This is a genomic window from Bacillus sp. SJ-10 (assembly GCF_002843505.1).
Taxonomy (GTDB): Bacteria; Bacillota; Bacilli; order Bacillales; family Bacillaceae; genus Bacillus; species Bacillus velezensis.
This window is the reverse complement of the sequence record NZ_CP025258.1, coordinates 346,524-461,866: the sequence shown is the minus strand read 5'-3', so window position 1 is coordinate 461,866 and position 115,343 is coordinate 346,524. Positions and strand designations below refer to the sequence as shown.

112 protein-coding genes and 1 other annotated feature (2 of these 113 cut by a window edge) are annotated in these 115,343 nt (G+C 46.4%); of the genes, 84 read left to right on the top strand and 28 right to left on the bottom strand.

Features of this window, described 5'->3' with window-relative positions; all coding sequences use genetic code 11:
• From rsiW to CXL14_RS02245, 9 genes are all read left to right on the top strand, one after another.
• A protein-coding gene (rsiW, locus tag CXL14_RS02280; protein WP_003156765.1) for an anti-sigma-W factor RsiW crosses the window boundary here: on the top strand, positions 1–538 show its 3' portion. 89 nt of this gene lie to the left of the window's left edge; only the last 538 of its 627 coding nucleotides appear in the window; its start codon lies beyond the left edge, outside the window; it ends in the stop codon at positions 536–538.
• A gap of 164 nt (positions 539–702) precedes the next feature.
• On the top strand, positions 703–1,524 hold the full coding sequence (gene cdaA, locus CXL14_RS02275) for a diadenylate cyclase CdaA (RefSeq protein WP_014416776.1): 822 nt from the start codon (positions 703–705) through the stop codon (positions 1,522–1,524).
• Positions 1,517–2,956, top strand: coding sequence for a CdaA regulatory protein CdaR (locus tag CXL14_RS02270; protein WP_014416777.1), 1,440 nt, complete (start codon positions 1,517–1,519; stop codon positions 2,954–2,956). The genes cdaA and CXL14_RS02270 overlap by 8 nt, the downstream gene beginning before the upstream one ends.
• Positions 2,957–2,973: 17 nt before the next feature.
• Entirely contained in the window at positions 2,974–4,320 is a 1,347-nt protein-coding gene (gene glmM / locus CXL14_RS02265) for a phosphoglucosamine mutase (RefSeq protein ID WP_014416778.1), read from the top strand.
• 431 nt (positions 4,321–4,751) lie between these two features.
• Positions 4,752–6,554, top strand: coding sequence for a glutamine--fructose-6-phosphate transaminase (isomerizing) (gene glmS, locus CXL14_RS02260; protein ID WP_003156758.1), 1,803 nt, complete (start codon positions 4,752–4,754; stop codon positions 6,552–6,554).
• Positions 6,555–6,992: 438 nt separating this feature from the next.
• Entirely contained in the window at positions 6,993–7,145 is a 153-nt protein-coding gene (locus CXL14_RS20050) for a hypothetical protein (RefSeq protein WP_014720653.1), read from the top strand.
• Between the two features lie 169 nt (positions 7,146–7,314).
• On the top strand, positions 7,315–10,278 hold the full coding sequence (locus CXL14_RS02255; protein ID WP_014416779.1) for an SIR2 family protein: 2,964 nt from the start codon (positions 7,315–7,317) through the stop codon (positions 10,276–10,278).
• 474 nt (positions 10,279–10,752) lie between these two features.
• The gene (locus CXL14_RS02250; protein ID WP_014720655.1) at positions 10,753–11,625 is read left to right on the top strand and encodes an ABC transporter ATP-binding protein; all 873 of its coding nucleotides are present in this window, start codon (positions 10,753–10,755) and stop codon (positions 11,623–11,625) included.
• Positions 11,603–12,265, top strand: coding sequence for an ABC-2 transporter permease (locus tag CXL14_RS02245; protein WP_014416781.1), 663 nt, complete (start codon positions 11,603–11,605; stop codon positions 12,263–12,265). The genes CXL14_RS02250 and CXL14_RS02245 overlap by 23 nt, the downstream gene beginning before the upstream one ends.
• Before the next feature lie 76 nt (positions 12,266–12,341).
• On the opposite strand, the gene CXL14_RS02240 is transcribed toward CXL14_RS02245, so the two are convergent.
• Positions 12,342–13,223 carry a hypothetical protein gene (locus CXL14_RS02240; RefSeq protein WP_032863985.1) on the bottom strand — a complete coding sequence of 294 codons (882 nt, stop codon included), beginning with the start codon at positions 13,221–13,223 and terminating at the stop codon, positions 12,342–12,344.
• A gap of 134 nt (positions 13,224–13,357) precedes the next feature.
• Here CXL14_RS02240 and CXL14_RS02235 point away from each other — a divergent pair, with 134 nt between their 5' ends.
• The gene (locus CXL14_RS02235; RefSeq protein ID WP_014416783.1) at positions 13,358–14,524 is read left to right on the top strand and encodes a DUF4885 family protein; all 1,167 of its coding nucleotides are present in this window, start codon (positions 13,358–13,360) and stop codon (positions 14,522–14,524) included.
• Between the two features lie 52 nt (positions 14,525–14,576).
• On the opposite strand, the gene CXL14_RS02230 is transcribed toward CXL14_RS02235, so the two are convergent.
• The 3 genes from CXL14_RS02230 to CXL14_RS02220 form a co-directional block, all read right to left on the bottom strand.
• Entirely contained in the window at positions 14,577–15,422 is an 846-nt protein-coding gene (locus CXL14_RS02230) for an aldo/keto reductase (protein WP_014416784.1), read from the bottom strand.
• Positions 15,423–15,531: 109 nt separating this feature from the next.
• Entirely contained in the window at positions 15,532–16,224 is a 693-nt protein-coding gene (locus tag CXL14_RS02225) for an LrgB family protein (protein WP_014416785.1), read from the bottom strand.
• Complete coding sequence (locus CXL14_RS02220) at positions 16,194–16,598, bottom strand: CidA/LrgA family holin-like protein (RefSeq protein ID WP_003156751.1); 405 nt, start codon at positions 16,596–16,598, stop codon at positions 16,194–16,196. The genes CXL14_RS02225 and CXL14_RS02220 overlap by 31 nt, the downstream gene beginning before the upstream one ends.
• Before the next feature lie 195 nt (positions 16,599–16,793).
• Between CXL14_RS02220 and CXL14_RS02215 the strand changes: the two genes are divergently transcribed.
• The 12 genes from CXL14_RS02215 (at position 16,794) to CXL14_RS02160 (ending at position 26,954) form a co-directional block, all read left to right on the top strand.
• On the top strand, positions 16,794–17,225 hold the full coding sequence (locus CXL14_RS02215; RefSeq protein ID WP_014416787.1) for a MarR family winged helix-turn-helix transcriptional regulator: 432 nt from the start codon (positions 16,794–16,796) through the stop codon (positions 17,223–17,225).
• 425 nt (positions 17,226–17,650) lie between these two features.
• Complete coding sequence (locus CXL14_RS02210; RefSeq protein WP_014416788.1) at positions 17,651–19,036, top strand: amino acid permease; 1,386 nt, start codon at positions 17,651–17,653, stop codon at positions 19,034–19,036.
• Between the two features lie 92 nt (positions 19,037–19,128).
• Positions 19,129–19,842, top strand: coding sequence for a YjjG family noncanonical pyrimidine nucleotidase (locus CXL14_RS02205; protein ID WP_014416789.1), 714 nt, complete (start codon positions 19,129–19,131; stop codon positions 19,840–19,842).
• A gap of 10 nt (positions 19,843–19,852) precedes the next feature.
• The gene (locus CXL14_RS02200; protein ID WP_014416790.1) at positions 19,853–20,983 is read left to right on the top strand and encodes a sensor histidine kinase; all 1,131 of its coding nucleotides are present in this window, start codon (positions 19,853–19,855) and stop codon (positions 20,981–20,983) included.
• 4 nt (positions 20,984–20,987) lie between these two features.
• Positions 20,988–21,632, top strand: a complete 645-nt coding sequence (locus tag CXL14_RS02195) for a response regulator (RefSeq protein WP_014416791.1) — start codon at positions 20,988–20,990, stop codon at positions 21,630–21,632.
• Positions 21,633–21,773: 141 nt separating this feature from the next.
• Positions 21,774–22,709 (top strand): ABC transporter ATP-binding protein, encoded by a 936-nt coding sequence (locus tag CXL14_RS02190; protein WP_014416792.1) that lies wholly within the window; start codon positions 21,774–21,776, stop codon positions 22,707–22,709.
• 8 nt (positions 22,710–22,717) lie between these two features.
• Positions 22,718–23,905, top strand: a complete 1,188-nt coding sequence (locus tag CXL14_RS02185) for an ABC transporter permease (protein WP_014416793.1) — start codon at positions 22,718–22,720, stop codon at positions 23,903–23,905.
• Positions 23,902–25,044 carry an ABC transporter permease gene (locus tag CXL14_RS02180; RefSeq protein ID WP_014416794.1) on the top strand — a complete coding sequence of 381 codons (1,143 nt, stop codon included), beginning with the start codon at positions 23,902–23,904 and terminating at the stop codon, positions 25,042–25,044. Before CXL14_RS02185 ends, CXL14_RS02180 begins: the two co-directional genes overlap by 4 nt.
• A gap of 13 nt (positions 25,045–25,057) precedes the next feature.
• Positions 25,058–25,237, top strand: coding sequence for a hypothetical protein (locus CXL14_RS02175; RefSeq protein ID WP_017419310.1), 180 nt, complete (start codon positions 25,058–25,060; stop codon positions 25,235–25,237).
• Between the two features lie 103 nt (positions 25,238–25,340).
• Positions 25,341–25,817: a DUF4879 domain-containing protein gene (locus CXL14_RS02170; RefSeq protein ID WP_014416796.1), complete on the top strand. Its 477-nt coding sequence runs from the start codon at positions 25,341–25,343 to the stop codon at positions 25,815–25,817.
• 80 nt (positions 25,818–25,897) lie between these two features.
• Entirely contained in the window at positions 25,898–26,146 is a 249-nt protein-coding gene (locus CXL14_RS02165) for a sigma-G-dependent sporulation-specific acid-soluble spore protein CsgA (protein ID WP_025650163.1), read from the top strand.
• A 109-nt stretch (positions 26,147–26,255) separates the two neighbouring features.
• On the top strand, positions 26,256–26,954 hold the full coding sequence (locus tag CXL14_RS02160; protein ID WP_053285454.1) for a YqeB family protein: 699 nt from the start codon (positions 26,256–26,258) through the stop codon (positions 26,952–26,954).
• 44 nt (positions 26,955–26,998) lie between these two features.
• Here the strand turns inward: CXL14_RS02160 and CXL14_RS02155 are convergent, their stop codons facing one another.
• A complete protein-coding gene (locus CXL14_RS02155; protein ID WP_003156732.1) occupies positions 26,999–27,259 on the bottom strand; it encodes a hypothetical protein in 261 nt (86 codons plus the stop codon).
• 185 nt (positions 27,260–27,444) lie between these two features.
• On the opposite strand from CXL14_RS02155, the gene CXL14_RS02150 reads away from it, so the two are divergent.
• The 4 genes from CXL14_RS02150 to CXL14_RS02135 all read left to right on the top strand — a co-directional run bounded on the left by CXL14_RS02150 (position 27,445) and on the right by CXL14_RS02135 (position 31,779).
• A complete protein-coding gene (locus tag CXL14_RS02150) occupies positions 27,445–29,064 on the top strand; it encodes a glutamate/serine transporter AimA (RefSeq protein ID WP_014416799.1) in 1,620 nt (539 codons plus the stop codon).
• A gap of 398 nt (positions 29,065–29,462) precedes the next feature.
• Positions 29,463–30,200, top strand: a complete 738-nt coding sequence (locus CXL14_RS02145; RefSeq protein ID WP_014720664.1) for a hypothetical protein — start codon at positions 29,463–29,465, stop codon at positions 30,198–30,200.
• Positions 30,201–30,262: 62 nt separating this feature from the next.
• Positions 30,263–31,465: a hypothetical protein gene (locus CXL14_RS02140; protein ID WP_101287645.1), complete on the top strand. Its 1,203-nt coding sequence runs from the start codon at positions 30,263–30,265 to the stop codon at positions 31,463–31,465.
• Between the two features lie 65 nt (positions 31,466–31,530).
• Positions 31,531–31,779: a DUF2651 family protein gene (locus CXL14_RS02135; RefSeq protein ID WP_014720665.1), complete on the top strand. Its 249-nt coding sequence runs from the start codon at positions 31,531–31,533 to the stop codon at positions 31,777–31,779.
• Positions 31,780–31,960: 181 nt separating this feature from the next.
• Here the strand turns inward: CXL14_RS02135 and CXL14_RS02130 are convergent, their stop codons facing one another.
• Positions 31,961–32,848, bottom strand: coding sequence for a glycerophosphodiester phosphodiesterase (locus tag CXL14_RS02130; protein WP_014416802.1), 888 nt, complete (start codon positions 32,846–32,848; stop codon positions 31,961–31,963).
• A 95-nt stretch (positions 32,849–32,943) separates the two neighbouring features.
• Entirely contained in the window at positions 32,944–34,278 is a 1,335-nt protein-coding gene (gene glpT / locus CXL14_RS02125; protein ID WP_014416803.1) for a glycerol-3-phosphate transporter, read from the bottom strand.
• Positions 34,279–34,612: 334 nt separating this feature from the next.
• Here glpT and CXL14_RS02115 point away from each other — a divergent pair, with 334 nt between their 5' ends.
• Positions 34,613–34,855: a DUF2651 family protein gene (locus CXL14_RS02115; protein WP_007408994.1), complete on the top strand. Its 243-nt coding sequence runs from the start codon at positions 34,613–34,615 to the stop codon at positions 34,853–34,855.
• 55 nt (positions 34,856–34,910) lie between these two features.
• Here CXL14_RS02115 and hpaB read toward each other — a convergent pair whose 3' ends face one another.
• From hpaB to CXL14_RS02100, 3 genes are all read right to left on the bottom strand, one after another.
• On the bottom strand, positions 34,911–36,356 hold the full coding sequence (gene hpaB / locus CXL14_RS02110; protein WP_032863970.1) for a 4-hydroxyphenylacetate 3-monooxygenase, oxygenase component: 1,446 nt from the start codon (positions 36,354–36,356) through the stop codon (positions 34,911–34,913).
• A gap of 149 nt (positions 36,357–36,505) precedes the next feature.
• Positions 36,506–37,393, bottom strand: a complete 888-nt coding sequence (locus tag CXL14_RS02105) for a hypothetical protein (protein ID WP_014416805.1) — start codon at positions 37,391–37,393, stop codon at positions 36,506–36,508.
• Between the two features lie 71 nt (positions 37,394–37,464).
• Positions 37,465–39,672: a glycoside hydrolase domain-containing protein gene (locus CXL14_RS02100; RefSeq protein WP_014416806.1), complete on the bottom strand. Its 2,208-nt coding sequence runs from the start codon at positions 39,670–39,672 to the stop codon at positions 37,465–37,467.
• Between the two features lie 51 nt (positions 39,673–39,723).
• Here CXL14_RS02100 and CXL14_RS20495 point away from each other — a divergent pair, with 51 nt between their 5' ends.
• From CXL14_RS20495 to trhO, 10 genes are all read left to right on the top strand, one after another.
• Complete coding sequence (locus CXL14_RS20495) at positions 39,724–39,858, top strand: hypothetical protein (RefSeq protein WP_021495310.1); 135 nt, start codon at positions 39,724–39,726, stop codon at positions 39,856–39,858.
• A 191-nt stretch (positions 39,859–40,049) separates the two neighbouring features.
• Positions 40,050–40,493: a Ser-Thr-rich GPI-anchored membrane family protein gene (locus tag CXL14_RS02095; protein ID WP_014416807.1), complete on the top strand. Its 444-nt coding sequence runs from the start codon at positions 40,050–40,052 to the stop codon at positions 40,491–40,493.
• Positions 40,494–40,757: 264 nt separating this feature from the next.
• On the top strand, positions 40,758–41,228 hold the full coding sequence (locus tag CXL14_RS02090) for a helix-turn-helix transcriptional regulator (RefSeq protein ID WP_003156718.1): 471 nt from the start codon (positions 40,758–40,760) through the stop codon (positions 41,226–41,228).
• Between the two features lie 71 nt (positions 41,229–41,299).
• On the top strand, positions 41,300–42,370 hold the full coding sequence (locus CXL14_RS02085) for an iron-containing alcohol dehydrogenase family protein (protein ID WP_014416809.1): 1,071 nt from the start codon (positions 41,300–41,302) through the stop codon (positions 42,368–42,370).
• 81 nt (positions 42,371–42,451) lie between these two features.
• Positions 42,452–43,606: a phosphoribosylglycinamide formyltransferase 2 gene (gene purT / locus CXL14_RS02080; RefSeq protein WP_014720671.1), complete on the top strand. Its 1,155-nt coding sequence runs from the start codon at positions 42,452–42,454 to the stop codon at positions 43,604–43,606.
• 481 nt (positions 43,607–44,087) lie between these two features.
• Positions 44,088–44,621: a CDP-diacylglycerol--serine O-phosphatidyltransferase gene (pssA, locus tag CXL14_RS02075; RefSeq protein WP_007409002.1), complete on the top strand. Its 534-nt coding sequence runs from the start codon at positions 44,088–44,090 to the stop codon at positions 44,619–44,621.
• On the top strand, positions 44,612–45,100 hold the full coding sequence (locus tag CXL14_RS02070) for a DedA family protein (RefSeq protein ID WP_003156711.1): 489 nt from the start codon (positions 44,612–44,614) through the stop codon (positions 45,098–45,100). The genes pssA and CXL14_RS02070 overlap by 10 nt, the downstream gene beginning before the upstream one ends.
• On the top strand, positions 45,093–45,908 hold the full coding sequence (locus CXL14_RS02065; protein ID WP_014416811.1) for a phosphatidylserine decarboxylase: 816 nt from the start codon (positions 45,093–45,095) through the stop codon (positions 45,906–45,908). The genes CXL14_RS02070 and CXL14_RS02065 overlap by 8 nt, the downstream gene beginning before the upstream one ends.
• 42 nt (positions 45,909–45,950) lie before the next feature.
• Positions 45,951–46,226 (top strand): hypothetical protein, encoded by a 276-nt coding sequence (locus tag CXL14_RS02060; RefSeq protein WP_014416812.1) that lies wholly within the window; start codon positions 45,951–45,953, stop codon positions 46,224–46,226.
• Between the two features lie 104 nt (positions 46,227–46,330).
• Positions 46,331–47,299 (top strand): oxygen-dependent tRNA uridine(34) hydroxylase TrhO, encoded by a 969-nt coding sequence (gene trhO / locus CXL14_RS02055; protein WP_089072403.1) that lies wholly within the window; start codon positions 46,331–46,333, stop codon positions 47,297–47,299.
• Positions 47,300–47,335: 36 nt separating this feature from the next.
• Here trhO and gltP read toward each other — a convergent pair whose 3' ends face one another.
• A complete protein-coding gene (gene gltP, locus CXL14_RS02050; protein WP_007409006.1) occupies positions 47,336–48,586 on the bottom strand; it encodes a glutamate-aspartate/proton symporter GltP in 1,251 nt (416 codons plus the stop codon).
• Between the two features lie 370 nt (positions 48,587–48,956).
• Here gltP and CXL14_RS02045 point away from each other — a divergent pair, with 370 nt between their 5' ends.
• Entirely contained in the window at positions 48,957–50,024 is a 1,068-nt protein-coding gene (locus CXL14_RS02045) for a branched-chain amino acid aminotransferase (RefSeq protein WP_029973949.1), read from the top strand.
• Between the two features lie 40 nt (positions 50,025–50,064).
• Here CXL14_RS02045 and CXL14_RS02040 read toward each other — a convergent pair whose 3' ends face one another.
• The 4 genes from CXL14_RS02040 to CXL14_RS02025 form a co-directional block, all read right to left on the bottom strand.
• A complete protein-coding gene (locus CXL14_RS02040; RefSeq protein ID WP_162131137.1) occupies positions 50,065–51,468 on the bottom strand; it encodes an amino acid permease in 1,404 nt (467 codons plus the stop codon).
• A 113-nt stretch (positions 51,469–51,581) separates the two neighbouring features.
• Complete coding sequence (mmuM, locus tag CXL14_RS02035) at positions 51,582–52,529, bottom strand: homocysteine S-methyltransferase (protein WP_014416816.1); 948 nt, start codon at positions 52,527–52,529, stop codon at positions 51,582–51,584.
• A 115-nt stretch (positions 52,530–52,644) separates the two neighbouring features.
• Positions 52,645–54,081, bottom strand: coding sequence for an alanine/glycine:cation symporter family protein (locus CXL14_RS02030; protein ID WP_014416817.1), 1,437 nt, complete (start codon positions 54,079–54,081; stop codon positions 52,645–52,647).
• Between the two features lie 24 nt (positions 54,082–54,105).
• Positions 54,106–55,089, bottom strand: coding sequence for a glutaminase (locus CXL14_RS02025; protein ID WP_014416818.1), 984 nt, complete (start codon positions 55,087–55,089; stop codon positions 54,106–54,108).
• 243 nt (positions 55,090–55,332) lie between these two features.
• Here CXL14_RS02025 and CXL14_RS02020 point away from each other — a divergent pair, with 243 nt between their 5' ends.
• From CXL14_RS02020 to CXL14_RS02005, 4 genes are all read left to right on the top strand, one after another.
• On the top strand, positions 55,333–56,625 hold the full coding sequence (locus CXL14_RS02020) for a two-component system sensor histidine kinase GlnK (protein WP_014416819.1): 1,293 nt from the start codon (positions 55,333–55,335) through the stop codon (positions 56,623–56,625).
• A 1-nt stretch (position 56,626) separates the two neighbouring features.
• On the top strand, positions 56,627–57,574 hold the full coding sequence (locus CXL14_RS02015; RefSeq protein WP_007409014.1) for a glutamine utilization two-component system response regulator GlnL: 948 nt from the start codon (positions 56,627–56,629) through the stop codon (positions 57,572–57,574).
• 296 nt (positions 57,575–57,870) lie between these two features.
• Positions 57,871–58,791 carry a macrolide 2'-phosphotransferase gene (locus CXL14_RS02010; RefSeq protein WP_014416820.1) on the top strand — a complete coding sequence of 307 codons (921 nt, stop codon included), beginning with the start codon at positions 57,871–57,873 and terminating at the stop codon, positions 58,789–58,791.
• 48 nt (positions 58,792–58,839) lie between these two features.
• Positions 58,840–59,090, top strand: a binding site (T-box leader).
• A gap of 87 nt (positions 59,091–59,177) precedes the next feature.
• Positions 59,178–59,339 carry a tryptophan RNA-binding attenuator protein inhibitory protein gene (locus CXL14_RS02005; RefSeq protein WP_014416821.1) on the top strand — a complete coding sequence of 54 codons (162 nt, stop codon included), beginning with the start codon at positions 59,178–59,180 and terminating at the stop codon, positions 59,337–59,339.
• Between the two features lie 41 nt (positions 59,340–59,380).
• Here the strand turns inward: CXL14_RS02005 and CXL14_RS02000 are convergent, their stop codons facing one another.
• Positions 59,381–59,764, bottom strand: a complete 384-nt coding sequence (locus CXL14_RS02000) for a DUF2512 family protein (protein WP_014416822.1) — start codon at positions 59,762–59,764, stop codon at positions 59,381–59,383.
• A 153-nt stretch (positions 59,765–59,917) separates the two neighbouring features.
• Between CXL14_RS02000 and CXL14_RS01990 the strand changes: the two genes are divergently transcribed.
• From CXL14_RS01990 to tatC, 4 genes are all read left to right on the top strand, one after another.
• Positions 59,918–60,346, top strand: a complete 429-nt coding sequence (locus tag CXL14_RS01990) for a cell wall hydrolase (RefSeq protein ID WP_003156683.1) — start codon at positions 59,918–59,920, stop codon at positions 60,344–60,346.
• Positions 60,347–60,609: 263 nt separating this feature from the next.
• The gene (locus tag CXL14_RS01980) at positions 60,610–62,361 is read left to right on the top strand and encodes an alkaline phosphatase D family protein (protein ID WP_014416824.1); all 1,752 of its coding nucleotides are present in this window, start codon (positions 60,610–60,612) and stop codon (positions 62,359–62,361) included.
• A 12-nt stretch (positions 62,362–62,373) separates the two neighbouring features.
• The gene (locus CXL14_RS01975; protein WP_003156681.1) at positions 62,374–62,571 is read left to right on the top strand and encodes a twin-arginine translocase TatA/TatE family subunit; all 198 of its coding nucleotides are present in this window, start codon (positions 62,374–62,376) and stop codon (positions 62,569–62,571) included.
• Positions 62,572–62,632: 61 nt separating this feature from the next.
• The gene (gene tatC / locus CXL14_RS01970; protein ID WP_014416825.1) at positions 62,633–63,358 is read left to right on the top strand and encodes a twin-arginine translocase subunit TatC; all 726 of its coding nucleotides are present in this window, start codon (positions 62,633–62,635) and stop codon (positions 63,356–63,358) included.
• Here the strand turns inward: tatC and pcp are convergent.
• Complete coding sequence (gene pcp / locus CXL14_RS01965; protein ID WP_014416826.1) at positions 63,355–64,002, bottom strand: pyroglutamyl-peptidase I; 648 nt, start codon at positions 64,000–64,002, stop codon at positions 63,355–63,357. The two genes, tatC and pcp, sit on opposite strands and share 4 nt — an antisense overlap.
• Positions 64,003–64,073: 71 nt before the next feature.
• Between pcp and CXL14_RS01960 the strand changes: the two genes are divergently transcribed.
• Positions 64,074–65,201 carry an aminotransferase class V-fold PLP-dependent enzyme gene (locus tag CXL14_RS01960; protein ID WP_014416827.1) on the top strand — a complete coding sequence of 376 codons (1,128 nt, stop codon included), beginning with the start codon at positions 64,074–64,076 and terminating at the stop codon, positions 65,199–65,201.
• Positions 65,202–65,235: 34 nt separating this feature from the next.
• Here CXL14_RS01960 and lmr(B) read toward each other — a convergent pair whose 3' ends face one another.
• Together lmr(B) and CXL14_RS01950 are read right to left on the bottom strand one after the other, a co-directional pair.
• Positions 65,236–66,675, bottom strand: coding sequence for a lincomycin efflux MFS transporter Lmr(B) (gene lmr(B) / locus CXL14_RS01955; RefSeq protein WP_007609218.1), 1,440 nt, complete (start codon positions 66,673–66,675; stop codon positions 65,236–65,238).
• A gap of 36 nt (positions 66,676–66,711) precedes the next feature.
• Positions 66,712–67,278 carry a transcriptional regulator LmrA gene (locus tag CXL14_RS01950; protein ID WP_014416828.1) on the bottom strand — a complete coding sequence of 189 codons (567 nt, stop codon included), beginning with the start codon at positions 67,276–67,278 and terminating at the stop codon, positions 66,712–66,714.
• 177 nt (positions 67,279–67,455) lie between these two features.
• On the opposite strand from CXL14_RS01950, the gene CXL14_RS01945 reads away from it, so the two are divergent.
• The 4 genes from CXL14_RS01945 to CXL14_RS01930 all read left to right on the top strand — a co-directional run bounded on the left by CXL14_RS01945 (position 67,456) and on the right by CXL14_RS01930 (position 71,681).
• Positions 67,456–68,571 (top strand): type II asparaginase, encoded by a 1,116-nt coding sequence (locus CXL14_RS01945; protein WP_014416829.1) that lies wholly within the window; start codon positions 67,456–67,458, stop codon positions 68,569–68,571.
• Between the two features lie 196 nt (positions 68,572–68,767).
• Complete coding sequence (locus tag CXL14_RS01940; protein ID WP_014416830.1) at positions 68,768–69,412, top strand: lipase EstA; 645 nt, start codon at positions 68,768–68,770, stop codon at positions 69,410–69,412.
• Between the two features lie 137 nt (positions 69,413–69,549).
• Positions 69,550–70,620 carry a helix-turn-helix domain-containing protein gene (locus CXL14_RS01935; RefSeq protein WP_014416831.1) on the top strand — a complete coding sequence of 357 codons (1,071 nt, stop codon included), beginning with the start codon at positions 69,550–69,552 and terminating at the stop codon, positions 70,618–70,620.
• Positions 70,621–70,748: 128 nt separating this feature from the next.
• Positions 70,749–71,681 (top strand): aldo/keto reductase, encoded by a 933-nt coding sequence (locus tag CXL14_RS01930; protein WP_014416832.1) that lies wholly within the window; start codon positions 70,749–70,751, stop codon positions 71,679–71,681.
• A gap of 43 nt (positions 71,682–71,724) precedes the next feature.
• Here the strand turns inward: CXL14_RS01930 and CXL14_RS01925 are convergent, their stop codons facing one another.
• The gene (locus tag CXL14_RS01925; RefSeq protein ID WP_014416833.1) at positions 71,725–72,720 is read right to left on the bottom strand and encodes a DUF5105 domain-containing protein; all 996 of its coding nucleotides are present in this window, start codon (positions 72,718–72,720) and stop codon (positions 71,725–71,727) included.
• A 122-nt stretch (positions 72,721–72,842) separates the two neighbouring features.
• On the opposite strand from CXL14_RS01925, the gene CXL14_RS01920 reads away from it, so the two are divergent.
• Positions 72,843–74,243 carry a YcdB/YcdC domain-containing protein gene (locus CXL14_RS01920; protein ID WP_032863975.1) on the top strand — a complete coding sequence of 467 codons (1,401 nt, stop codon included), beginning with the start codon at positions 72,843–72,845 and terminating at the stop codon, positions 74,241–74,243.
• Between the two features lie 200 nt (positions 74,244–74,443).
• Entirely contained in the window at positions 74,444–75,802 is a 1,359-nt protein-coding gene (locus CXL14_RS01915; protein WP_029973934.1) for a YcdB/YcdC domain-containing protein, read from the top strand.
• Here CXL14_RS01915 and CXL14_RS01910 read toward each other — a convergent pair.
• A complete protein-coding gene (locus tag CXL14_RS01910) occupies positions 75,799–76,302 on the bottom strand; it encodes a peptidoglycan L-alanyl-D-glutamate endopeptidase CwlK (protein ID WP_060563028.1) in 504 nt (167 codons plus the stop codon). The two genes, CXL14_RS01915 and CXL14_RS01910, sit on opposite strands and share 4 nt — an antisense overlap.
• A 109-nt stretch (positions 76,303–76,411) precedes the next feature.
• On the opposite strand from CXL14_RS01910, the gene CXL14_RS01905 reads away from it, so the two are divergent.
• The 6 genes from CXL14_RS01905 to CXL14_RS01880 all read left to right on the top strand — a co-directional run bounded on the left by CXL14_RS01905 (position 76,412) and on the right by CXL14_RS01880 (position 82,881).
• On the top strand, positions 76,412–77,533 hold the full coding sequence (locus CXL14_RS01905; protein WP_061861817.1) for a response regulator aspartate phosphatase: 1,122 nt from the start codon (positions 76,412–76,414) through the stop codon (positions 77,531–77,533).
• 115 nt (positions 77,534–77,648) lie between these two features.
• On the top strand, positions 77,649–78,428 hold the full coding sequence (locus CXL14_RS01900; protein ID WP_014416838.1) for a glucose 1-dehydrogenase: 780 nt from the start codon (positions 77,649–77,651) through the stop codon (positions 78,426–78,428).
• Positions 78,429–78,509: 81 nt separating this feature from the next.
• Complete coding sequence (locus CXL14_RS01895) at positions 78,510–80,189, top strand: glycoside hydrolase family 13 protein (protein WP_088056335.1); 1,680 nt, start codon at positions 78,510–78,512, stop codon at positions 80,187–80,189.
• 185 nt (positions 80,190–80,374) lie between these two features.
• The gene (locus tag CXL14_RS01890) at positions 80,375–81,334 is read left to right on the top strand and encodes a metal ABC transporter substrate-binding protein (RefSeq protein ID WP_029973931.1); all 960 of its coding nucleotides are present in this window, start codon (positions 80,375–80,377) and stop codon (positions 81,332–81,334) included.
• A gap of 54 nt (positions 81,335–81,388) precedes the next feature.
• The gene (locus CXL14_RS01885; RefSeq protein ID WP_003156655.1) at positions 81,389–82,084 is read left to right on the top strand and encodes a metal ABC transporter ATP-binding protein; all 696 of its coding nucleotides are present in this window, start codon (positions 81,389–81,391) and stop codon (positions 82,082–82,084) included.
• Positions 82,042–82,881, top strand: a complete 840-nt coding sequence (locus CXL14_RS01880; protein WP_007409044.1) for a metal ABC transporter permease — start codon at positions 82,042–82,044, stop codon at positions 82,879–82,881. The genes CXL14_RS01885 and CXL14_RS01880 overlap by 43 nt, the downstream gene beginning before the upstream one ends.
• Before the next feature lie 43 nt (positions 82,882–82,924).
• Here the strand turns inward: CXL14_RS01880 and CXL14_RS01875 are convergent, their stop codons facing one another.
• Positions 82,925–83,920: an LLM class flavin-dependent oxidoreductase gene (locus tag CXL14_RS01875; RefSeq protein WP_014416842.1), complete on the bottom strand. Its 996-nt coding sequence runs from the start codon at positions 83,918–83,920 to the stop codon at positions 82,925–82,927.
• Between the two features lie 275 nt (positions 83,921–84,195).
• On the opposite strand from CXL14_RS01875, the gene CXL14_RS01870 reads away from it, so the two are divergent.
• From CXL14_RS01870 to CXL14_RS01825, 10 genes are all read left to right on the top strand, one after another.
• Positions 84,196–84,792: a TerD family protein gene (locus tag CXL14_RS01870; RefSeq protein WP_014416843.1), complete on the top strand. Its 597-nt coding sequence runs from the start codon at positions 84,196–84,198 to the stop codon at positions 84,790–84,792.
• A gap of 23 nt (positions 84,793–84,815) precedes the next feature.
• Positions 84,816–85,397 carry a TerD family protein gene (locus tag CXL14_RS01865; protein WP_003156648.1) on the top strand — a complete coding sequence of 194 codons (582 nt, stop codon included), beginning with the start codon at positions 84,816–84,818 and terminating at the stop codon, positions 85,395–85,397.
• A 32-nt stretch (positions 85,398–85,429) separates the two neighbouring features.
• A complete protein-coding gene (locus CXL14_RS01860) occupies positions 85,430–86,008 on the top strand; it encodes a TerD family protein (RefSeq protein ID WP_003156645.1) in 579 nt (192 codons plus the stop codon).
• Between the two features lie 38 nt (positions 86,009–86,046).
• Positions 86,047–86,820: a TerC family protein gene (locus tag CXL14_RS01855; RefSeq protein WP_003156644.1), complete on the top strand. Its 774-nt coding sequence runs from the start codon at positions 86,047–86,049 to the stop codon at positions 86,818–86,820.
• Between the two features lie 72 nt (positions 86,821–86,892).
• Positions 86,893–88,515 carry a YceG family protein gene (locus tag CXL14_RS01850; protein ID WP_014416844.1) on the top strand — a complete coding sequence of 541 codons (1,623 nt, stop codon included), beginning with the start codon at positions 86,893–86,895 and terminating at the stop codon, positions 88,513–88,515.
• Positions 88,516–88,521: 6 nt separating this feature from the next.
• Entirely contained in the window at positions 88,522–89,610 is a 1,089-nt protein-coding gene (locus CXL14_RS01845; protein ID WP_007609246.1) for a toxic anion resistance protein, read from the top strand.
• A 115-nt stretch (positions 89,611–89,725) separates the two neighbouring features.
• Entirely contained in the window at positions 89,726–90,928 is a 1,203-nt protein-coding gene (locus CXL14_RS01840; RefSeq protein WP_014416845.1) for an MFS transporter, read from the top strand.
• 381 nt (positions 90,929–91,309) lie between these two features.
• A complete protein-coding gene (opuAA, locus tag CXL14_RS01835; protein WP_003156640.1) occupies positions 91,310–92,566 on the top strand; it encodes a glycine/proline betaine ABC transporter ATP-binding protein OpuAA in 1,257 nt (418 codons plus the stop codon).
• Complete coding sequence (opuAB, locus tag CXL14_RS01830; RefSeq protein WP_003156639.1) at positions 92,567–93,415, top strand: glycine/proline betaine ABC transporter permease subunit OpuAB; 849 nt, start codon at positions 92,567–92,569, stop codon at positions 93,413–93,415.
• Positions 93,415–94,296 carry a glycine betaine ABC transporter substrate-binding protein gene (locus tag CXL14_RS01825; protein ID WP_014416846.1) on the top strand — a complete coding sequence of 294 codons (882 nt, stop codon included), beginning with the start codon at positions 93,415–93,417 and terminating at the stop codon, positions 94,294–94,296. Before opuAB ends, CXL14_RS01825 begins: the two co-directional genes overlap by 1 nt.
• 35 nt (positions 94,297–94,331) lie before the next feature.
• Here CXL14_RS01825 and CXL14_RS01820 read toward each other — a convergent pair whose 3' ends face one another.
• Positions 94,332–95,453: a M20 peptidase aminoacylase family protein gene (locus CXL14_RS01820; RefSeq protein ID WP_014416847.1), complete on the bottom strand. Its 1,122-nt coding sequence runs from the start codon at positions 95,451–95,453 to the stop codon at positions 94,332–94,334.
• A 135-nt stretch (positions 95,454–95,588) separates the two neighbouring features.
• Between CXL14_RS01820 and CXL14_RS01815 the strand changes: the two genes are divergently transcribed.
• From CXL14_RS01815 to CXL14_RS01800, 4 genes are all read left to right on the top strand, one after another.
• Positions 95,589–97,022 carry a YfcC family protein gene (locus tag CXL14_RS01815; protein ID WP_014416848.1) on the top strand — a complete coding sequence of 478 codons (1,434 nt, stop codon included), beginning with the start codon at positions 95,589–95,591 and terminating at the stop codon, positions 97,020–97,022.
• Positions 97,023–97,113: 91 nt separating this feature from the next.
• Positions 97,114–97,602, top strand: coding sequence for a DUF6773 family protein (locus CXL14_RS01810; protein ID WP_014416849.1), 489 nt, complete (start codon positions 97,114–97,116; stop codon positions 97,600–97,602).
• A gap of 232 nt (positions 97,603–97,834) precedes the next feature.
• The gene (amyE, locus tag CXL14_RS01805) at positions 97,835–99,814 is read left to right on the top strand and encodes an alpha-amylase (RefSeq protein ID WP_014416850.1); all 1,980 of its coding nucleotides are present in this window, start codon (positions 97,835–97,837) and stop codon (positions 99,812–99,814) included.
• A gap of 270 nt (positions 99,815–100,084) precedes the next feature.
• Positions 100,085–101,038, top strand: coding sequence for an L-lactate dehydrogenase (locus CXL14_RS01800; protein WP_014416851.1), 954 nt, complete (start codon positions 100,085–100,087; stop codon positions 101,036–101,038).
• Positions 101,039–101,079: 41 nt separating this feature from the next.
• Here CXL14_RS01800 and CXL14_RS01795 read toward each other — a convergent pair whose 3' ends face one another.
• A complete protein-coding gene (locus tag CXL14_RS01795; protein ID WP_003156627.1) occupies positions 101,080–102,612 on the bottom strand; it encodes an MDR family MFS transporter in 1,533 nt (510 codons plus the stop codon).
• Between the two features lie 113 nt (positions 102,613–102,725).
• On the opposite strand from CXL14_RS01795, the gene CXL14_RS01790 reads away from it, so the two are divergent.
• From CXL14_RS01790 to CXL14_RS01780, 3 genes are all read left to right on the top strand, one after another.
• Complete coding sequence (locus CXL14_RS01790) at positions 102,726–103,187, top strand: MarR family transcriptional regulator (protein ID WP_014416852.1); 462 nt, start codon at positions 102,726–102,728, stop codon at positions 103,185–103,187.
• Positions 103,188–103,250: 63 nt separating this feature from the next.
• The gene (locus CXL14_RS01785) at positions 103,251–103,880 is read left to right on the top strand and encodes a LysE family translocator (protein WP_007409057.1); all 630 of its coding nucleotides are present in this window, start codon (positions 103,251–103,253) and stop codon (positions 103,878–103,880) included.
• A 64-nt stretch (positions 103,881–103,944) separates the two neighbouring features.
• Positions 103,945–104,706, top strand: coding sequence for a YqcI/YcgG family protein (locus CXL14_RS01780; RefSeq protein ID WP_014416853.1), 762 nt, complete (start codon positions 103,945–103,947; stop codon positions 104,704–104,706).
• A gap of 1 nt (position 104,707) precedes the next feature.
• Here CXL14_RS01780 and CXL14_RS01775 read toward each other — a convergent pair whose 3' ends face one another.
• Complete coding sequence (locus tag CXL14_RS01775) at positions 104,708–106,036, bottom strand: amino acid permease (protein ID WP_014416854.1); 1,329 nt, start codon at positions 106,034–106,036, stop codon at positions 104,708–104,710.
• A 124-nt stretch (positions 106,037–106,160) separates the two neighbouring features.
• Between CXL14_RS01775 and CXL14_RS01770 the strand changes: the two genes are divergently transcribed.
• Entirely contained in the window at positions 106,161–106,757 is a 597-nt protein-coding gene (locus tag CXL14_RS01770; protein ID WP_014416855.1) for a DUF1989 domain-containing protein, read from the top strand.
• Between the two features lie 134 nt (positions 106,758–106,891).
• Positions 106,892–107,710, top strand: a complete 819-nt coding sequence (gene nadE, locus CXL14_RS01765; RefSeq protein WP_014416856.1) for an ammonia-dependent NAD(+) synthetase — start codon at positions 106,892–106,894, stop codon at positions 107,708–107,710.
• 49 nt (positions 107,711–107,759) lie between these two features.
• On the opposite strand, the gene CXL14_RS01760 is transcribed toward nadE, so the two are convergent.
• The 3 genes from CXL14_RS01760 to CXL14_RS01750 form a co-directional block, all read right to left on the bottom strand.
• On the bottom strand, positions 107,760–108,038 hold the full coding sequence (locus tag CXL14_RS01760; protein ID WP_007609269.1) for an antimicrobial peptide LCI: 279 nt from the start codon (positions 108,036–108,038) through the stop codon (positions 107,760–107,762).
• A gap of 178 nt (positions 108,039–108,216) precedes the next feature.
• The gene (gene tmrB / locus CXL14_RS01755; protein ID WP_032863978.1) at positions 108,217–108,810 is read right to left on the bottom strand and encodes a tunicamycin resistance ATP-binding TmrB; all 594 of its coding nucleotides are present in this window, start codon (positions 108,808–108,810) and stop codon (positions 108,217–108,219) included.
• 53 nt (positions 108,811–108,863) lie between these two features.
• Positions 108,864–109,652 carry a sugar phosphate isomerase/epimerase family protein gene (locus CXL14_RS01750; protein WP_014416858.1) on the bottom strand — a complete coding sequence of 263 codons (789 nt, stop codon included), beginning with the start codon at positions 109,650–109,652 and terminating at the stop codon, positions 108,864–108,866.
• A 217-nt stretch (positions 109,653–109,869) separates the two neighbouring features.
• Between CXL14_RS01750 and CXL14_RS01745 the strand changes: the two genes are divergently transcribed.
• The 6 genes from CXL14_RS01745 to pruA all read left to right on the top strand — a co-directional run.
• On the top strand, positions 109,870–111,180 hold the full coding sequence (locus tag CXL14_RS01745) for an MFS transporter (protein WP_014416859.1): 1,311 nt from the start codon (positions 109,870–109,872) through the stop codon (positions 111,178–111,180).
• 125 nt (positions 111,181–111,305) lie between these two features.
• Complete coding sequence (locus tag CXL14_RS01740; RefSeq protein ID WP_003156609.1) at positions 111,306–111,866, top strand: shikimate kinase; 561 nt, start codon at positions 111,306–111,308, stop codon at positions 111,864–111,866.
• 140 nt (positions 111,867–112,006) lie between these two features.
• Positions 112,007–112,963, top strand: coding sequence for a cephalosporin C deacetylase (gene cah, locus CXL14_RS01735; RefSeq protein ID WP_007409374.1), 957 nt, complete (start codon positions 112,007–112,009; stop codon positions 112,961–112,963).
• A gap of 65 nt (positions 112,964–113,028) precedes the next feature.
• Complete coding sequence (locus CXL14_RS01730; RefSeq protein WP_101287643.1) at positions 113,029–113,814, top strand: nucleotidyltransferase domain-containing protein; 786 nt, start codon at positions 113,029–113,031, stop codon at positions 113,812–113,814.
• Between the two features lie 187 nt (positions 113,815–114,001).
• Entirely contained in the window at positions 114,002–114,913 is a 912-nt protein-coding gene (locus CXL14_RS01725; protein WP_087920787.1) for a proline dehydrogenase family protein, read from the top strand.
• A 17-nt stretch (positions 114,914–114,930) separates the two neighbouring features.
• On the top strand, positions 114,931–115,343 hold the 5' portion of the coding sequence (pruA, locus tag CXL14_RS01720; RefSeq protein ID WP_101287641.1) for an L-glutamate gamma-semialdehyde dehydrogenase. The gene runs 1,135 nt beyond the window's last position; only the first 413 of its 1,548 coding nucleotides appear in the window; the start codon lies at positions 114,931–114,933; its stop codon lies beyond the right edge, outside the window.

Sequence of the window (115,343 nt, the reverse complement as noted above, 5' to 3'; positions counted from 1 at the left end):
TTTGCAGTCATGCGGGAATTGCAAACGGCATTTTCATGAAATGGAGAAATCCGTAGCACTCGTCCGAAGCACATCGCATGTCACGGCCCCTGCTGATTTTACTGCCAAAGTTATGGCGAATCTTCCAAAAGAGAAAAAACGCGCTTCTGTAAAACGATGGATCAAAACTCATCCGATGATTGCAGCCGCAGCGGTTTTTGTGATTTTAATGGGCGGCGGTTTTTTCAACAGCTGGCATAATGACCACAATTTCAGTGTGTCCAAACAGCCGAACCTTGTCGTGCAGAATCACACGGTCACCGTCCCTGAAGGCGAGACCGTAAAGGGCGATGTCACAGTAAAAAACGGCAAGCTGTTCATTGAAGGAAAAGTCGACGGCAATGTGACCGTCGTCAACGGAGAAAAATACATGGCCTCAGCCGGACAAGTCACCGGGCAGATTGAAGAGATTAACCAATTGTTTGACTGGGTCTGGTACGAACTGAAATCGGCGGGCCAGGGCGTCGTGAGCGCTTTGGACCCGAATGAAGATGAGTAAAGCGTATAATCGCTTTACTCTTTTTTGTGCATCGCCGCGCTGGCTCATTTCACTTGAGAAATCAAAATGTGGTATAATGAGCACGCTATATGATGTACATATTGCTCATGCAGCACAATTCATAACAGAAAAACGAAATGACTGAATTCTTGGAGGACGAGGAAATGGCTTTTGAGGACATCCCATTTTTGCAATACCTCGGCAATGCCGTTGATATTCTCCTTGTTTGGTATGTGATATATAAATTAATCATGGTCATACGCGGGACGAAGGCGGTTCAGCTTTTAAAAGGAATCGTCGTCATCGTATTGGTCCGGATGGCCAGTTCATATTTGGGACTCAGCACGCTTCAGTGGCTGATGGACCAAGCGATAACATGGGGATTTTTAGCGATCATCATTATATTCCAGCCTGAGCTGAGACGGGCGCTTGAACAGCTCGGACGGGGCCGGTTCTTTTCCAGGAGCGGAACCCCCGTGGAGGAAGCGCAGCATAAGACAATTGAAGCGATTACAAAATCGATCAGCTACATGGCAAAACGCCGTATCGGCGCACTCATCGCGATTGAGCGCGATACGGGAATGGGCGATTATATTGAGACGGGCATCCCGCTTAATTCGCAGGTCAGCTCGGAGCTTTTGATTAATATCTTCATCCCGAATACACCGCTGCATGATGGAGCGGTCATTATGAAAAATAACGAGATTGCGGCGGCTGCCTGTTATCTGCCGCTTTCTGAAAGCCCGTTTATTTCAAAGGAGCTGGGGACGCGTCACAGAGCGGCTGTCGGCATCAGTGAAGTGACGGACAGCTTAACCATTATTGTATCTGAAGAGACGGGCGCCATCAGTGTGGCCAAAAACGGAGACCTTCACAGAGAATTGACGGAAGAAGCACTGAAAGAAATGCTTGAAGCCGAGTTTAAGAAGAACGCCAGAGATACTTCTTCTAACCGCTGGTACTGGAGGGGCAAGAAAAATGGATAAATTCTTAAACAACCGCTGGGCTGTAAAGATCATTGCATTGCTCTTTGCGCTGCTGCTTTACGTTGCGGTTAACAACAACCAGGCGCCGACTCCGAAAAAGCCGGGTGAATCCTTTTTTCCGACATCAACGACTGACGAGGCTACGCTTACTGATATTCCTGTAAAAGCATACTATGATGAAGCGAACTATGTCGTCACCGGCGTGCCCCAGACCGTAAATGTCACGATTAAAGGCTCGACAAGCGCGGTGAAAAAGGCGAGACAGACGAAGAATTTTGAGATATACGCCGATATGAATAAGCTGAAGACCGGGACTCATAAGGTCGAATTGAAAGCGAAAAACGTATCGGACGGACTGACGATCTCCATTAACCCGTCAGTCACGACGGTTACGATTCAGGAAAAAACGGCTGAGAGTTTTCCCGTGGAAGTTGAATACTACAATAAAAGCAAAATGAAAAAGGGATACACCCCTCAGCAGCCGATTATCAGCCCGAAAAACGTGCAGATTACAGGTTCGAAAAATGTGATTGATAACATTTCACTTGTCAAAGCATCCGTGAACCTTGAAAATGCAAATGAGACCATTGAAAAGGAAGTGAAGGTGACCGTCTATGACAAAGACGGCAACGCACTTCCTGTTGATGTTGAACCGTCAGTCATTAAAGTGACGGTTCCCGTAGCCAGTCCGAGCAAAAAGCTTCCTTTCAAAATCGAAAGGAAGGGAAGTCTTCCGGACGGGGTGAGCGTTGCGAGCATTGACTCGAATCCGAGTGAGGTGACGGTTTACGGCCCGCAGGATGTGCTGGATTCACTTGAATTTATTGACGGCGTATCTCTTGATTTAGGCAAAATTGATAAAGATACCGATATCAATGCCGATATCCCGCTTCCTAAGGGTGTCACTAAGGTATCACCGGAAAAAATCACGCTTCATGTTAAAGTGGACAGTGAAGACAAAAAGGATTTTGACAATGTCGGAATCAAGACGGTCGGACTGGGAGGCTCACAGCAGATTGAGTTTCTCGATCCTGAATCGCAGGCGATAAATATTACGGCCAAAGGCTCTCCCGCCAACATTAAGGCGCTGAAAAAGTCAGACATTGAACTGTATGCCAATGTCTCGGACTTGGATGACGGAGAGCACTCTGTAAAGCTTGAAGTAAACGGCCCGCAAAACGTCACATGGTCCCTGTCAAAAGACACGGTTAAGATCAAGCTGACTTCTAAGAAAAACACACGTTCAAATAAAAATAACGGCGGTTCCGCTGATTCCGGCAATAAGAACGGCACAAGCGGAGACGCAGACAAAGACAAGAACAAGAACCGGGAAGACGACACTGACAGCGATCAGAATAAAAGTCAAAACCAGGATCAAAATCAAGACCAGGATGAAGACGGATCAAGCGCTGATTCTTCTTCAACAGAATGAAAAAGGAGCGATACAAAATGGGCAAGTATTTTGGAACAGATGGTGTAAGAGGTGTTGCCAACAGCGAGCTTACGCCAGAGCTGGCCTTTAAAGTTGGGCGTTTTGGCGGTTATGTCCTGACCAAAGATAAGCAGCGCCCGAAAGTGCTGATCGGCCGTGATACACGTATCTCCGGACATATGCTGGAGGGAGCCCTTGTCGCCGGACTTTTATCGATCGGAGCTGAAGTGATGCGCCTCGGCGTTATTTCTACGCCGGGGGTATCCTATTTAACGAAAGCCATGGATGCTGAGGCGGGCGTCATGATCTCCGCTTCTCACAACCCCGTACAGGATAACGGAATTAAATTTTTCGGAGGGGACGGCTTTAAGCTTTCTGATGAGCAGGAGGCCGAGATTGAACGTCTTATGGATGAACCGGAAGATAAGCTGCCGAGACCGACAGGCGCGGACCTCGGGCTTGTGAACGATTATTTTGAAGGCGTTCAAAAGTATCTGCAATTTTTAAAGCAGACGGCGGACGAAGATTTCACAGGCATTCATGTAGCGCTTGACTGCGCCCATGGTGCGACATCTTCCATTGCGACGCACCTTTTTGCCGATCTCGATGCTGACGTGTCTACAATGGGGACGTCTCCGAACGGATTAAACATTAATGATGGCGTCGGTTCTACACACCCGGAAGCGCTGAGTGCTTTCGTCAAAGAAAAAAACGCCGATATCGGCCTTGCGTTTGACGGCGACGGCGACCGCCTCATTGCCGTTGATGAAAAAGGAAACATCGTCGACGGTGATCAGATTATGTACATATGCGCGAAGTATTTGAAATCAGAAGGCCGTCTGAAGGATGATACCGTCGTATCGACCGTGATGAGCAACCTCGGTTTCTACAAAGCGCTTGAAAAAGAAGAAATCAAAAGCGTTCAAACGGCAGTCGGCGACCGCTATGTCGTAGAAGCGATGAAAAAAGACGGCTATAATGTCGGCGGCGAGCAGTCAGGGCACCTTATTTTCCTTGATTACAACACTACCGGCGACGGTCTCTTGTCCGCGATCATGCTTGTAAATACGCTGAAGGCGTCCGGCAAAACCCTTTCAGAACTTGCGGATGAAATGAAAAAATTCCCGCAGCTCTTAGTGAACGTGAAAGTGACGGATAAATATAAGGTAGAAGAAAACGCTAAGGTGAAGGCCGTTATTTCTGAAGTGGAAACAGAAATGAACGGAGACGGCCGGATTTTAGTGCGCCCGTCAGGCACCGAACCGCTCGTCCGCGTGATGGCCGAAGCGAGAACAAAAGAGCTTTGTGACGAATATGTCACAAAAATCGTGGATGTCGTGCGGACAGAAATGGGAGCGGAGTAGCGAAGTTTATAAACAGAGAGCGAACAAAACAAGTGCGATCAGCATAAAATGATAGTAAACATGATGCCGGGGCGGCAAAAAATAATTGACCGTCCTTGGCACATGCTGTAAAATCAAGCTTGTTCAGCCTTTGTTTTTCACTTGCAGGAAAGGCGGGATTGTTTGCATCTTTTATAATTACAGCGCCCGAACTAAGCGCCCGAAAAACGGCTTAGTTGACGAGGATGGAGGTTATCGAATTTTCGGCGGATGCCTCCCGGCTGATTCATTTAGATCACAGCCGTAAGGATTTCTTCAAACCGGAGGGGCGACTCTCCGAACAAAGGGAAATCACATGATCTTCCAAAAAAACATGTGGGAGGGGACGATTGAAAGTCCCCTTGTAATTTGACTTTCTTCGTCTCCTTTTGCACCTTTAGGAGGAAGAAAATATGTGTGGAATTGTAGGTTATATCGGTCAGCTTGATGCGAAAGAGATTTTGTTAAAAGGATTAGAGAAGCTTGAGTACCGCGGCTATGACTCTGCCGGTATCGCTGTGGCGAATGAGCAGGGCGTGCATGTGTACAAAGAAAAAGGCCGCATCGCCGACCTTCGTGAAGTGGTGGATCACACGGTTGAATCTCAAGCGGGAATCGGCCATACACGCTGGGCGACTCACGGCGAACCAAGCTTCCTGAACGCTCACCCGCATCAAAGCGCACTCGGCCGCTTTACACTTGTTCACAACGGTGTGATCGAGAACTATGTTCAGCTGAAGCGCGAATATCTTGAAAACGTTGAACTGAAAAGCGACACGGACACTGAAGTAGTCGTTCAAATGATCGAGCAATTTGTGGCGGGAGGACTTAGTACAGAAGAAGCGTTCCGCAAAACACTGACTCTGTTAAAAGGCTCTTACGCAATTGCATTATTTGACGGTGAAAACACAGACACCATTTACGTTGCAAAAAACAAAAGCCCTCTGTTAATCGGCCTTGGAGATACGTTTAACGTCGTGGCATCTGACGCGATGGCTATGCTTCAAGTAACGAATGAATACGTTGAGCTTTTGGACAAAGAAATGGTGATCGTGACAAAAGACGAAGCCGTGATTAAAAACCTTGACGGTGAAGTCATGACACGTGCGTCTTATATCGCTGAGCTTGACGCCAGTGATATCGAAAAAGGCACATACCCTCACTACATGTTAAAAGAAACGGATGAGCAGCCGCTTGTCATGCGCAAAATCATCCAAACGTATCAGGACGAAAACGGCAGACTGGCCGTGGCCGGCGATGTCGCTGACGCCGTGGCGGAAGCGGACCGCATTTATATCGTGGCTTGCGGAACGAGCTACCATGCCGGTCTTGTCGGGAAACAATATATTGAAATGTGGGCAAACGTACCGGTTGAAGTGCATGTAGCGAGTGAATTCTCTTACAACATGCCGCTTCTGTCTAAGAAGCCGCTCTTTATCTTCCTTTCTCAAAGCGGGGAAACAGCGGACAGCCGCGCCGTGCTTGTTCAAGTCAAAGCGCTGGGTCACAAAGCGCTGACGATTACAAACGTTCCGGGATCAACCCTTTCCCGTGAAGCGGATTACACATTGCTTCTGCACGCAGGCCCTGAGATCGCGGTTGCATCAACAAAAGCGTATACGGCTCAGATTGCCGTCCTCGCGATCCTTGCGTCCGTTGCAGCAGAACGCAACGGCGTTGATATCGGTTTTGATTTGGTCAAAGAATTAGGTATCGCGGCAAACGCCATGGAAGCCCTCTGCGACCAGAAGGACGAAATGGAAATGATTGCGCGTGAGTACCTGACTGTTTCAAGAAACGCTTTCTTCATCGGCCGCGGCCTTGACTACTTCGTGTGTGTCGAAGGCGCCCTGAAGCTGAAAGAGATTTCTTACATCCAAGCGGAAGGCTTCGCCGGCGGCGAGCTGAAGCACGGAACAATCGCTCTGATTGAAGAAGGAACACCGGTCTTTGCACTGGCGACACAAGAACACGTCAACCTGAGCATCCGCGGAAATGTGAAGGAAGTCGCAGCCCGCGGCGCCAACACTTGCATCATCTCGCTGAAAGGCTTAGAAGACGCAGACGACAGATTCATCCTGCCGGAAGTCAACCCTGCACTTGCTCCGCTGGTTTCTGTTGTGCCATTGCAGCTGATCGCTTACTACGCTGCACTGCACCGCGGCTGTGACGTTGATAAACCGCGCAACCTTGCGAAGAGTGTGACTGTGGAGTAGGGATAAATAATTCACGGTAAACAGCTTTAGCGGATAATATAGTTGTTTAAATATTTGAATGATTTACATCCGTTCGCTTATAATTAGAATAAGCGAACGGATGTTTTTGTTTATGAGAATATAATCGGGAATTGAATATAACAATTATGCCAATAGTTACGTATTATAGATGTGAGTCCTATATATAGGTCTATTCAAATTTTTAGTGCTAATAAGCTTGCGCTAATAAAGGAGCTATAACTGTAGGTTTAACCCTAAAAGCAAATCTTAATCTAAGTACAGTACTTTTAGAGTGGGAAATATCTACTATGCTTACTTTAATAGTAAAAGCTTCCCTTTCACTATTAAAAATGCTAATGATTTGGAGATGAGTTATAAGGTAACAGTAGCTTGCTTATAAGAATGGTTTTGTTCATATAAATATGCGAGAATTGTGTAATGTCGAAAAAACTGGTAATGATTGCTGTTTCAAGATTTGGAGATTTAAAGAACCCTGACCTTTGGGGAATAGTCACAGTACTGGACAATCCTATTTGGGCCAATAAGGAAAGAAAATATGAAAAATTGCTGAAAGAATGGTCAGTGCCTTGAATTAACTGAAAAAGTAGATTCATATCAATCGTATTAATTTGAAAGAACCGAGGTCATTACTTTCCGGTTATGTAGACATTTAATTTTAAAACTTAAAATATGTAGATCAAGATTCATATGAAAGGAAAGTTAGATTAGAATCGAATTTTAAGTTTAGGAGGAAGATAAATTGAGTGACTATTTTTTAGATACGAGTATAACAAAAATCCAAGAGGCAAGCGAAAACAATAAACTAGTGGTATTCGTAGGTGCGGGGGTTTCAGCAAATTCAGGAATTCCAACTTGGAATGAATTAATTAAAGAATTTGCACAAGATTTGGGAGAATTTGATGTAGACAGATCTCCAGATTTATATATGAAAATTCCTCAATATTATTTTAATGAAAGAGGAGAAAAAGAATATTTTGAAAAAATGAATGAAGTTTTTTCAAAAAAGAAATATAAACCAAATCCTATACATAAGGAGATTTTTAAACTTAAACCAACTCATATTATTACAACTAACTATGATACTTTGCTGGAAGAAGCAGCTATTGAAGAAGGACAGTTTTTTCATACTGTAAAACACGATTTAGATCTTCCATATGATAATTTTAATAAAACTATTATTAAAATGCATGGCGATTTTGAAAACAGAAACATTGTACTAAAGGAAGATGACTATTTGAATTATTCTTCTAATTTCACGTTGATTGAAAGTTATATTAAAGCTTTGATTGCCACAAATACAGTTTTATTTATAGGATATTCGATAAATGATTCAAATTTCAATTTGATTTTTCAATGGGTTAAAAATATTTTAAGAAATCATTTTCAACCAGCATATCTAATTGAGAGTAGTAAGAAGTACTCACGGATGGAACATGCGTACTATAAAAATCGCGGAATTAACATTTTATATTATGATGAAATAAGTAATATGCCGAATAATAATATTTTTGATATATCTAATTGGAGAGGTAATAGATTATTTGATGTATTAAGTTATTTTAATTCTTTTGATAAAATGACGAAAATGAGTGACTTAGAAATTATCTATAATAAAATTAGTTGTTTTGAAAAGTTAAATTTTATAATGCCTGAGCAAATTGTAAAGAACTTAGGGTTAAAATCTGTAGGATATGATTTATTTGGTGATAGAACTTTAACTATTCTAAATGGAGAGAATGGTTTATCAAGGGTATTTTCTAACCATGACACATATAAAGATAATTGGATTTTTCAGAAAATCATAATGATATTTAAAAAAGCAAATATACAGGGCGTGTCTAGGGAAAAACAAATAATATTCAGTATTGATAATCAAGATAATTACCTAGCTAATCTAAGGGCTAGAATAATAGATCAAGATAGTTTAATAGATCCTATAGATATAAATAGTTTTACAAGCCTTATAGAGGGAGAAGATTATTTTCTCATGTTAAAACAGGCATTTGCTTATTGTGAATGTGATAAGTTTTACGATGCCTATAAATATTATAAGACGATTTCATTGAAAGCTTTTCAAGATAAGGAGTTTTTGATTTATTATATTTCGGAATTTAACAGGAAGCATGTTGGGAAGTTTTTAGTAAATGGATATTATAATGTGAATAACAATATTGAAATGGAACTTAAAGAACTAGATCTTGAAAATATTTATGCAAATCTCCCCAATAGAGAAAGAAAGAGCATAGAATTTTTAAAAGAGCTTCAAGATTTTAATTTAATATATAAAGTACAAAATAAATTGAATAAAGAAGTGGACACATTAAAGGAAACAAAACGTACTGTGGAAAATGGAGGATTTTCTTTTAATAGCTCACTCAATAAAAATTTTCATATGATTAGCAATATTTGGCTTTTCGTAGAAGCGAATTATCTATGTATAAATAAATACAAAGAGATTCAAAGCCTGTATTTAAGTTTTGTAGAAGGCATTTTTGCGAGCTACAGTACCCAATCAAATAATTCGAAGAGTTTTTTTAACAAAGTATCCTTAAATAAAATAGAAAAATTAGATCTATATGAAGTATATATAATAATAACAAAATTAAAAACTAGTGACTTTGAAAATGTTTTGGTAGAGTATAATCTTAGAGAATTAAAACTTGAAAATTCAGCTTTTGAGTATATTATGAAGGTTTTGGACAAAGTGATTGATAATATTCTAAATAATCGCAATAAGAAAAAAAGTGAGCATTATTTTTACAATATAATAGTATTAACTTCAAAAACAAATCTAGACTTTGAACAGGCGAATCTTATTGCAGGTAAGTTGTTATTACTCCTCAACGAAAGTATAAATTTAAATGAATTTAAATATATAAATAAATTTATAGTGGCAGTAGCAAACAAAGAAATTTTAGCACAAAGTACAGTATTGGATTATTTAGAAAAGTATTTAGAAATATACATGCGAAATAGCAGGATAATTGAATTTGATAACAATGGACTGTATAAAAATTTAACTAATATATATGTAAATTACAATGAGTATCCTATAAATAAGGATATAACCTCTAGTTATGTAATTTTAATAAAGAAATCCTATGAAGAAAAAGAATATGATATTTTATATACTGTTTTTGAAAATTTAATAGTTCCGATACTAAAGGCTATATCTGAAGAATACAAGAATATAATAATTAAAGTAATTGAAAGTTTAGTAGAAAAAATTAAAAGCAAAGAAGGATTATTGCAATTTAATGAGTTGAATTTTTATTATATAATTTCAATTAACGATGTTATTACTGAGGACAAAGAAATTAATAAAAAAATTATAGAAGATACAGTTGTTAAAATAAAGAATGAAAATAAAGCTGTTAAAGTACATCCGGATCCTATTGAAAGAAACCTGAATATATTAACAGATTTATATAGGAGAAATAAGCTTAAAAAAGAGGAATTGGAAGAGTTTGTGGATGTTTTTGGTGGTTACTCAGAGTATTTTGATTTAGTTTTTAATACGAAGAATCTTAAATTAACTGATATAGATTTACTTTCATATCTAAAGGAAGAAGAGATAGAATCTTTAATGAATAATAAAGGAATGAAAGAATGTATTTATAGCTTATTTGAAAAAAAACTAAGGTATCTGCCATTTGAAAAATACGAAGATATCTTTGGTAAGCTTTATGCAAAGAAGTTTTAAATGATTTATAATACAACAAATTTATTTTAAGTGGGAAAATTAGCCCCTCTGAGATAAACCAGAGGGGTTTTTTATGAAAGTTAGAAGTGCACACCTTTTCGATTGACCGGAAGATTTTTATATTTGTAAAGAAATCCCCTTTTATATATTGAAAAGGATTAACACCTGCCTTATAATACGAGATGCATTCCAGTTAATATCCATAAATGTAATCATTGGTAAATCGTTTTTGTGCATGCCTCATCGGAAAGTAATCACCTCCAGCAATTTTCATCATGAATATTCCATTATATAACCGTAATCAATCGATTACACATCCAAATTATGATTAAAAAAGACCTTAAAATCCCTGTTGTATTTGCCGACTCCTGATCCATTATGAATACCTCGACTAGATATGAAAATAACAACATTTTTTCAATAATCCGGTTCAATTCTTAAAAAAGTCCTGACAACAATGATAGGAGTGGAATGATGTCAAACCTTTTAGAAATCAGAAACATCAGCAAATCTTTTGGTCATAAAGTTGTTTTAAAGGATGTTACATTCAATGTGCCTGCCGGATCAATTGTCGGTTTTATCGGTGATAACGGCGCAGGCAAGTCAACAACATTTAAAACGATATTAGGGTTAATCTCTCAGGATAGAGGTAAAGTGAAAATCTTTGGTAAAGAGAATCTGGATAAACATATAAAGTTCAAAGAAGATATAGGGGTCGTATTTGATGCGATGAATCTGCCCGCGCATCTTACGATAAAACAGCTGAATCATGTATTTAAAAAACTATTCGGTGCTTGGGACCAAGACAATTTTTATCGGTTGGTTCATTCTTTCTCTTTACCTATGGACAAAAAAGTGAATACATTCTCGCGCGGCATGTCAATGAAGTTATCAGTAGCTGTTGCTTTGTCGCATAATGCAAAATTATTACTCCTGGATGAAGCAACGGGAGGGCTTGATCCCTCTTCAAGAGATGCTCTGTTAAATGAATTAAAAAGCTTTGTGAGTAAAAGCAACGGCGGTATTTTACTTTCATCGCACATTATGACTGATGTCGAGAAGATAGCCAGCCATATCATTATGATGAAAGATGGCGAAATTTTATTAAATGAAGAGAAAGACAAGGTTCTTGAAAGCTATACTGTTATAGACGTTGATGAAGGCCGATTGGCTGAGCTTGACGAAGATATCGTTCTAGCAAAAAGGAATCATGGATCTTATTGGAGTGTGCTTGTATCGGATCAACAGAAATTGCCGAATGGCGTAACGGCCAACACCATTTCCATAGAAGAAATCAGCGTCTTTTTAACGAGGAGTGAAAACATTGAGAGGTCTGTTACTGACTAACTATTACTTGGTTTATCGGAGTTTCTTTGCATACACGGGGTTGGCCATATTGGTATCAGCAGTCATTTTTTATTTTGGGGATGCTTCAATGCATCGTTTTGTTGCTATGCTGATTATTTTGTTTGTCGTCATGCCCGCACTTGAGGTTATAAAGTATGAGAGCAAGTCTGGCTATGACAGGTATGTCCTGACTTTACCGGTCAGCAGAACAAATATTGTTCAAAGTCACTATGTCTTTTATCTTTTGATTGTTGTGATCGGAGCTGTAATATCTTATGGTATTTTCCTTGTATACAGCCTGGGTTCTGATGAACCAATTGACGGCATATTGAATATTGTCTCTTTTGGAACGTTCATCGTTCTCTTTGCCGGTGCAATCGTTTATCCTCTTCTCTACATGATAGGCCCGGAAAAATCCGATGCTATCGTGATTGGAGGTGCAATGGGGGGACTTTTTGCTACCTTTGGATTGCAAAGTGTCGTTGGGTATGCAGCAGAACAAGTACCGCTGTCATTTTTGCACATAAATCCTTCTTTATATGTTCCGATTATATATCTCATGATCGGCGTTATCTTATATATCATTTCATTTTTCATTGCTGCGGCTATCTATCATAAAAAAGAATTTACAACAGGATAAGGCAAGGAACGGGCTCATAAATTCACTTAAACTTCAAGCAGACAGCCGCCCGCATAATGGGCGGCTGTTCTTCTAATTAAAACTGCGTTGTCACATCGTACTCATAATCAATCTTCAATTTTACATTTTTCATAGTCGATTTTGCTGTTGCGAGTGTGTTGTATTTAAAATTCCAGATGCTTGAGACTGAGAGGTTATCATCCAGTGTGATATCGTAATTTCCTTGAGTGGAGCTGTTTGCGAGTGCGTGGTGCCACACTTTATTTTCTTCAGACATTATGCAGTGTCTTGTGTTTCCTTGGCTTGGTGTTTGAGTCGCGGCGGTACTGATTCTTTTCACTATGGCGTCTTTTGGAATGCTTGTTTGTTTGGTTAAGTCGAGCCTGAGAACAGTTGAATCTGATCCATTCGAACTGAGGCTTGTATTTCCTTTATTTTCAGCCGTGCCGCTGAATGAGAAGGTCTCGCTTCCGGTTTTGATTCGATCGTAAATGGAGAGTGTAAAGTATATATCGTCAGTGTATGAGCCGCGGGACACTTTCACGTAGAACGTCTCGTTGTTTTCTTTCGCATCTGTAATGGCATAGATAAAAGGAAGCGGCGTATCAGGGTTTATCACTTCTGTGCCTTTACTGATCAGCACTTTGTTTTTATTATAAATTTCAATGCTCATTCCCTTGTATTCACTTCTTGTTGAGCTCCTGACATAGAGTCTTTCTCCCTTATTTGCCGTGAAAGTGAAGTACGATTCTTTTTCCCCTTCCGGCAATATGGCAGTATCAATATTTTTATATTTCCAGTAGCCTACTGGATTGGCAGTTTCAAATGAGTGATTTCCTGTAATAGCGCTTATTTGTGATGAGTTCTTTTGAGACGCAGAGGCTGAGGCTGAAGGTGCAATCAATACGCCTGATAATACGATTGCACTGACAAATAGCATAGAAACATACTTTTTCATGGAAAAATCCCCCTTTTTGACTACATCATACATAAAAACCCTCATGATGTAAACATTTGTTATTTTAGGTTAAAATCAACTGGGAAACAGCCGATACAAACACTAGAACATCATCTCAAGCGGAGGTTAAAAACATGCGCCTAAACGCTCGTTATATAAAAAATCAAGTAATGGCTCAGCAAGTGCTTCAGCGGTATTCTTCCAAAACAAATGGGAAAGATGCGGCAAAAGGGCCGGACAGCTTATTGATTCAGGCAAGCGGGACCCGCGATCTGAGCCAGATGAATTATTCAAGGAGCGGTGTCACTGAGAAAGGGAGCAGCCTGTCCCGTTTATATCAATCTGCAAATCAGAAAACGATTACGGATAATGGGAATGAGACGGTAATAGACGCTGATAATCCGTATGAGTCTGAGAGTGATATTGCGAGCAAGATTCTTGATGAGAAATACAGCCGTATCAATGAAATCAATAAACGAAAATCAGATCCTTTACGTTATATTAAGGACAAATACCAGCGTGCCGATTCACCTTATTTCAGGAGTGATTTATCAGAATCAGAGCGTCAGGCCGCTTATCATAACGAAACGGAATGGCTGTTTAAGGGAAAAGCCCAGAGCTATGATTTCCGTGATGCGGCGTTTCGGGGTGAAACGCTCAACGGAGAGATTCAAGTCGAAAATGAAAGGGTGTTTCAGCGGGCGCAGGTGAATCAGCAGATTGATATGCTTTTTCATCGGAATCATATTCAGATTCCGGAGGGTGCGAATCTTACATTTACGATATCACCGATTGATTATCTGTTAAAAGTGAGCGGGACTGACGATAAAGAGCTCACTCAGCAGATTGAAGCCGTCTTAAACTCCGGGGAAAACAGCAAAGAGCTGTTTGCGCACATCATTCGCAGCCGGAGTGATGACTCCTCGCAGTTTACGCCGGAAACATATGAGAAATATCAAGTCGTTCGGGAAATGTATGAGGTGACCGGCTATCATCTGAAAGACTTGCAGATCGTGGACGGAAAGTATGTCACAGAAGACGGCCGTGACCTTTTAGACGTCTATAAGGAAGCGCTGCAGCTCGATCCTTTGTTGAAGCATACGGCGGCAGAAGCGGCCGCCCATTACGGACAGGGGCTCACGAAGCTTGCGAGAACGGGTTATGATACCATTCCTGATTTGGTGCTGTCCATTGAGTATAAAAACGGATCTCTGCGTGATGTCGGTCAAAGCAGGCAATACGGATCTGGGGATACAGGTTGGCTTTCTGAATGGAAACGGGAGCTGGGTGTGCGTATATAAATTGAGAAAAAAGCTGACGAATGATGCCGTCAGCTTTTCTTTATGTGTTTTCTTAAAACTCCTCATACTCCGCCGGGTCTTGGCCGTTTATGCGTCCGTCGGGGCGGGTAAGCGAGTCGATGATGTTCATGTCGTTTTCATCAAGAGAGAAATCAAAAACGGAGATGTTTTCAAGCTGGCGCTCGGGCGATGCTGATTTTGGAATCGGGATGGCGCCCAGCTGGATATGCCAGCGTAAAATGACTTGAGAAATGGTTTTGCCGTATTTGTCCGCAATCTGTCCGAGTTTTTGATCGTTTAATACTTCACCGGCGCGGGATAACGGACTCCATGATTCTGTCACGATGCCCTGTTCTTCGTGCCATTGGCGCTGCTGCTGCTGATTAAAAGCGGGATGCAGTTCAATTTGGTTGATGCCTGGCTTTACGCCGGTTTCACGTTCGAGCCGTTCGATATGCTCAGGCAGGAAATTGCAGACGCCGATGGATCGGATCAGGCCCCATTTTTTCGCATCAATCAGTGCCTGCCATGCTTCCGTGTAGCGGTCTTGTTTCGGATTCGGCCAATGGACGAGATACAGGTCATAGTAGTCCAGACCGGCGCGGTATAAAGATTCTTGGATGGTTTGTACAGCTTTGTCATAGTCATGGTAGCGTCCGGGCAGCTTGGACGTCACGTATAGCTGTTCTCTCGGAACAGAGCTTCTGCGGATGGCTTCTCCGACCGTCCCTTCATTTTCATAGTTATAAGCGGTGTCAATCAGACGGTAGCCGATATCAATGGCGCTGGTAATGGCATGAACGCCATTGTTTCCATTAAGAGCGTATGTACCGAAGCCGATCGCGGGAATGCTTGTCCCATCCAGCAGTTTCTTTTGCGGAATTGCTCCAGTCATCATTAAATCCCTCCTTGTTTTCTACTTTACCATTATTCTTACAAATGAAACATAATAATGGAAGAAATGAGATGATCCGCACATGAAAAAAGCTGACGGAGAACTGTCAGCTTTAAATTTGAAACATCCATGCTACGACGGGGCCGAAGACCGACCCTAACACGGCGCAGAGCGTCATGGAAACAGAACTCATGGAGACCGTTAATTCTCCGTACTCCATTGCTTTTGAGGTGCCGAGCGCATGGGAAGCGCTCCCGAATGCAATTCCTTTCCCGAGTGAGCTGCGGATGCGGATCCACTTGAGAAGCAGCGGTCCTAAGATAACGCCGGAAAACCCTGCGATCATCACGAACACGACTGTCATGGAAGGGACACCGCCGATACCGGACGCAATCTGTATGGCGACAGGCGTCGTAATTGATTTTGGGATGATTGACAAAATCAAACTCCGGCTGATGCCGAACAGCTCTGCAAATAGCAGGCCGCTGACCATTCCGGAGAATAAACCGGCCAACACGCCGCCGATGATCGGAAACATATACTTGATTAACACCCGGCGCTGCTTATAAAGCGGGTATGCCAAAGCCACCACGGCGGGGCCGAGCAGTGAATTGATCCATTGTCCGCCGATCATATAGTCTTTATACGAAATATGAAAAACAAGCAGCACGGCGATAATGAAAATCGTAGTCGTCAAAACCGGTATGAGAAAGGGATATGGAAAGCGCACATATAATTTCACCATAGCCAGATAGGCGGCGGCCGTGAACAAAATTATAAAGATTGCGATACATGCTTGCTGCACTTCTTTTTCTCCTTTCTCTGATTGGCTTTGTGCTCTAACAGCTGGCTGGCGTACCCTGCGGCGATCATTGTGACGATGGTGCTCAGCACGATGATCAGAAACAGAGCAGCCCCGCTGGCGGAAAACAGTGACGGGTAATTGATGACGCCCGTCATGGCCGGAATGAATAACAGCGGAAGAAAAGACAGCAAAAATCCGGCTCCGTCTTCAATCATTTTGACGGGAATGATCTTAACCGATAAACATATGATCAGCAGGATCAAACCGATGATACTTCCGGGAATGGGCAGGTGAAAGAACTGCTGAACGGCTCCCCCGATAAAGGAAAATGCGAATAAAATAATGATTTGCAAGATGATGCGTATGACTTTCACGACAATGCTGTTCTTTGGAGAAGAGCAGCTTCCCCCTTTCTTGATGCTTCGATATGTTTCTTTACTTTTTGCGCATATATTTGTACTATACAAATATATGTATGCAAAATCTTTCTATATGTTTTCTGAGTAAATGTGCATATGTTTGTATTATACAACTAATATTGCTGTTGTCAATTGTAAGGAGTGAGGCTGTTGTCAAAACAAGATCCGATTGAATTAATTGAATATGAGCTCACCACTTTTATCAGGAGAGCTGTTTATCTTGATAACTCCGACCGTAAAATCGGACATCTGGAAAGGGCTGCGTATTTGTTATTACGGCAGCTGGATGAATTCGGACCGGCGCGTGTAAAGGAATTAGCCGAATCTTTTAAGCTGGATATTTCCACATTGTCTCGCCAGGCCGCGGCCTTGGAGTCGAAAGAGCTGATCCAGCGTTTTTCCGATCCTTCTGACGGGCGGGTCAGTCTGTTTGCGATTACGAAGCTTGGCAAACAGAGGTTAAAAGCTGATAAAAAGATGCGTCTTGATCGATACCGACATATGCTTGACGATTGGTCAGGCGATGAAAAAGAAATGTTCGGCCGGCTTTTGCTGCGGCTGAATGAGGCATTTATCGATTAATGCATGATTTTTGCCGGGTTAAGCAGGATTATGGCGTATACAAGGGAGAATGGAAGAGAGTAAGACTTTACGCCATTCTGCTTAGCAAAAATAATATTGAATAGGGGGCGGAACATGTTTCTCCAGGGACATCCTGTTTCTCGGAGGCTGCGGCATTTATTATCTCAATATTCATAATTCAATAAAAATGAAAGCGCTTTATTTTTAGTCTGTTGGTTTAGGGTGCAAGGTGTTTACCTGAAAAAAACAATTGTATTTTCCACGAAAATTTATTATGATGGAATAAGGAAATTGGAGATTATATAACAATAGAAAGCTAGAATATTTCTAATATTGCGGGAAATGAAGAGTGAGTTAGGTTCAACAGGTGCACCTTCTGCTTCATTATTTCACATATATCAGAGCTGTTAAGAGGAGGAAGCGAAGTGGCAAACAAAGAATTAAAGAGAGGCTTAGGCGCGCGTCATATACAGATGATTGCGCTGGGCGGCACGATCGGTGTCGGTTTATTCATGGGGTCATCCAGCACGATCGGATGGACCGGGCCGTCTGTCCTGCTGGCTTATGCGATCTCAGGTATCTTTATCTTTTTTATCATGCGTGCGATGGGCGAAATGCTCTATGTAGAGCCGAGTACAGGGTCGTTTGCGACATTCGGCCATAAGTATATACATCCGTTAGCCGGCTATATGACGGCGTGGAGCAACTGGTTTCAATGGGTGATCGTCGGGATGTCTGAAATTATCGCCGTCGGTTCGTATATGAAATATTGGTTTCCTGATCTGCCGGCATGGATTCCCGGCATTATCGCCATGGCCATTCTCGGTGCGGCGAATTTAATTTCGGTAAAATCTTTCGGTGAGTTTGAATTTTGGTTTGCCATGATCAAAATCGTCACCATTATTCTGATGATTGTGGCCGGAATCGGGATTATTTTCTTCGGTTTCGGTAACGGAGGGCATGCGATCGGATTATCTAATTTATGGTCGCACGGCGGTTTCTTTACAAATGGTTTTTCAGGATTTTTCTTTGCTTTGTCTTTGGTCGTTGCGGCCTATCAAGGGGTCGAGCTGATCGGGATTACGGCAGGAGAAGCGAAGGACCCGCAAAAAACGCTGCGAAGCGCGATTCAGAGTATTATTTGGCGGATTTTAATTTTCTACATCGGTGCGATTTTCGTAATCGTTACCGTATATCCGTGGAATGAGCTTCACTCACTCGGCAGTCCGTTTGTTTCGACATTTGCGAAAGTCGGGATTACGGCGGCGGCCGGTTTGATTAACTTTGTTGTGATTACCGCTGCGATGTCCGGATGCAACAGCGGGATTTTCAGTGCGGGACGCATGCTTTATACATTGGGCGTGAACGGACAGGCCCCGAAATTCTTTAAGAAAGTTTCTTCGAGCGGTGTGCCGATATTCGGTACGCTTGCGGTATTAATCGGACTTGTGATCGGTGTCGTGCTGAACTACATCGCGCCTCCGAAAGTTTTTGTCTATGTGTACAGCGCGAGTGTGCTGCCGGGAATGATTCCGTGGTTCGTCATTTTAATCAGCCATCTCGGTTTCAGAAGAGCGAAGGGCGCTGAGCTTGATAAGCATCCGTTTAAGATGCCTTTTGCGCCGTTTACAAACTATTTGACGATCGCTTTCTTACTCATGGTATTGATCGGCATGTGGTTTAACAAAGATACGCGGATTTCTTTGGTTGTCGGGGTGATTTTCCTGGCGATTGTGACGGTCAGCTATTATGCGTTCGGTATCGGCAAGCGCGTGCCTGGTGAAAAATCGAAAATAGAAGACGCTGTATAATTCAAAAAGACACCTCTCTTACAGGGGTGTCTTTTTCGGCTTGTCCGCGAGTGGTATACTGGTTAAAAAAAGCAGAACCGGGGGAAACATCGATGAGTCATTACCGTACGTTATTATTTGATATAGACAATACGCTGCTGGATTTTACCGCTTCAGAAACCGATGCTCTTCAAAAATTGTTTCAAGGTTCAAAGCTGGACCTGACGGCAGAGGTGGAAGCCCGTTATAAAGCGTTAAATCAAGGGCTGTGGAAGGCGTTTGAAGAGGGGGAAATGACCCGCGATGAAGTGGTGAATACACGGTTTGCCCTTTTGTTTAAAGAATACGGCCTCGAAGCCGACGGCGTGCTGATGAATCAGGCGTACCGCCAATACTTAGAAGAAGGGCACCAGATGATAGACGGAGCTTATGAGCTGATTGAACGGCTGAGTCCTTTATTTGATTTATACATCGTGACGAACGGCGTCTCAAGATCACAATATAAGCGGCTGGGCGACTCCGGTCTGTATCCGTTCTTTAAAGATGTGTTTGTATCTGAGGACACGGGTTTTCAAAAGCCGATGAAGGAATACTTTGATTACGTGTTTGCGAGAATTCCCGGTTTTTCTGCCGAGGGCGGACTTATTATCGGCGATTCACTGAGCGCGGACATAAAAGGCGGTCAGATGGCGGGAATTGATACGTGCTGGTTTAATCCCGGAAAGAAAGCAAATGAGTCCGGAATCATCCCGACGTATGAAATTCATTCGCTTGATGAGCTGTATGATGTGCTGAACGTGGAGCGGAAAGCCGCCGCTCATTTGTAAGGAGAATACGATGAAGATTGCACATACGAAGTTACTGATCAGGGGTTTTGCATTACTATCAATCTTTCATGCGATTCTTCAGCTTCCTCCCGGCCGGGGGGAGCTGAAGGTTTTTTTGTCTGTGCTCGTGATGATGCTGACGGCTAATGACTGCCTGCGGCCGCTGTATATGAAGAGAAGGCCGGCTATATATCAAGGCTCTTTTCTCCTGAGCAGCGTTATGGCGGGAGTTCTTTTGTACAATGTCTATAGTGTGGGGACACAGGCCGTAATGGTGCTTTTATTGGCGGAGGTGCTTATTACTGATAAGCAGATTTCGGCTGTTTTGTTAACGATGAATGCCGCCGCATTTGCCGCAGCTTTATACGCCGGCGGGGCGGGTGTCAGTGATATCGTGCCGCCATACTTCATCATGTTTGCGGTGATTTATTTATATCGGAAAAACCTGCAGGAGAAGTCGAAGGTTGAATTGCTGAACCGAGAGCTGGAGATCGCTAATGATACACTGAAGGAATATTCAGACCGGATTGAGGAACTGGCCGTTACGAAAGAAAGAACAAGAATTGCGCAGGAGCTGCATGATTCTCTCGGTCATTATCTGGCTGCTCTGAAAATGAATTTGGAATTTGCCGGGAAGACAGCCGGGCATCAGCCGGACAAAGTGAAGCAGATCATTCATAAGGCGCATGATCTTACGAAAGAATCCATTTTAAAGCTTCGCCAGGCCGTTATGCTGCTGCAGGGCTCTTTGCCGGGGCGGGGATTTGAGCAAGAGCTCCGTGACATTTTCAGCCATTTTCAAGAGGCGGGAGGCATATGCTTCGAGCTGGAGATGGACGCGGCCATAGAAGCGGAACAGCCGGATGTGAAGCATTGTCTTTATCAATCCGTTCAGGAAACGATTACGAATGCGATAAAGCATGGACATGCTTCATATGTTTCTGTCCGGATTCAAAAAAACCGAAACATGATATTGGCGCATATTCATAATAACGGCTCAGCCTGCGGAACGATCATAAAATCAAATGGTCTGAAAGGAATTGAGAAAAGAGCAGCCGCACTTGGCGGAGAGGCTGTTTTCTCGTCTGGGAAGGAAACGGGTTTTGACGTGAAAATAAGGTTTCCGTGCAAGGAGGATTAATCAAGTGAATGTCATGATTGCAGACGACCAGTCCATTGTGAGAGAGGGGCTGAAAATGATTCTGAGTCTTCACGAAGGAATTCAAATATCGGGAGAGGCTTCTTGCGGCGAAGAGGTTCTCCGGCTGCTTTCTCAAACCGAAACTGATGTGATTTTGATGGATATCAGAATGCCCGGTATGGACGGAATCGAAACGACAAAAGCGGTAAAAGCGCGATATCCGTCCGTAAAAGTCATCATTCTGACAACGTTTGAAGATGATCACTATATTTTTGCCGGGCTGAAAAGCGGAGCCGACGGCTATCTCTTGAAGGATGCTGATTCAGATGAAATTATCGCCTCCCTTCAAGCCGTTTATGAAGGGAAGATGATGCTGAATCCCAAAATCACGGTTTCCGTCGTAAAAGCGCTGAACAATATGGAGATCCCTGCGGTGCAGGAAGAGCCGCAGTCAAAGCTGACGGAGATTCTCACGCCGAGAGAGCTTGATGTGGCGAAACACATTATGGAAGGCAAAAGCAATAAACGCATTGCCGCAGACTTATTTCTGACTGAAGGCACTGTGAAAAACTATGTATCCAGAATCCTCGATAAACTTGAAGTGTCAAACAGAACCGAGCTTACTTTATATTTGCAAAAATTGCTATAACCCCGCTTCACCCTCCTCTCTCTCTTTTTATCACTAAACATATGACGAAAGTAATATCCATATCGAGTACGAAAGTGAATAGAAAACAAGGATTGCCGAGAGTAGAATAAGTGCAGACATGACACAAGGAGTGCTGCATGAATGCTCGAATTAACGGATTTGACAAAGAAGTACGGCGATTTTACCGCTGTCAATCATATATCACTGCGCGTCGAAAAAGGCGAGATATTCGGTCTGCTGGGACCAAACGGCGCCGGTAAATCAACAACGGTGTCGATGATCAGCACCGTGCTCCCGCCGACGGGCGGAACAATCTGCATTGACGGAACCTCATTACAGGAGCAGCCTGCGGCCATAAAAAAAGTGATGGGAGTCGTCCCGCAGGAAATCGCTTTATATCAAGCGTTAAGCGCAAAGGATAATCTGGCTTTTTTCGGGAGTCTGTACGGACTTTCCGGTAAGGAGCTTTGTAAACGGGTTGATGAAGTGCTGGACATCATCGAATTAAAGGAACAGCGAAATCAAAGGATATCTGAATTTTCAGGCGGTATGAAAAGACGGGTGAATATCGGTGCCGCGCTAATGAATGAACCGAAACTATTCATTTTAGATGAACCGACCGTCGGAATTGATCCGCAATCCAGACATCATATTCTTCAAACCGTGAAGACGTTAAATCAAGAAAAAGGGATGACCGTCATCTACACGAGTCATTACATGGAAGAGGTCGAATACCTCTGTGAAAAAGCGGCGATCATGGATCACGGCTCAATCATTGCCTGCGGGACGAAAGACGAATTGAAGCAGTCAGCCAAAGCCTCTGATACCTTGATCGTGAATGCAGAGGGGCTGAATGATGATGCCGTTAAAAAAATCCGCCGCATTCCCGGTGTTGCCGAGGCTGCTGTCAGCCAGCAGACCATTACGATGCTCGTCTCTGCGGCAGATCGCAATATCCTTGATATTGCGGATGATATCAGGAAAACCGGTATCACCATTAAGGGCATTCATTTCGAGGAAGCCAATCTGGAAAGCATTTTCCTCCGGCTCACCGGCAAAACGCTGCGGGATTCATAGGGGGCGTCATGAAAATATTATTCAGGCTGATCTTATTAGATTTTCGGTTATTGGCCGGAGCAAAGTCTTTCTATATAAAACTGATTCTGTTTCCGGCACTGATGATTTTTATTTTAGGAACGGTTTTTCACGGCGATTCGAAAGTGAAGCCATTTCAGACTGCGTTTTATAATGCGGATCACGCGGAGAGTTCTTTGGGCGACGTATTAAAGAATGACGTGCTGAAACAAACTGATCTCATCCGTGTAAAAGACATAGGCAGTTACCAAGAAGGGAAACAGCTTGTCGAAAGCGGCAAAGTCTCCGTTTTTGTATACGTGCCGAAAGGCTTTGCAAAAGCGGCAGAACACAATGAAAAAACAAGTATCAAAGTCATCTCGGACCAACAAGGCTCTGTAAACGGAGACATTGTGGAAATGATGGCTGATTCGTTTGTCACCAGAGTAAAAGCGGAGATCGGTGAAGAAAAAGCGGTGCTGAAGAAGTCGGGACATCTGTCAAAGGGAGATGCCAGCAAAATCATCAGCGGCCTTTCGGGTGAACGTGAACAGGCTGTCACCATTCCGAAACAGTCGGCCGGCAATCACGCGGCCCCGATTGATGCGATGCAGTATTATTCAATCGCAATGGTCGTCATGTTCTCCATTATGACCGCGTTTGCGCTCATTCACGGGATAGTGGAAGAGAGACAGCAGCACACGTTATTCAGAATCAAATCAATGCCTGTTTTACGTATCCAGTATGTGGCGGGTAAGCTTTTGGGAATCATGCTTGCCATCCTTATGCAAATGGCTGCCGTCATCATCGCAAGCAGCATCTTGTATCAGGTAAAATGGGGCAATTTGTTTGAAATATTGCTGGTTACGATTGTTTATTCATTTGCGATCGGCAGTATCGTGCTTCTTTGGGGGGTTGCTGCAAAAAACCACGAGACCGTCTCAAGCATGGCGGCTCCCATTTTATACGGATTCAGTTTTTTAGGCGGAAGCTTTATCGCAAAAGACGGCTTGCCTGACAGTTTGAAAATCGTGCAGGAGCTGATACCGAACGGCAAAGCGATCAACAGCTATGTCAGTGTCACGCAGCATGCCGGTCTGAGCGGTATTCTGGCGGATTTGGCAGAGCTTGCCGCCATCGGCGCCGTGTTTTTATGTTTGACCATCTGGGTGTTTAAACGGAAGGAGGCTGTTTCATGACGCAGCTGTTATTCATGATCAGACATCAGCTGAAACTGATGCTGCAAAATCGGGCTGCCATCTTTGCGACGATTTCCGCCCCGCTCCTTCTCACATATTTCTTTTCCTTTTCTGCGGATGGCAGTCAGCAGAAGGAAGTATATGTAGCTGATAAGGATCAGAGCGCCTATTCAGCGCAATTTATGAAAATGATTCAGACAGCCGGCCATATAAAAGTCACGAAGGTCACGGAGGACGTATTAAAAACAAAGGTTAATCATCAGGATATTTCCTTCGGATTGCTGATCGGCTCTCATTTTGAAGAAAAATTATTTTCCGGAGATGAATTGAACGTTTCATTTATTCAGAATGAAGAAAAGGGTGATGCTGTTTTGACAGAGCAGCTGATTGCGCAGCAGGCGGGCGCGCTGAAAAAAATAGTCCGCGATGCAAAAGTGATATCCCGCACGCTGCACACCGACGGGAAGCAGGCGGCAGCTGATCTCTTGAAGGATATTCAGGATCATTCCGCCGTCAATGTTGACCGCCATCACGTTTATGAAGGCGGACAGGCAGCCGACAGGCTTATCGGATTTTTAGTGATGTTTATCTGGTTCGTTGCAGTCCAAAGCCTGCGATCATTTATAGATGAACAAGAAAATCATACATATGACAGATTGCTGAGCACGCCCGTTTCCTATACGGCATATGCAATCTCTAAGTTTGCGGCGGCGTATCTTTTCGGACTTCTCCATATTATCGTGATCCTCGCTGCCGGAACATTCATGCTGCATATCCGTTTTGCTGATCATGTTTTTGCTGCGGGAGCGGTGCTTGCGGCCTGCTCGTTTGCGCTGACTGCTGTAACGATGGCCGTGATACCGTTCATGAAGAGCCAAAAGCAATTCACGTCGCTTGCTTCCGTTTTTATAGCTGTCACGGGTTTATTGGGAGGGGCTTTCTTCACTTTAGACGCGGCTCCGGAGTACATGCGGATGCTGTCGTTGTTTACTCCTGAAAAATGGGCGATCGGCTCATTTCAAAACAATGGCGGAGGCAGCATGCAGATCGTGCCGCTGAGCCTGTTTCTTGCTGCCGGTGCAGCGTCATTAGTCTTATCACTTTATATGATAAACCGTCATATGAAAAAAAACGGTTAGAAGGGTGGCTGCTTTGTATATGGCAGAAATAATCGGAATCATAGAATTGCTCGCGGGAGCCGCAATGAACGTATGGATCGGGAGGCTCGGAAAAACCTTCTTCGGTAAAGATGACAGAAGTTCGAGAGTCGTGTTAAGAATCTGCGGCATCTTTCTCATGATCAACGGCGTTTCAAGAGCGTTTCATATCTAGTTCACAAAGTGTTCCGGACTCTTTTATAAAATGTAATCTTTTTCCTTGTAAATCGTGTAAAATAGTATAGGATTCTACGAAAAGAATAAGAGGGGGAAGAAACATGAAAAAGAGACTCGTTATGCTATTTGCGGCGGCCGCCGCTGTTTTGTTGCTTGTGAGCGGGTTGTGGGCTCCATCAGCGTCTGCGGCGCCGGCTCCTGCTTTAACACAAATCCGTATTATCGGTGTGACGTCTGACGGTCAGAGTTACCAATGGGAAAATATCGGGCCGAACCAAATCAGCGCATCAAAACCGATGAAGGGTACAACGGGTTATTTAGCCGTATATTTCCAAGGGTATCCGAACAATAACACGATCCAGGCGTTTAACAACGGAACGAATATTACAAATCTTACGTCAAAAGCGCTGGAAGATGAATATACGAAAAACGGCAATATCGTTACAGGCTATATTAAATATTACAGTGTTCCTCTTCCTTATGTCAGTTCAGGAACGTTCTCTTTCTCCGCAACGGGGCTGAACGGGCCGTACACACCGTTAAGCAGCGGATTTTTCTCCATTCAGGTACAGAGTTAAAACAGCCGCCCGGTGCTTTCATGTATAGTTTTTCTCTCTTTCCGGGAAGCTATTCCTAAAGAAAAGGGAGGGCTTACATGATGGACAGGACACTCGGATATTTGCGCGAGTCGCTTTCGAACCACTTGGAGCATGATGTGTGCCGAAGGATTTATAAAAAGCTTCAGGTGAAGCATTATGAAAATGAGGGCGAGTTTGTGAAAGATCTAAATGATTTGGAAATGGATGCGCTGAATCAGGTGCTTGAAAAGGAAATCAAATATGCTGAGAACGAGCAGGATGAGAAGCGCACGATGGAATTGAATGAAGTATATGAGCTCCTGTTTTAAAAAGCCTCCCGGCGGTCGGGAGGCTTTTTATTGTTTCGGAAACAGTTTACAGAATCATCCAACTCTTTGTATAATGGATAGTTGTGAAAAAAACAGACGGAGGAGAAACATGAACGAAATAAAAAAACAGACGGTTCTTGAGTTATCATCGGTTGAAAAAGCTTTAGTTTTTCTGGTGCCGCCATTATTGGGGCTGGTCATCGGATGGTTTCTGCCGGTCATTGCGAAATGGGCCGTAACATTGGATTGGCTGCCTGTTATCGGGCCGCTGGAAATGATCGCTTCTTTTCACGGATGGAAGGCTGCGGCTGTCATCGCCGTTATCGGCTTAATCGGGGGAATGTGGCTGACGCGGACTGTTTTTAAAGAATGTCTTACGGCGGTCGTGACGGACAGCGAGGTGTCCTTAACCATATATAATGAAGAAAGCGTGTTTTCGAAAGACAGCATTTCCGGTGTGTTTACGGATGAGAAGCATCTTGTCTTATTAGGCACTGAAGGACAGGAGCTTTTTCGGGAGAAGCTTGAGCCGGCGGTTGAAAAAGCGGCTGATGCGTTTCGCGCGCATGGATATGTCTGGCTGGGGACGGAAGATCCTTTTAAAGAAGAATACAAACGGTGGGTGCCGGACACGCCGGATTTGGAGCCGGGGGCAAATGCTCTTTTAAAAGCGAGAGAAAAGGCGCTGAAAGAGGAGGAAAAGGCTGATGCGAAAGAGCTGAAAGCGGAAATATCCAAACTGGGCATTACTGTGCGGGAGAAAGGATCGCGCCAATATTGGCGGACCTATAAAACGCCGTCTGCATAAAAAAGCTGCCGCCGTTTGATACGGCCGGGCAGCCCGGGAACAGATTATTTCTTCTTGTCATCATAATATTGAACCGGGTACATGGAGCCTTCGGATACCATTTTGTTATCTTCAATATCTTCGGGATGCGGGTTGCCTGCTTTGTTGACGGGGAATGATTCAATATCCTGCTTCCCGGAGAGCGATGTTTTCATATTGCGGATAAAGTTCATCACCTTTTGGCGGTTTGATTTATCTTTGAGCAGGTAGGAAGTCACTCCGACAGTCGACACGGCAAGTCCTGAAATGAGCAGTTTTTGTTTCACGATAAAAACTCCTTTCTATTTCTGGCTTGCAGTAGTTATTCCCGCTTAACGGCTGTTTAAACATCTGAAGGGTAATTTTGGCTTTCCGCTTTAATGCGATAAAGATTGACAAATCTATTTTCAGAATAATATTATAAATATATGATAGCGCTGGAGTCATATTTTAATTGAAAGGTGTTAACTTTATGAATCAATTACATCGCAGAATGGGAACGTTTGCACTCATGATGGTCGGACTTGGGTCGATGATTGGCTCCGGCTGGTTATTCGGGGCGTGGCGGGCGGCTCAGATTGCGGGACCTGCCGCAATTATTTCCTGGATTATCGGTATGATCGTTATTTTGTTTATCGCACTTTCTTACAGTGAATTGGGTTCAATGTTCCCGGAAGCCGGGGGAATGGTAAAATATACTCAATATTCTCACGGATCATTTATTGGATTTATCGCAGGATGGGCAAACTGGATTGCGATTGTTTCCGTTATTCCGGTGGAAGCGGTTGCGTCTGTTCAATATATGAGCTCATGGCCGTGGGAATGGGCAAAATGGACAAGCAATCTCGTTCACAACGGCACTCTTACGGGAGAGGGGCTCGGCTTCGCATCCGTATTACTGATTATTTACTTTTTACTGAATTTTTGGACAGTTAACTTATTTTCAAAAGCGAATTCATTGATTACCATATTTAAAATCATTATTCCGGGGCTGACAATCGGAGCGCTGCTGTTTACCGGTTTTCACGGCGGAAACTTCACATCCGGTTCAAGCATTGCGCCGAACGGCTGGGCAAGCGTGCTGACGGCGGTGGCCACATCAGGTATCGTATTTGCGTTTAACGGGTTTCAAAGCCCGATTAACATGGCCGGCGAAGCAAAAAATCCCGGCAAATCGATTCCGATTGCGGTTGTCGGTTCGCTGCTGGTCGCAACCGTCATTTACGTCCTATTGCAAATCGCATTTATCGGGGCGGTTGAACCTTCCATGATCGTTCACGGCTGGAGTCACCTGAACTTCAACTCTCCATTTGCCGATTTGGCGATCGCATTGAATATCAACTGGCTTGTCATTATTCTTTATGCGGACGCGTTCGTATCTCCGTCAGGAACGGGTATCACTTATACCGCTACGACGTCCCGCATGATTTACGGCATGGAAAAAAATAAATATATGCCGAGCATTTTCGGAAAGCTTCATCCGCTGTACGGCGTGCCGCGCCAAGCGATGATTTTCAATCTGATCGTATCGTTTATCTTTTTGTTTTTATTCAGAGGATGGGGCGTGCTTGCTGAAATCATTTCCGTTGCGACGCTGATTTCTTATATCACGGGTCCCGTGACGGTGATGACGCTGCGGCGGACGGCGGCGGATTTGTACCGGCCTCTCCGTCTGAAAGGCCTGAGCGTGGTTGCACCGCTCGGCTTCGTGTTCGCGTCTCTCGTGCTGTATTGGGCGCGCTGGCCGTTAACAGGGCAGGTGCTGTTTATCATTTTGATCGGCCTTCCGATTTATTTCTACTACCAAGCGAAAGCGAAGTGGAAAGGATTCCGCAGAAACTTTAAAGGCGGCGTCTGGATGGTTGTCTATCTGCTCAGCATGATGGTCATTTCATGGCTCGGAAGTGAAAAATTCGGCGGTCTGAACATCATTCCGTACGGCTGGGATATGGGGCTGATCGCAATCGTTGCCCTTGCCTTCTATGCGTGGGCGCTGAAGAGCGGATTCAAGACTGAGTATTTGAAAGACGCCAAAGCAATCAACGATCAATTAAAAGGCGGACAGGCGGAAGCCGCTGCCGGAAAAGAGTAGTGATTGATAAAAACCTTGCGGTAACGTCCCCGCAAGGTTTTTTGATCGGACGAAAAAACATGGGTTCGATACAGACGTGACGATGAATGAGCAAGCCTAACGACAGAACAACCAAGGCCAGTATTCTTTTTTTCTCATGATTTCTCCGCCTTATCAATAACTGTCTTCCATATTAAACAATGAATGTAAAAGATATGTTGGGCAACTATTAATCTTTTATGTGTTTCTTTCTTCTCCGTAACTTCATCCGTTTTCCTGTACTTCAAGTCAAAGTTTTAGAGACAAAACAAATAATTAACCATAGAGAAAATACAGTACGTAAGTCGTGTTTGAAATAATTGTATAATAAATTAAAATATAGAAAAATAAACAAATAGTTGGAGGTAATAAGTGTGGAAATGCGGAAATTTTTTGCAACATTATGCATCGTTACTCCCTTAGTATTTGGAGGTTTTACGAGTGTTAAGGCTGTGGACTCGTATAATTCAGAAACAGTAAACTACATATTGAAAATGAATCCGAATCTGTCGAAAAAAGAATTGATTGACTCCGTTAATAATCTAGTTAAACAAGATAATAAAACATCTAATGAGATTTTAGAGGAAATTAAAACTGAATTAAAAAAGCAAGAAAAGCTAGATAAAGAAGAAGATAAAAGCAATAGAATGAGCACAATGGGCAAGAATAGCGGATCAAAAATTATAGGATCCAGCTCCAAAGGTAATGTTTACTATACACCTGCATCTACTTTTGGGCTTCCGCATGGACATGTCGGTATGTACTATAAGGGAAATCAAATTGTCGAATCGGTTCCTAAAAAAGGTGTTCGTGCAATAGCTTCCTCGAAACGTAAGGTCGAAAAAAACGCTGTAATTCAAAATGTAAAAGTTTCTAGTTCTAAAAAAAATAATTCAGTAAATTGGGGTTACAGCAGGGTTGGGAAGGATAGTTATTCATACAATTTTGCAACAAATAGAAAATCGAGCCATTATGGTGATAAAAACTGTTCAAAACTATTATGGTCAGCTTTTAAGCTAAAGGCTGGTATAGATATGGATAAAGATAAAGGTATGGGCGTCTATCCAAGAGACATCAGAGATTCCGGTTATACAAAAACTATTAAAACAATTAGATAAATTATTTTCACTCCCTAAGTTTATTTAGGGAGTCATTATTATTTTAAGGAGTGAGATTATATTTGAACAAAATTAAGTGGTTAATTATAATTGCGGTCATAGTATTAATAGGTATATTTATATGTATCGGAACTTTTAAATATACTAATACAGTTTCTGATGTTAAACAAACTGAAACAGAAAAAGAAAAGAATTTCTTGAATGATAAAATTGCAGCTATATATTATTCAGCTACAATAGATTACCCTAAAGATGGGAGTTATACTGTATATATTGATGAAAAAGGAAAAGCAACAGCTGTAAAAGGAGATGCTATTGAAGTTGGAACCATTGCACAAGATGAAAAAAACATAGTTAGACAGGACAAAAAAGAAGTATATATGATAGGTGATAGCTTTAAGAAATTCCCGATGCAACATCAAGTACATACAAGTTATGGGCAATCATCAGGCCATTTAATAAAAGAAAATATCTTTTATTTTTTGAATAATCAAGGAGTCGGTGAAAACCATTATAATAGTTTAATTAGATGGGGTAACGGCAGTGGATTTCATGAAAAGATTATTCCGGGTTTCTATACAAGTACCGGTAATGACGGTGAATATATTTACGTGATAAATGAAGATTCTTCAATCAAAACACCGACTTTTCAGGGTATTAAAATAGATAAAGATAAAGTTACAGTAGGGAAAGGAACAACAATTCCTATATTAAATGAAGAAAATTGGAGTGTTTATTCACAGATAATAGTTAAAAAAAGCTCAGCCTTTTTTATACTATATAACCAAACGGATAAATCAAACAAAGTACAATTCAAAGTAGCAGAAATTGATTTAAAGCATAATAAGTACAAAGGGGCTTTTCCTTTAGGCAGCTATAATATCCCTGAGGAAATTTCTCAACTGGCAATTCCTCTTTCCACTAATAACTTTTTTGTAAAAAATGACACTTTGTATCATTTGGCAGCTAATTCAATACTTTATACTTTTGATCTGAAAAGTATGAAGCCGAAGAAAAAACTCCCATTACATAGATCAACAAAATTTGAAAACCAAGCAAAATTCACTTATTTTGATGAGTCTGAAATTTTCTTGTTAGAAATAAGCAAGGGTGGGAAATATGTGATTAATTCTTACTCTTATAAAAACGGAAAAAAATTAAAATCTACTCCTATCAGAGGACTTGAAAAAATTATTAACAATACCCATGTTTCTGAATATGACTTTTTTATGATTAAGAAAAACAAAGAAGTATGGGGTAATTAATATAATGGCTAGACAGCTGAGTGAGTATACTTAAGGGGAAATTAAATTCACAAAGGAGAATAATAATGGATGAGCTAGATCTTGCTTTTGGTATTTTACCACTTTCTATTATCGTCTTATCGATCATATTCACTTATATTTTCAAAAAAGTGTATATAATGCCGCTTGTCAGTATAGTTGTTTCTGTCATACTAATGTTTACTGTTTTTAATCTATCTTTCTGGGGATGGGTTGTTGTCTATGGTTTAGTATCACTTGTATTATCGTCTATTACAAATAGTATAAGAAAGAAAATAGATAATAGAAATAAATAATTATATCCTTTTGTTTGTAAGGTATCATAGGTAATTCACAATTACAGTGATACCTTTAATTAATATAAAGGTGAATGTAAGCTTGAATAATATGCTCCGCCCGCTACATAACCCATGCTGGCGTTTGCATTATCGGGCGAAAAAACATGGGTTCGGCATCATCTCCGAACCCATGCTGGCTTTATGATTTGTATTCTTTTTTAACCTTTTGGAATATATCCGCATAGTTGGTAAACACACCGGTTACGCCCCAATTCAGCAGACGGCGCATGTCCGCCTCGCTGTTCACGGTATAAGGATGAAGCAGAAGGCCGTGGCTGCGAATGTTTCGGACATTTTGAGCGTTCAGCGCTTTGTAATCCGGTCCGATTCCGACGGCATATGTTTTAATGTCCGTTAAATCTGTGTCAGTCATTGACGTCATCTGTTCCGCTTCAAGCAATTGGACGGCGGGAAGTTTCGGATCGAGCTGTTTGATTTTCAGAAGGCTGTCCCTGCTGAAAGACTGAATGATAACTTGTCCAAGTTTCGCATGCTTACCTGCCAATTTGTATTTTTTCAGTGAAGCGATCAGTTTTTCTTCCATACCCGGATATGTTTCGGGCGCCTTTGTTTCAATATAATAGTTTGCATGTCTGCCGAACCGTTTTAACACGTCATCAAGTGTGGGAACGCGAAGTCCGGCGTATTGCGGTTTTGCTTTTTCCGGATAGGCCTTATTGAACCAAGAGCCGGCGTCGAGCTTTTGAATCTCGGCTAATGTATGATCCTTCACCCAGCCTTGTCCGTTTGTGGTGCGGTCCAATTTTTCATCATGCATGACGATCAGCTTGCCGTCTTTTGTCATTTGTAAATCCAGCTCAATATAGTCAGCCTTCATTTTTTGCGCAGTTTCATAAGAAAGGATCGTGTGCTCCGGGACATACCCCGAAGCACCGCGATGGGCAATGGTCAAAATTCTGTCAGGAGACAAGAGGTTTCCTTTTCCCGCCGCCGATACAGGCGTGACGATGAATGACAATAAACCGAATGAAAGCAATACCAAAGCAAACAATTTATGTTTCCGCATGTTTTCTTCCCCCTTAAAAATCAATATCTGTCTCTAGTGTAGAAAATCGTTGTAAATGCTGTACTGCAAAAATATTAATCTTTTATGTTGTTTTCTTACACATGCACCGCCCGCTTGCCCGTATTCCACGTCATAGCCAAGAAGACGATGGACAGCACGCATGAGGAGATAAGCATGATAAAGCCGCCGTTCCAGTCAAAGCGGTCTACGACATAACCCATGATGGCGTTGGCGAAAGCAGAGCCTCCGATGTAGCCGAAAAACCCGGTTAAGCCGGCTGCCGTTCCCGCCGCTTTTTTAGGCGCAAGGTCAATGGCCTGAAGCCCGATCAGCATGACAGGTCCATAGATTAAGAAGCCGATGCTGATCAGCGCGATATTATCGATGAGCGGATGACCGGCAGGGTTAAGCCAGTAGACCAATACAGCGATAAATACGCCGGCCATGAACAGTACGCCTGCCGGCGCGCGGCGGCTTTTGAAAAACCGGTCGCTGATCCAGCCGCACAAAATCGTTCCCGGAATTCCCGCATATTCATAAAGGAAATAAGACCATCTGGAATCTTCAGGAGAGAATCCTTTCGCTTCCGTCAAATAAGTCGGCGCCCAGTCAACGACACCGTACCGAACGAAATAAACAAAGACATTGGCAAATGCGATATACCACAGAAATTTATTATTCAGCACGTATTTGAAAAGAATTTCTTTGGTCGTCATCTCTTTTTCCTGGTCTTTGAACGCATGTTTCGGATAGTCATTCCGGTATTCTTCAATCGGCGGAAGCCCGCAGGATTGCGGCGTGTCCCGAACGAGAAGAACAATCACAAATGAAATGACGATGGCGATAATCGCCGGAAAGAAAAACACGCTTTTCCAAGTAACAAACATGGCGATGCCGAGAGTCACGAGCGGGGCGAGAATACCTCCGCCTATGTTATGGGCGACATTCCATATCGACATTTTCGTGCCGCGTTCACTGATGGAAAACCAATGAGCCATCGTTCGTCCGCAAGGCGGCCAGCCCATTCCTTGAAACCATCCGTTAATAAACATAAAAATGAACATAATCGTCACGCTTGACGTGACCCATGGCATGGAAACAAATAAAATGTTTACGACACCTGACAAAAACAGACCTGTCGCAAGGAAATACCTCGGGTTGCAGCGGTCAGACACCATCCCCATAATAAATTTACTGAAGCCGTAAGCGATTGATACGGCCGCAAGCACCAAGCCGAGTTCCCCTTTTGAAAACCCTTGTTCCTGAAAATAAGGAATAGCGAAGGCAAAGTTTTTGCGAAGCAAATAATACCCGGCATACCCGATGAAAATCCCCAAAAATACTTGCAGCCTGAGCCGTTTATAGGCCGCATCCGTCTTTGAATCATCCAATCTCTCAATATGCGGAGCCGGCTTGAACAATTGAAACATCATATCCTCCCCTTTGCTGAACGTCTATCATGATGTATGTATGACTCCTTTCCTTGAAAATGACAAAAAGAACCAGAAATCACCCTTGTGAAAGGGCGGGGTTTCCTGGTTCTCCTCATCTCCATCCAAAAATCATTAACTTGTGTATGATAACGCTTTCTTAAATTATCACAGTCTGACGTGAATGTAAACGCTTTAAGGAAAGTTTTCATTTTTTTGAATAAATAACCGGAGGGAATATCAGCCGGAGCGCGAAAGATTTGAAGTACTCGATTTTGTACTCAGGCATAAGATGTGTTAGGCCGAACTAAGAAAAGCGAAGGGAGTGCATCTGTTGATTGATGAATTGGATTTTGCGTTCGGTGTTCTGCCGCTTTGTATCATCATCTTGTCAGTCGCCGGAACGTATTTGTTTAAAAACGCGTTCATTATGCCGGCTGCCGCTTTAGCCGTTTGCCTTATATGCACATTTACCGTATTGAATTTCTCGTTTATCGGGTGGGCCGTTGTGTACACGCTTGTCTCTTTCGCGTTATCGCATATTACGATGGTGGTGATCAGCCAAAATAAAAAATAGGATCGGCGGCAGCCGATCCAGCTATCAAAAGCAGAGATGCGCTCTCTGCTTTGTTTTATTTATGAATGTGCAGGAATTCCTTGATGACCGCGGTCTGTTCTTCTTTCGGATAGCTTCTGTACAGATGGCTGGTTAAGCGGACGGGGTCACCGAAGAAGTACCGCTCATATTGTGTCTGTCTTGTTCCGAAGGGGCTCATGGTCAAATCCCATGCGAGGCGGAACACTTTTACCCGGTCTTCAGCGTTCAATTCGGCCGCCTGCAAATATTGGTCAAGGTCTCCTCTGATGTCAGAACGGAACGCTTTTTCAGTCGGCAAAGTCACCATTCCGCTTGCCCCGATCAGCTGAATGATTTCCGTGAAGCGCGGGTAGATGTCGGGAAAAACCGCGCTGACCACACGAAGCGGAGTGACACTCGGGCGCATATAACCCCATTCATCTGTTTCCGCATCATTCTCCGACTTTTCCAAAAGGGCTTTCATCGTTTCCAGACCGGTGATGATTTCAGCCATCTTAGCCTGAATATGCTGATATTCGCCCACATCTATCGCTTCGACAAGCGTTTGGGCGAGGCCCAGGAGAAACTCCGTCTTTACAATTTGTCTCGTGATAACTTGATGAAATGCGAAGGCGTTAAAAGAACTTTTCATATTAAAATCAAAAGCCGCCTCGTAATTATTATAAAAAAATACGCGTTCCCAAGGGACCAAAACGTGATCAAATACAACGATAGAATCCATTTCTTCATATCTTGAGCTGAGCGGATAATCAAACGATGATTTTCCGAGTACGAAAGATTCCCTGCAGATGAATTTTACTCCCTTTGTATTGGAAGGGATTGAAAAAGCGAACGCTTCATCCGATTCAAAATACATTTTAGGCAGAGAAACCACGAGCACTTCATCCGTCAGGCCGCCTTGTGTGGCTAAAATCCGGGCGCCGTGTATGATGAGGCCTTTTTCATTTTTATCGACGACTTTTGCCGAGATAGGTGTCGGCGATACGTTTACACCCATTTGTGAACGATTCACCTGAGGGGTGATAAACGTGTGCGTAAAAGAAAGATCCTGTGCAGCAGCGCGTTCGTACAGCGCTTGAACATGTTCCGGAAAACAATGATCGCGGTCTTTCAAAAGCGCGGCGGAGGAGGCGAAGCTCATCAGCACGGTATTCATATAATCCGGGCTTCGTCCCATCATTCCGTGCGTGTGTCTGGCCCAATGTTCGAACATGTTTCTTCTTCTTTTTACGTCTTCTTTCGTTTTCGGCTGCAGGTATGAAAGCCCGGCCCGTTCTTTTTTACCGGGAAGACTGTAAGTCATTTGATCTTTCATATCCGGTTTCGTTTGCAAATCATAAAGAGAGCGCTTCGTTTCCAGAAGGCCCTTAAATGCGGGATGTTCAGAAATCTGTCCCTCGATCTTTTCACCATCAAGCCAAATCTCATTTCCAAGCTGATTTAATCGGTCAATGAACATTTTGCCGTTAATGATACCCATCATGTCGCCCTTCTTTCTTTGCAGATCCACTACCTCATTATATTGAAAACGAAATTGGGTGTTCCGGTTATTTCCAAAGAGGAAGAGCCTTTTTTGATAAGGGGGGTGAAGGAATTGCATAATAAAAAACCCCTTAAGCAGAGGGGTTTTTAACTGATCATGTCTTTGTATCGTTGTTCGAGGACAAAGTCTATCATTCCGGTGATACGGATGTTTTCAGCGTTCTTTGTAAAGTGAGGAATGGAGTGCAAAGGCCCTTTTTGGTACAGTTTCAGCAGTTTTATTAGATATATTAAGCCCCTGGCGAATAAAAAAAGCAGGAGATACGGAAGCAGGCGGGGAACATGAACATAGCTGACTTGACCTGAGAAAAGTGCAGTCAGAAACATAGCAATAACGCTTCCGATAAAAATCCATTTCATAAAATCAAATAATGAGGAGTCAGGTTTGGAAAACTGATTTTTCAGCTTGAATAACTTCTCAGTATCTTGTTCTTCAAGACATTTCATCAGTTCTTCATCATTTTTACAAGAGCTAATCTGCTTCATGCTTTCTTCGAGTGTATCATCACTTTGTTTACCGCCCGCTAAAGAAGCCAGTGTACGATATTTCTTTTCCAGATTTGTATTTATCATATTTATAACCCGGAAGGAGTAAGTGTTTCTTCTTAAGCGGCTGTCAGGTAACCGGTCTTTCTTTTCGCGCGAAAAAAACATATAAAACGCGACAATACATCCGATTGTAAACAGTGAAAACACTGCCGGCAACAGATCAGATAAAATGGGAATAGGTATGAGTGTTTTGACTTGAATAAACAAGAATGAAGTGAAGATCAACGCCATCACTATACAGCAAAAAGCAATCTTCATGAGCATTTGAAAAGGAAGAGCCGGAGCAGAGTAATAGTACTTTAAAAGACTGAGCGTATGTACATCCTGTTCAGCTAAAAAGTCCATCATTTCTTGTTCATTCTTACATTTTAACAATCTTTGTGCGGTTTGCTTTGCTGTGTTAAATGCAGATTGATTTTCATTCAATGAGTGAAACCTCCAAAAAAATAATAGGAATAAAACTGCATGAATGAGATATTCATGCAGTTTTTCTTTGATTAGTAGAGATCAGTCATATAAGCGTAAAGAGCTAACAAAAATACGGCAAATTCAGTTACCGTTTCTACAGTTTTATCCCCAGTCGGTTTTTCAACTGTAAGGATTTTAGAGGTAAAATAGAAAGCAGACAGGCCTGCAACAATAACGAGGCCTGAAGGGAGAAGATCCCAGTCCTTCGCTAATTCACTTTCTGCAGCTGAAACCGGTACACCTTTATACGTTTTAATTCTAAACGTAAACATGGTCGTAAGTCCAGTTGTGGACCCATCGGCAACTGGAATGTCAGGTGTATAGATTTTAATTGAAACATCTAATGATTGAGCAGATGGGGTCACTGCCATTTCCAGATAACCGTTTCTTACAGATAGGCTCAGATTGTCTAATAAATTTTGATAAGAACGGATGTCTGAAGCCGTAAGTATTGTTTGTGTATCTCCCAGTAAACCAGTAACATAAGCGCCGGGCTTTCCATTCGTTATTGTCATTGTATTAGCAGACCCCTCACTTGGGATCGTATACAGAATTGAAGTAGACAATAAGATATCTAAAGTTGGAGAGGCTAAAATGGTTTCGGTTGTACCGAATTCGAACATCATATTGGCCAGACCAGATGAATTTTCCAATGCTGGAATTGTTGACAGAATATTGGTTAATGTGTTTAGTCTTGCATCATACACAGGATCAGAAGGCGGATGGACGCTGCTTGCACCCGAGTCTTTTCCGGAGTATCCGTCTTTGTCAATGGCGACTTTTCCCGCTCCGCTTCCGATCGTTCCTTCATAAAATTGATCAAAAGCCCAGTTTTTCGGCATCGGGTATCCGAGGTTTCCGCTGAATCCGGTCGACATGTTAGCCGTAAAGCTATATTTGGTCAGACCTGCTTCTGACGTCCGGATACAAATGTTTCTCGGTCCGTATACACCGATTTCATATTTCGGCGCAGTTGAGAACGCCTGCATTTTCATAAAAGCTGACTTGATTTCTTGAAAGTAAGGGATGATTTTATCTGTGACTTCATAATCATACGCATCGAAATCGACGGCAAAGTAAATGGTCGTTCCTGACGGAAAGCCTAATCTTCGGGCGGCTGATGCAGCGCTGTACGCATCTCTCGTTCCTTGGTCTTTTACAAAATAAGAAGATTCATAGCCGCCGTCCTGATAAATCGGAAACACGCTTAAGCCGGCATGGAAAATCGCGGAAAGTTCTTTTGACGTTAACGCTTTCGATGTCAGTCCGCTGCTTGTCCGCACATTCCCGGTCAGATATCTTCCCACGATCTTATAGCCATTCTCACGCAAAGTTTTAGCCGTATCTGCCGTCAAAATGGCAGCGGTGTCACAAGCTGAAGCAGCCCGCGTTGTGTCGCCTGAGCTTGATAATAAAGCTTTAATCGTCGGCATGTCCGCATAACCAGTCTGCGGCAGGCACATAAACTTTTGGAAAGCTTTCACTGCCGATACAACTCCGACGCCGTATTTCCCGTCGAATTCACCGGGATCAAACGCTTCCCCATTACAGTAAAGCGCGTATTGAACAATCAAAACAAAGCCTGTCCGTGAATCGCCGGGAGTCAAGGTAGGGCATAAGCTGGTCGTTCCGTTCCCGAAAAATCCATTGGCGACGCTTGTGCTCATGCCTTCTTCTTTTTGCAGAGCATAAATGAGAGCCTTGTTTGTATCGCGGGCATATAAGCCGTCACAAGGCATCAAGCCGATGTAGTCATTGTAATCCCGGTTCAGGTTCTGCTGGATTTGGCGGATTCTTTTGTCGCCTCCCGCTACTAACCGAAAAGCGCTCATATCCAGCAAGGCTTTCATAATGAGTGCCGTGACGATGCCGTCTTGCTTAGTGAGCCCGGCCGCTTTTTGAAACTCTTTTACAGCGCTTTCGGTATTTTCATAGAAAACGCCTGAAAATCCGCCGGGGTTAAAACCTTTACACCACAGCGCCCCTTGCAGAATGTAATTCATGTTTGTCGGTTTAGAATCGGGAGCCTGCTTTTTCAACGGCTTAAACAATCTTTGTGTCGTCGGTCCGAAGTTATCGGCAGGTTCTGAAATACCAAGCTCAATTTGAAGCGCCCGTGTCAGACCGTAAATGGTATCCCAGCCCGTTTTTCCGTTTTCCGGCACTTTGTTGTACCCGTGTCTGCCTTTGTACGTCTCATTCAGCCATTGTTGTGTTTCCAGGACCATTTCGTCCATTGTAATCCCTCCATTGCGTGTAGTGTGCGTTCATTCATAGGTGGCAAACGTATGACAGCTTGTCATGGGTTTATGAGTTTGTTCAAGCAGGGACAGCCCCATCATACAGCCGCAGCACAAACGCCGAAAGAGGCATTGATAGGAAAAGACCTCGCTATGACAATTGATACAAAAACAACAAAATGAATAGCGGCTTAAAGTAACTTTATCACTTAATCAAAAATAACAAGAATCATAAGTAGTAGTCATATAGTCATTTCAAGGGCTGTTCACATCTCTTCCTGCGGTCAAAATGGTTAGTTGGACGGATTTATGATTGGCTATATTGTCATTAACATAAATAGGGTAAATAGTTACAGGAAGGAAGGATTTTCTCGATGAAAAGCAAAAAGATTTTTAAGTCGCTCATCATTATTTTTACTCTTTTAATCAGCGGAATTGGTTTTATGGGTTTTTCTTCTCCGCAAAAAGCAGAGGCTAAAGACTGGCTTCATACTTATAAAAGCGGGTATTTCACTAACTATGTGATCAATACATATCACCCTAAATTCACTAAAACGACAAAAAAGTACAGCTTGAGAGCCGTGACTTTTAAATCCAACAGTAAAGGGAAGGGTACGTATAAAATATACGTCCAAAAGCAAGTCAACGGCAAAGGTGCCTGGAAAACAATCAAAACCGCCAATGCAAAGAAAAATGGAACGACTTATTTTGAAACACCTTCGTTAAAAAAAGGGGATTCATACAGATTTAAAATGGTCAATCAGGGTTCGAAAAAACGTGTCAATTATAGTGCAAGATGGATTGTATTCGCTTCATAATGCCGATTTTCCGGTCTATAAAGTTTTAGCTGCTGCAGCTGCGGCAGCTTTTTATTTTCTCCGGAGCTCAACCGCCAGGGAGCCCGCACCTGTCTCTTCGGGCGTACGTTTGTATTCACCGCATCATTCTGGATTATGCGGAAAGGTACATCGCTTCAATGATAAGCCAAATCCCGGGTTCTTTTGATTCGTTTGAAAATGTTCTGATATAAAAAAGGCGTGCCGCGGTGTAAAATGGCTATATTGATAAATATGGAGGTTGAGATGGATCAAGATTATATGACTGAGCTTGTCTCAGTCCAGCTGAAGAAAATCCGGTCGGAGAGAGGCTACACACAGGAGAAAATGGCGGATGTGATCGGCCTTTCTAAAAAGTCGCTGGTGCAGATTGAGAAAGGGCGGGCGCTTGCGGAATGGCCGCACGTTGTGGCGGTTTGCGCGCTTTTCAGATCAAGTGAAACACTGCAATCCGTATTAGGAGATGATCCGCTGGAGGTCATTGAAACGGTTGCTCACCGCACAATTGACAGGCCGAAGGGGAAGACGATGGGCGGCAAGGTGTGGTGGAAAGCCATTGAGAAAAAAGGCGAGTTCCGCTTGCAGCAGCATTTGATTTCCCACCATTACCGCATCCTTGATTCCTATGATGATCTGTGGTTCAGCAGTTTTGAAAAGGCAGAGGCTTTGGAACGGCTTGATGAGCTGTTTTTGGAGGCGGAAGAAGCGAAGCGCTGAGCACCTCCGGTTGATGTATTTTCTGACAAGTGGGAAAATATATATAAATTCCAGCCAAAGGAGAGATTCGAATGAAGCCTGAAGATATCGTCCGAAGCGGCCCGAATCAGTACATATGCAAGGAAGGAATCGCAAAAGAACTTCCGGGGCTGCTGGAGACATTCAGAAAACCCGTTATTGTGGCCGGAATCAAATCCTATCAGGCGTTCTCCGATTACAGCGGCGGTTCTTCCTGGGATGTGATTCAGCATAAAGGATACTGTTCACCTGAGGCGGTGCGTAAGGTCTGTGAGCAGGCGGCAGACGCGGATGTGATCATCGGTATCGGAGGCGGCACGATTTTGGATTTGGCAAAAGCGGCGGCAGACCGGCTTGATATAGAGGCTGTGATGGTTCCTTCCATTGCGGGGACGTGTGCGGCAAGTACGCCGTTGAGTGTCATATATGATGAGAGCGGCAATTTTATCAGAGTTGATTATCATAAGCGTTCAAGCTATTTGACGCTTGTTGATCCGCTGTTTTTACTTTCCTCTCCCATTGAATATATGAAAAGCGGGATCGGTGATACGCTGGCGAAATGGTATGAGGCTGAGGCGGTCATCAGAAATACGGAGGAGGCGGCGCCGCTGATGGCGCAGGCGGGGCTGAGACAGGCGGAATATATACGTAATCTGTTATTGCGTTACAGTGAAGCGGCCGTCGGAAGCATGGAGAAAGGCGAGCTGTCCGTGCCGTTCATCCATACGGCGGAAACGATCATTATGCTTGCGGGAACGGTCGGCGGGTATGGCGGCCGTTTGTGCAGGATGGCAGGGGCGCATGCGGTCCACAACGGACTCAGTTTTCTCCAGGAGACACATCAGGTGCTGCATGGCCAGAAGGTTGCTTACGGCATATTGGTGCAGCTCGCGCTCGAGAATCGGAGACCTGAGATTGAAGAGCTGCTTCCGTTTTACCGCCGGCTCGGTTTCCCTGTCAGCCTCTGTGATCTCGGCATCCTTGACAACCATGAGGAAGCCAAGCGCCGCATTGCTTCTCACGCCTGCCGGGCGGAAGAATCGTTATGTTTAATGGGGCAATATCGCGAGAAGGACGTGTCAGCTGCGATTGAATCGCTCGAATCAGCGCAAAAGACAGGATAGAGCTTGTCATCTATCTTGTCTTTATTTTTTGAATATTTCCGTTATAATGAGTGGGGTATAGAAAGGGAGGGGCCAAAGGACATGTATCAGGCGAAGAAGATGTTGTTATTAGGATCAGGCGAGCTGGGGAAAGAAGTCGTCATTGAAGCGCAGCGGCTCGGGGTTGTCACTGTAGCCGTTGACAGCTATGAGCATGCTCCCGCCATGCAGGCCGCGCACAAAAGCTATGTGATTGATATGCTTGATAAAGCGCAGGTCAGAGAAGTCATTGAGAAAGAAAAACCGGACTTGATCGTGCCGGAAGTGGAAGCCATTGCGACGGATGAGCTGCTGAAGCTTGAGGAAGAAGGTTTTCACGTCATTCCGAATGCGCGTGCGGCAAAGCTGACGATGGACCGTGAAGGCATCAGACGGCTTGCGGCAGAGACGCTTCATCTTCCGACTGCCGGCTATGAATTCGCGAATACATATGAAGAATTTAAAGAAGCGGCGGAAACAATCGGTTTTCCGTGCGTGGTAAAGCCGCTGATGAGCTCTTCCGGAAAAGGGCAAAGCGTGTGCCGCTCGGCTTCCGGGCTGAAAAGCTGCTGGGACATGGCGATGGAAGGCGGCCGGGTGAAAAACGGCCGGGTCATCGTTGAGGAATTCATTCCGTTTGAATCAGAAATCACTCTTCTGACAGTGCGCGCGGCGAACGGTACGTCCTTTTGCGCGCCGATCGGACATGAACAAAAAGACGGTGACTATATTGAATCATGGCAGCCTCATCATATGACGGAACAGCAGATTGAAGAGGCGAAACACATTGCGAAAAGCATTACGGACGAGCTCGGCGGATACGGTTTGTTCGGGGTGGAGCTTTTCCTTACTGAAGATAAAGTATATTTCAGCGAGGTGTCTCCCCGTCCGCATGATACGGGACTCGTTACGCTTGTGACGCAAAATTTGTCGGAGTTTGCGCTGCATGTCCGCGCGGTATTGGGATTCCCGATTCCGGAAATCACTCAGCTGTCGCCGGGGGCAAGCCGTCCGCTGAAGGCGCCAAAAGAGCTTGCTGATTATGCGGTTGAAGGTTTGGAGAAGGCTTTGGCGGTAAAAAGCACTCAGGTCCGCGTATTCGGTAAACCCGTCACGAAAGTTGGACGCCGTATGGCGGTTGCGCTTTCTGCAGCCGGGACCGTTGAAGAGGCCAGAGAAAGAGCGGCCGAAGCACTCAGTCATTTATCAATTACATAAAATGATCTTAAAAGGCGTTTTTACCGTAATGGTAAGGCGCCTTTTTTGTTTGGACAGACTATATACTGGAAAACGGGGTTGTGAGATAATGTATGGGCCGCTTTGTATCAGTCAGACTTTTCAACTCTTGAAACTTTTTATGTCCGCAATCGTTATATGTAATGTTCTCATTTCACAGAGAAGGAAATAACAATACATCATACGGCTTTTCATTCATCAAGAACGGACAATCCGGATTGCAGCATGGAATATTTAAGCGGGGTAATCCGGAATAGAGGAAACCATGATTGCTTACCTTAATATGAACGGCGAAAAAACAAAAATCACCAGATTAGATTGTTCAAATAACACCAAATGCTGTATAATAAAAGAATTTGAATGATAGCATTGAAAGAATTCCATTTTATGTTTCCGTAAAATGGAGTCTTTATGCATACGCAGTCCGATTTGATATGGTTTTAATTGGAGGTTTGTGTAAACTGTGAATTATATACCTAGTATGATTACAATTGGAAATTTTATTTGCGGGCTCTTATCGATTCATTCCCTTTTGTATCATAATATACACTCTGCGGTGATCTTTATTTTCACCGGGATGTTTCTTGATTTCTTTGACGGTTTGGCCGCCCGTAAGCTGAACGCGGTATCGGAGATGGGAAGAGAGCTTGACTCCTTTGCTGATCTCGTGACGTTCGGCGTAGCGCCGTCCATGCTCGCTTACAGTGTTTCACTATATACGATTCCGTTCATCGGAATTTTAATCGCGCTTTCCTACAGCATCTGCGGGATGATCCGTCTTTCCAGATTTAATATTGAACAAAGCAAGCTGCCGACGTTTATCGGGATGCCGATTCCGTTTGCGGGTATGTGTCTTGTCATTTTGAGCTTTATCAATAACGCTTTTCTTCTGGGGGCGGGAACGATCGCGCTCGGTTATTTAATGGTCAGCAACATTAAATTTCCGCACTTTAAAAAACAGGCGCCTGAAAACCTGGAGAGCAGAAGATGGAATTAGTTCAGCAATTAATATCCGATTACGGATATATCGCGATTTTTCTCATGCTGACACTCGGTATTATCGGATTGCCTATTCCGGATGAAGTCATGATGACGCTTGTGGGCTACTTCGCTCATTTAAACGTGCTGAATTACGGGCTCTCCATTCTGATCAGCTTTATCGGAGCGCTCCTTGGGATGATTATCAGCTACTTCATCGGCAGAAAAGCCGGCCGGCCGTTTATTAATAAGTTCGGAAAATGGGTCGGCCTGAAGGAAAAGAGGATGGAGAAAGTAGACAGGTGGATGAAGAAGTACGGGCCGTACACCATTATTTTAGGTTATTTCATCCCCGGCATCAGACACGTGACCTGCTACTTTTCCGGAATCGGCAGAATGGAATTCAAAACCTACTTATGCTTCGCCGCCATCGGAGCGTTTTTATGGTGTTTTATTTTTATTACTATAGGAAAATTCATAGGAGTAATCAATGTTTAATACTGCCGCTAAAGTTCTTTACCGTTCATTGATTGAACTGACTAATAATCGATTGACGTCTTATCTCATTAAAAACTTCTGTGAATCGAAACTGAGCAAGCCGGTGATTCCGCTGTTTTCCAGACACTATCGCATCAATTGGAATGAAACGGAACGCACGGCTTCTGACTTTGATTCACTGGCGTCATTTTTCATTCGTGATATTAATTTGAATCTCCGCCCCGTGGCAAAAGAGAAGAACGCCATCGTCAGCCCGGTGGACGGCGTCGTTCAGACGGTGGGCATGATTAATCCCAATCAAACTTTCATGGTAAAAGGGAAGGATTACTCGTTCGCCGAACTGACGGGGTTTAAAAGCGCCGATCACAAGTATAACGGCGGGTGTTTTGCCGTGCTTTACCTTAGCCCGAGACATTACCACCGCTTCCATTCTCCCGTCAGCTGCACGTATCAGAAGCTGGCCGAGCTGGGGAAACGCTCCTATCCCGTTAATACGATGGGGTTAAAGTACGGGAAAGATGTGCTCTCAAAAAATTACCGTTATGTGTACGAGCTGACCCGTGCTGATCAGCAGATGCTCATGATTCCGGTAGGTGCGATGAATATTAACTCGATCGTTCAGACAAACACCGGAAACAGGCTTGAGACGGGGGAAGAGCTGGGCTATTTTTCATTTGGATCGACCGTTATTTTAGTATTCGAGAAAGATATGTTTACCCCTTCGGATAACCTGACTGAAGGCCGTGAATTACAGGTCGGCCAGATCATCGGTTATGCGGAGTCACAGGAGGAGGCGTCCGCTTTATAAAAGCTGCTCCTCTTTTTTATATGGTGTAAGGAAGTGAACATTATGGAAGAAAAGGATTTGGCAAAGCTGATAGAACAGTACCGGCATACAGGCGATCAGCAAATTCTTGAAGCCGTGCGGGACGCATGCCGGCCTGTCGTTGAGGCGCTCATCTCAGAACTGGCTGAAGACAGCGCCGATCTTCTGCGGACAAAAGGCCGTGAACGTTTTCCGTTTATTATCGGCAAGTATCAGACCGCGGCCGGCCTTTCGCTTGAGACCTTTTTGCGCAATACGTATCGGTTTTATTTTCAGCAGGTTTTAAAAGGCGAAGCGTGACTGGAAGAAAGAGTACGGACGGAAATGTTCATCTTTCGCCCGTTTTCCTGTATGATATAGTAGAGTGTGCGATCATTAATATAATTGAACAGGGTGTATAAATCATGGAAAAACAATATAGAGTTTTACTTTATTATAAATATGTAAAGATTGCTGAGCCTGAGGAGTTCACGGCTCAGCATTTGAAGTTTTGTAAGGAGCTCGGTCTGTTAGGCCGTATTTTGATTTCTGAGGAAGGCATTAACGGTACGGTGTCCGGAACGGTTGAACAGACGGAACAATACATGAATGCGCTGAAAGCTGATCCGCGCTTTGCCGACATGCCGATCAAAATTGACGAGGCTGACGGACATGCATTCCGCAAAATGTTTGTGCGCCATAAAAAAGAATTGGTGACGCTTCGTCTCGAAGATGATGTTGATCCGAATGTCACGACGGGCAAGCATTTGAAACCGAAAGACTTTTATGAGCAAATGCAGGACCCTGACACGATCGTGATCGACGCCAGAAACGACTATGAGTATGATCTCGGTCATTTCCGCGGAGCGGTCAGACCTGATATTGAGGCGTTCCGTGAGCTGCCGGACTGGATTGAAGAGCACAAAGACATGCTTGAAGGCAAAAAAATCCTCACGTACTGCACAGGCGGCGTACGCTGTGAGAAATTTTCCGGCTGGCTGCTGAAGAAGGGCTTTGAAGACGTGTCCCAGCTTGACGGCGGTATCGTCACTTACGGTAAAGATCCTGAAGTGCAAGGGCAGCTGTGGGACGGACAGTGCTACGTGTTTGACGAAAGAATCAGCGTACCGGTCAACCGCGTAGAGCACGTTATCATCGGAAAAGATTATTTCACGGGTGAGCCGTGCGAGCGTTATGTGAACTGCGCAAATCCGGCATGTAATAAAAAAATGATCTGCACACCTGAGAATGAATACAAATACATGCGCAGCTGCAGTCACGAATGCCGTACGAACGAACGCAACATGTATGTGAAAGAGCACGAAATGACTCAGGAAGAAATCAATGAACGCCTTGCTTTGATTGAAAAAGAGGATCATGCGGCGATTGATTAATAGAAAAGACCACCAATGAGGTGGTCTTTTTTGTGTTTACATACTTTCTGTCCGGGCGGTCTGGTCTGCCGTGACGGGTCCTTTATATTTGAATGCTTTTTCCCACTTGGACACGACGATGCAGGCGACCGCATGGCCGGGCACGTTGACGCCGGTTCTCGCCATGTCCATGACGCGGTCGACACCGGCAATGATGGCGACGCCTTCCGCGGGGAGACCGACGGCATTCGCTGTCGCCAGAAGCACGACGAGTGAGCCTGACGGGACGGCGGCAATGCCTTTGCTTGTCATCACGAGGACAAGCATCATCAGAAGCTGCTGAGAAAGCGGCATCTCCACATGAAACGCCTGCGCCAGGAAAATACAGGACACCGATAAATAGAGGCTTGAGCCGTCACAGTTCAGCGATAAACCTGACGGAACCACAAAGGAGACGACCCGCTTCGGACAGCCGTATTTCTCCATCCGATCCATCAGCTGAGGCAGAATGGTTTCTGTGCTTGTCGTGGAGAAAGCGATCAAAAACAGATCCCAAATCATTTTCAGCACTTCAAAGTACTTGATTTTAAAGATAAGCCCCACGATCGGAAACAGAACGAAGAGTATCAGGAACAGCCCAAGGAACACAGTGCCGATCAGCTTCAGCATCGGAAGCAAAAGCGCGATTCCGAATTGCCCGACGGAGGCGGCCATCAGGGCGAGAACGCCGATCGGAGCGGTGACCATCACCATCTGCGTCAGTTTGAACATAATATTTGCCGTGGATTCGAAGAAACTCATGACAGGTGCGGAGGCTTTGCCGATGCCGGCTGCGGCAACACCGAATAAAATCGCGAAAAAAATGACGGCGAGAAGATCGTTTTTCGCCATGACGTCAATGATGTTAACGGGGATAATATCAAGAAGCATTTGTTTCAGGTCGACTACTTTTTCCGTATAGCCGGAAAGCTCGTGAATATCTTTTTTAGCAAGATGAGAGAGGTTAAGTCCGACTCCCGGCTTCAGCACGTTCGCCAATAACAGACCGAGCGCCAGAACAAGCGTCGTAATCACTTCGAACCAAATAATCGTTTTGATGCCGAGACTGCCCATTTTTTTCATACTGCCGCTGCCGGCGGCTCCGATGACAATGGTCGAAAACACGATCGGCACGACAATCATTTTAATCAGGCGGATAAATCCGTCTCCGACGGGCCGCAGCGCCATCCCGAAATCCGGGAAGAAATGGCCGATCAATGCTCCGATGGCTAAAGCGATCAAAATCTGGAATGCGATAAATTTTTTCAAGCGAATCCCCCTTTTACTTGCGCATTTCATACGTAATTCGTGAAGCAGGCGGCAACCACCTTCCTATCCGCCATAAATTTGTCACATTATTGACTGTGCGAAAGAAAGGATTGCTTTACATTATGTAAGCGCAATCATTTAATATGACAGAAAGTCCGCATTGAAAAAAATGAAGGAGAATAAAATAAAGTTAGATTTTCGCTTGAAAATATCAAAAATTGTGATAATTATCCTCTTATAAGTGGTATATTTGATATGATACGGTCAACTGCATTCTCATATATCTGTGCATACAAGATTCGGGACAGAGAAAACAGGCAGCTTATAAAAGACTGAAAATTTAAACAATTACAAGAAAGGTGTGCTTTTGTTGAATCAACTGATTGAAAGACGTAAGGTCACAGCAAGAAAAGAAAAACCGGATTCCGCTTCATTGGGATTTGGCAAGTACTTCACAGATTACATGTTTGTCATGGATTACGAAGAGGAGAGAGGGTGGCATGATCCGAGAATCACACCTTATGAACCGGTCCATCTGGATCCTTCCGCATCGGTTTTCCATTACGGGCAGGCCGTATTTGAAGGGCTGAAGGCTTACAGGTCAGAAGACGGCCGGGTGTTGATGTTCCGTCCTGACCAAAATATAAAACGGCTGAATAAATCGTTACGGCGAATGAGCATGCCGCCTCTTGACGAGAAGCTGGCGCTGGAGGCATTGATACAATTGGTGGAGCTGGAGCAGGAATGGATACCGATAGAAAAAGGAACCTCTTTATATATCCGTCCGTTTGTGATTGCGACTGAGCCTTCTTTAGGCGTCCGGCCTTCAAAGCGTTACAAGTTCATGGTTGTTTTGACGCCTGTCGGTTCGTACTACGGCGATCAGCTGAAACCGATCCGGATTTATGTGGAGGATGAGTATGTGCGTGCCGTCACCGGCGGAGTGGGCGACGTCAAAACGTCCGGAAATTATGCGGCCAGCTTACAGGCTCAGCGGAAAGCCGAAGAACTGGGGTATGATCAGGTGCTTTGGCTCGACGGGGTGGAAAAGAAATATGCCGAAGAGGTAGGAAGTATGAATATCTTTTTCATCATAAACGGAGAGGCCGTAACGCCGTCATTAAACGGAAGCATTCTCGGGGGCATCACACGCGCATCTGTGATAGAGCTGTTAAAAAGCTGGGGCATCCGTGTCAGGGAAGAACAGGTCGCCATTGATGACATCTATGAGGCTGCGATGAGAGGCGAGGTGTCAGAGGTATTCGGTACGGGAACCGCGGCCGTCATCTCGCCGGTCGGCGCGCTGCACATTCACGGAGAAACGATTGAGCTGAATAACGGTTTGATCGGTGAAGTGTCAGAAAGGCTCTATGAAACGATTGCCGGCATCCAAGTCGGGAAGGTGCGGGATTCGTTCAGATGGGTGGTTGAAGTATAAATGAAAAAAGAACCCTTGCGCTGCAGGGTTCTTTTTTCGGTTATTGGGATTTTACGGCTTGCACGCGGGCTCTGCTTTTCCGGTTTTTCAAGTAATAAGCGCTGTAGCAAACGGCCATAAATGCAATCCCGCAATAAAGGGCGATGGCCTGGTTCGGATCAAAAGCGATGCCGATACAGGAGGCGAGGCACAGGAGAAAGGCCGCTATCGGTACGGCCGGATATCCCGGCGTCCTGTATTTCAAGTCTGAAAGCTGGTGCCCTTCTGTAAGAAACCGTCTTCTGAACAAAAATTGCGATGCGGCGATGCTCATCCACACAGCCACTACCGCAAATCCTGAGACGGAGACGAGAACAAGATAGACTGTATCCGCTGCAACCACGCTTGACAACAACGACAGAATGCCGCCGATCATACTGAAGATCAGAGCGTTAAAAGGAATGCCTCTAGAAGTCAGTCTGGCAAAGGCGGGATGAAGCTCCCCTTCTTTAGACAGGGACCACAGCATACGTGATGACGCGTACAGCCCTGAATTGGCCGCAGACAGAAGCGCTGTTAAAATGACGAAATTCATCAGATCGGCCGCATAAGGCACGCCGACTCTGTCAAATACCGTGACGAACGGGCTTTCAATCACACCGGCTTCCTTGATGGAGATCATCCCTGACAGCACAAAAATCGTTCCGATAAAGAAAAGCGCCAGCCGCCAGACTGTGGTTTTAATGGCGCGCGGAACGGTTTTTTCCGGATCGGCGCTTTCCCCTGCGGCGATTCCGATCAATTCCGTCCCTGAAAAAGCGAAGTTTACTGAAAGCATTGTCATCAGTATCGGGAAAAAGCCATTTGGAAAAAGGCTGCCGCTATCCGTAAAGTTCGACAGCATAGGTGCGGCCTCACCGCTTTTCATCGGGACGATGCCGAACATCGCCGCTCCGCCCAATAAAATAAACAGTAAGATGGCTAAGACTTTAATGCTTGAGAACCAAAACTCCGATTCAGCAAAAAATTTCACGGAGAAGGCGTTTAATAAAAAGATGAGAAGAGCGAATACCGCACTCCACATCCAAACTGAAGTATGCGGGAACCAGCGCTGCATGAAAAGCCCGGCCGCCGTGAATTCAGAGCCCAGCGCCACCGCCCACGTCAGCCAGTACAGCCATGCGACCGTAAAGCCCGTCGCCGGCCCAATATAGGTTTTCGCATAAGTATGGAATGCGCCCGTCACGGGCATAGCTACTGACAGTTCACCAAGGCAAAGCATGACAAGATAGACGATGCCCGCGCCCAAAAGGTAAGCGAAAATGGTGCCCGCCGGACCCGCCTGATGAATGGTATACCCAGAGCTTAAAAACAGCCCCGTTCCGATCACACCTCCGAGTGATAGCATAAAGAGGTGTCTGCTTTTCATACTTCTCTGAAAATTCGTCTCGTTCTTGTTGTTCATTGTTTTCCAACTTTCTGCGAGGGCCGTTCTAATAAAAAATCTCATGCCGGCGAACGGCACGAGATTCCGGCGAACCGGCTTTTTGAATAGAATATACAAACTATTCCGATTAGTCAAGTTGTTTTTAAGGTCTTGGCCCAATCGGCAATGGCCTGAATGTCCGCAGGTTTCGTCCGGCAGCAGCCTCCGATCAGGCTCACGCCGTTTTCGTACCAGCTTTGCGCGCTTTTTCCGAAATGGTTTTCGCACGCTGCGCCTTTCCAGGTTTTTGTCACTGGGTCATATTGTTCGCCGGAGTTCGGATAGGCGATAATCGGTTTGGATGCTGACCGTTTGATTTCTTCTATCAGCGGCGGAATATGTTCAATCGGTGTGCAGTTGATGCCGATCGCTGCGATTTGGCTGCAGGAGTCAAGCAGGGCCGCGCATTCGGAAATAGGCGTGCCTTCGCTGATATGCCGTCCGTCTTTGGCGCTGAAGCTGATCCATGCATAAGTGCCGGGGAATTCCTCCAGCAGCCTTGTGATCGCTTTTGCTTCTGACAGGCACGGAATGGTCTCGCAGGCCAAAAGATCGGCGCCGGATTCTATGAGGGCTTTCATCCGGGGCCGGTGAAAGCTGATCAGCTCATCCTCCGTCAGTCCGTAATGGCCGCGGTATTCAGAGCCGTCAGCGAGGCTCGCGCCGTAAGGTCCGATAGAAGCGGCGACCAAAGGTTTGGGCCGGTGTGAACGGTTTTCTTCATGCGCCCAAAATTCATCGCGTGCTTGTGCGGCAAGTTCAACAGATGTCTGAATGAGACGTATCGCATCGGTTTCCGGGATGCCGCGCGCTGCAAATCCTTCGATTGTCGATTGATAACTGGCGGTGATCGCGCAATCAGCGCCGGCGGCAAAATATTCTGCATGCACCTGTTTGATCAGTTCTGGTCTCTCCAAAAGAATTTTGGCCGACCACAGATCGTCATGTAAATCACAGCCCATCCGCTCAAGCTCGGTTGCCATCGCGCCGTCTATGATCATTACCGGGTATTCATTTAATATTTGTGTAATGGGATTCATAGGCCTTCCTTTCTGACTTTACTGAAAATATATAAAAAGGGTAATGGACGCTTTTCTCTTTGTCAATGAACCGGCAGAAAAAAGGTGTTCAGGACGCTGCCCGAACACCTTTTGTTTAGGAAATGTGTTTGCCTTTCGCACTTTTCGCGATGTCTGAATACTCCCAGCATTCGATCCCGTCATCATCAGGGAGCACATCTCTGTAAAAGACGGGGTCCTTTCCGGCTTTCTTTTGCCGGACATAATCGCTTAAAGCGGCAAACGCTTTTTTCGACAGAAGGAAAATCGCGATTAAGTTCACGACCACCATTAAGCCCATGAACAAGTCAGCCATATCCCACACAAGCTGGACTTTGGAAATACAGCCGAACAGTACCATTCCGAGCACGCAGATGCGGTAAATGAACAGCCATTTTTTGTTCTGGCTTAAAAATCCGATATTGGTTTCTCCGTAATAATAGTTGCCCATCAGAGCGCTGAAGCCGAACAAAAGCATTAAGACGGCAAGGAAACCTGACGCCCACGCGCCGACATGGTCGCTCAAGGCGGCCTGAGAAAGCGCGATGCCGCTCAGGCCCGGCTGCTGATAAGCGTCTGAAAATAAAATGATAAGCGCCGTGCTTGTACAAATGACGAGCGTATCCGTCAGGACGCCGAATGCCTGAATGAGCCCCTGTTTCACCGGGTGGCTCGTCGTAGCTGTCGCCGCCGCGTTCGGAGCGCTTCCCATACCCGCTTCATTTGAGAAAATCCCGCGTCTTACACCTTGCATCAAGGCCGCACCTAAAGCGCCGCCCGCTGCCTGATCAATGCCGAACGCATTTTTTACGATTAGCGACAGAACGCCGGGCAATTGGGTGATGTTCGTCAGAATGACAAAGAAAGCGACACCGATATATAAAACGGCCAAAACGACTACGATGTATTCCGCCATTTTCGCAATTCGTTTGACGCCGCCGAAGATTACGCCGCCGAAAACCAAGATTAACATAATGCCCAATGAAAGCCGGCTGGTGCCGAACGCGTTTTGAAAGGCGACGCTGATCGTATTGGATTGAACGGAATTAAAAACAACCCCGAATGACAGTGTGATTAATACGGCGAACAGCGCGCCCATCCAGCGTTTCTTCAGGCCCTTTTCCATGTAATAGGCCGGGCCCCCGCGGAATCCGTTTTGATCTTTTACTTTATAAATTTGGGCCAGCGTGCTTTCAACAAAGCTTGAAGCCGAACCGATGACTGCGATAATCCACATCCAGAAAATAGCGCCCGGACCGCCGAGTGCGATCGCAATGGCGATTCCGGTAATATTCCCGGTTCCGACACGCGCCGCCATACTGATGCAAAATGCCTGAAACGGGGAAATGCTGTTTTTTGTCCGGGCGGCCGCGCCTTCCTTCAAAACCCGGATCATTTCCTTCAGCATGCGGACTTGCAGACCCTTTGATCTGAATGTAAAAAACAGTCCCAGAGAAAGAAGCAGTACGATTAACAGTTTTGACCATAAAAAATCATTTGCCGAGCCGATTACATTTTCAAGGAATTCCTGCATCCAATCACCTCTTGGTTCGTTTGATTAAAAAATACTGAGCTCCCACTCCTGTGCGATATGTTTCAGCAGCATGCCGCCGGTCAGGCTGTTGCCGTATTCATCAATGGCCGGACCGTAAATGCCGATGCCGCAGCCGTTATGAAAAGGCTGTTCTCTTCTGGCGCTTGGGGGAACCAATGCCATAATGCCGCCGGATACCCCGCTTTTGGCCGGGACGCCGACGAAAGCCGCATATTTGCCTGACGCATTGTACATCCCGCATGTCAGCATCAGGGCTTTGGCGAGTTTCGCGACATCTTTCGGAATGACCTGTTCCCGTCGGATCGGATGGTAGCCGTCATGCGCAAGTATCAATCCGATTAAAGCGATGTCCTCGGTTGTACCCTCCATGGCGCACTGCTTTAAATACACTTCAAGCGTTTCTTCCACATCCGCCTCGAGAAAGTTCGTTTCTTTTAAATAGTAGGCGAGCGCTCGGTTCCGATGCGCGGTCTGCCATTCAGAACGGAAGACCTCCTCGTGAACGTGAGGGCGTTTTCCTATTAATTTTTCAAAAACGGAAAAGAGATATTCTAATTTATCATGCGCCGTTTCACCCGGAAGCAGCGAGGCGACGGTAATGGCGCCGGCATTGATCATCGGGTTGAAGGGCTTCCCGGGTTTATGGATTTCAAGCCGGATGATAGAATTAAACGCATCACCCGTCGGTTCCACGTCCACACGATCCAGCACGTAAGAAATGCCTCTGTTCATGCAGGCGGCAATAAAGCTGATGACTTTTGAGATGCTCTGCAATGTGAACGGGACATTCCATTCACCGGCATGAATCATTGAGCCATCCGGCTCTAATATGCAAATGCCCAGCTGAGAGTCGTTGATTTCTCCGAGGGCGGGTATATAATTTGCGCTTTTTCCATTGACGGAAAACGGTCGGTAATGCTCGACCCAATCTTGTAAAAGTGAAGCCAGTTCCTCTTTTTCAAGGCGCTCTCTGACCATATCTTTCATAACATTCCTCCTCTATTGCAAGCCTGTCCGAAGCGGAAACCGGTCTTGGAAAACGTTTTCAAAAATAGCGTGTTCCATGTTAATGTATAATGACATCTACAGAATCATACAAAATACGACAAAATCATTCTTAAAATAAGCCGATAGATTTATAAATCAGCCGGAGTGTCCCGCCATTCGGGTCTAAAGAAATTTGCGGACTGTATCGGTCTTGTTCAAAATAGACAGAAGAAGGAAGTGATTATGATCAGGCTCGACTATTTACTGAAAAAAGACGGCTATCTTTTCGCCCTTATGCTGATCACCGTGCCGCTGGCGGGGGAACTGAAATTTTACCCCCTGAATGAGGTATATCGGATCAGCTTCGGCGCCCCGGCTTTTTTCTTTTTTCTGCTGCTGCTTCGGCATGTGCCGGCAGTATTGTCAGGGCTGTTGACAGGTGCAGCCGTTGTGGCATTCCGGATCGGCCTGGCGTGCTGGGGAGGAGAGCATGCCGGCTTTACGGAGGCTTTTTTCAGCCAATATCCCAGTTTCTTTTTTTACTTTACATATGCCTGCTTGTTTTATGTGCTGAAGGTCAGGCTTTTTTGGGATCGGCCGCTGATGATCGGGTTTCTCGGTTTTCTCATTGAAATTGCGTCCGATGCCGTTGAAATGACGGTTCAGTTTTCCGGCGGCCGGCAGATTATGATGCCGGACAAGCTGGCGGATATTGCGGTTATCGCTGTTTCTCACACATTTATTGTGCTGAGTTTTTTCAACGTGATGAAGCTGCACGAATCTCAGGTCAGGGAAAAACAAACGAGAAAGCAGCATGAGCACATGCTGATGATTGTGTCTAACTTATATGAAGAAACGATTCATTTGAAAAAAACGCTGAAAACGACGGAGCATGTGACGAAAGAATCCTATCAGCTATATCGGGAAATGAGCGGGAACGACCGGGAGCTCGGGAGCCGAATGCTGCGCCTTGCGGGAGAAATTCATGAAGTGAAAAAAGACAATCAGCGAATATTCGCCGGCCTGTCGAAGCTGATTTCCAATGAGAGATTCCGGGATTACATGAATGCCGCCGCTCTGGTCGGCATCGTCATCCGAATCAATGAAAAATACGCCGAATCTTTAGGCAAGGACATTCAATTCCGGAGCGTGGTTGAAGGAGAGCATCCCGATTATCACGTCTTTACCGTCTTGTCGATCTTAAATAATCTGACCGCCAATGCCGTCGAAGCCATGGGTGGCAGGGGTGAGATCCGCCTCGCGCTGCGCAGGGCGGAGGGGGAGATGGCCGAATTTGAGGCGGAAGATGACGGTCCCGGCATTCCGGAAAAAATCGGAGAGGTCGTTTATGATCCCGGGTTTACGTCCAAATACGATGAATTCGGCACACCTTCAACGGGCATCGGGCTTACTTACGTGAAGGAAATCGTAACTGAACTTGACGGAGACATTTCCTTTCATAACAAGCCAAAAGGCGTCATATTTACGATTAAGCTGCCGGTGAAGCATTTGATTGCAGAAAGGATGAACTCATAATATGCGTTTTTTTATAGCTGATGATGACCGGGCGATCCGTTCCATTTTAAAACAGATGATCGAGGACGAGGACTTAGGAGAAGTCGTCGGTGAGGCAGAGGACGGAAGCCAGATTGAAGGGCATTATCTCCATTTTAAACAAGTCGATATTTTATTAATTGATCTGCTGATGCCGGGGCGGGACGGGATTGAGACGATCCGGCATCTTCAGGGATCGTACAACGGAAAAGCGGTGATGATATCGCAGGTGGAGGCAAAGGAAATGGTGGGAGAAGCTTATTCTCTCGGCATCGAATACTTTATCCACAAACCGATCAACAAAATCGAGATCGTCACCGTTTTGCGAAAAGTAAAAGAGCGGATTGAACTGGAAACCTCGATCGGCGATATCCAACACTCGTTAAGCCGTCTTATTCAGCGGAATGAGCCGAAAAAAAGCGGGCCGGGGGGGATGCACGAGAAATCAATCAAAGAAACAGGAAAATTTCTTTTATCGGAATTAGGCATCGTGGGAGAAAGCGGGGCGCATGACCTCATGGCTGTCCTTCACTATTTATTTGAGGATGAACAGGCGGAAAGAAACATCCCGTCTTTAAAGCAGATGTTTACAAACGTCGCCATCCGGAAGCTGGGGCCTGCGGCGGCACAAGCCGAGGTTAACAGAGAAATCAAAGCCTCGGAACAGCGGATCAGAAGGGCCGTCATTCATTCGTTAAACCACTTCGCTTCATTGGGCACAACTGATTTTTCAAACCCCAAATTTGAATATTACGCCTCGAAATTCTTTGATTTCCCCGCTGTCAGCAAGAGAATGAAAGAAATGCAGGCTAAGGAAACCGTGCCGCTTTCTCCGGTTAAAGTGAATATGAAAAAATTCATTCACGTCTTCTTTTTGGAGGCGAAAGATTTACGCGAAGGATCAAAATTTGTCAGCGGAGGCAGCCGGTAAGCTGATAAATAAGGTTTACATATATAAGGTTTTTTGTGTAAAATAATGTTAACTAAGAAAGAACGGAGGGGTCCTGATGGCAAGTCAAAATCCGGTTTTCGCACTAATAAAATAGTGTCAATGTCTCTGCCTTGAGCGCGGAGGAAACCGGGATTGTCTGCCTGAATAAAGGAACCTGAAGTAATAATGAGGGGGCGGCGATTATGCCGCCCTCTTTTTGGCGTCTTCACATATCTCTTTCTCCTCCGCCTCAGGCGAAGCTCTGTGTCAGTAAATAAGGGAAATGGGGAAACGAAGTGACAAAACAAAGGGAAATAGAAACCGTTCTGAACATCGCAAAGGAAAATGGCTTACGGTTAAAATATGAAGGGGCGGACATAAATGAAACGGGTATGGACTTCCAAGTCGTATTTGCTGAAGATGACAGCGGCATGACATGGGTGCTCCGAAAGCCGCGCCGTCCCGATGTTATTGAAAGAGCGGCTGCAGAAAGCGGCGTTCTCGCGTTTCTCCGCAGCCATGCCGCGGTATCAGTGCCCGATTGGCGGATTCATACACCGGAACTGATCGCTTATCCGAAACTGGACGGAATACCAGCTGCCGCAATTGATCTGGATAAGAAACAGTATGTCTGGAATATGGAACACGAGCCGCCTTCAGACGGTTTTGTCGGCTCGCTTGCCGCGGCATTAGCCGAGCTGCACGGGGCAGACCCGGATGCGGCCTCCAGATCCGGAATTGAAATCATAAAACCGGATGACGTCAGGCAAAGGGCGGCGGAATCAATGGATCACATAAAAAAAGAAATCGGGGTCTCAGAGCCGCTTTGGAAAAGATGGCAAACGTGGATAAATGACAGCTCGTACTGGCCTGATTTTTCCGCGCTGATCCATGGCGACTTGCATCCTCCGCATATTTTGATCGGCGAAAATCAGCGTGTGACGGGTCTCCTCGATTGGACGGAGGCAAAGGTTGCCGATCCGGCCAAGGATTTTGTCCTTTATCAAGTGATATTAGGAGAAAAAGAAACAAAACGGCTGATGAAGAGCTACGAAGCTGAAGGCGGGCGCGTCTGGCCGAAAATGCAGGAGCATGTGACAGAATGGCAGGCCGCTTATCCCGTGGAAACGGCGAAATTCGCGCTTCAGACGGGGCAAGAGGAGCATATGCAAATGGCGCGGGACATGCTCGGCCTGTCCGATCCGAAAGGTTATTGACTTCCGCCGGATGACAGCGTATGATACATTTTAAAATAAAAGAACGGATGAACAATGCTGAGGAAGAGTAAGTACGCATCAGCGCGCGGGGTTCAGAGAGTCGGTGGCCGCTGTGAACCGATCCCCGTCCGGTGCCGAATGGGCTTCTGAATTGCTGCGCTGAAATGACAGTAGGCGGTGCCGGGATTCTTTCCCCGTTATCAAGAAAGGAGTATTGAAACCGTGTGTTTCTGTACTTTTTGAGAGAATGGCTCTTCAGCCGTTAATAAAGGTGGCACCGCGAAAACCTCGTCCTTTGATGGACGGGGTTTTTTGTGTTGTTAAGGAGGTGATGGCCATGGAAAGTGAATGGAGACGGACAGACAATCAAAAAAGGAGGGATATTCATGGTGATCGCAACCGACGATCTTGAGCTCACGTGTCCGCATTGTGAAGGAACCGGCCAGGAGAAGGAAGGGACGCCCTGTCCGAAGTGCGGCGCGAAGGGCGTCATATTGACGGCTCAAGGAAACACGCTGCTGCATTTTATCAGAAAGCATATTGATTAGTGAAATCAAACGAAAAAGGCCGTTATCCGGCCTTTTTTACGTTATTCGGACCGGGGTTCTAAAAAACGGGACCCGCCCAAGTCTTTTCTCATCAGATAGATATGGAAAAAATATTCTCCGACGGCGATGATGACGGCGGAAATAAGGGCGGCAAACGCCAGTCTTCCCCCGGAAATGCCCATGGACAGCGGCATTCCCATCAGCCAGACAACAAGAAACGCGATTCCGAAATCAGCGGACGCCGCCGTGATATTATTCCATCTCGGAAGCACGTACAAGTCGCCCGTAAAGTAGGAAACGGCTCCCAGCACAATGGTCATCAGCAGCACGTCGCCGAATGTAAAGCGAAAACCTAAGCCGAGTATCAGATACAGAATAATGATGGTCATAATGCTTTTAATGGCAAGCGCTTTAATGTGTTCCATGCGAATTCCTCCTTATGGAAATCATGTTAGTATGTTTCCTCATAACGAGAAATATAAACCCTTTTTTCGTGAACATTTGTTTTCTGGCTTTTGGCTGTCATCACTGGGCCGCTGCTGAATATGATGAAAGGAGAAAATACGGGAGGTGTCATGATGGCAGTCGTAAAAGCGTCGAGCGCCGATGTCGATCTAATGGCAAGGCTGCTCAGGGCGGAAGCGGAAGGCGAAGGGAAGCAGGGAATGCTTTTGGTCGGCAATGTGGGAATCAATAGGGTGCGGGCGAATTGTTCTGATTTTAAAGGCCTGCGCACCATCAGGCAGATGGTGTTTCAGCCGCACGCGTTTGAAGCGGTGACTCACGGATACTTTTACCAGAGACCGCGTGAATCCGAGCGGAGGCTTGCCCGCAGGAACATTAATGGAGAACGGTTTTGGCCGGCTAAATTCAGCCTGTGGTATTTTAAGCCGCCGGGCAACTGCCCGCAGACTTGGTATGGCCAGCCGTTCGTCGCCAGATTCAGATCCCACTGCTTCTATCAGCCGACAGGTGAGACGTGCGAAAACGTGTACAATACATTTTAATCCCGGGCGCACCGTTCTTAAAATGAACGGTGTTTTTTTAATTTTTTGTGAAGAAAAATAGGAAAAAAGTGCGCTTGACGGATGACAAGCCAAAAAGAAACAGAGGGGGTTTTCTCCCGGCGGGGCAAGGTTTGTCGAAACAATGTGAAAAATGTCTCCCGCCGTCCATTTTTCAGCCTTACAAACCCTTCACACTTCTTCATAGCGGTTTAACATTTCTTTTTTATAATAAGGGCGATCAATGAGACGAAAGGGGAACTGACATGACACATGACGGCCGTTTAGATGAATGGATCAAGGAATTGGAGAACAAAAGCTTTCAGAACAATACGTTTGACCGCCGCGCATTTATACAAGGCGCCGGGAAAATCGCCGGTCTTTCCCTCGGGTTAGCGATCGCGCAATCCATCGGCGCGTTTGAAGTGAATGCCGCTCCGAAATTTTCAAACTATCCGTTCACCCTCGGCGTAGCCTCCGGCGACCCGCTGTCTGACAGCGTCATTCTCTGGACGCGTCTTGCCCCGGACCCGCTGAATGGGGGCGGCATGCCGAAGCAGGCCGTGCCGGTAAAATGGGAAATCGCTACTGATGAACATTTCCGTCACATCGTCAAACGCGGAACGGAAATGGCCAAGCCGAATCTCGGACACTCCGTCCATGTCGAGGCGGACGGGCTCAAGCCCAATAAAGTGTACTATTACCGGTTTAAAAGCGGGCATGAGCTCAGTCCCGTCGGCCGGACGAAAACGCTGCCCGCTCCCGGCGCTGACGTATCCGCCATGACGTTTGCGTTTGCCTCATGCCAGCAGTATGAACACGGCTATTATACGGCGTATAAACATATGGCGAAGGAAAAGCTTGATCTCGTGTTCCATCTCGGAGATTACATTTATGAATACGGACCGAACGAATATGTGTCAAAAACGGGAAATGTCAGGACGCACAGCAGCGCTGAAGTGTATACACTGTCAGATTACCGCAACCGTCATGCCCAATACCGCTCTGATGCCAATCTGAAAGCCGCCCACGCCGCATTTCCGTGGGTCGTGACGTGGGACGATCATGAGGTGGAAAACAATTATGCCAATGTTATCCCTGAAAAAGGCCAATCCGTTGAAGCGTTTGTGCTCAGGAGGGCCGCAGCTTATCAGGCTTATTATGAACACATGCCGCTCAGGCGCATGTCATTGCCGAACGGTCCTGATATGCGGCTGTACAGGCAATTTTCTTATGGCAATTTGGCATCGTTCAATGTGCTTGATACAAGACAGTATAGAGATGATCAGGCCAACGGCGACGGGAATAAGCCGCCTTCTGATGAGTGGAGAGACCCGAAGCGTACATTGATGGGGACAGAACAGGAGCAATGGCTCTTCGGAAATTTAGCCGCCTCAAAAGCGAAGTGGAATGTGCTGGCGCAGCAAATCTTTTTCGCGCAATGGAATTTCGGAACAACCGCCAATCCGATATACAGCATGGATTCATGGGACGGCTATCCGGCGCAGCGGGAGCGGGTCATCAATTTTATAAAAAGCAAAAACCTGAACAATGTCATCGTGCTGACAGGTGATGTTCACGCAAGCTGGGCGTCAAACCTGCATACCGATTTTAACCAAACGAATTCAAAGATTTTCGGAGCCGAATTCGTCGGGACCTCCATTACATCTGGAGGAAACGGGGCGGATAAACGGGCCGATACGGATCAGATCTTAAAACAAAACCCGCATATTAAGTTTTTCAACGATTACCGAGGCTATGTCCGCTGTACGGTGACCCCTGCCCAATGGAGAGCGGATTACAGAGTGGTGCCGTACGTGACGGAGCCGGGGGCTGAGGTATCCACGCGGGCTTCATTCATTTATCAGAAAGACCAGACGGGGATTCGGAAGGTCTCTCAAGCTGCGGTTGCAGGCGGTTTAAAGCAGTCAAACGAGGTGGAAGAGGATCGTTTCTTCGCCCATAACAATGCGCATGAAAAGCAAATGAGAAAGAAACGGGCCAAAATCTCACAATAAGGAGGCACACTCATGTTTTCAAATATCGGCATTCCCGGGTTGATCCTGATTTTCGTCATCGCTCTCATCATTTTCGGACCTTCAAAGCTTCCGGAAATCGGCCGTGCCGCCGGCCGCACGCTGCTTGAATTTAAAAGTGCCGCAAAAACACTGGTCTCAAATGAAGAGCCGGACAAGCAGACGGCTGAGAAAGACAAAACGGCAGGCTGAATCCTGACATGGGGGCAGACGAATCCGCTTCTGCCTCTTTCTCTATAAGGAGGATGTACGATTGGATAAAAAAGAAACCCACTTGATCGGGCATTTAGAGGAAGTCCGGCAGCGTCTCATTAAAACCGTTATCGCCTTTCTCGTGTGTTTTATCGGCGCCTGCTGGTTTGTGCAGGATATTTATGACTGGCTGATCAAGGATTTGGATGGCAGGCTGGCCGTTTTAGGGCCGAGCGAGATTTTATGGGTGTATATGATGATTGCGGGAATATGCGCCCTTACGGCAGCGATTCCGGTTGCGGCCTTTCAGCTCTGGCGTTTTACGGCGCCGGCTTTGACCCCGTTTGAACGCCGCGCCGCTTTGCTTTACATTCCGGGGCTTTCGGTTTTGTTTATCATCGGAATTTCCTTCGGGTATTTTGTGCTGTTTCCGATTGTGCTCGGATTTTTAACACAATTATCCGCCGGCCATTTTGATATGGTATTTACGGCGGACAAGTATTTTACCTTTATGCTGAATCTTACATTGCCGTTCGGATTTTTATTTGAAATGCCTCTGGCCGTCATGTTTCTGACACGGCTCGGAATCGTGAATCCAACCCGGCTGGCAAAGGCGCGGAAGCTTTCGTATTTTGTGCTGATCGTCGTCTCGGTGCTGATTACGCCTCCGGATTTTATGTCTGACTTTCTCGTCATGATTCCGCTGCTTGTCCTCTATGAAATCAGTGTGACGCTGTCCCGCATCGTTTACCGGAAGAAATGGGCCGAGGCGGCGTCTGCAGCTTAGTGAAGTTCGCCTCCGCCGGTCTCAATATCGTCCTCATGCGCCGCGGCGGTCACCGCGGCGATTTTGAGCGCTTTTGTCACGAGATCCAGGCTGAGGCTCGGCGCAGACTTCTGCAAAGTTTGCTCCGGTATGTACGGGATGTGTATAAACCCGCCGCGGATGTGGGGATGATGGCAGGCGATTTCATCCATCAGGCCGTAAAAGAGATGATTGCATACAAACGTCCCCGCCGTGTAGGATACAGCCGCGGGAATGCCTTCCTTTTTGATTTCCTCAACGATCCGTTTGATCGGAAAGCCGGTCCAATAGGCCGCGGGACCGTCTTGAGAAATGTTTTCCCCGGCAGGCTGGTTTCCTTCGTTATCCGGTATGCGCGCCTCATTGAGATTGATCGCAACCCGTTCCGGCGTGATCTGCATTCTGCCGCCTGCCTGTCCGACACAGATGATAATGTCAGGCTGATGCTTTTTGATCGCCTCGCGCAGCACGGCAAGAGACTTATAAAAAACGGTCGGCACTTGTTCAGATACGATAGAGGCGGGGCCCTCAGCGGCACCGTCCAGCCGTTTGACCGCTTCCCATGAAGGATTGACCGTTTCCCCGCCAAAGGGGTCAAAGCCTGTCAGCAATACTTTTTTCTCCATATAAAACCCTCCTTTTCTTTTTACCATACTCTATAATGGACATATATTCCTGCCGAAGGGGGAAACATGTCTTGAATTCGCCTCTGATGCAATACCGATCTTTATTTCCGGCGCTCCGCACACATACGATGCTCGCCAGCTGCTCTCAAAGCGCTCTTGCCCTGCCGGTTTCAAAAGCGATCAATGACTACCAGGAAAGCCTGCTTCAGCATGGGGGAAACTGGGAAGAAGCCATTGGACGAACGGAGCAGGCAAGGTGTGAATTTGCGAAATTGATCGGCGCCCATCCTGAAGAAATCGCCGTTTTACCTTCAGTAACGGCTGCTGTCTCTGCCGTCGTTTCTGCTTTACCGGATAGCCGAAAGAAACAGGCGGTGTATACGGAATTGGATTTTCCGGCGATCGCCCACATTTTGAAGGCGCAGACTGAGATGGAGCTTTCAGTCGTGCCGTCTGAAGATGGAATGATCCCGTTAGAGCGGTATGAGACATACATATCGGAGCAGACGCTTTTCACCTGTGTGCCCCATGTGTCATATACGTCGGGTTTTGTCCAGGATATGAAGCGCATTGCCGAGATATCCGCAAAGAAGGGATCGCTTCTTTTTGTCGATGCTTATCAATCGGCGGGGCACATCCCGATTGATGTAAAAGAATGGGGAGTTGATATGCTGGCCGCGGGTGCGAGAAAGTATATGCTCGGCATACCGGGAACGGCGTTTCTTTATGTCAGAAAGGAACTTGCCGAACGGCTGAAGCCGAAAGTCACCGGGTGGTTCGGGCAGCAGCGGGCGGCGATGCTGGATTTAACCCGTTTTTCTTATGCGGACGGAGCCAAACGCTTTGAGACCGGAACCCCGGCATTTATCAGCATATATGCGGCACAGGCGGCTTTATCTCTAGTAAACGATGCCGGCACAGACCGCATTCACCAAGAAGTAAAAAAACTCAGCGCATTTGCGTATGAATACGCTTCTGAAAAAGGACTGAATCTCACAGGGCCGCCGTCTGCCGATGACAGACCCGGCATGATTTCCATACGGGATGAAAAAGCGGCGGAAACGGCTGCGCTGTTGAGGCGGAAAAACATCGTATGCGCACCCAGCGGACAAATCATCCGGCTGGCGCCTCATTTCTATAACACGGCCGATGATCTGATCTATGCGATTGATGAACTGGCTGAAGCGCGCGGTATATAAAAAACAGCAGACTCACGGGGAGCCTGCTGTTTTCTTATGAGTGATTCACTTTGACCCGTTTCATAAAGAAAGCGCTGATCAAGCCGATAACGGCGACAATCATCGCGAAGATAAAGGCGTGCTGGACGCCCGCAATCAGCGCGTGAGAGTATGCGGAAGGATCATTCGGGTTTTTCGCGGTGCTCATATAATTCTTCTGGCCGGCAGCCATGATGCTGACCGCCACCGCAGTGCCGATTGCGCCGGCCATCTGCTGGAGCGTATTCATAATGGCCGTTCCGTCCGGATAAAATTCCGGCGGCAGCTGGTTTAAGCCGTTCGTTTGCGCCGGCATCATGATCATGGAAATGCCGATCATCAGGCATGTATGAAGCGCGACAATCAGAAGCGCCGTTGAAGCGCCGTTAATGTTTGAGAAAAACGAAAGCACAGTTGCCGTGATGACAAATCCGGGAATGACAAGCCACTTCGGCCCGTATTTATCAAACAGACGCCCCGTCACCGGAGACATAAAGCCGTTTAAAATACCGCCCGGCAGCAGGATGAGCCCGGACGTAAACGCCGTCAGCATCAGTCCGCTTTGTAAATACATAGGCAATAGGAGCATTGTCGATAAGATAACCATCATACAGATAAACACAATCACGACACCGAGAACAAACATCGGATAGCGGAAAGCGCGCAGATTCATCATCGGCTGCTTCATTGTCAGCTGCCTGATGGAAAATAAGATGAGCGCGATCGCACCGACAGTGAGTGAACCGATAACCGTCGGGCTTGACCAGCCGTCTGATCCTTCGCCCGCATTGCTGAATCCGAATACGATGCCGCCAAACCCGATCGTAGACAGAATAATGGAAAGCACGTCAATTTTCGGTTTTGTAATGTCAGACACGTTCTGCATGTAGGCGATGCCGAATAAAAGAGCCAACACAAGAAACGGCAGGGAAATCCAGAAAATCCAATGCCAGTTCAAATGCTCTAACACAAGCCCTGAAAACGTCGGACCGATCGCAGGAGCGAACATGATGACAAGCCCGATCGTCCCCATTGCCGCTCCGCGCTTATGCGGCGGGAAGATGACGAGGATTGTATTAAACATCAGCGGCAGCAGCAGCCCGGTTCCTAAAGCCTGCACGATTCTTGCCGCCAAAAGAAACGGAAAGCTCGGCGCAAGCGCTGCAATCAGCGTGCCGATAATGGAAAAAGCGAGTGAAACGATAAACAGCTGTCTCGTCGTAAACCATTGCAAAAGCAGACCCGATACCGGGACAAGAATACCGAGAACGAGCAGATAGCCCGTCGTCAGCCACTGGACGGTCGCAGGAGTGATATGTAACTCCTTCATCAGGTCAGTCAGGGCGATATTCAGCGCCGTTTCACTGAACATGCCGATAAACCCTGCCGTCAGTAAAGAAATCATGATCGGCATGACTTTATATTGTTTGGAAGGCTGAGCGTTTTCCAAAATCATTCTCCTCTCTTTCTATACGTACATGTCTCTCGTATTTTATGTCTTCAGCAGGTTCGGGATTTGTTTAGAAATATGGAGGATCGGCATTTTGTCTTTTTTGGCTAAGGACACAATGATGCCGCCTTCTATCATGGCATTTAAAACAGTGCTGATTTCCGCCGCTTTCTCATCAGAAAAACCGGCTGATCTCAATTTGCCCGCGAACAGATTCTCCCATTCCTGATAAGCGCATTGACAGGCCTGCCGGAGCTTTTCGCTCTTTAAAGCCGTCTCGGCAGCCAGTAAACCGACAGGAAACCCTTCAAAGTTCTCCGGACATGTGAATTGGCTTGATAAGTCCTGTAAAAACGCTTGAATGCTTTCCGCAGGATCAGGATGGGCATCAAGGCTTTCTTTTATTTTCATACGGATATAATGGCTCATTTCATTGACAGCCTCAATGGCGAGCTGCTCTTTGCCGTCCGGAAAATGATAGTAAAGAGAACCTTTCGGCGCACCGCTTTCTTTAATAATCTGATTCAGCCCCGTGCCGTAATACCCCTGAAGCTGAAACAGCCTGGTTGCCGCGGCGAGGATTTTTTCACGAGAATCTCCATAGCTCATAATGTTCCCACCTTACTGATTTTTGACAAATTTAAAATATAGTGACTGGTCTATTATCTTGATTTCGCATGACGGTGTCAAGGTTTTTTAACGGTTATTTTCTTCGGAAGAATGCCTGACAAGCGCGTTGACCGGTGAGAGGAAAAACTTCATAAATAAAGAAAAGGAGAGAAAAGAATGAAAAAACAATTCATGCCCTTCATTACATTTATCACGGCTCTGCTCTTCATCGCGGCCGGCTGCTCCCAATCTCCTCAAGCGAAAGAAACACCGCCCGGGATGCCAGCCGCAGCCCCAGCGAAAAAAGACGGACTTCCGAATATTAAAATTCTTGCCGCCGGCGGCACAATTGCAGGCTCTGCTCCTTCAAAGACGTCCGCTACGGAGTACACGGCGGGGGCAATCGGAGTTGATGCCCTGATTCAGGCCGTTCCGGAGATAAAAGAGGTCGCGCATGTGAGCGGAGAACAGGTTGTGAATATCGGCAGCCAGAATATGAATAACGAGACACTGCTGAAACTTGCAAAACGGGTAAACAAGCTGCTCAAGTCTGATGATACAGACGGCATTGTCATTACACATGGAACAGACACACTTGAGGAAACCGCCTACTTTCTCAATCTGACGGTCAAAAGTGACAAGCCCGTTGTTGTCGCCGGGTCAATGAGGCCGTCCACGGCGCTCGGAGCGGACGGGCCGTCCAACTTATATAACGCTGTAAAAACAGCGGCTGCGCCTGATGCGAAAGGCAAGGGGACGCTTGTCGTATTAAATGACAGAATCGCTTCGGCGCGCTATGTGACAAAAACCAATACAACCGCGGCCGACACATTCAAATCGGAAGAAATGGGTTATATCGGAACAATTGCTGATGACGTCTATTTTAATAACATCATGACCCGAAAGCATACGAAGGATACAGATTTCAAGATAGATAAACTTGATAAACTGCCGCAGGTCGATATTATATACGGCTATCAAAATGACGGAAGCTATCTCTTTGAAGCCGCCGTAAAATCAGGAGCGCAAGGCATTATTTTTGCAGGCCCGGGAAACGGCTCAATGTCTGATGAGGCCCAAAAAGGCGCCGTAAAGTCGGTCAAAAGCGGGCTGGCGGTCGTCCGCTCCACAAGGACGGGAAACGGAACGGTAACACCTAATCGAGAGTATGAAAAAGACCATTTGACAGCTTCAAACTCTCTCAACCCTCAAAAAGCGCGGATTCTGCTGATGCTTGCGCTGACAAAAACGCATGATCCTAAGCGGATTCAAACCTATTTCAATGAGTACTAGGAGTAGAGAACCGGGTGTTCTCTCCTTTTTCGGTATGCCGTATTAAAGCATAAGCGTGCTTTCGGGAAAGGGGCGTCTTTCTCATTTTTCCGCTCTTTTTTTAATTGTTGAAAACAGTAAAAAATACACTATTTTTTCCTTTTCTCCTCTAATAGAATGAAAACTGCAAAAATATTACATAGCAGGAGGAAAGTTCATGAAACATATAAAAAATAAAATCCTAGTCATCCTTACAGTTTGTATGCTGTCCGTCATTTCCGTATTTGCCTTCCAGCCGACCGTATCGAAAGCCTCCTCAGGGCATAACCCTGTTGTCATGGTCCACGGAATCGGCGGGGCGTCCTTTAACTTCGCGGGAATCAAAACATACTTGGCATCTCAAGGCTGGTCAAGAAAAGAGATGTACGCCATCGATTTCTTAGACAAAACCGGAAACAACAGACACAATGCGCCGAGACTGTCCAATTACGTGAAAAAAGTGCTCAGCGAAACAGGTGCGAGTAAAGTCGATATCGTCGCGCACAGCATGGGCGGAGCCAACACACTCTATTACATTAAAAATCTTGACGGCGGAGACAAAATCGCAAACGTCGTAACACTGGGCGGAGCGAACGGCCTTGTGACCAACCGGGCGCTTCCGGGGACTGATCCGAACCAAAAGATTTTATATACATCGATTTACAGCTCAGCGGACTTAATCGTCATGAACCCGCTGTCACGGCTGATCGGCGGGAAAAACGTGCAGATTCACGGTGTCGGACACATCGGACTTTTGATGAACAGCCAAGTAAACGGGCTGATTAAAGAAGGTCTGAACGGCGGCGGACAAAATACAAATTAACAGTTTCAAAGCCCCGGAGAATGAGAATATCCCGGGGTCTTTTTTTTCTTCCATATTCTTTTTTCGCCGTAAACCAAGCCCTCTGAAGTTATTTTTGTTAAAATAATAAAGTTATATCAGAATTCGGAGGGTTTATTGTGGGAAAAGTGAAAAGAAATGCCCCTTGCCCATGCGGCAGCGGGAAGAAATATAAAAAATGCTGCGGAAGCAAAGAAGCTGCCATTCCGGCAGACATCGCGGCAAAAGAAGCGAAACAGATTCAGGAAAGCCTAATGGAGTACGCCTTTACAGCACATAGAGACGGCATATCATCATTTATTAACCAGCACGCATTCATTACGGAGCTGGACAGACAGACAAAAGACATCGGAGTCTTCAACCTCGGCATCTGGGGAATTTTCTTCCGTCCGCTGGCAGGCGGCAAGACGATTTTTGAAGAATATCTTCAGAAAAAAGCCGGCGGGATCAACCGCCCGAAAACACGGGAAATCGTTGAATCATGGAAAAGCATGACACCTGCCGTTATGGTGCTTGAAGATGTGAAAGAAGGAATGATTCACTTTGAAGATGTGATGACGAAAAAACAATTCAAAGTGGAAATGGACGTCAGCCAGCAGGATCTTCCGCCGGCGGGAAGCCTGATTCTCGGCTATCCGATCCACGAAGCGGAAAAAGCGGAGTTCTTCATGCAATTTACGATCTTCCCTGTGAAGCGGACCGAAGCTCTAATCAGCAAAGTGAAAAAGGCGGCGGCCCCGGCCCTTGCGGAAGGAAAATCGCCTGAGCGCTTTATGCAGGAAAACTTCGACACTGTGCTGGCCGCTCTTTTAACAACTGCGGAAGAGTCTGAGCAGGCTGCTGAAGAAAAACAGACAGAGTGGGCCAACGACATGGAGAAGGAAACGGCAGACGCCATTGAAAAAGGCCTGAGCGGGGATGAATACCCGGCTGAGCTGGTTCCGGCCGTGATTGATCTGTGGAAAACGTTCTGTGTCAAAAAAACACCGACGATCAGAAAGCCTGAAGCTTTCGCAGCGGCGGTCGAATATTACGTGAACAGCATTTCTCTGAACGGCGCGTCCGTTTCTCAAGCCAAGCTGGCGAAGAAGTACGGCGTCAGCGCCTCAACGATTTCCAGCCGCTATAAGGAAATCGAGGGTGCTCTCACGGATGAAGCCGAACGCTTCGCCGCAACTCTGACATCTTAATACACAGCAAAAAACCTTGAAGGGCAAACGCTTTTCAAGGTTTTTTCTATAGATAGGCTCTCAGGCAGGATAATTCTTACCGGTTATCTAATACTAAACAGAGCGATAAAAGGAAGGGAGCCTGAGCCATGGATGAGACACGTACGCTGGGCAGGACGGATTTACGGGTAAAGCGTATCGGCTTTGGCGCTAATGCGGTCGGAGGACATAATCTGTTTCCGAATCTTAATGATGAAACGGGAAAAGAACTCATCCGCACAGCGCTGGACGGCGGCGTCAATTTTATTGATACGGCGTTTATATACGGTTTGGGGCGTTCCGAAGAGTTAATCGGTGAAGTTGTCGCAGAGCGCGGCGTGCGGGACAGCCTCGTGATTGCGTCAAAAGGCGCGCACAAAGAGGTCAACGGACAGATCGAGCTGGACAACAGCCGTGAATTTCTCCGGAGTGAGGCGGAAAACAGCCTGAAGCGGCTGAAAACAGACGTGATTGATTTGTATTACGTCCACTTCCCTGACGGCAAAACACCGCTCTCCGAAGTGGCGGGCACGCTAAAAGAACTGAAGGACGAAGGGAAAATCAGAGCAATCGGCGCCTCCAATCTCAGTTTCCGGCAATTGCAGGAGTTTAACGCGGACGGCTATTTAGAGGTTTTTCAATCGGAATATTCACTGATTCAGCGTGAGGCGGAGCATGATCTGCTGCCTTATTGTGAAAAGAACGGCATTTCCTTTATTCCTTATTTCCCGCTTGCTTCCGGCTTGCTGACGGGAAAGTTTACAAAAGACACAGTCTTTGAGGACAGCCGAAAGAACAGGCCGCCGTTTCAGGGAGAAGCTTTTCACCAAAATCTGGAGCGAGTGGATAAGCTTCGGGCCGTTGCGGAGGAAAAAGGGGCGCAGACAGCGCATATCGCACTCGCATGGCTTCTGTCGCAGCCGGCGGTGGATGCGATCATTCCCGGAGCCAAACGCCCCGACCAGCTGAAACACAATCTGGACGCGCTTCATGTGCAGTTAACCGAGGATGAGGTTCAATTTATCAGTGACATCTTTAAGTGAAAATAAAAAAAGGAAATAGCCTGCGCTATTTCCTTTCTTGTTGTCAGGACGTTTTCAAAAACGCTTCTGTCAATCCTTCCAGATCGGCGTCTGTATCCAGATACCACTGGCCGCGGGCGTTTTTCTTCATCTCGATTTCTCTTGTAACGGAAGAAGAAGCCGGTTTCAGGCGCATAAACTCTTCCGGATAGACAGAAAGAAGGTGGCTGACAATTTCGTTTTCATCAGCATCAGGGTGCTTTCCGGCATAGTCTTGCACGCGGTCTTGCAGCTGGCCCGCAAGCGGAGACATATCAAGCGGCGTCACTTTTGCTTCAAGGACGGCTTTTTTGCCTGACATGGATTTGGTATGCACCTTGAGCTCTGTGTTATCCCGAAGCGCTGATGACATGGCGTCAATAATAGCGGTAATGGCTTTTGAATCCGCCTGTTCTTGTGAAATGCCTGCAGAAGCGATAAAGCTGGCTTTCGCCGATTCCTGATATGCGGCGGCCGTCATTTTTTCATTTACACCGGTCAGGCGGGTGAAATCTTTATTGTGCTTGCCGTACAGCATCACATCAATGTATGCGGATAATGCGTCCGCCGGGTCAGGTTTTGCGTTTGAGGCTGTGCCTTTGACTTTCAGTTTATAAGATAAAGGCTTCGCGTCTTTTGCCTGCGGCTGATATACCAATTCATAGGATTTGCCTTCGTCAGCCGTGAAGTACAGATTGCCCGTCACTGTCTTACCCGCATGAAGCGTGCCGCTCTGCAACAAGTCTTCCTTATCGGCCTTGGCTGTTTTTGCGTCATCCTGATAAAGCGAGAAGTCGCTGCTTTTGACGGTAAGCGGGTCTTTGCCCGTATTTTTGACGGTGACCGTTACTTTCAGCGCGGCCGAATGTTCAGTATCGTCTGAAGCGGCCCATGCCGTATCTTTTATTTTCACTTTCGCCGTGCTGCTTTCCTGGCCGCCGCTCGTTTCGCTGCTGCATGCGGCGGTAAATGCCGTGAGAAGCAGAATGAAAAACAAGGCGCTCATTTTTTTGATGGACATCTGGTTTACCCCCTGTTGTTATTAATTCGATAGTCATGAAGACAGACAGGTTAATTATACTAGTTTTGTATAAAAGAGTCTTGGTAATCATCAATCTTTTTGGAAGAAAAGGAAGTGTTATGATGAAAAAAGAAGAGTTGAAACAGCTGGCTCTCCGAATCGGAAACGTACCTGCCCGCTATGAGAGTAATGTGGAAGAATACCAGGAAGATGAGGTTCTGTTTTGGTGGGAAGATAAGAATGATCCGGAAGCCGGCATCATGGTCGAATTAGACCGGGACGGAAAACTGAAATACTTATCCCGTCCGGCTTTCCGGACTGATCTGCCGCCTCTTTCGGAATCGGACATAGAAAAACGGATGCGGGCGTTTTTAGAAACCCATCGTCCTGGGGCACTGGCTGAGTTCGAGTTGGAAAACAGCGGCTCCGCCAATGATGGTGATGTGAGATATTCCTATGTTCAGATGGCTGACGGTCTGCCGCTCCCGCTGACCGGGTTTTACGTCGACCTGTCTTTGACAGGGGAAGTAACCGGCTTTTCTTACCATGGGAAGGCCGATGATCTTGTAAGACCCGGAACAATTGCGGACAAGCGGGAAGCATTGGCTCACTTTGTCAAACATATAGAAGCAGAACTGTTGTTCACCGTACTGCATCAGTCCGTCTATGTGCAGGGGGATGACAAGCCCCATCTCGTCTATGAAATTGTGTCTCCGACGCGGCCGATATCGGCCGACCTGAAGGAAGAGAATGCAGAAATAGACGAATATGAAGAGCTGGAAGACGACACGCTGCCGTATGTCCCGATTTCACGCCCTGCACCTGAAACGGAAAAGATGAGCATCAATGACATGATCGGGCTGCACGACGGTTTTTATAAAGAGAGGGAAAGCGATCTTGGAGAGGGCTGTATCGGCATTGCCTGGCGTCCTGAAAAAACAAAATCCGTACGGGAAGATAAAAGCTTTGAAAGTCTGTTTAAAGAACGGAATGAACACGTATTGAAAACAAGGTATGATAAAGAATCGGACCGGCTCACCGGGGTGATGTCATTTATAAAAGTTGAAGGCGAACCGGTGTTTTCCGAGGAAGAATGCCATCACATGGCCATCCGCTTTTTATTCGCCATGTTTCCGGAAGCGGATCAGTATTTCCGGGTTCAATATGATGAGCCGGATGATGAAGGAGAAAACGTGGGACTTACATATAAGGCTTGTTCGGGCGGCGTTGATTTGCGATTCGGAGAGGGGAGAATCTGTGTCAGCAAAAAGACGGGTCTTGTCACTTTTTATATGCCGCCGGAAATTGATCCGAAAGAGCTCCAGGAAATCGATCCCGTTCCTTCATTGACAATGGAAGAGGCGAAGGATGCGATCCGCCGGGCCATTAAAGCAGAGCTCGCTTGGGACCATTGTTACGATGACGACAGCTGCGGAAAAGTGTACAGGCTCGTATACAAGCCGGTTTTCCCGCGGTTTATTGAGGCTCATACGGGAGAAGCGATCACGAGTTTAATAGGCTGAAGGTCATGGGCGTTCGTCCCGGGTCTTTCACGGGGAATGTGACATTTGTATGAAAAAGAGCCGCTCTGAATACGGCTCTTTTCCCTCTTTGCTAAAAATAGACACATAAAAGGCACTTTCTTCCCTTTAAAAGGATAAGGACGTTTTTATATAATAAAAAACAGTTCTTTTTTATACACTCTTCTGAAAGGATGACCCCATTGCTGAAAGAACATCTGAGAAAAAAAGCGCTGGAAATCGGGAACATACCGCCGCACTATGAGCTTGAAATAGAAGATTATGATGAAAAACAAAAAACGAAAGCCTATTATATATGGAAAGATCGTAACCAGCCGGATAAAACGGTCACGATTGAGCTGGGCGACGACGGATCTTTGCTTACTTATTCACGCAACGACTGTCCGGGTTCAGACATGCAGCTGTCAGACGCCGAATTAAAGCTGACGGCTCTTCGGTTTGCGGCGAGACACCGCCCGCTTACTTTTATGAATTTCATCTTTCAGGCGAAGGAAGAACGCAATGGGTGCATCCGATTTATCTATACAAAAAAAGTGCTCGGCCGGCCGCTTCCCGATTCAGGTTTTTTCGTTGATGTAACCAGGAGCGGCTTCGTCGTGCAGTTTATCTATTACGGGGATAAGGGTGAAGCGCCCGTCCCGGAAACATTCGTCGATCGGGAAAAAGTCGTCTCGCATTATATGAGTGTGCTGACATTCAGTCTCGTCTATGATGTGGTCAATTTTGAGAAAATACCGCGTCTCGTCTATGAACCGATTCTGCCGGCTTACAGCTATCCGGCCGGTGAAGATGATATCGTGCCGGATCAGCAGCTTTGCGAAGACAGGAATGAGCCGGCAAAACCGCTTCCCGCGTTTGAACATAAACGGGAAATCAGCCTGGATGAATTAATGGGGTTTACCGCGGATATGGTTCAGACGCGCCGGCGCGATCTCGGGGATGAGATCGGAACAACATGGCGGAAAGGATCGGTTCCGGAACGGAAAGATTTGAGTATCGAAAGCTATTTTGAAAGCAGCAACAAAAATACAATGAAGATGAAAACGGACAAAAAGACAGGGAAAATGACAGCCTTTAAATCTTTTATTGAGCATCAGGGCCCGGCCTTTTATTCTGCGGAAGAGTGTGAGGCCGTCGCGCTTCAATTTTTATACAAGCTTTATCCGAGAGCGGACGAGTTTTTTAAAATGAACCCGGTGAAAACGGACGGAAGGGGCAGGTTCCGCTTCCATTTTTCCATATGGCATCAGGATATTCCGCTGCGGTTCGGCGCTGCGAGAATACTTGTCAGTCCCGTAACGGGGCTTGTGGAAGCTTACATGGCGCCTGACATTGACCCGGAGCAGCTGGAGAAGATCAATCCGGTGCCGGCCGTTACTCCCGAAGAAGCAAAGGCCGCTTTTTTATCCGATTTCCATCTGCGGCTGGAGTGGCAGCGCGATTTTACGCCGTCCGGCAATGAAGGATATAAGCTTGTGTACAGGCCTGTCTATCCTCCGTACATTGATGCGCAAAAGCGAAAAAAGAAAAGGTTTTATTAGCCAGGGATCATTTGTAAATGAGGATAATCTTTAAAGCCTCTCCAATCGCCTCCCCAATCAAAACCGAGCGTTTTGGCAATCGATACGACCTCAAGCCAATCGGGCGTGCCGTTTCGGTTTCCGTCGTACGTCATATCCCAAATCAGGCTTCCATCCTTTTTTTGCAGGGCGAAGTCGATCGCAAGGCCGTAATTGTGGTAAGATTCCCCGCCTTTTGCGTAGGTGACGATATTTCCTTTTTTTGAACGTCCTTGACGGTACAATTCGTTTTGTTCCTCAATTGATCTGAAACCCTCTGTGATAACGACGGTGATGCCTTTTTTCAGAGCGGCCGTCTGCAATAGCTCCGCATTCTGTTTCACGAGCGGATGAAGAGCGCTTGGAATGGCTCTGTCTTGTAATGCCGTCTGCGGCCTCAATTCTTTCTGCACATAGGAAAAACATAGGTCTGCGGAAAAGAAGAGGATCAAAAGCAGCGCAATTCTGACTGGTAGTTTCATGGTGAATTCTCTCTTTCTTTAATTGGTTAAAATCTTTGTTTGCTCACTGCCATAAATTTGCTATGATAAAATATAACATAATTAGTAGCCGGAGGAAGGAGGCAAATCTATGAAATCCAAGATTCCATCTGAAGAAGTGGCCGTAAAGATGAATGAATGGTATAAGCTGATCCGCGCGTTTGAAGCCGATAAAGCTGAAGCGCTGAAGCGGGAGATTCAATATGAACTCGAAGATATGGAAGAGAACCAGGATTTATTGTTGTATTTTTCATTGATGGAATTTCGGCACCGCATCATGCTGGATAAATTAAAACCCATGAAAGACGGCGACTGCCAGCCTCCGTTCTCTGAAATGCTCACTGAGATTGAGATGAACCAGCAAAAGCTGACCGGCTTACTGGAATATTATTTTTACTATTTCAGGGGAATGTATGAATTTAAGCAGAAAAACTTCATCTCAGCGATTTCTCATTATAAGCGGGCTGAGGAAAAGCTTGAATATGTGGAAGATGACATAGAGAAAGCCGAGTTTTTGTATAAAATTTCTGAGGTGTACTATCATATCAAGCAGACTTTCTTTTCGATGAATTACGCGGGACAGGCGCTTGATATTTACAAGAAATATGAATTATACGGAATGAGAAGGGTGCAGTGCAAATTTATCATTGCCGGAAATCTGATGGACGCCCAGCAGCATAAAAAAGCGTTGGAATACCTCGAATGCGCCTTGGAGCACGCGGAGCGGCTTGATGATCAATATATGATTGCTGCGGCCTATTATAATATCGGGCACTGTATGTACAGTCTGGGTGACTTTTGCAAAGCGGCGGAGGATTTTGAACGGGCGGCCGCCGGATTTGAAGCACACAGCTTCCGGCAGGTCATCCAGGCTGTTTTTTCACTCACGCATATCTACTTTAAAACGGAAAAATACAGTGAAGCCGCCGCCAGCTGCGCGCGGGGCATGAGAAGCGCGGCGGAATGGGAAGATGAGATCTATCTGACGAAATTCCGTCTGATTAAAGAGCTTTATCAGGGGGAAGGCGGACAGGATTCGCTCAAAGAGTATTTTGACATTCTGGAATCAAAAGAGCTGTTGGCTGACACAGAGGAACTGCTTCAGGACGCGGCTCATTTCTTTCATCAACGGGAGAACTACAAAGCGGCATCTTATTTTTTCAGCAGGCTTGTCGGCGTGCAAAAAAGGCTGCAAATGAACAACTACGCATAATGAAAAAAAGAACGAGGGAGCTTCGGTTTCATCGTTCTTTTTATGATCCCTTTTGTTTTCAGCCGATCAAAACCGGGTACATGCTCTGTATTAACATCAGGGAGGAAAAGAGACAATGTATCAGGATTTACAGGGAAAAACAGCAATCGTAACAGGTTCTTCGAAAGGAATCGGAAAGGCCATTGCCGAACGCTTCGGCAAGGAGCGGATGAATGTGGTTGTGAACTACCTCGGTGATTCCTCCGGAGCGGAAGAAGCGGCGGACATCATTGAGAAAGCGGGAGGCCGAGCCGTCACCGTAAAAGCCGATGTATCCTCAGAAGAAGGGATTCAGGCGCTGTTTCATGCCGCGCAGGAGCATTTCGGGGGCGTGGACGTGATGGTCAACAATTCCGGCTTTAACGGAGCCGAAGCGATGCCCCATGAAATGAGCCTGGAGGATTGGCAAAGGGTCATCGACGTCAACGTGACCGGCACCTTTTTGGGGGCGAAAGCGGCACTGAAACATATGCTCGAGCGCGGCAAAAAAGGAACGGTCTTAAACATATCGAGCGTTCATCAGCAAATACCGCGTCCTGAAAACGTGCAGTACTCGGCATCCAAAGGCGGGATCAAAATGATGACGGAAACGATGGCGCTCAATTACGCAGACAAAGGCATCCGGGTGAATGCCATCGCTCCCGGCACGATCGCCACGGAGTCCAATAAGGATCTGGAAGATGAAACACATAAACAGGCCCAGCTGAAAAAAATTCCGATGAACGCCTTCGGAAAACCGGAAGAAGTCGCAGCGGCCGCCGCATGGATGGTGTCGGAAGAAGCGAGTTACGTAACCGGAACGACACTTTTCGTCGACGGAGGCATGACGCTTTATCCGTCTCAGCTGGACAGATAAAAGAGGGGGGAAACCTTCTCTTTTTTGTTTAGGGAAGGATCATAAAGGAAATGGTTCTCTAAAAAACAGGAGGGCCGCAAGATGGCAAGTGACTGGTGGAAAGACGCCGTTGTCTATCAAATCTATCCGCGAAGCTTTCAAGATACGAACGGCGACGGCATAGGCGACCTGCGGGGGATTATCGCGCGTCTCGATTATATAAAAGAACTTGGCGCTGATGTGATATGGATCTGCCCGATTTACCCGTCGCCAAACGTTGATAACGGCTACGATGTGACGGATCATCAAGCGATTATGGAATCCTACGGAACGATGGAGGACTTTCACAATCTGCTTACAGAATGCCGCAGCCGCGGATTAAAGCTTGTGATGGACTTCGTCTTAAATCATACATCCACGGAGCATCCTTGGTTCAAAGAGGCGGAAATGAATCCGGACAGCAAATACCGCGATTATTATATTTGGCGGCCGGGCACCGCGGACGGCCCGCCGACCGATTGGGTGTCGGATTACGGACAATCCGTCTGGCAGTACGAAGAACATACGGGCGAATATTACCTGCATATGAACGCCGTCAAACAAGCCGATCTGAATTGGGAAAATCCCGAGGTTCGGCAATCAGTATACGAGATGATGAGATTTTGGCTCGATAAAGGCGTGGACGGATTGCGAATAGACCAGCTTCATCTTCTGTCAAAAAAAGAATATTTGCCGCCATATGAAGATTACATCGCCCGCCGGGCCGATCCGAAGCCTTTCCGGCCAAACGGGGCACGGATACATGATTACTTAAAAGAAATGACGAAAGAGGTATTTTCCAAATATGACGTGATGTCAGTCGGCGAGGCCGGATCAGTGACGCCTGAGGAAGGGCTCGTCTACACGGGAACCGATGAGCATGAACTGAATATGATTTTTCATTTTCAGCATATGGAGCTTGATCAAAAGCCGGGCCAAGAGCATTGGGATGTAAAACCGCTTGAGCTGTCCGATTTAAAGAAAGTGCTCACAGACTGGCAGGAAAAACTGGAACATCAAGGCTGGAATACGCTGTATTGGTGCAATCATGACCAGCCCCGGATCGTATCCCGTTTCGGAGACGAAAGCACATACCGCAAAGCATCCGCCAAAATGCTTGCCGCCCTGCTTTATTTCATGAAAGGCACGCCGTACATTTACCAGGGAGAAGAAATCGGCATGACAAACGCTCCGTTTGACAGAATAGAGGATTATCAAGATATTCAGACCGTCAATATGTATCATAAAAGGGTATTTGAAATGGGCCGCAACAGAGAAGAAGTCATGGCGTCCATTATGGCGAAAAGCCGGGACCATGCCCGTACACCGATGCAGTGGGACGGCAGCAAGAATGCCGGATTTACGGAGGGCGAACCGTGGCTGAAGGTCAATCCCAATTACAAAACCGTCAATGCGGCCGAGGCTCAGGATGATCCCGATTCTATATTGAACTTTTACAAAAAACTGATCCGCCTGAGAAAACAGTATGCTGATATCATAAAAGGCAGCTACACGCTGCTGCTTCCTGATGACCCGCAGCTGTTTGTATATGAAAGACAGGCAAACGGACAAAAACTCATGTCCATCAGCAACGTATCGAAAGAAGAAGCCGCCTTTTATTGGCCGGACGGCTCCGAACCTGAAAGGGCCGAGCTGCTTCTCAGCAACTATGAAAATGACGGCGGCACGGAATCCCGCATCACATTCCGCCCATACGAAACAAGAGTTTATCTGCTTGCCTGATATGTGATACGACGCCCCCGTCCATACATGGCGGGGGCTTTTTAGGTAAATCGGATATCAATTTAGAAAAAAATATCTTGCAAAACGTAATTACTTCGTTTTATTATGGTATAGGTAACAAATGAACGAGAAAGTACGCTTTGGAAATCGTCATCATTCTGATTTACAGAACAGGGGGAAACGGCTTGTTTAAAAAATGGAGCGGAATCATTGTCATTGCGGCATGCTTTTTAATCGCGGCGGGCTGCGGCAATTCATCTTCAAAAGGTTCGTCAGGTTCTTCGAAAAGCGGCAAACTGCACGTCGTGACGACCTTTTATCCTATGTATGAATTCACGAAACAAATTGTCAAAGACAAAGGCGATGTAGACATTCTCATCCCGTCTTCGGTCGAACCCCATGATTGGGAGCCGACGCCGAAGGATATCGCCGGCATTCAAAACGCCGATCTTTTCGTATACAACAGCGAATATATGGAGACATGGGTTCCTTCAGCGGAAAAAAGCATGAGCTCTGATCATGCGAAGTTTGTAAAGGCGTCAAAAGGAATTGACTTACTCGAAGGTTCGGATGAAGAGGAAGAGGAACATGGACACGGCGGTCATGACCACAGCCACAGCATGGACCCTCACGTGTGGCTCAGCCCGGTTCTTGCGCAAAAAGAGGTCAAAACCATTACGGCGCAGATCGTAAAACAGGACCCGAAGAATAAAGCATACTATGAGAAAAATAGTAAAGAATATATTGCAAAACTGCAGGATCTTGATAAACTATACCGTACAACATTAAATAAAGCGGCGAAAAAAGAATTGATCACACAGCACGCGGCATTCAGCTATCTCGCCAAAGAATACGGCTTAAAACAAGTCGCGATTGCAGGCCTTTCTCCTGAAGAAGAGCCAAGTGCGGCCAAACTGGCGGATCTCAAAACGTTTGCCAAAAAGCATGATGTGAAGATCATCTACTTTGAAGAAGTTGCATCGCCTAAAGTTGCAGATACACTTGCCGGTGAAATCGGCGCGAAAACGGAAGTGCTCAATACACTGGAAGGTTTAAGCCAAAAAGAACGGGATAAAGGCATCGGTTATATCGACATTATGGAGAAAAACCTTGATGCACTGAAAGATTCGCTATTGGTTAAATAACATAGTGTGCGCCGCGGGGTGCACACTATTTCTATGCGGGAAAGGAAGGTCAGCATGAATCTCGTTACATTACAAGATATCGTTTTTGGTTATTCGCATACACCGGTGCTTGACGGCGTGTCGCTGGAAATCAAAAGCGGCGAATTCGTCGGCATTACAGGACCGAACGGCGCGTCAAAATCGACGCTCATGAAAGTCATGCTTGGCATGCTCAGACCTTGGGAAGGAACGGCCGAGATCAGTAAAAAAAACGCTGCCGGAAAACGCCTGACAATCGGCTATGTTCCGCAGCAGATTTCTTCATTTAACGCAGGATTCCCAAGCACAGTTCTGGAGCTTGTGCAATCAGGCCGTTATACGAAAGGAAAATGGTTTAAACGATTGAACGAAACGGATCACCACGAGGTGGAAAACGCGTTGAAGATGGTGGAAATGTGGGATTTCCGCCACCGGAAAATCGGCGATTTATCCGGCGGACAGAAGCAGAAAATCTGCATTGCGAGAATGCTTGCAAGCAATCCGGATCTGCTGATGCTTGATGAGCCGACAACCGCGGTTGATTATGAAAGCAGACAGGGTTTCTACGAATTTATGCACCATCAGGTGAAAAATCACAACCGCACCGTCGTCATGGTGACACACGAACAAAACGAAGTACAGCAGTATCTGGATAAAGTCATACGGCTTGAGAGGGGGGAAAAAGGCGGATGGAAATGTTTGACTTGGAATTCATGCGACGAGCTTTTCTAGCGGGAAGCATGATCGGAATTATGGCGCCGATATTAGGCGTATATCTCGTGCTGAGAAGACAGGCGCTGATGGCGGATACGCTGTCTCATATTTCATTGTCGGGCGTGGCCATCGGTTTTTTTCTCAGTACCAATATTACGGCGGCGAGCATCGTTGTCGTCACGATCGGAGCGATCGGCATTGAATACATGCGGCGGGCGTACCGTACATATTCAGAGGTATCTATCGCAATCTTAATGGCGGCCGGGCTGTCGTTTGCGATGTTTCTGATCAGCCTGTCAAAAGGCGGCGCGTCGATGAGCATCGATCAATATTTATTTGGATCGCTTGTCACGGTCAGCCAGCAGCAGGTCTATATTATCGGAGGCATTACCCTGCTGATTCTGCTTTATTTTATTATACTAAACAGACCGCTCTACCTGCTTACCTTTGACGAGGCGACGGCTAAGACATCAGGCATTAACACAAACCTCCTGTCAATGTCATTCAGCATCGTGACGGGGCTGGCGATTTCGGTCATTATTCCGATTATCGGCGTGCTGCTCGTTTCCGCGCTCCTCGTACTGCCCGCGGCTTTTGCAATCCGTATTGCCAAAGGGTTTAAATGGGTGTTTGCGGCGGCCATTATTATTTCTCTTTTCAGTGTGTTCATGGGGCTGACGTCTTCGTACCAGCTCGGAACGCCTCCGGGGCCGTCAATCACTTTACTGTTAATCATTCTGCTTCTGCTCGGGTTTACGCTGCAGGGGATTTGGAATGCGTTTAAAAAAGGAAAAGAACGAAAAAACCGCCGTTAAGCGGTGCAGCAGTCTCATCTGCTGCTCCGTTTGACGGCTTTTTTTACAGAAATATATCAGCAAGACGCTCATATGACTCTTTTTTTGCTTCGAAATCAAAGACGTTGCACAGCACCATTATCTCTTTTGTCTGATACCGCTCGGAAAGTTCAAGCAGACGGCGTTTCACTGCGGCAGGAGAGCCGACCACCATCCGCTTCCTGTTTTCTTCTATCTGTTTACGATCCTCCGGCGAATACGGATAAGCCTTCGCTTCTTCCACACTCGGCACGCGGCTGTCGGCGCCTTTTCCGACACGAAGAAGCCATAAATCCTGGCTTAAGGCGAGTTCTTCCGCTTTCTCATCCGTAGCCGCGCATATGACGAAAATGGCACAGAGCGAGGCGGGAGCGGAAAAATGGGCGGAGGCCCGGAAATGGTCCCGATAGATCTGAAAAGCTTTTTCCCCGCGTTCCGGATTAATGAAATGGCCGAAGACATAGCCCGCACCTTGAAGAGCGGCGCGTCTGGCGCTGTTTTCCCCGAGTCCGAGCACCCAAAGCTGCGGAGCTGTTTCAATCAAAGGCGCTGTTTTTATTCCTGCATAAGCATGGTTCGAGGGAATCGAATCTGTCAGAAAGGATGATAAATCCTCAAGCTGCCTGTTGAATTCGGTCATGCTTTTCTTTACCCCGTCTGTGAGGGCGAGCCGGATTTTCGTTGTGCCGCCCGGTGAGCGTCCGACCCCGAGGTCAATCCGGTTCGGATGCAGCGCCTCAAGCTGACGGAAAGTTTCCGCGACTTTATAGGGGCTGTACTGCGGCAGCAGCACGCCGCCTGATCCGACACGGATGGACGTTGTGGCTGCGGCGGTATGAGCGATCATAATTTCCGGCGAAACGCTTGCGAGCCCTCTTGTGCCGTGATGCTCGGCAAACCAGTACCGCTTATAGCCCCATCCTTCACTGAGGCGGGCGAGCTCCGCTGAACGGCGGAGCGTCTCGTGCGGCCCGTTTCCTTTGGATACGGGCGCCTGATCAAGTATGCTTAAATCAATCACTCGTCTGCCCCTTTCCTGACATGTATTGATACAAGGATAGGAAAAATGTTCAGTCCCCGTCAATTTCTTTGTTTTCTCTATTCTCTCCGGAACGAAGGAGAATATAGGAAGTGATTTTTCGCCGTTTTTCGCCAAAAATTCTTATGTTTTATGAAACTTTGATATAATAAAAGACGTATATCTTAATAAACACCGGGATTCTTGTCCTGGAATTTAGTAAAAATGCGCACTTGCGGCGTGCTTAGCGGCACCCTTACAGAATAGGAGTGAATCATATGGCGATCTCTTTACAAAAAGGACAGCGGATTGATTTAACAAAAGGAAAAGCCGGCCTGTCAAAACTGCTGGTCGGACTCGGCTGGGACCCTGTATCATCCGGGGGCTTTTTCGGAAAGCTGTTCGGCGGAGGCGGTGCCAATATCGACTGTGACGCTTCCGTACTGATGCTTGAAAATGATAAAATGACAGACAGCAAAAACGTCATCTATTTCGGCAATCTGAAAAGCCGGTGCGGCGGTGTCGTACATACGGGTGACAACCTGACGGGTGAAGGCGACGGCGATGATGAACAAATTCTCATCGATTTAGCGAAAGTGCCCGCTCAGATTAATAAACTTGTGTTTGTCGTCAATATTTACGACTGCGTCAGACGAAAACAGGACTTCGGCCTGATTCAAAACGCGTTCATCCGCGTTGTTGATCAGGCTAATCGCGAAGAACTGGTGACTTACAATTTAAGAGATAACTATTCAGGCAGAACGAGCCTGATCGCGGCTGAAATCTACCGCCAGGACGGCGAGTGGAAATTCGCCGCAGTAGGAGAAGGCACAAACGATACAAAAATCGGCGATATCGTTAACCGATACGCCTAAACGATAAAAAGGAGAGTGCACTCATGGCAATTTCATTGGCAAAAGGACAAAAAGTAGATTTGACTAAAACAAATCCGGGTCTTTCTAAAGTCGTTGTCGGCCTTGGCTGGGATACAAACAAATACGACGGCGGACATGACTTTGATTTAGATTCCAGCGTCTTTCTATTAAATGAAGCAGGAAGATGCGCGTCGCCCGATGATTTCATTTTCTATAATCAGCTTGAAGGCGGAAACGGCTCTGTCGCACATTCAGGCGACAACCTGACAGGCCAGGGCGAAGGCGATGACGAAAGCGTAAGGGTCAACCTGAGCGCGGTGCCTGCCGCTATTGACAAAATTTCATTCGTCATCACGATTCATGAAGCGGAAGCGCGCGGCCAAAACTTCGGACAAGTTTCCAACGCGTTCGTGCGCATTGTCAATGAAGAAACAAATGAAGAGCTGATCCGTTATGATCTGGCTGAAGATTTCTCAATTGAAACAGCCATTATCGCAGGGGAGCTTTACAGACATAACGGCGAATGGAAATTTTCCGCGATCGGCTCAGGCTACCAAGGCGGACTGGCCCGTATTGCGACAGATTACGGCCTGCAAATCGGCTGAACCATATCAAACACAGAAGGGAGAGACAGCACATGGCTATTCAATTGGCGAAAGGACAGCGTGTTGATCTGACAAAAACGAACCCCGGTCTTACAAAAGCGGTGATCGGCTTAGGCTGGGATACGAACAAGTACTCCGGAGGGCATGACTTTGACCTTGACGCGTCGGCTTTTCTTGTCGATGCCCATGACAACTGTGTAAATGATCTTGATTTTGTTTTCTACAATAACCTGGAACACCCGAGCGGGGGCGTCATCCATACGGGAGACAACCGGACGGGCGAGGGCGAGGGAGACGATGAACAAATTATCGTCGACTTCTCAAAAATACCCGCAAATATTGAAAAGATCGGCATCACCGTCACGATTCATGATGCGGAAGCGCGCGGCCAAAATTTCGGACAAGTGTCTAACGCGTTCGTGCGCGTCGTCGATGAAAACAGCCAGAATGAACTGCTTCGTTTCGATTTAGGGGAAGACTTCTCGATTGAAACGGCGGTTGTCGTTTGTGAGCTTTACCGCCATGGGGCTGAGTGGAAGTTTAACGCCATCGGCAGCGGGTTTTCCGGCGGTCTGGCATCACTTTGCCGGAATTACGGCTTGCAGGTGTAAGCAGGAAATTACCGTTTTACTAAATAGGAGGAAAAAACTTGGATTTTCTACATCATATTATGTCGACCTACGCTTCCTTTTTTGATTGGAAAATGTGGGGTGAGGTGCTGACTGACCCTGTATCATGGGGGCTGATCGGTTCCTTGGTTCTGCTGGAAGGGCTGCTGTCGGCCGACAATGCGTTAGTGCTTGCGGTTATGGTAAGGCATCTGCCTGAAAAACAGCGGAAGAAAGCATTAACATACGGATTGTTCGGGGCATATATTTTCCGTTTTATCTTTATCGGGATCGGAATGCTGCTCATTAAGTTCTGGTGGATCAAAGTGCTTGGCGCGCTGTACCTGGCTTGGCTCGTCATTAAGCATTTCTGGATCGGAGAAGGTGATGACGATACGGAAGGCATGAAGAAAAATTCATGGATGGTCCGTACGTTCGGAATTTTCTGGGCCACTGTCGTTTCAGTTGAGTTAATGGATCTGGCCTTCTCTGTTGACAGCATTCTGGCCGCGTTTGCGGTATCGGAAAAAGTGTGGGTGCTCTTGATCGGCGGTATGCTCGGCATTCTCATGATGCGTACAGTCGCAAAAGTATTCCTTGTTTTAATTGATAAAATCCCTGAGCTTGAAAACACGGCTTTCGTGCTGATCGGGATTATCGCCGTGAAAATGGCGGCGAGCGCCTTTGATTATGAAATGCCGCACGTTGTGTTCTTCGGAATCATCATCGCTGCGTTTGTGGTAACGTTTATTATCCACTATTTCAACAAACAAAAGCAGGTTCAGGAGCAAACGGCTGCATCTAAAGAAGAATAAAACAAAAAAGGAGGGAGAGTTCATTTCCTTCCTTTTTTGTACCGATAATCATGAAGAGAAAGGAGGAAGATGATGAGGCAGGAAGAATTGGTGATCCGAAAGGCCGAGCCGGAAAACGATGACTGGGAAACGTTTCTGATGCGGCCGCTGCCGGAACGTCCCGGTTACGAGCGGGAAAACGGGCTGGCGTTTACCCGGCTTGCCGTCCGGATTTTGGGCACTCCTTATGATGAGACGGAGTATTACAATAAGCTTTTCGAGCTGTCTTCTCATGAAAACATCCATGTGTTAAGCGAGACGCTGGATAAGACAATCGCGCCTGAAACGTTTCAGGCGCTCCAGCACATCCATTCGGTCAATCAAAAAGAGAAAGGGCTTTCGGTTTCCAGATTTGTCGCGTTTCTCGATGGGGGCAGGCTGCTTGCCAAACATGCTGATCCGCTTATGCACCGCCGGCTGAGAACCGCGTTTATGACGCTTTTGGAAACCTTTGCGGATCGGCATGAAAACGGGCTGAATCATCCCGATTTCCGGCGTGTGCTCTTGGATGTGTCAAAGTTTTCGCTGAACCACCTGAATCCATGGCTCGAACAAGCCGATATAGAGCGTGAGATGCCGAAGGTGGTGTGGTATGGAGACGCTGCCAAAAGCCAGCTCTATTTTCTCTATTATCTCATGCTGATCGGCTGTGACGTCCTATTGTTTCATCCGGCTGCGGAAGATCCGTTCAGCTTGATTGATCCGGATGAGGAACTCAGCTTTGTGATAAAGCTCCCCGCAACAGGCGGCCTTGAGCCATTCCCGAAAGAAAAGCCGGACAGAACGTCCACGACGGCCTACCGGTCAACGAAAGAAATTGAGCATGTGCTGAACCATGAGGAATCTATGATGTATAAGCCTTGGCAGTTCAGGGATCATACCCCGCAGTCCGTGACATTAAAAACGACGTATGATGAGTTATTTCTCATTGCGAAGGAGCGGGCGTTTATCCGGCCGCAATTTAAAGCGGACAGGGAGCGGGTGGCCGTTCCGAACCTTTTTGCGAAAGTGATGGGGGTTTCCAAAGATACGAAAGAATATTGGAACAGACTCCATACCGCCGCGGACTATCAGGAGACACATATGATCCGCAGTTTTCCGTTTACGGAAGAGCTGAAAGCCAACTACCAGTATCACTACAGTCAGGTTTTGAACGAAGAAGGAGCGATTAACGCGGAAAGGCTTAAAAGAAGCAACATCTGGCAGTACAAGCACCTCCCGTCAGGCGTGCAGAACGCCATCGCCAATGTGATTTCTGACATGTGCAGAAACCCAGGGCTGAAGGCTTTGCCCGGCGAGCAGGCAAGGGATGCCGCAATCTATTTGTTCCGCCAGGCGACGAACCTGCCCGCTTCGCTGCTGCAATTGATTCAGACGTTTGATTACGCCCAAACCGTTCCGAAACTCGTTTTATATCATACGGAACAAAATGGCGAACTCACACGTTCTGACGCCGCCGCTCTGTTGTTTTTAAATAAATTCGGCGTCGATATCATCTTGTATAATCCGCCGGGCCATCAGGACATTGAGCATTATATTGAAGAAAGCCAATTTGATGTCCATTGGCTGGAGGACATGGTGTTTCGGCAGGAATATAAGGAGCCGTCACTCGTAAGAAAGCTGTTTAGAACCATTACGCAAAAGCAGGGAGAGTAAATAAACATGACAGAAAATCAAAATCCGCTTGTTCTTGATAAAAATGAAGAGATTTCTGAACAAAAAGCAGATGACATCAGGGTGCAGCTGCGCCAAGACCCTGAGGTGCAGCGTATTTCGCAGCAGATTGATGTGAAAAACCAAATGGAGCTGCTGGAGTACGGAAAAGAACCGGCAGTTGAAATCTCGAAGTTCTCCGACCGCATCTTAAATATGATGAAAACAACAAGTGTCACGGATTCAGGCACAATGCTGACGCAGCTCGGAAAAATCATGGACCGTTTCGACAAAAATGATTTCGATGAACCAAAAGGATTTCTCGCTAAAATGTTCAAACGCGGCAACAGCATGATTGAAAAGATTTTTCAAAAGTACCGCACCCTGGGCGGAGAAATTGAAAAAATCCACGTCGAAATTTCAAAATACAAAGATGAAATGGCAAAGACGAACCATACGCTAGAAGAGATGTATGAAAACAACATTAACTACTACATGGAGCTTGAAAAGTATGTCGTTGCCGGGCAGATGAAGCTTGAGGAAATGCAGGCGCTCATTCCTTCTTATGAAGAAAAAGCGGCAGGCGGAAACCAGCTTGCGCAAATGCAGCTCGATACGCTTCGTGACGGGCTTCAGGCGCTTGAGGAACGTGTCTATGATTTAGATATGGCGCGGATGGTGGCGCTGCAAACGGCGCCGCAGATCCGCCTCCTTCAGCGCGGAAATACGAAGCTCATCGGGAAAATCAATTCCGCTTTCGTCATTACGATTCCGATTTTCAAAAACGGCATCATTCAGGCTGTCACAGTCAAACGGCAAAAGCTTGTGGCTGATTCAATGAGCGAGCTTGACCGCCGCACGAATGAAATGCTGAAGCGCAACGCTGAAAATATTTCAAACCAAAGCGTGGAGATTGCCCGTATGGCAGGCCGTCCGAGCATTGACATTGAGACGATTGAAACGTCTTGGAACACGATTGTCAGCGGTATGCAGGAAACGAAACAGATCGAAGAAGAGAACAGACGTATCAGAGAAGACGGCGCGAAACGGATTCAACAGCTTCAGGATAATATTAAAAACGCAGTCTTAAAGAATTAACACACACCCCGCTTGCTTACGGCAAGCGGGATTTTTTTGCGAAAAAAGATAATGACAATGTGTAAAGACAGGTGTAAACTTATACGGTAATCATTTTCGATTTGAGGTGCTGCTTATGAACAAACAACCTGCCGTCACTCCGCGAAAACTTCTGGCGATTGCCGGAATGGGCTGGCTGTTTGATGCGATGGATGTCGGAATTTTATCGTTTATTATCGCCGCGCTTCACACTGATTGGAATTTAACACCCGATCAAATGAAATGGATCGGAAGCGTCAATTCCATCGGTATGGCAGCGGGCGCCTTTGTATTCGGAATGCTGGCCGACAGGATCGGCCGGAAAAAAGTGTTTATGATCACGCTGTTATTCTTTTCTGTCGGAAGCGGCATATCCGCTTTCGCAACGGGATTGACGGTTTTTCTCATATTGCGTTTTCTGATCGGAATGGGGCTTGGCGGGGAACTGCCTGTCGCCTCGACGCTCGTGTCAGAAGCGTCCGCTCCCGAAAAGCGGGGACGGATCATCGTGCTGCTTGAGAGCTTTTGGGCCGCGGGCTGGCTTCTTGCGGCGGTGATTTCCTACTTTGTCATACCGTCATTCGGCTGGCAGGCCGCGCTGCTCTTAACGGCGCTGGCCGCGTTTTATGCGCTGTACTTGCGGAAAAGCCTTCCGGAATCACCGGCGCATCAGGCATTGCCGCAGAAAAAAAGCATACGCGGGCAGGCGGGAAGTGTCTGGACGAAACCGTATATCCGGCCGACGGTGCTGCTGTCTGTCGTTTGGTTCTGCGTTGTCTTTTCATATTACGGCATGTTTTTATGGCTGCCGAGCGTGATGCTGATGAAAGGCTACAGCATGATTGAGAGCTTCGAATACGTCCTTCTGATGACACTTGCTCAGCTTCCCGGATATTTCTCTGCGGCGTGGCTGATCGAAAAAGCGGGGCGGAAGACCATCTTAGTCATCTATTTGCTCGGAACGGCGGGCAGCGCTTATTTCTTCGGTGCCGCGGATTCATTGGCCATGCTGCTCACAGCGGGCATGCTGCTGTCCTTCTTCAATCTCGGCGCATGGGGCGTGCTTTACGCCTATACACCGGAGCAGTATCCTGCGGCGATCCGTGCGACCGGTTCCGGCACAACGGCGGCTGTCGGCAGAATCGGCGGCATTTTCGGTCCGCTTCTCGTCGGATCGCTTGCAGCCCGGAACGTTTCGTTTACAGCAATTTTCGCCGTCTTTTGTGCGGCCATCCTGGTTGCTGTCATCACCATTATTATTCTCGGAAAAGAAACGAAACAGACAGAGCTTGCGCAATGAGCACCCTTTTGAGGTGCTTTTTTTAGTGAGCTGTCTGTTGGCAGACCTATATTTTTCCTTAATATCCCTTATTTTTAGGAGGGGAAAACTTCTTTTTCCGGGACAATGTCGCAAAAAAATTCTTGTATTTGTAAAAAAAGGATAGGAAATCAGTTTGCAGCACATTCGATGGAAACGTTCTCAAGCCTGATAAAAGCCCGGTTTCCTTTATAATTTATCCTCAATAAGGAGGATTAGAGAGTATTTAGAAGCATACCAGAGGAAAATAAGACACAGGGATGTTTTTAAAGTAATGATACAAAATAAAAGGGATTATGATGTTTGTTTGACTTATTACAAACGTGTTACGGTATTAAAGATTGCTTATTATGGAGGGAAAATATGAATTTGGATGAGAAACCAATTAAGATAAAAGTCGAAAATGTATCTAAGGTTTTCGGAAAACAGACAAAAAAAGCCATTCAGATGCTGTCCAGCGGAAAAAACAAAAAAGAGATCCTGAAAGCGACCGGATCAACCGTTGGTGTCAATCAAGCAAACTTTGATGTATATGATGGGGAGATATTTGTCATCATGGGTCTATCGGGGAGCGGTAAATCAACTTTAGTTCGGCTGTTAAACCGGCTTATTGAACCGACTGCCGGGAATATTTATATTGATGGTGACATGATAACAAATATGTCAAAAGACCAGCTCCGGGAAGTGCGCCGGAAAAAAATCAGCATGGTCTTTCAAAAATTTGCGCTGTTTCCGCACAGAACAATTCTTGAAAATACGGAATACGGCCTGGAGCTTCAAGGCGTCGACAAAAAAGAGCGTGAGCAAAAAGCGCTTGATTCGCTTAAACTTGTCGGTCTTGAAGGCTTTGAACACCAATTTCCTGATCAGCTCAGCGGAGGAATGCAGCAGCGTGTCGGACTTGCCCGCGCATTGACGAATGATCCTGACATTCTTCTGATGGATGAAGCTTTCAGTGCGCTTGATCCGCTGATCCGCAAAGACATGCAGGATGAGCTTTTAGACCTTCATGACTCTGTCGGCAAGACGATCATCTTCATCACGCATGATCTTGATGAAGCATTGCGCATCGGCGACAGAATCGTGCTGATGAAAGACGGTAACATCGTTCAGATCGGGACGCCTGAAGAAATTCTGATGAGCCCGTCCAATGAATACGTTGAGAAATTCGTTGAGGACGTTGATTTATCCAAAGTTCTGACAGCGGGCCACATCATGAAGCGCGCTGAAACCGTGCGGATTGACAAAGGGCCTCGTGTAGCGCTGCAGCTCATGAAGAATCTCGGTATTTCTTCTATTTACGCCGTTGATAAACAGAAACAGCTTCTCGGCGTCATTCACGCGGCGGATGCGAAAAAAGCGGTGGAATCCGACTTATCGCTTCAGGATATTTTAAATACTGAATTTACGACTGTGCACGAAAGCACGTACTTGACGGAAATTTTCGATGTCGTGTCTGATGCGAATATTCCGATCGCCGTCACGGACGATAAGGACCGCATGAAAGGCATTGTCGTGAAAGGCGCATTAATCGGCGCGCTTTCAGGAAATAACGATTATATAAATGTTGAAGATTCTGCTGAACAAGCTCAGGATTCTTCTGTTCAGGGGGTGAAGTAAATGGACAGATTGCCTAGAATTCCGTTAGCAGATATCGTTGACCGGTTTGTTGACTGGCTTACCATGACGTTCGGAGGTTTCTTTGACGGAATCTCAAACGGTTTGGCCGCTTTCGTAAACGCGATTGTGAGCGGTTTGGGTTTCATCCCGTCTATTTTATTGACTGTTATTTTTGCAGCTCTCGCTTGGTGGATCAGTACGAGAGGAATTGCACTCTTTACGTTAATCGGATTCCTTGTTATTGATTATTTGGGTTATTGGTCGCCGATGCTGCAAACGTTGGCGCTTGTCGTCACATCTGTTTTGATTTCCATTATTATCGGGGTTCCGATCGGCATATGGGCGTCTCAGAAAGAAACGGTCCGCCGCATTGTCACACCGATTCTGGATTTAATGCAGACCATGCCGGCTTTCGTATATCTGCTGCCTGCGATTTTCTTCTTTAATATCGGGGTTGTGCCAGGCGTCGTGGCATCTGTTATTTTCGCAATGCCTCCGACGATCCGCATGACGGTTCTCGGTATTAAACAAGTTCCGGCTGATTTGATCGAAGCGACGGAAGCATTCGGTTCAACGACGTCTCAGCGTCTGTTCAAGGTGCAGCTTCCGCTTGCCACAAAAACGATTCTTGCCGGTATTAACCAAAGCATCATGCTTGCTTTATCAATGGTCGTTATCGCGGCCATGGTCGGTGCGCCGGGTCTCGGTTCTGAAGTATACAGCGCCGTGACACAGTTGAAAACCGGTGTCGGAGTGGAAGCGGGTATCGCGATCGTCATCGTAGCGATTACACTCGACCGTATCACGCAAAACATTAAAGTGAAGAAGAAGAGCAGGGGGAATGCCTGATGCTTAAGAAAATCATCGGTGTCGGCGTTACCGCTGCGCTGGCTCTTTCTTTGGCTGCCTGCGGTTCGCAGACTGATGGTAAGGCAACGGCTGCGGACCAGGTGAACAAAACCATTATCGGTATTGATCCGGGATCGGGGATCATGGCCCTGACGGATGAGGCCGTGAACGATTACGGATTGAAAGACTGGAATGTCGTCACGGCGTCAAGTGCTGCCATGACGGCGACATTGAAGAAATCATATGACCGGAAAAAGCCGATCATCGTAACGGGCTGGACGCCGCACTGGATGTTCTCCAGATACAAGCTGAAGTTCCTTGATGATCCGAAAAAAACGTACGGAACTGCCGAGCAGATTCATACGATTACAAGAACCGGCTTCAGTAAGGAACAGCCTAACGCGGCCAAAGTTCTCAGCCAGTTCAAATGGACGCAGGACGATATGGGAGAAGTCATGATTGCCGTTGAGGAAGGCGAAAAGCCGGCCAAAGCCGCTGCTGAATATGTGAAAAAACACAAAGATCAAGTAGCTCAATGGACAAAAGGCGCTCATAAAGTCAAAGGGGATAAAATCAACCTGGCTTATGTGGCGTGGGACAGTGAAATCGCAAGTACGAACGTGGTCGGAAAAGTATTTCAAGACCTCGGCTATGACGTGAAGCTGACGCAAGTGGAGGCAGGACCGATGTGGACTGCGATTGCGACAGGCAGCGCGGATGCGTCATTGTCTGCTTGGCTTCCGAATACCCATAAGGCATATGCGTCTAAATATAAAGGCAAATATGAAGATGTAGGAACGAGTCTGACAGGCGTCAAGATGGGTCTGGTCGTTCCTCAGTATATGAAAAACGTCAATTCAATTGAAGATTTGAAGAAGTAATGAAGAAAAGCAGCCCTGTAACGGGCTGCTTTTTTTTAAGCTTCAAACGATTTGAGGACGGCGGCCGTTAATATCTCAACGCCAGTAAAGATGGCGCTTCGGTCAAATGTCATATGCGGATGGTGAAGTCCCGGCTCCAGACCGCATCCCAGGCCGAGCATCGTCGTTTTCAAGTTCGGCACCTTTAACCCGTAAAAATGAAAATCCTCTCCACCGGTTGTCACAAGAGGTTCATCCACATGTTCTTCTCCGAGAATGCCGCTTATCGCAGATGCCATGATGGCTTCCGCCTCCTTGTTTCGCTCGGCTGCCGGGAGGCTGTGTTCTTTTTGCAGTTCAATTTTTGCGCCGAATGCGGCAGCAGCCGCTTCGCAGGCTCTTTCGGTTTCGGCGGTTAATTTCTCCATGGCGGCATTGGTCTGTGCGCGGAGATCAAGGCTGAACGATGCTTTTCCCGGGATGATATTGGAACTCTCTCCGCCTGCCTGAAGCTTTGTCATCTTCACGGAATGCGGGATGCCGGGATCAAGATGAATGAAGCTGAGTTTTTGGACGAGAAGAGCGGCGATTTCGATACTGTTAAGGCCGAGATGCGGTCTCGCGCCGTGGGCTTCTTCTCCGATAATCAGGCCGTCAATATGCTGGCTTGAGCCATGCAGAATGGACGGTGCGCATCGGCCGTTTGCCGTTTCCTGTACGGGGCGCACGTGCACGCCGTATAGGAAGTCAACATCACCCAGTACGCCTTTTTCAATCATTTTCAGCGCTCCGCCGCCTTTTTCTTCCGCCGGCTGAAAAATAAAGCGGATGGTGCCCTTCGGAAGCTGCGGCTGACTTTTTAAAAGCATCATCGTGCCGAGCGCCATCGTCATATGTGAATCATGTCCGCATGAATGGTTCGCCTGAAAGACACCGTCCACTTCCTGCCACAGCGCGTCAATATCCGCCCGGACAGCCACAACGGGCGAGCCTTCTCCGATTTCGCCGACAACACCGGTACAATCATCAAACGTGCGGGTCCGGCAGCCGGCCGCTTTCAGTTTTTCAGTCAGATATTCAGTTGTTTGATATTCTTTCCAGCTTACTTCGGGATTGGCGTGCAGGTGGTCAAAAATATCCATAATGACTTGCTTTTCATGCTCTGTGAGTCTGTTCATGCCGTAAGTCCTCCTTCAAAAGCTGTCTGTTTTTTATTTTTGATATTGAAAACAGGCAATCGGTCTGTATATAATATAGCACACATATCTGTATTTTCTGAATAGTTTATAAATTTAAAGCGGGATGGTGATGGTATGGCTGTTCCCAAGGCCGAACCTGTATTGAAAAAGAAGAAATTGTTTGTGATGCCTGATGCTTATGTGCTGCTGTTCATTGCCGCTTTACTATGCGCGATAGCATCGTACATCGTTCCCGCGGGGGAATTTGACAGGGTGACAAAGGGCAGTGTGACGTCCGCCGTCCCGGGAAGCTATCATTCTTTGAACCAGTCTCCGGTCAGCCCGATCGCTTTTTTTACCGCGATTCAGGAAGGGATGACAAGTTCCGCGCCGATTATTTTTTTAATCCTGTTTACAGGCGGCACCATTGCGATTTTGGAGAAAACGGGCGCCATCAATGGATTGATCAATAATGTCATCAGTACGTTCCGCACAAAACAGCTGCTGTTTATTGCGATTGTCGGATCTCTATTTTCGATCCTCGGTACAACCGGCATCGTCGTTAATTCCGTGATCGGCTTTATTCCGATCGGCCTGATTGTCGCCCGTTCGCTGAAATGGGACGCCGTGGCCGGAGCGGCAGTCATTTATATCGGCTGTTATGCCGGGTTTAACGCGACGATTTTATCACCTTCACCGCTCGGGTTATCACAAAGCATCGCGGAGCTGCCGCTGTTTTCCGGCATCGGCCTGCGGATTGCCGTCTACATTTGTTTTCTGCTATCATCTATTTTATATATTTATCGGTATACGAGAAAACTCAGAAAAGCAAAGGAAGCCAGTCTGCTGGGGAACGATTGGTTTCCGGCGGCAGGTTCACTCCCGCAGGTTTCTGAGCCGGAGGACAAGCATGTCCCGTTTACTGTCCGCCATAAACTGATTCTGGCTGTTGCGGCTTTGTCGCTTGCCGGCTTTTTATACGGCGCGCTTACTCTTGGCTGGTCTGATTCAGAGATGGCCGCTGTGTTCATTTTTATCTCAATCGTGTCCGGCCTGATTGCGGGAATGGCGGCAAATGATATCGCAAAAACGTTTATTACAGGCTGTCAGGGGCTCGTTTATGGTGCGCTGATCGTCGGAATGGCGAGAAGCATTTCCGTTATCCTGGAACATGGAAAGCTGCTTGATACGGTAGTCAATGGACTTGCGTCACTGCTGCACGGTTTCAGCCCGATGGCAGGCGCAATCGGAATGTATATTTCCAGCGCCCTGCTTCATTTTCTGATTTCATCGGGCTCAGGGGAGGCGGTCGTATTTATTCCGATCTTGGCGCCGCTTGCCGATCTGATGGGCATCACGAGACAGGTCGCGGTTGAAGCGGTCATGCTCGGAGAAGGCGTCGTAAACTGTGTCAATCCGACTTCCGGCGTGCTGATGGCCGTACTGGCTGCCAGCGGCATTCCGTACGTAAAGTGGCTTCGCTTCATGATTCCGCTGGCGCTGATTTGGTTTGTCATCGGCCTCGTGTTTATCTGCATAGGCGTCCTGATCAATTGGGGTCCTTATTAACATTTTTGTCAATGATATTTCGGTTTATCATTATGAATCGGCAAGATATAATGGGAGTTGTAAGCCATTCTTAATAGTACGGGAGGAAGTCATGAATCAGCGTCGGAACGGACTTTCAAACGTGAATGGAAAGAGTGAGAGTGTGAAAGAGAAAGAACGAATGATTTGGTCAGAAGTCGGAATGCTTGTGGGCACACTGTCTTTGCTTGATATCATCGTACGCGGACTTGTTCTGAACTGTCCGTTTAGGGAATGGGCCGGAAGCTTGGCGGTTTTCTTCATTATAATTGTTTATTATTGTATCAGGGCGGGAGCGTCGGGAATGCTCATGCCGAGAATAGACACCAAAGAAGAACTGAAAAAGCGGGTGAAGCAGCAGCGGATAGATTCAATTGCAGTCACTTTTGCGGCAGCGGCGCTTACGATGTACGACAGGGGGTTTCCCCATACATTCTTTGCTTGGCTGAAAATGATCTTTCTTTTTATCGTCTGCGGAGGCATTCTGTTTCTGCTTCGGTATGTCATTGTGAAGCTGTCTTACAGAAGAGCGATAAAAGAAATAAAAAAGAAATCATCTTGATGGTGGTTTCTTTTTTTGTTTATAAGAGAAAAGTCTTTTTATTTGATAGGAATAAAGATTTGAATTCACTCTGCCGCGTTGCTTTGATAGAGAGTGTGTGATAAGTTCAAATGTAAGCGTTAACAGAATTCTCCAGTCTTCACAACAATTGAAAGGAGGAAGCTGAAGAAAGAGTAAGAGGAATTTTTGACTCCGCAGTCAGTCTTCAAAAATCAAATAAGGAGTGTCAAAAATGTTTAAAAAACGATTCAAAACCTCTTTACTGCCGTTATTCGCCGGATTTTTACTGCTGTTTCATTTGGTTTTGTCAGGCCCGGCGGCTGCAAACGCTGAAACTGCACACAAATCGAATGAGGTGACCGATTCATCGGTCAAAAACGGGACCATCCTTCATGCATGGAATTGGTCATTCAATACGTTAACAGAAAATATGAAAGAGATTCGTGATGCGGGTTATGCAGCCATTCAGACGTCTCCGATTAACCAAGTAAAGGAAGGGAACCAAGGAGATAAAAGCATGTCGAACTGGTACTGGCTCTATCAGCCGACATCGTACCAAATCGGCAACCGTTACTTAGGCACTGAACAAGAATTTAAGGACATGTGTGCAGCCGCGGAAAAATATGGCGTAAAAGTCATTGTCGATGCGGTTGTCAATCATACCACCAGCGATTATGGCGCGATTTCTGACGAGATTAAGCGTATTCCAAACTGGACCCATGGAAACACACAAATTAAAAATTGGTCGGACCGATGGGACATCACTCAAAATGCATTGCTTGGGCTGTATGATTGGAATACTCAGAATACTGAGGTGCAAGCCTACCTGAAAGGTTTCTTGGAAAGAGCATTGAATGACGGAGCAGACGGGTTCCGCTATGATGCCGCCAAGCATATAGAGCTTCCGGATGATGGGAATTACGGCAGCCAATTTTGGCCGAATATCACAAATACATCGGCGGAGTTCCAATACGGAGAAATCCTGCAAGACAGCGCGTCCAGAGATACTGCTTATGCGAATTATATGAATGTGACGGCTTCTAACTATGGGCATTCCATCAGATCCGCTTTAAAGAACCGTAATCTGAGTGTGTCGAATATCTCCCATTATGCATCTGATGTATCTGCGGACAAGTTAGTCACATGGGTGGAATCACATGATACGTATGCCAATGATGATGAAGAGTCTACATGGATGAGTGATGACGATATTCGTTTAGGCTGGGCAGTGATTGGTTCGCGCTCAGGAAGCACGCCTCTTTTCTTTTCCAGGCCTGAGGGCGGAGGAAATGGTGTAAGATTTCCCGGAAAAAGTCAAATAGGAGATCGCGGGAGCGCCTTATTTAAAGATCAGGCGATCACTGCGGTCAACCAATTTCACAATGAAATGGCCGGGCAGCCTGAGGAACTCTCAAATCCGAATGGGAACAATCAAATATTTATGAATCAGCGCGGCTCAAAAGGCGTTGTGCTGGCAAATGCAGGATCATCTTCTGTCACCATCAATACTTCAACGAAATTACCTGACGGCAGGTATGATAATAGGGCCGGCGCCGGTTCATTTCAAGTAGCGAACGGCAAACTGACAGGTACGATCAATGCCAGATCCGCGGCTGTTCTTTATCCTGATGATATTGGAAATGCGCCTCATGTCTTTCTTGAGAATTACCAAACAGAGGCAGTCCATTCTTTCAATGATCAGCTGACGGTCACCCTGCGTGCAAATGCGAAAACAGCAAAAGCCGTTTACCAAATCAATAATGGGCAGGAGACAGCATTTAAGGATGGAGACCGATTAACGATCGGGAAAGAAGATCCAATCGGCACGACATACAACGTCAAGTTAACCGGAACGAACGGCGAGGGTGCATCGAGAACCCAAGAATACACGTTTGTCAAAAAAGACCCGTCTCAAACCAACATCATTGGCTATCAAAATCCGGATCATTGGGGCCAGGTAAATGCTTATATCTATAAACATGATGGAGGTGGGGCCATAGAATTAACCGGATCGTGGCCGGGGAAAGCCATGACTAAGAATGCAGATGGAATTTACACGCTGACGCTGCCTGCGAATGCGGATACGGCCGACGCAAAAGTGATTTTTAACAATGGCAGCGCCCAAGTGCCCGGACAGAACCAGCCCGGCTTTGATTATGTGCAGAATGGTTTGTATAACAACTCTGGTTTGAATGGTTATCTTACGCATTAATGGATAGGGCCATCATCACATCAGCGTGCCGACAAACCCTCGCTTCTGAGAAAGGGACAGCGCGTCTTCAATCACGCTGAAAAGATGACAACATCCTAAAACGGTTCCGTTTTAGGATGTTGTCAACAATCTGGAAACCATCATCGATATTTTTTTGTCCAAAAATCAAACTTTTCTCTTGCAAAAGTTTGTGAAGTGTTGCACAATATAAATGTGAAATACTTCACAAGATAAAAACAGACACCACGAAACACTGGAGGATGAGCATACATGATGAACGAACGAGTGAACAAAGTAGCATTAATCGGAGCAGGTTTTGTTGGAAGCAGTTATGCATTTGCGTTAATTAACCAAGGGATCACAGATGAGCTTGTGATCATTGATGTAAATAGAGAAAAAGCCATGGGAGATGTCATGGATTTAAATCACGGAAAGGCATTTGCGCCTCATCCGGTCAAAACGTCTTACGGCACATATGAGGATTGCAAGGATGCCGATATCGTGTGCATCTGTGCAGGGGCCAATCAAAAACCGGGCGAAACGAGACTTGAGCTGGTCGAAAAAAATCTCGCCATTTTTAAAAGCATTGTCGGTGAAGTAATGGCAAGCGGATTTGACGGCATCTTCCTCGTTGCCACAAACCCGGTCGACATTCTCACTTATGCGACATGGACATTCAGCGGGCTTCCGAAAGAACGCGTCATCGGCAGCGGCACGACACTGGATTCTGCGCGATTCCGTTATATGCTGAGTGAATACTTCGGAGCCGCTCCGCAAAACGTACACGCCCACATTATCGGCGAGCACGGCGATACCGAGCTTCCTGTATGGAGTCACGCCAATATCGGCGGAGTGCCGGTGCAGCAATTGCTGGAGAAAAATGCAGCTTACAAACAGGACGAGCTGGATCAGATCGTTGACGATGTGAAAAACGCGGCCTACCATATTATCGAGAAAAAAGGCGCGACATATTACGGAGTGGCGATGAGCCTCGCCCGCATCACAAAAGCGATTTTGCGTAATGAAAACAGCATTTTAACCGTCAGCACATATCTGGACGGCCAATACGGTGTAAACGACGTCTTTATCGGCGTTCCGGCTGTCGTCAATCGGAACGGCATCGCAGGTGTGACGGAACTTGAGCTGAATGAAACAGAACAGGCTCAATTCAGCCGCAGCGCAAACGTGCTGAAAGATATTCTCGCTCCGCATTTCGCAGAGTAAACAAAAAAGCAGTACATGACAAACGCCATGTACTGCTTTTTTTAATTCGCTTTTTTCGCCATTTCCTGAGAGGTTTTTACTCTCGCTTTTCCCATAAACAAAATGGTAACGGCGGCAATGACGATCGGCGCCAGCGCAAGCGTAAATACATATGTGATGCTTTGCGACATGGCGTCAATAATGCGATCCAGAATGTGCGGCGGAATATGAGCGCGCGTGCCTGCCTGGAAAATCTCCTGCGGATTTCCGATGTTCTGCATCGCGCCGCCCGCTCCTTTCATGCCGCTGAATGAATCTGTGAGCTTATTGGTAAACACATTCGTCTGGATGGTTCCGAAAATCGTCACACCGAGTGTCATGCCGAATGATCTCAAAAACGAGTTTGTTGAGTTGGCGCTTCCGCGGTAACGCGGCTCCAGATCGTTCATGGACGCGGCCGGCAGCAGTGAGAAGTTAAAGCCGACGCCGAATCCGGAGATCAGCATGAATACCGTCAGCATCGTACGCGCCGTATCCGGTGTCATATTGGAAAGCAGCAGCATTCCGATAAAGAAAGCGACCACGGAAATCAGCATTAAATTGCGGAACCGCACTTTCGTCTGGAAAATTCCGCCGATCATACTTCCGATAACAGAACCGATCATCATCGGCGTCAAAATAAAGCCCGCGCTTGTCGCGGTGCTTCCGTACACAGCCTGAACGAAGATCGGGATAAACACCGCTAAAATGACGAACGTGGCTCCGTAAAGGAACGCCAGAATCTGTGCCGTAGCAAATAAACGGTTTTTAAACATCCAAAATGAGATAATCGGTTCTTCCGCTTTTCTTTCCACAATAAAAAAGGCGATAAAGAACACGGCGAACACAGCGAACAGACCGATGATCTGCACGGAGTTCCAATCATATGTTTTTCCGCCGAGCTCAAGAGCGAACATCAGACCGACAATGGAAACCACCAGCGTGATTGCGCCGGCCCAGTCGATTTTCTGCTTCTTGTGTTCAAGGGATTCTTTATAATAACGCAGAATGAAAAACAATGATAAAATACCGATCGGCACGTTGATGTAAAACACCCAGTGCCAGCTGATGGAGTCGGTAATGAGCGCGCCTAAAAGCGGCCCGAGAACGCTGGACAGGCCGAAAACGGCACCGAACATGCCCGACATTTTTCCGCGTTTTTCCGGCGGAAATAAATCAAAAATGATCGTGAAGGCGATCGGCATCAGCGCGCCTCCGCCGATTCCCTGAATGACGCGGTAAATAATAAGCTGATCCATTGTTTGGGCGATTCCGCATAATGCAGATCCGATTAAGAAAAGAATAAGACCGAATAAAAAGAAACGCTTGCGTCCGTACATATCGGACAGTTTTCCGTAAATCGGCATACCGGCCATAACGGCTACCATGTATGATGCCGTCACCCACGCGAACTTATCGAAACTTCCGAGGTCCGCCACGATATTTCCCATCGCAGTGGCAACGATTGTATTATCCATAGCCGACATTAAAATGCCCAGCAAAAGACCGATGACGACAAACTTCGTCGAGGCGTCCTTCGCGGCTGTTTGTTCCATGCTTTTTCCTCCCATACTTACTTTTGATCATTAAATTTGCTATGATCATATTAGATTTGCCGAAAATTATCTTGATCGTCAAGATAAATTGATTTTATAGGGAGGCCTGTCAGTTGTCAACAAGAAATACCAGAAGCGAGACGGAGGAAACCGCCATACAGTTATTCCGGAAGATGGCCACAAGGACGATCCTTTTTCATCAGGCGGCCGCTCAATCTCTCGGTCTGTTTCCGACCGATTTGAAATCAGCTGATATCTTAAATGAAGCAGGCCCGATGACCGCAGGCGAGCTTGGGAAAAAAACCGGCCTCAGCACAGGTTCGGTAACGGCGCTCATTGACCGGCTCGAAAAAGCGGGATATGTCATGAGGAAAAAAGACCCCGAAGACAAACGGCGGGTGATCATCGTGCCGCTGACAGCAGGAAAAGCGAATGTGAAACAATTGTTCAGCTCCTTATCCCGGTCTACGATCAGCCTTTGCCGGCAATATAAAGAAGAAGAATTGCAGCTGATATTCGATTTTTTAGGAAAAGCGACGGACATGATGGAAGACGAGCTTGAGAAATTAAAATAATGTATCATAGCACGGCCCATTCATGAATAACTTGTACAAGTTGCATGAATGAGGGGGAAGCCAATGAACATCTTTTTAAGCTATATCGTTCTCGGGCTGTCATTGTCAGCACCTGTCGGCCCGGTCAATGCGGCGCAAATTGACAAAGGCATCAAAAACGGCTTTTGGCATGCATGGATTTTCGGTCTTGGCGCCATGGCCGCGGACGGGCTGTATATGATTCTGATCTATTTCGGGCTGTCTCAATTTTTGACCGCTCCTTTTGTAAAAACGTTTTTGTGGCTCTTCGGTTTTTTCGTGCTGACCTATACGGGAGTCGAAACGTTAAAAAATATCAGGGAAGCCATGAATGTCAGAAGCGGAAAAGGAAAACCGGCTTTTTACAAAACATTCGGCGCGGGATTTTTTATTTCTCTTTCCAATCCGCTGAGCATTTTATTCTGGCTCGGCATATACGGGAGCATTCTCGCCAAAACCGCTGAATCCTTCGATGCAAATCAGCTTTTGATTTACAGCTCCGGCATTCTTCTCGGCATTTTGATCTGGGATTTCTGCATGGCGGTCGCCGCGAGCACTTTCAGAAATCTCCTTCATGAAAAAGCGCTCCGCTGGCTGACGGGAGCGGCGGGTGTGTCTTTGATCGTTTTCGGGTTTTATTTCGGATGGCAGGGGATTCAAATGCTCATCTCATAAATAGAAGAGTCACCCATCGCCTATCTCCGTCATAACGTATCATGACGATACTGGAGGTGGGCCGATGGCAAGCGGGCTGTACACAAAAAGTTGCCTTGAGGAAAAGTTATTGGATCTGCCAAATTGGCAGAGAATCGCTTTTGAGCTTCTATCAGAAAAAGTAGGCGATAAAGCGGATACGTTTCCGTGCATTCCCGGACGTCAGGGATTTTTGACAGATCAGCTCCGGATATCCTTTGCGGGTGATCCCCGCGAAGAGGGAACCCCGGAGGAAGTGGGGATGCTGCTGTCAGAGTACGGAAAGATCTCAAGGGATACCGGAAGATACGCGTCGCTGCTTGTGATTTTTGATACGCCTGAGGATTTAGCTGAGCATTATTCCATTGAGGCGTATGAAGAGCTGTTCTGGTCTTTTTTAAACCGGCTGAGCGGCTGCGACCCGAATGACTGGCCGGAAGATATGCCGGAAGACCCTGAACATTATAAATGGGAGTTCTGCTTTGCCGGCGAGCCGTATTTTATTCTGTGCGCGACGCCTGCGCATGAAGCGAGACAAAGCAGAAGCTTCCCTTTTTTTATGCTGGCGTTTCAGCCGAGATGGATTTTCGAAGGATTAAATGATTCAACCGCGTTCGGACGAAACATGAGCCGGCTGATCAGAAAACGCTTAGAGGCGTATGATGAAGCCCCTCTTCATCCCCGATTGGGGTGGTACGGAGGAAAAGACAATTTAGAATGGAAGCAATATTTCCTCCGTGATGATGAGACGCAAGTGTCAAAGTGTCCCTTTTCTTATTTGAAAAGACTGTTTAAACCGACGAAATAAGCTATGATCCGGCAGGGCTGTGTCCCTGCTTTTTTTGTACGATCCATGTCACGATCGCAATGACGGCGAGAAAACAAAGGCTGACCAGAAAACCGGGCCGGCTCGATTTCTCAAACAGCGTCCCGGAGACGGCCGCGACGATCAGCACAAGGGCGATAACAATCTGTGCGGTTCCCATCTTTGTCGTTTCGAGCAGTTTCTTGCCCGAGAACAAAATGAACAGCCACGTATAAAGAAGCATGAGGCCCGCCGCGGTTGTCATGTGTTCATATATGTTTTTTGGCAGCACCAGTGACAGGATGATGGAGACGATGAGTCCGGCAAACGTCAATCCGAGCGCAGGCCAGCAGATTTTTTTGTTTTCCTTTAACCTGAAGCATTTCGGCGCATCCCCGTCATCGGCCATTGTACAAAGCAATGTCGTCACGGCAAACAGCGAGGCGACGAGCGTGGAAAATCCCGCAATAATAAAAATCCCGTTAAAAATATCAAGAATGATATCTAAATGAAAACCCTTCAGCGATGTAATAAACGGGCTGTCCTGTTCGGTGAATTTGCCCAGCGGCACTAACAGCAGCGCCAGGCCGAGAGAAATGACGTAAATGACCGCAAGTACGGCAAGCATCAGCCGGCCTGATTTTGAGGCTTCCTCCGGTTTTTTCAAGTGTACGGTCATCAGCCCCAAGACTTCAATTCCTCCGAAGGCGTAAAACGCATAAATCAGTCCCGTCCATAACCCCATCGCTCCGTGCGGGAACAAATCCTTTGACTCGTTCGGCACCTGCACATCCGGTTTATGAGAAAATATACCGCACAGCGCCAATATGGCGATCACGATAAACATAAAAATCGCCGCCGTCTTGACAACAGCGAGCACATTTTCCGTTTTTTGAAAAACGGACAGCCCCGTAAATATAATCAAAAGACCGAGCACCGCATAGATGGAGGCGAAAATCCACAGCGGCACATTCGGAAACCAATGCTTCGTAAACAGCGAGATCGCTGTCAGCTGGCTTCCCGTGATCAGCATCTCGGACGACCAGTACACCCATCCGTTGCTGAAACCGGCCCAAGTGCCGAAAGCCTTTCTCGCATAAGCGCAAAAAGACCCCTTTTCGGGCTGTTTAGCCGAAAGCTTCGCAAGCTGCTCAAAGACAAAATAGGTGCCAAGCCCGGCAATAAGAAATGAGATCAGCGCGGAATATCCGCTTTTGACAATAGCGATGCTGGACCCGAGAAAAAAGCCCGTCCCGATTGTGCAGCCGACGCCGATTAAGGAGAGCTGCCACCAAGCGAGATTTCCTTTAGGCTGGTCCTGTGATTTACTCATGAAGTTCAACCCCTTTATCAAAGCTTAGATTGCGGCCGTCAGAAGGGGAATATACATCCAATAAATTGCTTTACATGAAACAAACGGCCGGAGTTCATAATAGAAGAAAAAAAGGAGCAGTCTGATGACACAGCAATTTATCGTACCGCCGAAAAAAGGGCTTGGTCTAAAGGTTCACAAAGGGCAGATTATAAAAGTTGTCGATGTGGAAGGACAGCAGGTGGCTGACTTCACGGCGTATCATGCCAAGGACTTTTATGAACATCTTGATCAGGGCGCGACGATTGATGCCAACCAGTCCATTCATGTAAAAACGGGTGATCATATTTATTCGAATTTATACAAGCCGATGCTGACGCTGATTGAGGATACAGTCGGCAAGCATGACCTGCTGCTTCCCGCCTGCCGTCCGGATATGAACAGGCTTTTATACGGAAAGCATAAAGACGAGCTCCAGGATACGTGCTATGACAATATGAGCGGGGCGCTTGAGCCGTTCGGGGTGCCGCGGCCGCATATGCATTACCCATTTGCCATCTTTATGAACACGGTGCTCGATGAGAAGGGGAACTTATCAGTCGAAACGCCTCTTTCTGACGCGGGTGATTATGTACGGCTCCGTGCGGAAATGGATCTCCTCGTCGCGTTTTCATCCTGTCCGATCGAAAAAGGAAAATGCAACGGAGACAGCATCACGGCGCTGCGGGTGGAAATCAGCTGATCCCGGTGTATTTGATTCACTTAAAATCCGCACCTGTGCTATATTTAACAGAGAGTCGTACATAGTGGCATGATTCATTTTCAGCATGAACGGGAAATGAATCATAAAGAAACAATGCAGGAGGAGTGATTGGGATGAGCATCCAGAAACAAATTATGAATGATCTCCATGTAAAGCCCTCAATTGATCCGAAACAAGAAATTGAGGACAGAGTGAACTTTCTGAAACAATATTTGAAAAAAACAGGTGCCAAAGGCTTTGTGCTCGGCATCAGCGGGGGGCAGGATTCCACGCTTGCGGGACGCCTCGCCCAATTGGCGGCTGAAAGCATCAGAGAAGAAGGCGGAAACGCTGAATTTATCGCCGTCCGCCTTCCGCACGGCACACAGCAGGATGAGGATGACGCCCAAATGGCGCTCAAATTCATTAAGCCTGATAAATCTTGGACGTTTGATATTAAGTCCGCTGTCAGCGCGTTCGCCGATCAGTACAAAAAAGACACGGGCGATCAGCTGTCTGACTTTAACAAAGGAAATGTAAAGGCCAGAATGAGAATGATCGCTCAATATGCCATTGGCGGACAAGAGGGGCTGCTTGTCATCGGAACCGACCATGCGGCCGAGGCGGTGACCGGTTTCTTCACGAAATACGGTGACGGCGGAGCTGATCTGCTGCCGCTGACCGGATTAACGAAACGCCAGGGCAGACGTTTATTAGAAGAGCTCGGCGCGCCGGAACGCCTGTATTTGAAATTACCGACGGCCGATCTGCTTGATGAAAAACCGCAGCAGACTGATGAGACCGAACTGGGCATCACATACAATGACATTGATGATTATTTAGAAGGCAAGGACGTTTCTTCCGAAGTGATTGAGGCGCTGGAAAAACGCTACCTCAGTACGGAGCATAAGCGCCAGGTGCCGGCATCAATGTTTGATGATTGGTGGAAATAGAATGAAAAAACCTCCCTTTTGAAAGGGAGGTTTTTTGTTTATTTCATTTTTATTTATCTACACTTTCATAAATCCCTACCCAATACCCTTTGCTGCTGTCATAGTATTTGCTTTTAAAAATCCACTTTGTTCCATCTAAAACGAAAGAAGCAGCGAAGTTGCCGTTAGGGCTTTGAACGAGTTTGATGGCATTAATGCCGGCATCTGCTTTCGTTGAGATTGGGCTATTTTCCACGGATGCTGTTGGTGATGCGGCAAAGGCAGGAGCGGCAGACATCAGTAAGGCAAGAGACAGCGCAGAACCGGTTAACACTTTTTTGAATTTCATTTCGAGCACTCCCTTTTCAAATGAAATGTATTACAGTGTTAATAATTAGATGATTATCCATAAAATACCTTCTATGTTTCTAAAATTTTTTTCTTCATTTGAAAAACATTCCTTCAGAGGGACTTTTTATTTATTGATCCATTTGCATGGGTCAGGGACATGTTTTCAAAACGTTTTTTTATTTGATGCGGATATGATTCAGCTTCACCATCAATCTGTCGGTGAATCTTCGAAGGCTGCCTCTCGAATCAGGCTCAAGAGGCAGATTTGCTTGGGCAGCGATCGTTTCTGCGACCTGCTGAATAGACATTTGGTCTGTATGGAGATGTTCTGTGAAGAGGCTGTCAGACAGGCTGTTGATGCAGCGGTCGATTTGTTTTGCGGCCCAGGAGTTTTTTCCTTCCGCTCTGGTGCGCAGGCGTTTCAGCAATGTTTCCTTTGAAGCCAGCAGGGTAAAGTGGTGAATGGTCCGGCCATCCTGTCTCAGTCTGCTGATCATGTCATGGAAGTATTGATCGTTCGTAATGGTCATGGGCACAATGATGATGCCCTGATATGTATCTGACAAATAGGAAAGCATGCTGTAATTGAATTCCCGCCACAGAGGGTAGCTTTGAAAGTCATCTTCAGCGATATCCGGCGGTATCATCGAACGCATCGCAAACCCCATCTTTTCAGGATCATATACGTAAGACGGTTTCAGTCTTCTGTGCAGTTCAAACGCTGTTTGTGTTTTTCCGGAACCGAAAGCCCCATTTATCCAAATGATCATCATGTATCCCCCTTTTTCTATATGATACAAAAAAAGACCCTTCGATCGAAGAGTCAGCGGGAAAAAACAGACGTATATTCGCGGAGCGATTCCTTTATATGCGTAAAGGCATGTTCTCCAAAATACTCAAGAGAAACAAAACCGTCATATTGTCTGTTCATCAGCTCTTTTAAAAATGCTTTTTGATCGAGATCTCCTTGAAAAATCGGAGTTGGCTTGCTGAGATACCAGTTGTCAAAATTCCAGTGATAGTTTTTGAGATGAATGTGGCTGACGGTATGATACAGTTTTTCTAAAGCGGGCATTTGGTCAACGTGATTGACGTGTAGGTTGGAGCCGTCAAAAATGGTGCGGACCCGCGGATGTCCGACACCCTCCAAAAATGCCAGCGCCGCCTCCGGTGTATCCGCGTACGTGTCGTAATGAATCTCAAGCCCGATATCGACTTCATAGTCATCTGCGAGCCGTGCCGCCTGCTGAAATTGATCAACCGCACGCTGCCACTTTTCCGGTGACGTCCGATGCGAAGGAAGATTGCCGGCAAAGACTCTGATCAAGGGACTGTGCAGCTGTCGTGCCGCGCTTAATGCCCTTTGAACATCCTTTAACGCCTGCCTTTCATCCTGAGTGGCGAAGTCAGTGTACAAACTGACGGCAGGCACCCCGATGCCTTCCTCCTGAAGCTGCTGATCAAGCCTGTCGAGCGGGCCGATTTCCTCTATATATTGTTTAGCGTGTCCGTACCACAGTTCGATTCCGTCAAAGGAGTGCTCCTTCGAGAAAGAAATGATGTCGAAAATATGCTTTTTTTTAAATCCTGTCGTGCAAAAACTCAGTTTCATCGGTAATCCTCCTGTAACTGTCTATCATATGTGTACTTTTTCCCCGGGTGTGATACGGATAAACAGGTGAAAAGGGCAGACACTTTTATAAGCGGGGTGTGTCTGCATCAGGTCAGTGCGGCACACAAATTGTTTAGCGCTTTTTTGCGTCAAAGTATTAAATAATTGACCGAAGTGTTGTACAATTAATTTCATTCGAGTAAGGGGGGAGAAGCCATTGAAAAATGAAACGGAGCTGACGGACTTCAGTCCCGTCCGCAATAAACCGACTCGCGCTCGTTATGTGATACTGATTCTTTTGTTTTTTATCACTGCGATTAATTATATAGACCGTGCCAGTGTATCTATCGCCGCCCCGTCCATTCAGACATCGCTGAACATAAGCCCCGCGCTTTTGGGCGTCGTCTTTTCCGCATTCAGCTGGACTTATACGGGAATGCAGATTCCCGGCGGGCTCATTTTGGACAAATTCGGGTCAAAACGGACGTACGGCGTTTCTTTATTGATCTGGTCTGTTTTCACCGGAGTGCAGGCTTTTGCGGCCAGTTTCGGATTTTTATTCGGCTGCCGCCTGATGATCGGGCTGGCTGAATCGCCTGCGTTTCCGGCAAACAACCGGATTGTCACGACATGGTTTCCAAGGCGGGAACGCGCCTTTGCGACGGGTGCTTATACGGCGGGGGAATATGTGGGGCTGGCGTTCGCCACACCGGTTTTATTCTGGGTGTTAACGGCATTTGACTGGCGCGCCGTCTTTATTTCCTCAGGGGTGCTCGGGCTTGTTTTCTCCATTTTCTGGTTCAAAATGTATCACGAGCCGAATCGGTGCCGGAAAGTGAACCGGGAGGAGCTTGATTATATTAGAGAAGGCGGCGGACTGACAGAGGTGTCAGAATCAGCCGGCAGGATCACGTGGCCGGATTTCGTCCAGCTTCTTAAATACCGCAAGCTTGTCGGCTTGTATATCGGCCAGTTCGCCGTAGCCTCCACGCTGTTCTTCTTTTTGACATGGTTTCCGACTTATCTGGCGGAGGCAAAGCACATGGCTTTCTTAAAAGTCGGCTTCGCCGCATCAATTCCGTATATCGCTGCCTTTTTCGGCGTATTGTTCGGCGGATATTGGTCTGACGGAATGATGAAACGGGGCGTGTCGGTGAACGTTGCCCGGAAAACGCCCGTCATCCTCGGTCTTCTGCTGACAGGCTCCATCGTGCTCGCGAATGTTACGGATTCTGCTCCTGCGGTTTTGACGATCTTATCCATTGCTTCTTTTGCGCAGGGCATGTCCAATATATCCTGGACGATGCTGAGTGAGGTGGCGCCAAGCGAAACAATCGGATTGGCAGGAGGCGTGTTTAACTTTTTTGCCAATATGGCCGGTATTATCACCCCGCTTATCATCGGGTTTATCGTCTCTGCGACCGGTTCATATAACGGAGCGATTCTGTTTGTCGGCGCTGTCGCATTTATCGGGGCATTTTCTTATATTTTCATTGTCGGAAAGGTGGAACGCATTACGCTCCGATAGAAAGAAAAACTCATCTCTTCTTATAAAGGATGGGTTTTCTTTCATTGCATTATCTCTATATTTCAATATTGAGTTATCATATAATAAACATAACTTTTTCATTTCTTAGGAGGATTTCGCCGAAGATGAACGCAAAACGTGCCATTCCCGTAAGAGAAAGAAATATCGTACTGATCGGATTCATGGGTGTCGGAAAGACAACAATCGGCCAGCTGGTCGCTAAGAAATTATACAGAGACTTCATTGATATTGATCTGCAGATTGAGAAAGATTTCAATATGTCCATCCCTGAAATGTTTGAGAAAAAAGGTGAAGCCTTTTTCCGTCAGACCGAAAAGGATTATATATTAGATATCTGCCGCAATACGAAATTCAAGATCGTGTCTCTTGGGGGCGGTTCGTTTAAACAAGAGGAAATCAGACAGTGCTGCCTTGAAAACTGTCTCGTGCTCCATCTTGATCTATCATGGGAGAATTGGAAGCAGCGGGCTGATCTGCTGATTGAAAGCCGTCCCGTTCTGCATAACCGTTCCATGGATGAAATGCAGCAGCTCTTTAACGAACGCCAAAGCATCTATGATAAACATAATTCAAAAGTGGCGACGGATAATCTGGAACCAGAAGAAATAGCCGATTATATCGTAGAAACGTTAAAAATCGGCTGGGACCTGTATCAGCCGATGTAAAAAAAGCCGTGACGCTGTGAGCGCACGGCTTTTTTGTTTTTAAACAAACGTTTATTAAAATGTTTAGAAAATGAGTGTAAAATCGTGTTAAGATAGAGTCAGAAAATTAAATCTTATAAAACAAAGGAGAATAATCGGATATGCAATTATACGACTTGCCGCTCGACCAACTGCAAACCTATAAACCAAATAAAACCGCTCCTCATGACTTTTCGGATTTTTGGGCATCATCATTACATGAGCTTGCAAAGGAAGAGGCAAAGCCTGAATTGAAGGCTGAAAGCTACCCGGCTGACGGCGTGAAAGTATTCCGGCTGACATACCGAAGCTTCGGCAAGGCGGAAATTGAGGGATGGTACGCCGTTCCCGACCGGCAAGGACCGCATCCGGCCATCGTGAAATATCACGGCTATAACGCGAGCTATGACGGGGATATACATGACATCGTAAATTGGGCGCTTCACGGATATGCCGCGTTCGGCATGCTTGTCCGCGGTCAGCACAGCAGCACAGATACAAGCGTCTCACCGCACGGACACGTTCCCGGCTGGATGACGAAAGGGATTTTAGATAAAGATACATATTATTACCGCGGCGTGTACTTAGACGCCGTCCGGGCTTTGGAAGTCATCAGCGGCTTTGATGAAGTGGATGAAACGAGGATCGCCGTCATCGGCGGGAGCCAGGGAGGCGGCCTTTCAATCGCCGCGGCGGCACTATCTGACATTCCGAGAGCGGTTGCGGCCGATTATCCTTATTTAAGCAATTTTGAGCGGGCCATTGATGTCGCCCTTGATGAGCCGTATCTTGAGATTAACTCCTTTTTCAGAAAGAACGGCAGCCCTGAAACGGAGAAGGCCGCGATGAATACACTGGCCTATTTTGATATCATGAATCTGGCGGACCGCGTAAAAGTTCCGGTGCTCATGTCCATCGGGCTGATTGACCGCGTGACCCCGCCGTCGACGGTGTTTGCCGCTTACAATCATCTGGAAACGGAAAAAGAATTGAAGGTTTACCGGTATTTCGGACATGAATACATACCTTCTTTCCATACGGAAAAGCTGGCCTTTCTGAAAGCGCATCTGAAAGGCTGACAGCAGCGAAAAGCCCAAGTAATTGGGCTTTTTTCAGGAATGATCACGGAAAAGGACGGATACAGATGGAACAAAGGATCATTGAAGAATTAAAACGAATTGAAGCACAGCACGGCGTCAAGGTGCTTTATGCCGTAGAATCAGGGAGCCGCGCATGGGGATTTCCGTCAAGCGACAGCGACTACGATGTACGGTTTCTCTATGTGCCGAAAAAAGAATGGTACTTTTCGATCGAACCGCATAGGGATGTCATAGAAGAGCCGATTCATGACATGCTTGACATCAGCGGCTGGGAACTGAGAAAAGCGCTTAGGCTTTTTAAAAAATCAAATCCGCCTCTTTTGGAATGGCTCTCTTCTGAGATGATCTATTATGAAGCTTTCTCAGCGGCTGAAAAGCTTCGAAAACTGAAAACCCGCGCCTTTTCGCCTGAAGCCGGCATCTATCATTATCTCAATATGGCAAAACGGAATGAAAAAACGGAACTGCGGGGCAGTGAAGTGAAGATTAAAAAGTATTTTTACGTTCTGCGTCCTCTCCTTGCCTGCAGATGGATTGAAACATTCGGCTCCGTACCGCCGATGTCATTTCCCGTACTGGCCGATGCCTTATTGACGGATGAAGCGCTCATTTCTGAAATCAATACACTGCTTACAAGGAAAAAAAGCGGTCAGGAGCTGGCTCCGGAACCGAGAAATACGATCATTCATGCATTTATAGAAGAAGAAATAGAACGCATCGGGCACTATGTCAAAACGATCAAAACGCCGAAACCTGACATAACGGAGGAACTGAATCGGCTATTGATTCAGACCGTCGAAGAGGCGTGGGGGGAAAAAGGCGGAAATTGACGATTGCCGTCATTTCCGTCCGCCTTTTTTCGGCATAATCCGCCTGCTTTCTAAGAAGCTGATTGTGGTAAAACCACAAAAATTTATCAGAATCTTTGTATTTTTAGAATATTGTGAGAGGATGTTTTGTCCATTTACAATAGACTCATACAAATACTTCTTAGATTGCGGGGTGTTAAGGTTGGAAGTGATTACAAGAGATTTTTTCTTATTTTTATCCAAGAGCAGCTTTCTCAATAAGATGGCGCGAAGCTGGGGAAGCCGTGTGGCAGCCGGCAAAATCATCGGAGGAATGGATTTCCGCAGTTCTATCCCGACAATCCGACATTTGAACAGCCAGGGGCTGTCAGTTACTGTCGATCATTTGGGGGAATTTGTCAACAGCGGTGATGTCGCGAAAGAACGCACCGAGGAGTGCATGCAGACCATCGCCTTAATCGCTGATGAACAGCTGAATTCCCAAGTGTCATTAAAAATGACGTCTTTAGGTCTTGATATAGATCTCGATCTCGTCTATGAAAATATGACGAAAATCCTCCAAACGGCTGAAAAACATAAAGTCATGGTGACGATTGACATGGAAGATGAAACGAGATGCCAGAAGACGCTGGATATCTTTAAAGACTTCCGGAGCCGGTATGAATATGTTAGCACCGTGGTGCAGGCTTATCTGTACAGAACGGAGAAGGATCTTGATGACCTCAGCCCGCTGAATCCGTTTCTGCGGCTTGTCAAAGGGGCCTATAAAGAATCGGAAAAGGTGGCCTATCCTGAAAAAAGCGACGTCGATGAAAATTATAAAAGACTCATCCGCAAACAGCTTTTAAAAGGACATTATACGGCAGTTGCCACGCATGATGACAAAATGATCGAGTTTACAAAACAGCTTGCCAAAGAGCACGGCATTCCAAACGACCGTTTTGAGTTTCAGATGCTGTACGGCATGCGCTCGCAAACCCAGCTCAGCCTGGTGGAAGAAGGATACCGCATGAGAGTCTACCTGCCTTACGGGGATGACTGGTACGGCTATTTCATGAGACGGCTCGCCGAACGCCCCTCAAACATCGCATTCGCCTTTAAAGGGATGACTAAGAAGTAAAAAAGGGAGAGATGACAATGACTACACCTTATAAACACGAACCATTCACGAATTTCCAAGATCAATCGAACGTTGAAGAATTTAAGAAAGCGCTTGCGACGGTAAATGAGTATCTGGGAAAAGATTATCCGCTCGTCATCAACGGTGAAAAGGTAGAGACGGAAGCGAAAATCGTTTCAATCAATCCGGCTGATAAAGAAGAAGTCGTCGGAAAAGTGTCAAAGGCGTCCCAGGAGCACGCTGAGCAAGCGATTGAAGCAGCTGCGAAAGCGTTCGAAGAGTGGAGATACACCTCCCCTGAAGAAAGAGCGGCCGTTTTGTTCCGCGCAGCTGCCAAAGTCCGCCGCAGAAAGCACGAATTCTCCGCCCTGCTCGTCAAGGAAGCGGGAAAACCTTGGAACGAAGCTGATGCGGATACGGCGGAAGCCAT

Excerpts from the sequence above, each read along its gene's own strand:
- cdaA (WP_014416776.1), top strand. The coding sequence starts at position 703 with ATGGCTTTTGAGGACATCCCATTTTTGCAATACCTCGGCAATGCCGTT.
- CXL14_RS02270 (WP_014416777.1), top strand. The coding sequence starts at position 1,517 with ATGGATAAATTCTTAAACAACCGCTGGGCTGTAAAGATCATTGCATTG.
- glmM (WP_014416778.1), top strand. The coding sequence starts at position 2,974 with ATGGGCAAGTATTTTGGAACAGATGGTGTAAGAGGTGTTGCCAACAGC.
- glmS (WP_003156758.1), top strand. The coding sequence starts at position 4,752 with ATGTGTGGAATTGTAGGTTATATCGGTCAGCTTGATGCGAAAGAGATT.
- CXL14_RS20050 (WP_014720653.1), top strand. The coding sequence starts at position 6,993 with ATGTCGAAAAAACTGGTAATGATTGCTGTTTCAAGATTTGGAGATTTA.
- CXL14_RS02250 (WP_014720655.1), top strand. The coding sequence starts at position 10,753 with ATGTCAAACCTTTTAGAAATCAGAAACATCAGCAAATCTTTTGGTCAT.
- CXL14_RS02240 (WP_032863985.1), bottom strand. The coding sequence starts at position 13,223 with ATGAAAAAGTATGTTTCTATGCTATTTGTCAGTGCAATCGTATTATCA.
- CXL14_RS02235 (WP_014416783.1), top strand. The coding sequence starts at position 13,358 with ATGCGCCTAAACGCTCGTTATATAAAAAATCAAGTAATGGCTCAGCAA.
- CXL14_RS02230 (WP_014416784.1), bottom strand. The coding sequence starts at position 15,422 with ATGATGACTGGAGCAATTCCGCAAAAGAAACTGCTGGATGGGACAAGC.
- CXL14_RS02205 (WP_014416789.1), top strand. The coding sequence starts at position 19,129 with ATGAGTCATTACCGTACGTTATTATTTGATATAGACAATACGCTGCTG.
- CXL14_RS02200 (WP_014416790.1), top strand. The coding sequence starts at position 19,853 with ATGAAGATTGCACATACGAAGTTACTGATCAGGGGTTTTGCATTACTA.
- CXL14_RS02190 (WP_014416792.1), top strand. The coding sequence starts at position 21,774 with ATGCTCGAATTAACGGATTTGACAAAGAAGTACGGCGATTTTACCGCT.
- CXL14_RS02185 (WP_014416793.1), top strand. The coding sequence starts at position 22,718 with ATGAAAATATTATTCAGGCTGATCTTATTAGATTTTCGGTTATTGGCC.
- CXL14_RS02180 (WP_014416794.1), top strand. The coding sequence starts at position 23,902 with ATGACGCAGCTGTTATTCATGATCAGACATCAGCTGAAACTGATGCTG.
- CXL14_RS02170 (WP_014416796.1), top strand. The coding sequence starts at position 25,341 with ATGAAAAAGAGACTCGTTATGCTATTTGCGGCGGCCGCCGCTGTTTTG.
- CXL14_RS02165 (WP_025650163.1), top strand. The coding sequence starts at position 25,898 with ATGGACAGGACACTCGGATATTTGCGCGAGTCGCTTTCGAACCACTTG.
- CXL14_RS02160 (WP_053285454.1), top strand. The coding sequence starts at position 26,256 with ATGAACGAAATAAAAAAACAGACGGTTCTTGAGTTATCATCGGTTGAA.
- CXL14_RS02150 (WP_014416799.1), top strand. The coding sequence starts at position 27,445 with ATGAATCAATTACATCGCAGAATGGGAACGTTTGCACTCATGATGGTC.
- CXL14_RS02145 (WP_014720664.1), top strand. The coding sequence starts at position 29,463 with ATGCGGAAATTTTTTGCAACATTATGCATCGTTACTCCCTTAGTATTT.
- CXL14_RS02135 (WP_014720665.1), top strand. The coding sequence starts at position 31,531 with ATGGATGAGCTAGATCTTGCTTTTGGTATTTTACCACTTTCTATTATC.
- CXL14_RS02130 (WP_014416802.1), bottom strand. The coding sequence starts at position 32,848 with ATGCGGAAACATAAATTGTTTGCTTTGGTATTGCTTTCATTCGGTTTA.
- glpT (WP_014416803.1), bottom strand. The coding sequence starts at position 34,278 with ATGTTTCAATTGTTCAAGCCGGCTCCGCATATTGAGAGATTGGATGAT.
- hpaB (WP_032863970.1), bottom strand. The coding sequence starts at position 36,356 with ATGGGTATCATTAACGGCAAAATGTTCATTGACCGATTAAATCAGCTT.
- CXL14_RS02100 (WP_014416806.1), bottom strand. The coding sequence starts at position 39,672 with ATGGACGAAATGGTCCTGGAAACACAACAATGGCTGAATGAGACGTAC.
- CXL14_RS20495 (WP_021495310.1), top strand. The coding sequence starts at position 39,724 with ATGACAGCTTGTCATGGGTTTATGAGTTTGTTCAAGCAGGGACAGCCC.
- CXL14_RS02095 (WP_014416807.1), top strand. The coding sequence starts at position 40,050 with ATGAAAAGCAAAAAGATTTTTAAGTCGCTCATCATTATTTTTACTCTT.
- CXL14_RS02090 (WP_003156718.1), top strand. The coding sequence starts at position 40,758 with ATGGATCAAGATTATATGACTGAGCTTGTCTCAGTCCAGCTGAAGAAA.
- CXL14_RS02085 (WP_014416809.1), top strand. The coding sequence starts at position 41,300 with ATGAAGCCTGAAGATATCGTCCGAAGCGGCCCGAATCAGTACATATGC.
- purT (WP_014720671.1), top strand. The coding sequence starts at position 42,452 with ATGTATCAGGCGAAGAAGATGTTGTTATTAGGATCAGGCGAGCTGGGG.
- CXL14_RS02070 (WP_003156711.1), top strand. The coding sequence starts at position 44,612 with ATGGAATTAGTTCAGCAATTAATATCCGATTACGGATATATCGCGATT.
- CXL14_RS02065 (WP_014416811.1), top strand. The coding sequence starts at position 45,093 with ATGTTTAATACTGCCGCTAAAGTTCTTTACCGTTCATTGATTGAACTG.
- CXL14_RS02060 (WP_014416812.1), top strand. The coding sequence starts at position 45,951 with ATGGAAGAAAAGGATTTGGCAAAGCTGATAGAACAGTACCGGCATACA.
- trhO (WP_089072403.1), top strand. The coding sequence starts at position 46,331 with ATGGAAAAACAATATAGAGTTTTACTTTATTATAAATATGTAAAGATT.
- CXL14_RS02040 (WP_162131137.1), bottom strand. The coding sequence starts at position 51,468 with ATGAACAACAAGAACGAGACGAATTTTCAGAGAAGTATGAAAAGCAGA.
- mmuM (WP_014416816.1), bottom strand. The coding sequence starts at position 52,529 with ATGAATCCCATTACACAAATATTAAATGAATACCCGGTAATGATCATA.
- CXL14_RS02030 (WP_014416817.1), bottom strand. The coding sequence starts at position 54,081 with ATGCAGGAATTCCTTGAAAATGTAATCGGCTCGGCAAATGATTTTTTA.
- CXL14_RS02025 (WP_014416818.1), bottom strand. The coding sequence starts at position 55,089 with ATGAAAGATATGGTCAGAGAGCGCCTTGAAAAAGAGGAACTGGCTTCA.
- CXL14_RS02020 (WP_014416819.1), top strand. The coding sequence starts at position 55,333 with ATGATCAGGCTCGACTATTTACTGAAAAAAGACGGCTATCTTTTCGCC.
- CXL14_RS02015 (WP_007409014.1), top strand. The coding sequence starts at position 56,627 with ATGCGTTTTTTTATAGCTGATGATGACCGGGCGATCCGTTCCATTTTA.
- CXL14_RS02005 (WP_014416821.1), top strand. The coding sequence starts at position 59,178 with ATGGTGATCGCAACCGACGATCTTGAGCTCACGTGTCCGCATTGTGAA.
- CXL14_RS02000 (WP_014416822.1), bottom strand. The coding sequence starts at position 59,764 with ATGGAACACATTAAAGCGCTTGCCATTAAAAGCATTATGACCATCATT.
- CXL14_RS01990 (WP_003156683.1), top strand. The coding sequence starts at position 59,918 with ATGGCAGTCGTAAAAGCGTCGAGCGCCGATGTCGATCTAATGGCAAGG.
- CXL14_RS01980 (WP_014416824.1), top strand. The coding sequence starts at position 60,610 with ATGACACATGACGGCCGTTTAGATGAATGGATCAAGGAATTGGAGAAC.
- CXL14_RS01975 (WP_003156681.1), top strand. The coding sequence starts at position 62,374 with ATGTTTTCAAATATCGGCATTCCCGGGTTGATCCTGATTTTCGTCATC.
- pcp (WP_014416826.1), bottom strand. The coding sequence starts at position 64,002 with ATGGAGAAAAAAGTATTGCTGACAGGCTTTGACCCCTTTGGCGGGGAA.
- CXL14_RS01950 (WP_014416828.1), bottom strand. The coding sequence starts at position 67,278 with ATGAGCTATGGAGATTCTCGTGAAAAAATCCTCGCCGCGGCAACCAGG.
- CXL14_RS01945 (WP_014416829.1), top strand. The coding sequence starts at position 67,456 with ATGAAAAAACAATTCATGCCCTTCATTACATTTATCACGGCTCTGCTC.
- CXL14_RS01940 (WP_014416830.1), top strand. The coding sequence starts at position 68,768 with ATGAAACATATAAAAAATAAAATCCTAGTCATCCTTACAGTTTGTATG.
- CXL14_RS01930 (WP_014416832.1), top strand. The coding sequence starts at position 70,749 with ATGGATGAGACACGTACGCTGGGCAGGACGGATTTACGGGTAAAGCGT.
- CXL14_RS01925 (WP_014416833.1), bottom strand. The coding sequence starts at position 72,720 with ATGTCCATCAAAAAAATGAGCGCCTTGTTTTTCATTCTGCTTCTCACG.
- CXL14_RS01920 (WP_032863975.1), top strand. The coding sequence starts at position 72,843 with ATGAAAAAAGAAGAGTTGAAACAGCTGGCTCTCCGAATCGGAAACGTA.
- CXL14_RS01910 (WP_060563028.1), bottom strand. The coding sequence starts at position 76,302 with ATGAAACTACCAGTCAGAATTGCGCTGCTTTTGATCCTCTTCTTTTCC.
- CXL14_RS01905 (WP_061861817.1), top strand. The coding sequence starts at position 76,412 with ATGAAATCCAAGATTCCATCTGAAGAAGTGGCCGTAAAGATGAATGAA.
- CXL14_RS01900 (WP_014416838.1), top strand. The coding sequence starts at position 77,649 with ATGTATCAGGATTTACAGGGAAAAACAGCAATCGTAACAGGTTCTTCG.
- CXL14_RS01895 (WP_088056335.1), top strand. The coding sequence starts at position 78,510 with ATGGCAAGTGACTGGTGGAAAGACGCCGTTGTCTATCAAATCTATCCG.
- CXL14_RS01885 (WP_003156655.1), top strand. The coding sequence starts at position 81,389 with ATGAATCTCGTTACATTACAAGATATCGTTTTTGGTTATTCGCATACA.
- CXL14_RS01880 (WP_007409044.1), top strand. The coding sequence starts at position 82,042 with ATGGAAATGTTTGACTTGGAATTCATGCGACGAGCTTTTCTAGCGGGA.
- CXL14_RS01870 (WP_014416843.1), top strand. The coding sequence starts at position 84,196 with ATGGCGATCTCTTTACAAAAAGGACAGCGGATTGATTTAACAAAAGGA.
- CXL14_RS01865 (WP_003156648.1), top strand. The coding sequence starts at position 84,816 with ATGGCAATTTCATTGGCAAAAGGACAAAAAGTAGATTTGACTAAAACA.
- CXL14_RS01860 (WP_003156645.1), top strand. The coding sequence starts at position 85,430 with ATGGCTATTCAATTGGCGAAAGGACAGCGTGTTGATCTGACAAAAACG.
- CXL14_RS01850 (WP_014416844.1), top strand. The coding sequence starts at position 86,893 with ATGAGGCAGGAAGAATTGGTGATCCGAAAGGCCGAGCCGGAAAACGAT.
- CXL14_RS01845 (WP_007609246.1), top strand. The coding sequence starts at position 88,522 with ATGACAGAAAATCAAAATCCGCTTGTTCTTGATAAAAATGAAGAGATT.
- CXL14_RS01840 (WP_014416845.1), top strand. The coding sequence starts at position 89,726 with ATGAACAAACAACCTGCCGTCACTCCGCGAAAACTTCTGGCGATTGCC.
- opuAA (WP_003156640.1), top strand. The coding sequence starts at position 91,310 with ATGAATTTGGATGAGAAACCAATTAAGATAAAAGTCGAAAATGTATCT.
- opuAB (WP_003156639.1), top strand. The coding sequence starts at position 92,567 with ATGGACAGATTGCCTAGAATTCCGTTAGCAGATATCGTTGACCGGTTT.
- CXL14_RS01825 (WP_014416846.1), top strand. The coding sequence starts at position 93,415 with ATGCTTAAGAAAATCATCGGTGTCGGCGTTACCGCTGCGCTGGCTCTT.
- CXL14_RS01820 (WP_014416847.1), bottom strand. The coding sequence starts at position 95,453 with ATGAACAGACTCACAGAGCATGAAAAGCAAGTCATTATGGATATTTTT.
- CXL14_RS01815 (WP_014416848.1), top strand. The coding sequence starts at position 95,589 with ATGGCTGTTCCCAAGGCCGAACCTGTATTGAAAAAGAAGAAATTGTTT.
- CXL14_RS01810 (WP_014416849.1), top strand. The coding sequence starts at position 97,114 with ATGAATCAGCGTCGGAACGGACTTTCAAACGTGAATGGAAAGAGTGAG.
- amyE (WP_014416850.1), top strand. The coding sequence starts at position 97,835 with ATGTTTAAAAAACGATTCAAAACCTCTTTACTGCCGTTATTCGCCGGA.
- CXL14_RS01800 (WP_014416851.1), top strand. The coding sequence starts at position 100,085 with ATGATGAACGAACGAGTGAACAAAGTAGCATTAATCGGAGCAGGTTTT.
- CXL14_RS01795 (WP_003156627.1), bottom strand. The coding sequence starts at position 102,612 with ATGGAACAAACAGCCGCGAAGGACGCCTCGACGAAGTTTGTCGTCATC.
- CXL14_RS01785 (WP_007409057.1), top strand. The coding sequence starts at position 103,251 with ATGAACATCTTTTTAAGCTATATCGTTCTCGGGCTGTCATTGTCAGCA.
- CXL14_RS01780 (WP_014416853.1), top strand. The coding sequence starts at position 103,945 with ATGGCAAGCGGGCTGTACACAAAAAGTTGCCTTGAGGAAAAGTTATTG.
- CXL14_RS01775 (WP_014416854.1), bottom strand. The coding sequence starts at position 106,036 with ATGAGTAAATCACAGGACCAGCCTAAAGGAAATCTCGCTTGGTGGCAG.
- CXL14_RS01770 (WP_014416855.1), top strand. The coding sequence starts at position 106,161 with ATGACACAGCAATTTATCGTACCGCCGAAAAAAGGGCTTGGTCTAAAG.
- nadE (WP_014416856.1), top strand. The coding sequence starts at position 106,892 with ATGAGCATCCAGAAACAAATTATGAATGATCTCCATGTAAAGCCCTCA.
- CXL14_RS01760 (WP_007609269.1), bottom strand. The coding sequence starts at position 108,038 with ATGAAATTCAAAAAAGTGTTAACCGGTTCTGCGCTGTCTCTTGCCTTA.
- tmrB (WP_032863978.1), bottom strand. The coding sequence starts at position 108,810 with ATGATCATTTGGATAAATGGGGCTTTCGGTTCCGGAAAAACACAAACA.
- CXL14_RS01750 (WP_014416858.1), bottom strand. The coding sequence starts at position 109,652 with ATGAAACTGAGTTTTTGCACGACAGGATTTAAAAAAAAGCATATTTTC.
- CXL14_RS01740 (WP_003156609.1), top strand. The coding sequence starts at position 111,306 with ATGAACGCAAAACGTGCCATTCCCGTAAGAGAAAGAAATATCGTACTG.
- cah (WP_007409374.1), top strand. The coding sequence starts at position 112,007 with ATGCAATTATACGACTTGCCGCTCGACCAACTGCAAACCTATAAACCA.
- CXL14_RS01730 (WP_101287643.1), top strand. The coding sequence starts at position 113,029 with ATGGAACAAAGGATCATTGAAGAATTAAAACGAATTGAAGCACAGCAC.